The organism is Paenisporosarcina sp. OV554 (assembly GCF_003058165.1).
GTDB lineage: Bacteria > Bacillota > Bacilli > Bacillales_A > Planococcaceae > Paenisporosarcina.
The window spans coordinates 173,014-288,356 of record NZ_QBUC01000002.1 but is presented as its reverse complement, the minus strand read 5'-3'; the positions used below and the strand labels follow the sequence as shown (position 1 = coordinate 288,356).

Genomic DNA, 115,343 nt, shown 5'->3' with positions numbered 1-115,343 from the left:
TGCGACAATCGATACTGGCTTGTAGCGCATGGTACGTGGATGCAATAAATCAAATGCATTTTTCAAGACACCTGGAATCGATCCTTGGAAGATCGGAGTTGCTAACACATAACCATCTGCTTCTTCAAACTTATGAACTATTCTCTGCATATCTTCGTTATATTCGCCAAGAGGTCGGCCATCAACAAACTGGTGATTAAAATCAGCAAGTTTCATGATTTCCAAATTCAACTCACTATTTAGTTGTTCAATATATACTTTCACTTGCTCGAGAATGGCCCCTGTTTTTGAACCAATAATTGTCCCATCTATGAGCAAAATTTTCATAATTATCCTCCTTCAAACGCTATCCTTTTATTGTATCAAAAAGAAAAGCAATGGCCTAAGCACCTAGTTCTGAAAGTCTTCAAGTTCATTCTTTCGACTGAGATTGTTTCGAGAGATCTGCTTCGAAGATGAGAACCTCTTAAATCTTATTTTATTTCTTGGATTTCTTCTGATTCATATATAGATACGCTTTTAGATTGCATTGATAATGCTTTTTGCATCATGGCAAATGCCACTTGCTGTGCTTCGATAGCACGATATTTTTTCAGCGGTCCTATGAAGGATGATTTTAATACCTTCATGAATATAGACCCAAAGCGTTCCCCTAATCGAAATTCCTGACGATCCCCCATTAATAAAGATGGTCTAAATATCGAAACTTGAGGAAGTTGCAGTTTAGAAACTTGCTCTTCCATCTTCCCTTTTATGCGATTGTAATAGATTGAGGAGTTTAGATTTGCACCCATGGCTGAAATAACAAGCATATGTTTTGCTCCTTGCGCTTGTGCATGTTTCCCCATTTGAACAGGCGCTAGTAAATCAACTTGTTCAAATGCTTCTTTGGATCCAGCTTTTTTCATGGTTGAACCTAAACAGCAAAAGAAATCATCTACCCCTTTAAAATCATTAGTCTTGACTTGGTCTAGGTTTTTAATTTTTATTGTTAACTTTGGATGGCTATATGATACTGCTTGTCTGACAATGATTGTTACTTTTTCGTAGGCTTCATTATTACAAAGAAACTTGATAAGGTGTGAACCTGTCAGTCCTGTTGCACCTGCTACCAACGCTGTTCTCTTTTCCACGTTCATCACTCCCTTGTCAATTTCATGTTGCTTTAGCTTACCATATGAATAGGCAAAATCTGAACATTTACTCATACAGTGGGCTTGGTTCCCATACGTTAAATAGAAGATGAAAGGTGGGAATGAAATGAGCAACCAAATTCAGCAAAAAACCATTTTATTTACGATTGGACGTGCAGGCTATCCTGTCACGAGATGTATTCAAATTGCTAAATTACTAGCATCTCATCGCATACTATTTGCTGCTTCTGAAAAACAAACATTAGTTCTTCAAAAGCTTGATCAACAGGGGTTTGCCCCTCTTTCATATGTAAGTAAAGCTGATTTGAAGAAATTATTACAAGAACACGAACCCGATGTCGTCATTTCAGATGGTGGTGATACTGACATAGATGAAGGGAAATTATTATCTTCACTTGTCCCGGTCACCTTACATTTTGACGATTTTGGTGAAGGAGGCAAGGCTGCTACAAGAGTGGTTCAATCACTTTACCATGAGGATCGTGAGCAAGTGCCTTCCCATTATGTTATTGGACCATCTGCATTTATTGTGCCTGAAGAATTAGAACCATATGCAAATTCTGGTTTAAAACAGACAACAGCACTTCCACTACCTCATGTCGTGGTGACATTTGCAGATGCAGATGCCGATAATTTATCCTATCGCACACTACGTCATTTATTACATTTACAAATTCCTCTCGCGATTACTGTAGCTCTTCATTCAAGTTACCCACATAGTCGAGATGACCTGAAACTAATGGCTTTAGGACGCAAACAAACACGAATTGTTGATTGTGATGACCCGATTCAACTTATTAGCGAATCTGACTTAGTCATCTGCGATGCAAGCTATACACCTTACCACGTTGCTGTAATAGGAAAACCCTGTATTGTCATTGCAGAAGATGAAAGAGAAGCACAACATGCCTTTCCTAAAGAAGCGAATGGTTTTATTTACTTGGGACTTGGCCGCAAGTTAAAACAATCACATTTGCAAAATGCGGTAATGGAGACCATTCTTCATCCGAACCGTAGTGTACGGGCAATTAAAAAGCAATTATCGTTAAAATTGGGTATGAATAATTTGAACATGCAACGATTTTTAGAAAAAATCATTCAAGAAGAAGCACGTGAAATCACCAAATAACTCAATTCTGTGATACAATGGGTGTTAAAAGAGGAGTTTCTCTTATATGACTTCACAACAGATTAAAGCACAAATTGCTGAATTAAAGATGGATTATATACGTTTGCAAGGCGATATGGAAAAGTTAGAATCAACTGGTCATCCGGCCATGATTGAACAAGCCGAACAACGTTTAGGAAATATGGAACTACAACTCGCAGAACTAAACAAAAAGCTCGCGGCGCTGTAACAGGCCTGCGAGCTTTCTTTATGGAGGAATGGAATCATGGCATTATTGACAGTTGATAATTTAGGTCACACATTTGGTGACCGTACACTATTTAAAGACGTATCATTTCGCCTAATAGAAGGTGAACACGTTGGATTAGTTGGGGCCAACGGCGTTGGTAAATCTACCTTAATGAGTATTATTACAGGTGAAATCATTCATGATTCAGGCAAAGTAGAATGGCTTCCTGGTACTCATTACGGATATTTGGATCAACACACTCGTTTGGAACAAGGTCGTTCGATGCGTGATACATTGCGCGATGCGTTCTTGCCGCTATATAAAAAAGAAGCGGAAATGAATGAAATCACCAGCAAAATGGGTGAAGCAACACCTGAAGAATTGGAAGAATTACTTGAGCAAATGGCGGATATCCAAGATGCACTCGATGCGGGTGACTTCTATACGCTTGATATGAAAATAGAAGAAATCGCTCGTGGGCTGGGTCTGGATGCGATTGGATTGGACCGTCCTGTCTCCGCTCTTTCAGGGGGCCAAAGAACGAAAGTATTGCTAGCAAAACTGCTTCTTGAAAAACCAAAAGTATTGCTGCTGGATGAGCCTACCAACTATCTGGATGAAGAACATATTGGCTGGTTAACGAATTACTTAAAAAATTACCCTCATTGCTTCCTGCTTATTTCGCATGATACGGAATTTATGAACGGGATCGTTGATGTCATTTTCCAACTGGAATTCTCTAAACTGTCCCGCTTCACAGCATCATATGAGAAGTTCCTTGAGCTTGCTGAAATCAACAAACGTCAGCATATCGATGCGTATGAAAAACAACAGGACTTTATTAAGAAACAAGAAGACTTCATTGCCAAAAATAAAGCACGCTATTCCACAACTGGCCGTGCCAAGTCTCGCCAGAAGCAACTGGACCGCATTGAGCGAATCGATCGTCCGGAGACTGCAGCGAAACCTCAATTTGGTTTCAAAGAGTCCCGCAGCCCAAGTCGCTACGTAGTAGAGGCGGAAAACTTACTAATCGGTTATGACAAGCCACTATTGCCGCCGTTATCGTTCTCTATTGAACGCGGTGAAAAAATTGCCCTTGTCGGAATGAACGGTGTTGGTAAATCTACATTGCTTAAAACGATGCTTGGCAAAGTGAATCCACTTGGCGGAAGTGTTAGACGTGGCGATTTCCTATCCATTTCATACTTCGAACAAGAAGTAAGAGCGGACAATGTAACGCCGATTGAAGAGATTTGGAAAACCTATCCGAGTATGGAACAAAGCCAAGTGCGCGCCGCTCTAGCCCGTACCGGTTTGAAAAACGAACATATCTCACGCCCGATGAACAGCTTGAGCGGTGGCGAACAAGCGAAAGTTCGTCTTTGTAAGTTAATGATGGAAGAAAGCAACTGGTTGCTTTTCGATGAGCCGACAAACCATTTGGACATCCACGCGAAAGAAGAACTGAAGCGCGCGATGAGCGAATATAAAGGCACGATCGTATTAGTAAGTCATGAACCTGAATTCTATGAAGGTTTAGTTACGAAAATTTGGAACGTAGAAGACTGGTTCCAAACTGGTGTGCATGTTGACGATTCAAAAAAATAAGTAAAAGAAAAGGTCGCTGAACTTCAGCGGCCTTTATTGTGGATTCTATTAATTTCAAACCCCTTCGTACCAAATGCACAGGGGTTTTAGTAAATTAATAAGTCGTTACTTTAATGGCTTGTTGGAATGTGTAAATCCATCGTTGCCACCATGTGAATTTATCTTGGAATTCTTCGAGGTCAACTGTGTACATAGCATCTTCATTATTCCAAAGACGCTCGAAGTAATCTTCCATTTCTCCGACAAGTTCGCTGTCATTCGGAGCGATGACACGTAAGTTATTTTCTAAGTTATAATCATCAAGCGTGCGTTCCGTATAGTTACCTGATCCACTTGAAATGATAGTATGACCTTCAGATTGAATCCAAATAGCTTTCGTATGATACTGTCCAATTACCGTATTGTACCAACGAACATTTATTTTACCCTTGGAATCTTCCACCATTTCTTGAACAACTGGACGGTTCGGCAAGCCGGATTTTTCTTGACCAAATGAATTTTCGTTTGAATCGAGTATCATATTAATTTCTACTCCACGATTTGCCGCATCGATCAGCGCATTCACGATGTCGCGCTTTGCAATGAAGAACATACCTAACCAAATCTTGTCCCCCTCTTTAGTTTCAGCCAAATCAGCAAGTAAAGCATCCAAAATCTTTTTCTCCGTCACATATTGAACCTCATATTCTCCATCAATCTCTTTCACTTCCACTCGCGGAAGTTTTGGACCACCGGAGTACAGAGAAACAGCCTCTTCAGCCTTTAAAACATCATTTATTACGGGTCCTGTTACTTTTAAAGCAATATTCCCATGGAACCCACTGGCATCGTGAGGATTTGAAGATGTTACCAAAGCTTCTTTTTCCGTCACAACTGCTTTCCGATGATTTGCCTTAATATTTAGCAATGTCATATAAGAAGCAATCGTCATTTTTGGTGCTTCGCTTGCCGTCGCATTTGCTATCCAACCTTCTCCACCGATATCAAACCATTGGAAAAACGTTCGGTAAATACCTGAATAAATGGGTGTAGAATCTCTTAATGAATCTAAATCGGTATAGACAATTTCGACTCCTGCATTACGCAATTTTTTAAACCATTCATTTTCATATGAACCGTACCCACGATTAAGAGGATCGGTAATAAAAACTATTGGCATATCAGGATTTTCTTTCTTTTTATTTGCTAGTGTTGTTGATAAAGTGTCTGCAATTTTAGGGAAATCTTCTTTTTCATCGTAATAACCGTCAAATAAGAAAAAGTCCACAACAACAAAGTCCTCTGCCTCTTCAATCATTGTGTATACGGCTTCAAAAATATTGTTCTCATGAACCATTCCCTTGCCTTTTTTATCTTGTGCAAACGTTAAGTCCGTTATCATTTCAACAGTATCTGTTTTATGTAAATCGCCTTCATATGAAATACCTTTTGGTAGTGGTTTAAATGTGTGCCATACGATCACGGCGATATAAATTAGCGCAAAGATTCCTAAAGAAGCTATGATAATAAGCTTTCTCTTACTCCAATGATTGCGCGGCTTGTTGGCCATACGCTTTTCCCCCTTGAGAATATTCGTGTTTTTAATCTCGGTATTCCCTTGATTCTAAATTGCTAAACCATTATGTATGGGTGATTTTCCTGGAATCGATGGATTAGGAAGAATCTTATTCCCAAGAATTTCAGACTTGAATCGATATTTTTCAGACGTCGATGCCTTTTTTTCAGACGTCAGTCCCATGTTTTCAGACGTCATAGCCAGAAAATACGACTGAGCCTCCGCTCATCTTTAAATACAAAAAAATCACAGCCTCTAGGACTGTGATTTCATTAAGCAGGAAGATATTCGACAGCATTTGTATCTGCGATCATCATTTCCTTTAAACGTTGTTTCGCACGGAAAAGACGTGATTTAACCGTACCTATAGACACTTTCATTAATGCTGCAATTTCAACAAGAGAATATTGGTGCACATAAAAATACAACACAGTTGTTTTGTAGATGCCATCCAGCTCGGAAATTTTTAGTTGAACCATTTTAGATAAATCGTCTTTTTCCAAAACGTCATCCGCAGTTAGTGAATCACATGGAATTAAATCAAGCACCGGAACATCTAATTGATCTGGTTGATTTAAGATATGTTTACTGCGACGCACCGTTTTGCGGTAGCGGTCACGAAATGTATTCATACAAATCGTTGTTAACCAAGCTTTTAGGTGATCGACATTCTGCATGTATGCCTCATACCGAACTACTTTCACCCAAACTTCTTGCATCAAATCTTCTGCCTCTGTTTGGTTGCGTGTCAATTTTAAACATAAGTGATATATATAACGATGGTATTCCTCGTACACTTGCTCTATTTGTCCGTTCATTTAAAAATATCCTCCGTCCGTTTCTTGCTGATGTCTCTATTTTGCCAAAAACGAACCTTACGCTCTATCGTATTCACTTTCAAATTTCTTACAAACGTGTAAGACAGAAAAGTGAAAAGCGCTACTCTAGCTTAACTCCAGTGCTGGAAGACGCGAATCGGAAACTTATTTCCGAATTCGGAAGGAAGGCTAAGTTCGCGACATCGTGTCGCAACACCTTCATGACCTACATCCTGTAGGCCCAAGCTTAGGTACGAGCTGGCGCTTGTAGCTAGACAATGAAAAGCGTAGCAGGGCGAGCAAGAACTCCTCTGCGACGAGTAACCGCAGGAGCATGATCTCCTCTGCGACGAGTAACCGCAGGAGCATGATCTCCTCTGCGACGAGTAACCGCAGGAGCATGATCGACACCGACGCCGGAAAGACCGAATCGGAAGGAAGGCTAAGTTCGCGACATCGTGTCGCAACGCCTTCATGACCTACATCCTGTAGGCCCAAGCTAAGGTGCGGCCTGCACTGCGAAACTAGACAGACAGAAAAACGGTGAAGCTTAGACAGCTTATTTTACGATCAAACTAAGGTATTTCTTTGGACAGAAGCGCAGCGAAAACCAAGCATATTACCTCCTTAAACTTTGTTTAAGGGTAGTTTTGCGGGAAAAATTGGGCGAATGACAATAAACATAGGGTGAACGGGATTAAACCTTTATCGAACGGGATTAAATCTAAATGAATGGGATTATTCTCTCCCCCACCCTCGAACAATCGATTATTTTCTCACAGCATCTCATTTTGAGAGCTCTTAAGACAGAAAAAAGTGCTGATGACTATTCGTCATTCAGCACTTCTTCTTTTCCTTTTATAGTAATGGTTAACTGCAAGATACGATTGCGGTCCATTTCATTTACTTCAAAATAAAGATTTTCATAATTGAATTGCTCACCGTTATCTGGCATGTGTCCCAGTTGTTGGAGAACAAATCCACCAATCGTATCGTGATCATTTGGAATATCAACTTTAAACATTTCGTTTACGTCTTCTATTTCCAATCGACCATGACATATGAGATGATTTTCAGTCATTTCATAAACTAAAATATCTTCATCTTCATCCGATTCATCTTCAATTTCCTGTCCAATCATTTCTTCAATAATATCTTCGTGGGTTACAATTCCAAGAGTTCCACCATATTCATCGAGAACAATAGCCATATGTTTTTTCTTCGTAAGCATTTGTTTAAATACTTTCTCAACACTAACAGATTGAACTACGAATAATGGATCATTGTCAATTAACTCGGACATTTCCATCGAAGGATCCATTGACCATTCAATCAAAGCTTTCGAATAAAACATACCGATAATGTGGTCCATACTCTCTTCATAAACAGGGTAGCGCGTATAATAATGTTCTAAAATAATATCGCGTACTTCTTCATAAGTAGCTTTATTGGGAATACCGATTATTTCTGTACGGTGTGTTTCCAATACATCTTCTACGTCTTTATGTGGAAAATCTAAAACACCTTTTAATCGTTCAGACTCATCTTCTTTGAAGGTCCCTTCTGTTGATGCGAGATCTACCATAGAACGTAGTTCTTCCTTAGTAAGAGTTGCTTCTTTTACGGCACCTTTTGAAATTATGCGAATGAAAATGTTTGTGAATTTCGCAACAAAATAAGTTATAGGTCTCATAATTTGAACAAGGACTGAAATAATAGGTGCTACGGTATATGCTATTTTATCTGCAAACGTTACAGCAATTGTTTTTGGCAAAACTTCACCAAAAATGATGATTATAATTGTCAAAATTGCCGTTGCTAATGCAATATCCCAGCTGTATCTAAATGCAATTATTGTCAATAAAGTAGGCATGATAATATTAACAATATTATTTCCGATTAAAATCGTCGTAATCATGCGGTCCGGTTTCGAGATTAACATGAGGAGCTTTTGTGACATTCTCTCTCCTTGTTCTGCACGAAGCTGGACCTTCATCCTATTTACTGCTGTTAGTGCCGTTTCACTGCCTGAAAAGAAAAACGACAACATTAAACTAATGGCCAAAACTATAAATTCCATTAACCGTGTTTCCTCCTATATGAGTCAAAAAATTCCGCTCAACTTCTAGTATTCACATCATACCATATTCCGAATTTACGTGTCCCATTTGCCACTCTCTAAATCTATTAATAGATTTGTGCTATACTATTTCTATTCACGAAATTTTGCGAAAAGAGGGTCTTTGATGAGTCATTTAAAAGCACTAGACAATTACTTTGAATTGAACCGATCAGAACATCTTAATGAGTTAAAAGAATTTTTGCGTATACCAAGTGTGAGTGCATTATCTGATCATAAATCAGACATGCAAACTGCGGCAGAGTGGTTAGCTGACTCCTTAAAAAAAGTTGGTTTAGAAAATGTATCAATTGATGAAACGAAAGGTCACCCCGTAGTTTATGCAGATTGGTTGCACGCTGAAGGTAAGCCAACCATTTTAGTTTATGGACATTACGACGTTCAGCCTGTTGATCCCTTAAATTTATGGGAATCAGAGCCGTTTGACCCTCAAGTCCGAGATAACAAATTATTTGCACGTGGTGCAAGTGATGATAAAGGACAAGTTTACATGCACGTTAAAGCAATCGAGGCTTTATTTAAAACTGAAGGAACATTACCCGTTAACGTGAAATTCTGTATTGAAGGTGAAGAAGAAATCGGAAGTCCTAATTTACCTGAGTATGTATTGGCTAATACTGAAAAACTTTCAGCTGATATTATTGTCATTTCAGACACGGGTATGCAAGGGCCAGGAAAACCTGCTGTATGTTATGGATTACGGGGTTTAGCTGGTGTACAGATTGAAGTTAAAGGTGCGAAAAGCGATCTTCACTCAGGTCTTTACGGTGGCGGTGTCCAGAATGCGATTCATGCATTAGTAGAAGTCCTTGATTCATTCCGTGATGCAGAAGGCACAATTCAAGTTGACGGTTTTTATGACAATGTTCTTCCTGTTACAGAAGAAGAACGTGCTGCATATGACGCGCTTGAATTTGATGAAGAAGCATTAAAAAAAGAGCTAGGCGTAGAAGAACTATTCGGTGAAAAAGGTTATACACACTTAGAGCGTACATGGGTTCGTCCAACTTTAGAAATCAACGGAGTATTTGGTGGATTCTCAGGTGAAGGGATAAAAACTGTATTGCCTGCTGATGCTGGAGCAAAAATCACGTGTCGCTTAGTACCAAATCAGGATCCTGATGAGATTGTAGCGAAATTAAAAGCTCATATCGAAAAGCATAAACCAATCGGCGTGTCAGTAGAAGTTACAGAGTTTGATAAAGGAAAACCATTTATCACACCTTTCGATCATCCAGCTATTCAAGCAGCAGGTCGTTCATATGAAAAAGTTTATAATGTACCAACTTCTTATGTTCGTGGTGGCGGTTCCATTCCAATCGTTGCAGCATTTGATGAAATTTTAGGATTGCCAGTTGTACTAATGGGCTTTGGACTAGCTTCGGAAAATTTCCATGCACCCAATGAACATTTCCATTTAGAAAACTTTGACCAAGGTTTGCGTGTGATTGGTGATTACTATTATGAAATCGCTCAATTCGCTCCACAAGATTTAAAAAAATAAGGAATACGTCTTTCTATTTTAAGACAAAAAAATCCCGGTTTTCGCTTTATTGCGATGAACCGGGATTTTTTTGTTTTAATTAGAACCGAAGAAAGTCACAAAATCTTCGACTGGTTTACGTGGTCTAGCTTTTGGCATTTCATCGAAATATCCGAATTGTAGCATACTGATAATCCGTTCACCTTGTTTTACGCCAAGCGCTTCACGGAATTTTGGAGCATCTAAAAATGGAGGCGTTTTCCAACAAGCTCCGATACCTAGATCCCAAGCTAATAATTGTGCATTTTGAATGTAGCTACTAGTCGCAGCGTAATCTTCTAATCGTTCTTTTTGTCGAGCATCTTCAGAAACGATAACAAATAAATATGCTCCTGGAGCAAGGAATTTTTTCATTTGTTTTGCTAAGTCTTCTTCAGAAAGTTCCTTCCACTTCGCAACACCAAATTCGCGTAATACCTCATGTAATTCTTTCAACTCTTCACCACAACCTACAACCAGTCTCCATGGTTCACGGTTTCCGTGGTTTGGTGCCCATTTTGCATCGTCTAACACTGTCATTAATGTATCGCGTTCTACTGGTTGTCCATTAAAATTTTTAATTGAGCGGCGTTGTAGTATTGCGTTGCGTATAGATAAAGATTGTTCATTCATGTGTGTAAGTTCTCCTTTTCGCTAACAAGTTAAAACCAAATGTGTGCGACTGCACCTAAAATTATTATGTGAAAAATTTGATCGGCCATTATACACAGCCATTTTGACTCAGACCCTTTTGCCTTCATGATATGTTTTACCCACCAGGAAACAAATGTCCGACGATCTAACAACATATGGCTTACTATCGACAATAGACCATAGTCTAAGAAAACTACGGTAGTTACGGAAATGGTATAAACAACGCAATGCACGACTAAAGATATCCATTTGGTTGCCTTGAACATCGCCATCCAACTCGTTTGAAACAAAATTCAAAGCTCCTCCAAGTCGATGAAAAACCTGTCTTATCGTCGCTTATCTAAACTATTAGATTCGTTTTACCTATGGTAATATTATCATACCAACAATTCCCTACACGCGCCACTGGATATCGGATTTATTAAAAAATTCCGAATCAGAAAAATTACTTGAACAGTATTCAACTGATTACTTTGAAGCTTCGCTTCAAGGCATTGACGGCGTGTTTCGTTTAGTACGATTAAAACATAACTAATTGGAAGCCTACGATGAAAATCGTAGGCTTTTTGAATGGCCATTGTCGCAACTTTATTGGTTATTGTCGCAACTTCTCATGTTATTGTCTCAACTTTATTAGTTATTGTCGCATCTTTAACCGTTTTTGTCGCAACTATCCAATTTCCTCCTAATTGAATATTTTTTTGTTATTCCCCAAATCCATAATTTCCTTCATAATAGAAAGAAAGTATGAACTGGGGGTTTCGCATGATTGTCTATTTCATCGGGTCCTTGTTAATCGGCAATATCCTGACAGCCTGGTGGGTTGGGAAGTTTTATAAAATTGATTTACGCAATCATCGTAGTGGGAATTTAGGAGCACGCAATGCAGGGGCAGTAATCGGTAAAGGCGCATTCCTATTTACATTTTTGGGTGATGCTTCAAAGGGCGTAATAGTTATTCTGGCGGGACGTTATCTCGGTTATCCCGAATGGGCAGTTGCACTAGGAGGATTGCTTGTAATTTGCGGTCACATTTTTCCCATCTGGTTAAAAGGAAAAGGCGGAAAAGGTATCGCAACTTTTGTTGGGATTGGACTAACATTTAATCTACTATTTGCGATTGCTTTTATTGTCGCCTTTTCTCTTGTTTTCCCATTCATTCGAAGTGCTACTCTCAGTATGATTTTCGGTTATTTAGCGTATATTGGATCAGTTTTCTACTTTAATGAAGTCGTAAGTGCATGGCCAATCATTGTAGCAATTGTATTGATTTTGTATCGCCACCGCTTTGATTTCCAACAATCCTTTGATGAACAAAAATGGAAACGCTCATAACATTATCAAATGAATAGCTTTATTTCATTAAAACCTTAAGACCATCGTGAGATAATACTTACTTTTGATGATATAATATTAAATAATTAAATTCTCAAATAAAGATAGGATGTTTAGTTGATGACAAAAAAACCAATTGCTTGGGTAGTTGATAGTACCGCTTATGTTAGCGATATTCTTGCTGCGCATCCTGATGTACACGTTGTGCCATTAACGATTCATTTTGGACAAGAACAATACGCGGATGGACTCGAATTAACATCGGATCAACTTTACGACCGCATTCGCAATGCCGATGAATTCCCAAAAACTTCACAACCAGCTGCTGGTGAATTTGCCAAGCTGTATGAAAAAATCAGCGAAAATTACGAAGCAATTTTAGCCATTCATGTTTCGTCAAAATTGAGCGGAACTCTTTCTTCCTCTAAATCAGGTGCAGAGATTGCCGAAGTTAAAATGGAATGTGTCGACTCCTTAGCTTTATCTTCCGGGATTACAAAACTTGTAGAACGAGGGCTTGTTTTACAAGAACGTGGCCTAAATTTGCATGAAATTACAGATAAGCTGCAAAGCGAAGTAACCAACTTGAGAAATTACATTTTAATCGGTAACTTAAACCAACTTTATAAAGGTGGACGCATGAGTGGCGTTCAATTTTTCTTAGGAAACTTATTGCAAGTGAAGCCAATCATTCATATAAACGAATTAGGGGAATTAAAAGCACTCGATAAAGTGCGTTCTCAAAAGAAAGCACTTAACTATTTAGTAGAAAAAGTAGTTGATGCTTACGAGAAAGATGGCGTTCGCTCGATTGATCTTATGCAGGGAAATGTGTTGTCTCAAGCGGAAGAATTGAAAAACTTAATTCAAGCAAAAGCACCGAATTTAGAAGTGCGCATCGGAGAGATCAGCTCCGTACTTGCTGTCCATGCTGGTGAAGGCACTATCGCTGCACTATGGCATGTACCTGCAGTAGACTAAAACGTGTTTTCTACATGAAAAAACCCTTGGGAGCCCGAGGCCACTGAAAAACCTACGGTTTCTGATTACTTTATAAAAAAAGACGACTCTAAATTCGATTTTTAAATTTAGAGTCGTCTTTTTGATTAGATAGTGGGTGTCATTGGACTGTATTTTATTCTATTATCTTTAGTATACGTTTTAAATTGACGGCAAATATCGCCATCGCACCTTGCATTTGCATACCTAAAAGACCCGAGGAAGAAGCAACATCATACCCGTGTCTATGTTTTAATTCACTATTCTTGGCTTCAATTTTATAGCGCTCTTTCGATTTATCTTTGAAATAATCACTATTTTGAAATTGAGCCTGTTCTTTGTGTTCATTTGATTTAATACTGACGGAGTAGGTTTTACTTTTAGCGCCATCTTTATAACATCCATCTTTAAATGGACAGTGCTTACATTTTTCAATATCAAAGTAATAGGTAGTTACTTGATTATTAGCTACTCCTTTTTTACCTTGGCGAGATTTTCTAATCGCCATGTGCCCTGCCTGACAAACATACATGCCTGCATCTTTATTAAACTCAAATTCATCCTCTTTTTTTCGACACCCTTGTGTAACAGAAGGATTTAATTTTGCGACTAATTTCATGTCCTTATCGTTCGTGTATATAATATTTCCTTTTTCAGAATAAGCTGCATCTCCAATAATTGTTTCAACTTCTATTCCAGCGACTATGCTCTTCTCAACGAGTGTTTCGAGTTGTTTTCCATCGTTTTTTTCACCGGTGGTGATGACCGCAGCTGTTATGATTCTTTCTTCGCTCATCGCAAGATGTGTTTTATAACCAAAGAATGAAGAGTCCGCTGTTTTATGTCCAACTCGTGCATCTGGATCATTAGAAAGTTGAAGTTGTTCATGATGATCTTCGAGTATTTCTTTTAATACGTTTAACTTTTCTTTTACTTTAGGATACTCACGAATAACCTCTTCTTTTTCGACAACAGCAATTAACTTCTGACAATAGTCCAATTCTTCTTCCAAACCATCGGTTTGAGTTTTAGCTGGAAATTTAGACTTCATACTTGCATCCACCTGATAAATCGATTTTCGAAGTAGTTTTGATTTTTCCATGAATAGTTCTTTTGGTGACTTTTGATTAAAGCGAGCTTTCGTGTGAGTTGCATCGACAATGATGGAGTTACTTTTGATGATCTCTTTTTCAATCGCAATTTCTACTGTCTTATTAATAAGTAAATCTAACAAGTCAACATCCTTTAATCGAAGTCTACGGAACTTCGTTAAAGAACTTGGATCCATGACAGCGTCTTCGGGCGCCATATCTAGAAAATATTTAAAAGACATATCATACTTTGAGCGCTCCACAATATCGACATCTGATAGGTCGAAAATAGATTTTAATAATAGATATTTGAACATGCGAATTGGATGGATCGCATTGCGTCCATTGTCATGGCAATATTTGTTCTTCAATTCATCATATACAAAAGAAAAATCGATCAAGTCGTTAATTTTTCGTAGCATATTATCTTTTGGCACGACTAAATCGTAAATTGCCATAAAAGGACTTAGATTCAAAGATGGTTGATTTGGAATCATCATAAACACCCGCTTAAAATTGATATCCATATTATACGATGAAAAAAGACCTCTTTTCCTCAAATAAATTGAGGAAAAGAGGTCTTTTTGATTTATATGGACTTTTTCAGTGGCCTCGGGAGCCCAAGGGTTTTTTTCATGTGAATGAATCTTTTATATGGAAAAATATATAGCTCGTTTCATCTAAATAAGCTGGAGAAGAAGTGTATCGCCAATCTCTTTGCCGACTACTTGCTGTATGGGCATTTACCAATGGCTCCCTCCCATTAAAACCCGTCACTATGGTCGTATGGTCGAAACGACCATCACCTTGAAAATCATAGCTAATGACATCTCCTAATTGTAAATCACTGGCATTCGCTACTTTTGTAGCTTGCAAACCAACAGTCGACGTATCTAAGTACCAACGAAGTCCGTGCGATGTGCTCCAACTAAAGCTCCATGTGCCCCCACCTATCCACCAGCCTTTATCGCGCCTTGGATAGCCGCGCATGGGTGCCCCTCCTGCCCTTAAACATTGCGAGATATAATTCGTGCAATCAACGTCAAAGACAGGATAAGCAGGATTATTTGAATTCCACCATGTATTTGCATATTGAACAGCCGCCTGGCGATTGTACATGTAAATTCCCCCTCATGAGAGATTATGTAACAATCGAATAAAATAGAAGAATGAATCGTGGTACTGGTGTTCCAATTTGACGAAGAACTGAGCTCCTTTTCAAAAAGAGCTTTTAATTTGATATAAAACGACGAATATAATAACCATTTTCAGGTATTTCAAAATCGATTTATGCAACCGTTATTCCTTGACAATGACAAAACCACTCATGAAATTCATGAGTGGTTCATAAGTAAATTATGGCAAGAATAACTCATAAAATGAATAGAACGAATTTATTACGATACCTATACTATTGCTGATAAACGGAATAATAGTGAGGTCACCAATGGGTGTTAACATTACCACTAAAAATACAATGGATCCGTAGGTTTCTAAAGGTCTAAGTTTCATCTGCATTTTCGTTGGAAATAAGCTTGAGATAATTCGATAGCCGTCTAATGGAGGTAACGGCAATAAATTAAAGACACCTAATACCACATTTAGTGAAACAAAAATGTTAAGAAATGATTCGAACGAATGGTTTACTGGTAGAAAATAAATTATACTGAACCCAATAAATGCTAAAACAAAATTACTAAGAGGTCCAACTAAACTTACGATAATGGATTGGATACGTCTTGTTGCAAAGTAAGAACTATTGACTGGTACTGGTTTTGCCCAACCAATTCCTGCGATAAAAATTAACAATGTTCCAAATACATCCAAGTGTTTGAGTGGATTTAGTGTAACTCGTCCAGCATTTTTTGCCGTGTCATCACCGAAAAACGATGCCATCCACGCATGCATGAATTCATGGAGTGTAAATGCAATAACCAATGTGATTAACACATTTGGAATTTCTGCTAAAGAAAATGCTAAAAATTCTATTCCGTCCGCCTGCCTTCAATCTATTTAATTTGCTACCTCGCAATTTCTGCAAAGCTATTCGTGAATCTAATGTACCATTTTACAAGATGAGTTTCACTAAAATTTTACTATTATTTAACTTCATGCTAAACCATACAAATCGCCATTTCAGATTCATTATTGAGTAGCGATTTTTATTACAAAATCACACTTCTTCATTTCGACGAAACATGCTTAATGTATATTGATTATATTTTTAATTATCTAAAAAATTTTTTATTGGAAGGAAAAGAAGAATAAATTGTCGAATAAGAGAAGGAACTACTAACTATCATTCTAAGACTCAAACAATGGAACGAAGAAGGTTTACTTAAACCAGCCTTTTTTAATGTTATTCAGAATGGAATCGAATCGATGCGGGCGGGCGGAACACTGAAAATAGGCATTAAATTGGACGACAGTATGATTGAAATGAATGTAATCGATTATGGTGTGGGAATTCCGGAAGAGCGTTATCAGAAGTTGGGCGAGCCATTTTACTCAAACAAAGAAAAAGGATTTGGTCTGAGCTTAATGCTTACCTATAAAATAATTGAATAACACCACGGGAAAGTATCCATCCAAAGCAAATTAGGACTCCGCACACAAGTCACCATTTCGTTTCTTGTTTCCAACATATAGTTTAGAATCAAGAAAAAAGGCATTCACAATCGTGAGTGCCTTTTTTAATCATAATATTTTTCAATATACTCTAATTCTTCTTCATAGCTGAGAATGCCTGTTGCTCGACCAATAGTACCGCCTTGTAGCGACCAAATTTCATTATGATCTCGATCAATTTCTGAGAAATCATTTTCCGACCAACGTGTAAGAATTCTCAAGTACAAGCCTGAATTTGAATATTCATTCTTGTTGGTTTCAATTACGTCAATTAATCGAGTTACTCGCTCAGTAGTTAAAGGTAAAAACCCCCACTTTTCGTCTGCTTCAATTTTTTGATGAGACATTGCATGAATTTTGTCAGCTATTTGAGAATCTAACATCGTCATAGGAAATTCTTCTTCTATTGGTTCCTTAATTCCTTCATCTACTTCAATGATTTTCCCACCATCTTTAGTTGCTTTTTCAGTGATGGTTCCTTCTTTTTTTATGATAGGAAGATTTTCACCATAAACACTATAAACACTAAATCCTATTAAGCCTAACAGAGCGATACTTAAAACAATTTTTTGAAGTTTAGTGAATTTGGATTTTGTGTTTGATTCCTTCATATTTCACTCCCATTAGAAATTTAATCCATGCAGTAGTTGAATGATTGTTATGAGTAAAACCAAGATATAATCTTTATATTAGTGTAAATAACTTACATTGAAAAGTAATTATTTTGAATTCATCATATATTGACAATATGTCCGCTTTATCGACTCATAAATTAAAAACCACCTCCTTAATCCAAGAGATTAAGGAGGTGGTTTAGTATCGGAATTGAACTGACTTTGCCAACATGCCTTTTACTGAAAATCACACCTTAAGCAATGTGATTTTATTAAATTATTCGCTTGGCTTTGCAGATATATATTGTTTAACTACTTCATACACATATTCCTGACATGCAGTTGCCGTATCTGGGTTGTATTGACCACCATTCACTTTGTTATTAGATAACACTCTAATCCCCAAAAATGGTACATCATAAGCTTTAGCAATTTGTGCTGCCGCTGCACCCTCCATTTCTTCTACAGATGTTCCAAACTTAGTATGGAACCATTTAATTCTATCAACTTCATTATTCCAAACGTCTGCAGAACCTATAGTACCCTCGACAATTTTCCCCTTAGAGTATTTGTCTTTAACTGCATTAGCAGCTGTGAGTAACTCCTTATCACCCTCGTAGAAACGAGCTTTTTCAGCATCAGGATCTTCTCCTGCACTTCCTTCAGAAGCCATCAAATCCATAGGTTTCCATGTAGTTGGATCAATTCCTTCGTTTTCTCCCTTATCACCTGTTTTTAAAGCACCCAGGTTTGTCGTTCTTTTTCCTAAAACAATATCAAATACGTTTAAATTCGGATCATGTCCACCTGATGTTCCTTGATTGATTATTGCTACAGGGTTATATTTTTCAATCGCCACTGCTGTAGCTGCTGCTGTATTTTCCATTCCTTTACCTGTTTTTGCAACGATTACGGGGTAATCATCTAAAGTTCCTATGTAAAATACAAAATCCCCTGATTTTTCTTCTTTAACATTTTCTAGCTTTTGTGCAAATTTTTCCGCCTCTATTGGCATTGGACCTTGAATCATAATTGGTCTTTGATCATTTTCTTTAACAGTTTCATTTTTCGAAGTTGAATTACAACCTGCTAATACCGATACTAACAGTAAAGCAATAATTCCTAATAAAGCGTATTTTTTTAACATATTGTTTTTCATTAAAAATCTCTCCTTAGTCCTAATATTCTCTCCGGCCGAACCATTCTTTATCTTTAAAACAATGTGATGATGATAGTTTCAAACTATTATTAAAACTGGTGAAATATATTTGAGAAAGACTATGGTCACTTTCCTTTCCGTTTTCCTCCTTGGTGTTTGAAGATTTTTTCCATAGAAAAAAGTCTAGAAAATAGAATGATTTCTACCTTCTAGACCTACGAAAGTTAAAGTAAAAATAATGAAGCAAAAATAAGCTAATGCTAAATCATAAAATGGTAGTGGCAAAAAAGCCAAACGACCGAATACTTTAACTCGTAGTCCAGTTCTTTCATTGGGAACTAGGTAGAAACGCTCAGACCATATTACCGAGCATATACGAGAATAATATTAAAATTATTATGTTGATAATATAACAAACTTATAAAAGACATTCAACAAAAAGGTGAATATTAAGTTCTAAATAACTAGTTAATGTTCGTCTTTTAGGATTAAATGGTAGGCAAATCCGAGATTTAATGAATAAAAATTCATTTTTCAATTAAAAAGCTTCGTTTTTTGAAAAGTAACCTTGATATTAAACAAGGTCAAACGTATGTGATATACGAATTCAATAAAAAAATAGCACTTCCCTATTCTGTAATCCAGAAATAGTGAAAATGCTAGTTATGCTTCACTCAAATTCGATTTTTATATAACATAAAATTTGATTGATTCAAGGTATGGAGCCGAGCAGAATCGAACTGCCGCCTACACAATGCCATTGTGTCATTCTCCCGTTAAACTACGGCCCCGTATTATTTGATGGAGTATATCTGGTTACACAGAAAACCTTCACACTGTATGCTTGATTCTTTTCCAGCTGAGCTAATACCCCTTCATGAATATCTTTGGTACAATAAGTATTATATAGCAATATTAAGTGATGATTCAATAGGCGAGAGGGTGGCGAGATGCAAAAAGTACAACAACACGCAGAACGTGAGATCCTAGCACCAATATCTTTATGTGATTCAAAAGGAAATTTAAATCCTGCTGCCATCGGTTTTTCACGAAAACCGTTAATTGATAGTAATTTATCTGGTCATTTCATGCGTAAGAAAAAATGGAATTATTGGTGTGTTTACGGTGAAGACATTTTGTTCTCAGCCACCATACGCCATATAGATTATGCGACCATTTGCTGTGTCTATTTCTTAGATTATGAAACTCAGCGCTTTTTTGAGAAGACAGTCACTATTCCACTTGGACAACGAGTGCATATGCCCAATCAAGTTTTAGAAACCGTGAAGTTTTCAAATAATGAGATGAGTGTTCAACTTTTACATATGCAAAATGAAACTCATATGGCCGTAACGATTTCAAATTTTGATGGCGATTTGCTTCATGCTGATTTGCACATAGAACATCCTGAAGGCGACGATTCGCTGAATGTGGTGATTCCTTGGAATCGTCAATTATTTCAACATACAGCAAAACATCACACACTGCCGACACGAGGATTTGTAAAAATTGGAGACAAACGCTATTTATTTAATCCAGAAGAAAGCTACGCGATACTTGATTACGGTCGTGGTGTTTGGCCAAGAACCGCTTCTTGGCACTGGGCGATGGCTTCCCAACGTGTAGGACATAAGCGTATAGCTCTTAACTTCGGCGGGAAATGGACAGATGGTACAGGAATGACCGAAAATGCTGTTTTTGTTAATGGGAAAATGTCGAAAATCTCAGAAGATGTTATTTTCACCCATGATGAAACAGACTTCATGAAACCGTGGCATATTAAATCAAAGTTTTCTCAAGATGTGAATCTAACATTTACTCCGTTTTTCAAACGCGAATCAAAACTAAACGCTCGCCTCGTTAAGTCTAATGTTTATCAAATGGTTGGTTATTATAACGGTGTGGTTTATTTGCAAGATGGCTCACGTCTTGCTATAACTCAATTACTAGGGAGTATAGAAGATCATAACGCAAAATGGTAACCAAGCAGTGACACCCTACTTCTTATCGCTTTAAAATAAAAATCCTTATTTCCCTACTCGAAGGGAAATAAGGATTTTTCCAGTTAGTGATCAATGATAACTCAATCACGTTGAAAACATGGCTTACGTATGGACTAATTCTATCAATAGAACAAGTTTAGTTTCATTAATTTTTCATTAATAAATACATAATCAAGCGTAACTTATAATAAAATATACACTTGTAAATATTTCCTAGCTGTTCCATTTACGTGCCGTTAAACTATGATATATTTACTAGTAATAGAACGTTATAGGAGGATTAAGTACTATGAAAAAAATCGGATTTTTATTAATGACTTTACTTTGTTTTTTGCTGCCCGCTTCGCTTTCTGAAGCAGAAGAAATAAAGGTAACACCTGAGATTTCAAAATTTAACACGGACTCACGTTTTGATGAATCTAAGGACTTTGAAGTTAGACAATTGATTGTCAAATTCAAAGTTTCAGTTACAGAGAATCAAAAAACGGAAATTTTAGATTCTAAAGATTTAACAAAAATTTCAACTCAAGACACTGGGAACTTTACTCTTGTATCTATTCCAAAAAATTCTGATCTGTCTAAAGTGGCAGAAGACTTATTAAAACATAATCAGATAGAATATGTAGAGCCAAACTACCAAGTGACAAATAGTTTTACACCGAAGGATCCCATGTATTCGAAGCAATGGCATTTAAAGAAAATCCAAGCTTCAAAGGCCTGGGATCAAACGAAAGGTGCCTCTTCTGTAATCGTTGCAGTTATCGATGGCGGTGTGCAAACAAACCATCCTGATTTAAAAGGTAAAATAGTTTCCCCATACAATGCTGTTACAGGAGGGAAAACCTTTTCTTCTGATGACCACGCGACCCATGTAGCAGGTATTATAGCTGCTACTTTAAATAAATCCGGAGGAGCCGGAGTTGCACCGAATGTGAAAATTATGCCTATTAATGTTTTTAGGGGTGCAGGGGCGAATATGTATGATGTAGCCAATGCTATTAGATATGCTGCTGACCACGATGCAGACATCATAAATATGAGTCTAGGCGGACCCAACTACAGCAATATTCTCGACTCTGCTGTTGAGTATGCAAAATCAAAAGGTGTCCTGCTTGTAGCTGCAGCAGGGAATGAAAACACATCTGCCTATTCTTATCCAGCTTCACTAAATGGAGTAATTAGTGTCAGTGCAACTGACAGTGGAGATGAAATTACCGACTTTTCTAATTATGGATATAGTATTGATTTTGCAGCACCTGGTGAAGGTATCTATTCTACTGTTTCTGGAGGAAAGTATCGTGCAGAAAATGGAACGTCTATGGCATCCCCTGTTGTTGCCGGAGTTGCCGCTCTAATTCTTTCTAAGAATCCTCTTATGACAGCTGAGCAGGCGGAAACCGTTCTACAAAAATCTTCTGTCGATTTATGGAGAACAGGTTGGGATTACTTATATGGATATGGACGTGTAGATGCATACAAAGCACTTCAAAAAACCTCTTCCCCTATTTCCAATATCACTTTGTCATCTGGACCTTTTACTATGACCGGCTCAAATAAAAAAACGATTGCATTCAGCGCTTTCAAAGGTTCAAAAGTATCTCTATACATCCAAAACTCGAAAGGCACGACTGTTAAAAAGCTAATTACAAACAAAGCTTGGTCAGGCGGGAAAGTTTCTTCATCATGGAACGGCACTCTTGATAATGGAAATTATGCTGCTGGAGGTACTTATAAGATTGTCGCTAAGGTTAATGGTAATGGTAATAATGTATACAAAAGTGCCGCTTTAAAAGTTGTAGATAAGGTCGTTCCTTCCATTAAGATTACTGGATCAGCTATCTATTCACCTCCCGTTAAAGGGAAATTAACAATCCCTTATGAACTAAATAAAAACGCCAAGATTACTGCTCAAATTAAAGATAAAAATAATAAAGTAATCAAAACCATTCTTAACAATACTTCTGTTTCAGCGGGTAAGAAATCGATTGTATGGGATGGTAAAAACAGTAAAGGCAAAAAAGTCAGTGATGGCTCTTACAGCCTTGCAATGTCTGTTATTGATGCTAATAAACTCAAAGGCACTTCTCGTAAATTTGCGATAACAGTTGACTCAATCAGTCCAAAAGGTAAAACATCTTTGACACCAGCTATTTTCAAAATGGACGGAGCAGTAAAAAACATCGGCAAAATCGATGTCAATGAAACTGTCTATTTGACCGCCTATGTAACAACGGACAAAGGAGTCAAAATTAAAAAGATCATCAACAACAAAAACATAAAAAAAGGTGCCTTGGCATTAACTTGGGATGGAAAGAATGATAAAAAGCAGTTTGTTGCTGAAGGAAAATATTACTATTTGATTGAACTTCGTGATGTTGCAGGAAATAAAGCAACTGTGAAATCAGCTCTTTTCACTTTGCAAGACTGGTTTAAGCCCGTAATTCAGGGTTCGGCTGATTTCTATTTCAATGCTGAAGGAAATGCGTCGTTCCCTTATACTTTAAGCAAACCTGGTAAGGTTACTATTCAAATATTAAATAATGGAACCGAAGTTCGAGCTGTTGAACTCAATGTCCCCAAAGCAAAAGGAAAGCAACAATTCGTCTGGGATGGTAAAGATCAATCAGGAAGCCTACTTGAAGAAGGCAAATATTCTTACAAAATTGCTATTGTAGATGCTTATAAGTTGACTCATACCTACGCAGGGAATATGCATGTTGCCTTAACCCCTATTGAAATTGAATATCCAACTACCGTGCAATGGACTTATTACGGCGATGATGAAAAAACTGCAGAGGTATATTATCAATTATCTGAGCCAGCAAAGGTGACCGTTGAAATTTATGACGGGAGCACTAAGGTAAGAACTATAATGACAGGAACAACAGTCACTAAAGAAATTAATTACTTTGAGTGGGATGGGTATAATGACGAAGATTATCCTGTCTATGGTGATGAGTACACTTATAACATAAAGGCCATTAATAACGCAGGGAAAACAAAGACGATTACAGGGAAAATTACAGATGATGAGTATCCAGAATGGCTAGTGTTGCAAGAATACTTTTTCACTCCATCCGATGAATATTCTTATAAATACTCGCACCTTAATTTAGAACTGACCGTTACTAAACCTATGAAAGCTTCACTTTATGTATTTAATTATTATAGTGAAGAAAGAACGGACTTGATAGAATACGACTTAGTAAAAGGAATAAACGAGTTGGTTTATGAGAAGGAAGATATTTGGGATAATAATATTTACTTTATTGGATACACGGATGATTTAGGCAATGAATATTATTACGGATTTGACGAAAACTCTTACGATGAAAATTCAATCGAAACACAACAGTTTGAGTCTGATGTGAATCGAGAATTAGTGGAACAACTGAATTAATTAAAAAAGGGAATCTCCAAGTGTTTGGAGATTCCCTTTTGTTTTAAATTTTTCATTTAAAGGACATTTTTTGAGGTTCGTCCCCCTCAAACTTCCCCTTTTTCTAACACCGACTTCATTCTTTCAGGAAAATCAGTAAATATCGCATGTACCCCTCGTTTTTCCAAAGCATGTGCATTGACCTCATCATTTACGGTAAACACGCGAATTATCGCACCTTTGAGTAAAGCTTCTTTGGTCGTCTTGCGATGCGCAGATGGCAAATAGATATGCAGAGCATCTGCTGGAACAATACGGGCGTAATCATATGCATCCACAAGCACGTCCATAGTCAATATAGCCACTTTTATGTGGGGAGCTAATTTTTTGAAATTCCGAACGGCTTCATGATCAAATGACGAAATTAACACTCGATCAGACATCCCCATTTTTTCTACCAAATATAGAACTTTCTCTCCCATTCCTTCATAAGGGAAAATGTCTGATTTCAATTCAATATTCACATGATGTGCTGTTTGTTGAAATATCTTTAATACCTCTTCTAAAGTTGGAATTGATTCCCTTGCAAATTCTTCATTAAACCAATTTCCGAAATCATAAGCACGTAATTCAGCAAGTGTTAGGTCTTTGACATATCCGACTCCGTTTGACGTGCGATCGATTGTTTCATCGTGAATGACAACTAACTCTCCGTCTTTTGATAAATGAACATCCAGCTCGACACCATGAATTCCAAGACGAGCAGCTTCTTCGAATGCAGCGAGTGTATTTTCAGGATGCGTGCCAGATGCACCGCGGTGGGCATATATTTTCATACCTAAAACCTCCTTAAATTTCGGTGCGCAATGTCCAAAGTTCTGGGAAGAAATATTGGTCTAAAACTTTTTTCAAGTAATTGACCCCTGATGATCCCCCTGTCCCCTGCTTAAATCCGATAATTCTTTCCACAGTTTTCATATGACGGAAACGCCATTGTTGAAGCCAGTCTTCAATATCTACGAGTTTCTCTCCTAATTGATACAACTCCCAGTAAGTATCGACATCTCGATATACGGTCGTCCATGCTGCTAAAACACTAGCATTTGGTTCATACGGAGTGGATACATCACGCGTAAGAATGGCTTCATCTATTGGTAGGCCTGCACGTGCTAGCTTGCGAATCGCCGCATCGTATAGTCCAGGTTGATGGAAAGCATCCGTTAGGGTGTTCAGTAAATCTTCGTCTTTTTCGTAAATTTTCAATACATGCTTTGTTTTATAGCCAAGCGCAAACTCGATCATGCGGTATTGATATGATTGAAAACCACTAGCATTTCCAAGTGACGAGCGGAACTCCATATATTCGGCAGGAGTTAATGTGGATAAAACATCCCATCCTTGAATTATTTGAGTTTGAATCTTCGATACTCGTGCAAGCTGTTTAAATGCTGGCTGTAAATCATCTTTTTCAATATTCGTAATCGCTGCGCGAAGTTCGTGCAAGATGAGTTTCATCCACAACTCAGAAACTTGATGGATAATGATGAATAAAGCTTCGTCGTGGTGATCACTTAACCCATCTTGTGCTGTTAACAGTTTATCTAAATGAAGGTAATCCCCGTATGTCATTTCTTCTTTGAAATTTGTATGTAATCCCGATTCCCCTTGTGCCGCACGGTTTTGTCCGTTGTCTAATGATTTTTTGTCCATCATAAAATCCCCTTTATTCTCTGCTTTCACTCAACTAGGCTATCTGTATTATGACATGAGCAAGTAAACTTTAATATACTACTTGAATTTTTCGAAAATTCTTATTGCAATGAGTTATTAAACTATGTTACGATTCTATTCTGTTTTCAAACCCCAACATCTTCATTTCATCACTTTGCAGGACGCAAAATTCTTCATATCGGAGGACTGTATGACACAGAAACATCCTGATTTTGAGCAAGAGCAAGAGCGCCTGACCTACACCAAAAAATACATGCAACAGTTACTCGACGAATCTAAACGAGATGTGAAATCTGCTCAAGAAAATATTCGTCATTCGATGGCTGATCTCGACTACTTAGATTCAAGTTTAAGTTATATGAACATTTTAACAAACGCTCGGTTTTTCGAAATGGCTCGTTCTCAAAAAGAGGGATTAGAAGCCATTCAGCAAAAACCTTATTTTGCGCGCATACATTTCCAAAAAGACGGAGAAGACAGTGAAATGTTGTACATCGGTAAAACGTCTTTATTCCACCGTGAAACGCAAGAGCCAATTATTGTGGATTGGCGCTCACCCGTCGCGAATGTGTATTACGATGGACGCCTCGGTGATATTGAATATGATGTTCGAGAAGACACTTTTTCAGGACATCTATTTTCAAAGCGTCAATATACGATTGAACAAGGCGAGTTACAATCCGTTCGTGACATTGATTTAACGACCAATGATGAGCTTCTGCAAGAAGCCCTATCTGGAAAAGCAGATGTCCGCTTAACTGAAATTGTATCGACCATTCAAGCAGAGCAAAATGAAATCATTCGTGCCCATTTAAAACAACCTATTCTTGTACAAGGTGCAGCTGGTAGTGGAAAAACGACGATTGCTCTCCATCGTATTTCGTATTTCCTCTATACGATGGGCGAACATTTTCCTGCTGAGAAATTAATGATTTTAGCTCCATCCAAATTGTTTATGGACTATATAGCGGATGTTTTACCAGAACTCGGGGTAAGCAAAATTTGCCAAACCACCTACGAAGAATATGTCTTACAAGCAACTAGTATTAAATTGAAACTAAAAGATTCTAATTTGAAGTTAGCCTCTTTGACTGAACAAGATCAGCCAGACGAAATGATGCTGTGGCAATCCCAAATGAAAGGTTCACTTTTTTACAAAGAATTAATAGATGCCTTCCTCAAACAATACGAGAAATCGGTTGCCGATCAATTTGAAGATATTTTCATTGAAAGGTATAGAATTATGCACGGTTCAAGATTAAAAAAACTATTTCTTCATGACTTTGCATATATGCCGATAGAAAAACGATTAGAACGCATCAAAGTGATTTTACAATCTCACGTCCGTCAAAAGAAAAAAGAGATTCTCTTAATGTTAAATAAAAAATACGATGATGCACTAGATCGAGCATTAAATGGGATTCGTGATGCAGCAAAACGCAAATCGGAAGTAACGAAGTTTATTGATGAACGTGATCGGCGGATTCCCTTGATTGAAAGAGAATCAAAAACGACTGCTTCTTCTTATCTAAGACGATTTAAGAAAGCGAACATTAAAAAGATGTATCGTTCATTTGTAACGAATGAAAATTTAATTAACAATCATACACAGCACTGGTCTGCCGAACAAAGACTCGCTTTCCTTCAATCGAATTCAGTTGAATCGTGGGAAGTTGAAGATTTAGCACCTCTTTATTACATGCATGCTCGACTAAAAGGTATACCTGATGAATGGAAAATGCGTGTAGTTTTTATAGACGAAGTGCAAGATTACAGTATTTTTCAACTCGTCGCTTTGAAAGAAGGCTTAGAAACGGACATGTTCACGATGGTAGGCGACTTAGCGCAAGGTATACACAGTTACCGAGCACTTACTTCCTGGGATCCAGTCGTTGAATTATTCCCAAGAGCTACATATAAAACGCTTCAAAAAAGTTATCGGACGACCATTGAAATTATGGATATGGCCAACGGTATCTTGCAGCAAATGGATGAGGATTTACCTTTAGTTGAACCTGTTGTTCGTCATGGCAAAGAGCCACAATTTTATGAAATGACGACACTGGATGGTCAACGAATCGTTACACTACTACAGGAAATACGTAGTCGTGGCCACCATTCTATTGCACTTATTTGCAAGACGACCACTGAAGCAAAGTCAATCGCCAGACAACTCGAAGATTTCCTTTCTATTCAATTGCTTAGTGATCATTCAGATATTGACCAGAAAAAGTTACTCATAGTTCCTAGTCATTTAGCAAAAGGCTTAGAGTTTGATGCGGTATTAATCGTAGCGATTGAAACACCTTTCCGAAAACATTCAATCGACCGTAAGTTGCTGTACGTCGCCATGACAAGACCGATGCATGAACTGCACTTAATTGCACCGACACGCGATTACTTTTTATTGAGCTAATATTGTTTCATTTAACGTTTCTTCCATTGTGAAGAAACGTTTTTTGTTTTCGACCATTCAGAATGAGTTTCCACTCACTCAGTTTGTGTTTTCGACCACTCACTGGAGGTTTCCGCCCACTCAACATGTATTTCCAACCACTCACTGGAGGTTTCCATCCATTCGCCTGGAGATGAACACCAATCCTCTCGAGGAAGACAGACTAACTTCTATCTAACTTTCCTTAATCATGTTTCACCTACTCAATTTCAGTATTTCATCCTTCACTTTAATTTCCACCCACTCACTGGAGGTTTCCATCCATTCGCCTGGAGATGAACACCAATCCTCACGAGGAAGACAGACTATTTTCACATACAACTTACCTTAATGATGTTTCACCTACTCAATTTCAGTATTTCATCCTTCACTTGGGTTTCCACCCACTCAGTTTGTGTTTCCAACCACTCACTGGAGGTTTCCGCCCACTCAACATGTATTTCCAACCACTCACTGGAGGTTTCCATCCATTCGCCTGGAGATGAACACCAATCCTCTCGGAAAAGACACACATCGATTTACATGCTCACTACAGGAAAAACTCCCGCAACCTATCAAATAGTTGTGGGAGTTTTTACGTAATAATCAACTTGTAAAACTGGTTTAAATCCAGCTTTTTCATATACAGATAATGCTTTATCATTGTCTATTTCGACATCTAGCATCACTTCTTCACTGCCTTTTCGGAATCCTTCTTCTTGGACAAAAGCTAGTAGCGCGGAACCTATACCTTGTCCTTGATGTGATGGATTCGTAGCTAATGCTGTTATCCATAGTGTGTCTCGTTCTTCAACAGCGGTAACTGTACCAACGACTTCCCCTTGCTTTTTGGCAACAAAGACATGTCTAGATGGATTTGACACATTAAACTCTATCATTGTGTGGACCTCATCTTCGGTGTCACCAAAAGCACTCATTAGGATTCGTGTTAGGTCTTGTCTTTCCGATGTGAATGGGACAATATCCACTTCTGAATTTAATGCGACTGTTCTATTTTCCGATTTTAATGTAGCTTCAGAAAAGTTCCATTCGTAGCCTTCTTTCAGTAAAAAAGCAGCGCCTGTATGTGATTCTTTAATAGTAAGAGCAAGTTCACTTTCACATCCGCGAACTTCAAAGTTTCGTTGTAATTCTAGTATTAACGCATGTCCGAGTCCTTGTCTTCGGAAATCATGATGTACTAGAGCACTCCATTCATACGAATGAATACCGATCATATCTACTGCTGTAATGACCCCTATTACCTCGTCACCCGCGTACGCAAGAACCGCGAAGCCCTTTGACAGTGGGTCTGTAATGACGGGAAGATTTAATACTTGATCATAATTAATGCTTTCTAGTGCTTCACTTTTTCTAACTAATGCCTGAATTTCACTTGATGTTTCAACGTCCAAAGGGAACGAAACTGTCAATATGGTAATGTCCACAAGTATTTCCACCTTTCTTTCATTGCTGTGTCTATTGTATTTCATTTCAGTAACAAGTGTTTATTTCCACTATTAAACGGATATATACTTACATCAGTTTGAATAATTGGAGGAGCTAGTCATGGAGAAAAAACGTTTATCTTGGGTGGATGTTACTAAAGGATTTCTTATGATTCTTGTCGTTATCGGTCACTACCCTGGGCAACTTGATTTCCCTCTTGCGAAATATATTTATTGGTTCCACATGCCTGCTTTCTTCATTTTGAGTGGGATGTTTTTTAAACCTATTTTAGAAAAAGGGCTTACAAGACAAGCCATTCACAAACGCTTTATGCAGTTAATCGTACCATATTTATTTTTTCTTGTAACAATTACAGTGATTCGTTTCGGTATGGAAATTGGATCAGGAAATTTGGATGTTTCTTGGTATTTAAATGATTTATGGACACTAGTAATCGGAGGTCGCTTTGCACGAGGTGCTTATGGTGTATTCTGGTTCGTAACTACTTTGTTCTTTACTTACTTATTCTTTATTTGGATGACAAAATACTTTAATCGTGCAAAACAAATTGCGATATTGGTTGTCTTTTATCTGATTGCTCATTTAGAGAGTTTGTTTGTGATGCGAGTTGTCGGAGGTGCGCCTGATGAAGCTTCTCAAACAATCCCGATGATTTGGAATATAGACGTGGCACTTATGGCAGTTGTTTACTTCTCACTCGGATATTATATGAAAAACATTTGGCAGAATGTCACAAAACCTTGGTTAATTACTGGCTTGATTGTCAGTGGTACAGCTATTTCACTTGATTGGTTTAAAGTGATTGATTATCACTTAAGTATGAAATTCTTACGCTATGATCACCTCATATTAGATTTAGTTATTCCGCTGTCCATGACTCTAGTTTTTGTCGGGGTATTTCAGTTCATTGCATCACGTATGTCGTTAAAATGGTTACAGAAAATCGAAAAGCATTCCATTTCTATCATGTATCTACACATCTTTACTGATATTGTGTTAAACGATTACTTCAATTATGGCATCATTGGATTTACTGCCTTTGGATTAGTTGTTCCAATCGGTGCTTCAATCATCATCCAAAAGCTGGTTCCGCACGGCAAATTATTTCTTGGAGGATTTTCACCGAAAAAACGCAAAGCTCCTAAACCTACTACAACTAAACCTCTCATTAACTAAAAGAAGCTGAACCTCGTTTTTGAGGCTCAGCTTCTTTTTATACTTTTGCTTCGTTCAACATCTGGTAATACAAACCTTTTTGGGTAATGAGTTCTTGTTGACTGCCTGATTCCATTAGTTGCCCTTGGTCCATAACATAGACGACGTCTGCTTGTCTGACCGTATTTAAACGATGGGCGATAACAAAACTTGTACGTCCTTCCATTAATCGTTCCAATGCTTCTTGTATCTTCATTTCTGTTACCGTATCGATGCTACTCGTTGCCTCATCTAATAATAAAATAACCGGGTCTGCAACGAGAGCTCGTGCGATTGATAGCAACTGTTTTTGTCCTTGACTGATTTCTCCACCGTCTGCGGTTAAAACGGTGTCATACCCTTCAGGCAATTTTTCAATAAAGTCATGGGCATTCGCTTGTTTTGCGGCGTCCATTATTTCTTCATCTGTTGCATTTAATCTACCGTAGCGAATGTTATCTTTTACAGTAGCTTCAAATAAAAATGGATCTTGTAGAACAAAAGCAATTTGACTACGTAAGGTTTGTCGAGGCAATTCATGTATAGGGATATCATCAATCCGAATTTGACCTTCATTGGTTTCGTAAAAACGAGCGAGCAATTGCATAATGGTTGTTTTTCCTGCACCTGTTGCGCCAACAAGTGCTGCAGTTTCGCCAGGTTTCAAGGTGAAGCTGACATTGCGAATGGTATGGTCATCATCTGATTGTTCGTATTTAAAGGACACCTTATCAAATTCAACTTTGCCTTTTAATACAGTGTTCTGTTCCGAAGTAGCTTCATCTTTTTCAATCTCTTCATCCATAATAGAGAATACTCGCTCCGCTCCAGCAATTGCTGATAACACCGTGTTAAATTGGTTGGCTAAATCGTTCAAAGGGCGTGTAAATTGACGCGCATACTCAGAGAATATGACAATGGTTCCGATTGTCACATGACCATATAACGCAAGCAAGCCCCCGACTCCTGCCACAATCGCAAAACTAGCGTTATTTAACATGTTCATAACTTTCGGGATGAAACCTGAATAAGTTAACGCCCAAAATCCTGTTCTTCGTAGACGTTCACTTTTCACAATAAATTCATCCGTTACCCTATCTTCTTGTGAAAAGGCTTTGACAATTCGTTGTCCTGAAATGGTTTCTTCAATCATTCCGTTTAAGTCACCAACTGCTTGTTGTTGTTCTTTAAAAAGTTTCCCCGTTCTTCTCGTAATCCAACGCATGGAGTAAAACATGATAGGAATGATGGTCATCGTCAAAAGCGTTAGCAGCGGGCTAAGCATAAGCATGACAATCACGGTTCCGGTTAACGTTAATATACTTGAGAACACTTGGATAAATGAACTATTTAACGTGGCACTGACATTTTCAATATCGTTTGTTACTCGGCTCATCAGTTCTCCATGTTGTCGTTTATCAAAAAATGACACGGATAATTTTTGGAAATGAGAGAATAAATTAGTTCTCATTCTGTAAATGGTTTGTTGGGCGATACCAATCATCCAATAGTTTTGTAAAAACATCGTCAGGGATAGGAAGAAATAGATCCCGATTAGCCAATAAATCATCGTTTGTAAGCCGACAAATTTACCTGGCACAATGTATTCGTCAATAATTTTACCGAGTAAGAATGGTCCAATCAGTGCTAGTGCTGAACTGACAAATACAAGTAAAAGGACGGTGACTAATAGAGCACGTTGCTCATCCACAAGGTGCCAAATGCGTTTTAACACCCCCTGCCAATCCCCAGCGCGTTCCCCTTTTTTCTTTTTCACAGGAATAATATCTTCTTTTGTCAAAACAGGCTCGTAGCCGAATGGTTTAAATGGAATCTGTCTCATGCGCAGACACCTCCTGTTCTTGTTGAGACTCTGCAATTTGACGATATAAATCGGAAGTTTGGAGTAATTCTTCATGCGAGCCATAAGCAGCGATTTCACCATTGTCTAGTAACAACACTCGGTCGGCACCTTTTGCTGTCCGAATCTTTTGAGTCACAACAAGCATTGTAGCTTCTTCTTTATCCAATGCTTCCCATAGTGCCGCTTCGGTCTTCACATCTAAAGCACTTGTACTGTCATCGAGCAATAAGATTTCCGGTTTTCGCACCAATGCCCGAGCGATTGATAGTCGTTGTTTTTGCCCACCAGATAAATTCACACCTTTTTGTCCTACTCGTGTGTCATATCCTTTTGCGAACTGTTCGATTGATGTATGGATTTGAGCTTGTTTAGCAGCATGTTGCAATTCCTCAGTTGATGCCTCGATTTTACCCCATGCTAAGTTTTGATAAATGCTCCCTGTAAATAACAGTGACTGTTGAGGCACAAGTCCAATGGCTTGCCTTAATTGATCCAACGACCACTTTCTTACGTCTTTCCCATCTACTTTTACTGAACCAGCAGAAGCTTCAAAGAACCGAGGTATGAGTTGCAACAAAGTGGATTTCCCGGTTCCAGTAGCGCCCATGATAGCTAGTTTTTCGCCCGATTTAACGTCAAATGAGATATTTTTCAACACTGGTTCTGGCGAATTAGGGTAGGAGAACGTAACATTATGAAAGCTGATTTCACCTTCAGCAGCACCGAGCATTTTCCCTGTCTCTTCATCCCGTTCAAGTCCTTTATTGACCAGTAATACTTCTTCCATACGTTCAGCAGAAGCTTTTGCACGTGCAATGGCCATAATGATAAAGGAAAACATAGAGAAAGCGCCTGTCATACGCAGAGCATAGTTGACGATTGCTACTAACTCACCAATTTGAGCATTGTTTGTTTTGATTTCAGATGCACCAAACCATAATACGGCAAGTAAACTGATGTTCATGACTAACAATAATAATGGCAAAATGATTTCCATGACTCGTAGGGCTTTCACTGTATCCATTTTCAACAAGTTGGATACTTTTTCGAAACGCGACGACTCAAACTGACCGCGTAGATAAGCTTTGACTAACCGGACCGCTTGTAAATTTTCTTGAAGCACTCGGTTCACACGATCAAGTCGAACTTGAACTAACGCAAAGTAGCTAACACCTTTCTTAACCATGAAATATAAGAAAAAGATGAGGAACGGAGCTCCAATAACCAAGAAAATAGCGAGGTACGCATTGACGATAAACGCCATAATCACACTTCCAATAACGAGTAATGGGGCGCGTAACATGATGCGTAAACTCATAAAGAGCACGTTTTGAACCATTGTTACATCGCTCGTTAATCTAGTGATCAAACCAGCTGTTGGAAATTTCGTGAACGTAGCTACAGTAAACTGTTGCACTTGTTTAAACAAAGCAGTTCTTACATCAAATCCAAAACTTTGTGACGCATGTGAAGCAAAGAAAGAGTTCGTAGCTCCGGATAAGAAGGCTATAATGGCCATAAGCATCATGACCCCTCCCCACGTCCAAATAACAGACACATCTCCTTTCATGATGCCATCATCAATAATTTTTGCGATGATGAGTGGTTGAATAAGCTCGACGGAAAGCTCAATTAGCATTAGGAAAAGAGCGATAGCAATTGGCCATTTATATGGTTTAACATAGGAAAATACGGTTTTCACGTGATGCCCTCCTGAAACTTCTTCGTTAAACGAATTAATAATCTGATTGTTCACTATTATGCCACAACGAGAGCGTTAAAGGTATCATTCGTTTTGCTGAAATGTTCTTGATAAGGAAAATTCTTGGGGTCGTGAAATTAGTTGTAATTAAAATAGCACTTTATCTGATATGGGAAATAACCATCACAAAAAAAACACCTATTCCTGAAAGAATAGGCGTCACATGTTTAACTGACCTTTTGTTTCTTCTCTCCAGCAATGGATAACCAAGTAACGCACACTAACATTACGAGAGCGCCAACTAGTTGCCATTTACCTAGCTCTTGTTGCAGCCAAATTACTGAAATCACCATCGCGGTTAGTGGCTCCATGCTCGATAAAATGCTTGTTTCAATCGCACTTATGTATGTCATACTGCTCAAGAATAAGACGAATGCCACTGTCCCAATAACGATGACTGTTAATAATAGGATCGATAATTTCCAGTCTAATAAAAGCGACCATTCGTCTGATCGCCACACTCGAGTTATAATCCCTAATACCGCTCCACCTATAAGCATGGACCAGCCGACTACTAACAATACTCCCCACTCTTTCATAAGAGACCCTGGGTACAATGTGTAAAATGCGAAACTTAAACCGACAGCAATTCCCCACACAAGCGCTACTGGACTCAACAATAGATTAGTGAAAGATCCGTTTGTTAATAACAAAAACAGGCCGAACAATGTGCCAATAATTCCAAACAACTGATACATAGGTGGCCATTTCTTTAAGCCCCATGACACGAAAATCACAACGAAAATAGGTGCTAGAAACTGAAGCAATGTGGCTACTACTGCATCGCTTGCTTCAATTGCAGCTACGAATGCAAATTGAACTCCGAGCATACCAAATAATGCGAAGATGATTAGTTTTCTGAACCAATACGAATGATGCCATATAGGCTTTAAAGGTGTACCTTTTATTTTCAAAAATGCAAGTAAACCAAATCCTGCAACAAGGAGTCTAATCGTTAACATAAATGGAACAGATAACTCGGAGTTCGATAATATCCATTCTATTAATGGACCCGTGGCCCCCCACAACATTGCCCCTGAAATGATTAACACAATTCCTTTTGCTCGAATCATTTACGCACCCACTTTTCTACTAAACTCATTTCATCTTACTATTCTTCTGAATGAATTCAATGTACAATTTACGAACATTTCATTACCAGTAAAATCAAAAGTTGGTAATTTCCTTTATTTTTCAGAATAAACATTTTTTATTTTGGTGACTTGATGTTAAGATTTCTCTATAATGGAAGATAGATTAAATACAAGGAGTCCTGTGAAATGAAAGGTATGCAACAACTATTGGAGAGCGGCAGCAGTGTATTAGATCACGTTTCTCTTCCAATGATGCTGACTGCTAAGGACGCAACGGTACTTTGGTGGAATGAAGTGGCTGAGAGAACATTTGGCTATTCTGCTGATGAAATCATTGGTAAATTTTATCCTTTCAAAGACGAAGAACGTTCAGCTATCGATCCATCAACTTGGAATCAAGTACTTAATAGTAATGAATCTATTCGATTTGCAAATTTCATTCTTCCATCCAAACAGGGAGAATCTTTCCACACATCGGCTGTTTTAAATTCGATGGCTATCGGCAAGGAACAGTATGTAATGTTTGCGTTTGAAGTTGACAACATACAAAGGAAAGATCAAACAAAAATAGAGCAAGAGTTAGCGAGTTTTAAGGTGGGACTAGAAGAAACATTTATGGTCACCTATTTAGATAAGGATGGCTTAATTACATATGCAAATCCGTTATTTTTAAAATCAAGTAAATGGACGCCTAAACGTGTAATTGGCAAGACATTTTGGCAGCTTTTCCCTGAAGAGTCTGCTGAAACATTGGTTAACCAAATTTGGTATGAGTTACAAAGTAATCGCGTATGGCAAGGATCTGTTGAAAAACTGACCAAAGATGGTGAAACTTATTGGGTTGATATGACGGCCATTCCAGTGCTAACAACAAGTGATGACCCTATATACTTCACCATTTTAGAAAAAGACATTACTGAAAAGAAACGTCTGCAAATGCATCTGGAGCAGATTGCCTATGTAGATCCTGAAACAGGGTTAATGAATCGGCATCGTCTAGAAAATATCGTCTCAAGTTTAATTGCTGAACAACGACATTTTTCTTTTATCTTTTTAGATATTGATAAGTTTTACACTTTAAAAGACATGCATGATGAAGAGTCAGAAACGACGTTATTACTTGAATTTGCAAAGCGTCTTAAAATGTATTTTCAGGATAGTGACATTGCGCGAGTTGGTGAAGATGAATTTGTAGTATTGACTCCACTTAGCGATTGGTTTATCCAAGGATTTCTAAGCTATTTGAAACAACATCCGATATACATTCGCAATAAAGCCATTCCAATTTCGATTAGTGGTGGTATTACACGATTTCCTGAGGATCAATCGACTTTTTCACATTTGATGAAAGCTTCGAAGGCAACTATTTATAAAGTAAAACAAGAAGGCGGCGGGAATATTGTCAGCCTGTCAAAAGCAAATCATGTCGCTTTAAGTAAAAAAGCCATGATTGAAAAACGACTAATTGAAGCATTACATCAAAAGGATTTATCAGTTATGTATCAACCTCAAGTTGATTTATCTACTGGTAAAATAGATGCTGTAGAAGCTTTAGTCCGCTGGGAAGACGCTGTACTTGGTACTGTTTCACCAAATGAACTCATTCCTATTGCAGAAGAAACAGGAATGATTCATGATATCGGAAGCTTTATGTTAGAAAAAGCCTGTGAACAAGCTGCTAAATGGGCGAAAAGCGGAAATCCTATGAAAGTCAGTGTGAACTCCTCTATTCGCGAGTTTCGTGATAAGAATATGGTGAAAAAAATTCGTCAAACATTAGAGAAATTCGACTGCCCTGCTCACCTTCTGCAAATTGAAATTACAGAAAAATTCGCACTAGAAGCAGAGTCTGAACAATCGATTATTCGGCAGATGTTACAACTCCAAGCAGATGGAATTGTATTTGTTCTCGATGATTTCGGGACAGGATATGCTTCGTTCCGTTACATGCAATTGTTGCCGATTACTGAACTTAAAATTGATCAATCATTTATCTCCGGTATTTTGAAACAAGAAAAACTGCAAAAACTTGTTTATGGAATGATTCAATTTGGTAAATCGATGAAAATACGCGTCTTAGCTGAAGGCGTTGAAACTAAAGAACAATATGATTTGTTAAATAAGCTTGGTTGCGACGCAATTCAAGGATTCTTTGTTAGCCATCCTGTAGCTGCTAGTGAAATTGAAAAACTATAAGAGACGCTTATACGCTATGAAGCTTCCATGATAATAAACACTAAAAAAGGCGACTTCTCACGTGATGTGAGAAGCCGTCTTTCTTTTACGTAAATATCTGAATATCAATTGCATCAACACTTCAGCAAAAACCAATCCCATAGCAATGGCACCCGACGTCATGAATGCTTTGGACGCAAATCCAATGGCTGTTAAATAGTCATTTTCAACAATGTTGCGCATCGCATTATAAGCGAGACCACCCGGTACTAACAAAATGATTCCTGGTACACTGAAAATAATCATCGGCATTCTAAACCGCTTAGATAAAATATGTGCAGCTAGTGCCACCATGAATGCACCTGCGAATGATGCTTGAACGGAATCGCCTGACACTAATGTAAAGCCACTAAAAATGAGCCATCCACTCATCCCAACCACTCCACATGCCACGAGTTTCTTCCTTGGAGCATTAAAAATAATGGCAAATGAGATGGCGATGATAAAACTTAAAATCCCTTGAACAATCCAAGTCATGTTGTCACTCCTTCTAAAATGATAGTACGAGTGCAACACCTGCACCAATTGCAAAAGCCGTTAATAACGCTTCTGCACCTTTCGATACGCCTGATACAAAGTGACCGGCCATAAGATCCCGAACTGCATTGGTAATCAGTAACCCTGGTACCAAGGGCATAACACCACTTATAATAATGGTGTTTAAATCTGTTCCCAAATTCCCTAAAATAGCAAGAAAAGCAATACTTCCAACTACCGAGGCTGCAATAAACTCCGCAAAAAATTTAACGCGTGTTAATTCGTGAATTAATGTAACCACAACAAATCCCGTACCGCCAGCAATTGTTGCCGCAGGTACATCCCACCACGTACCTTTGAATAATATGAGGAAGGAACCACTTGCGACAGCAGCAGCAATTAACTGCCAGATAAAAGGAAACATCAAGTTAGCACTAGCAACTCTCTGCAATTCTTCATACGCTTCTTCTATAGTAAGTTCGTTTGTCGTTAGTTTTCTTGATACTTGATTAACTAATGCGATTTTCTCTAAATCTGTCCAACGTTCTTTTATAGACATCAACCTTGTCGATCCATCTTTTCCAAGTGAAAACATGATGCCTGTGGGCGTTACAAAGCTTTGTGTACCTATTAGGCCTTGAGAGATTGCCATACGTGTCATCGTATCCTCAACACGATAGGTCTCAGCACCACTTTCAATCATCAGTCGACCTGCAAGCAGACAACAATCAATTGCCAAATCATTCTTCTCATTTAGCATATATTTGCCCACCCCTTTCACTTTTCACCTTTGCACAATCTTAACGAAATTCAGCACAAATAACAAATATTGTTTAAAATAATTATTCTTATCAAAACCTATGGTATGTATGGTATTCATTGATTACCACTTAGAGAAATAAGACTGAACATACGTACATTTACTACTATTCAACCTTGCAGTTGAAATGTACAATTAACCTAGTCAAATTCACATGTGATTAATTTCTCGCGCTTCATCTCAGATCCAGCAAGTTTAATAAAAGGAGTAGAAAACATGCAAAGTGCAATATCAAAACTACAGAAACGCATTGCTGTATCTCAACAACAACAACCGGCTGATTTTATTTTACGAAACGCACGTGTGGCTGATGTTTTTTCGTTAACATGGACGATTGCTGATTTAGTTGTGGCAGACGGTATGATTGTTGCGATTGATACCACAGGCTCATTTGAAAGTATTGAGGAACAAGACGCCATGGAACGCTGCGTCGTACCAGGTTTAATTGATGGTCACATTCATATTGAATCATCAATGTTGACTCCCTCAGCTTTTGGCGATGTTTTACTGCCTCACGGGGTAACGACAGTTGTGACAGATCCGCATGAAATCGCAAATGTAGCAGGTGTTGAGGGTATTAGGTTCATGTTAAAAGATGCAGAAAAAAGCCCTATGGATATTTATGTCATGCTTCCTTCCAGTGTGCCTTCGACTTCATTTGAACATGCAGGAGCAAAACTTGAAGCAATGGATTTGAAACCACTTTTATCACACCCAAGTGTCCTCGGACTTGCTGAAGTAATGGATTATCCCTCCGTCCTAAGCGGAGATGAAAAGATGCTTACAAAAATTGCAATGACTCAAGAATCTGCCTTGCGAATTGATGGTCATGGTGCAGGTTTACAAAAGGAACAGATTCGTGGATATCGTGCAGCAGGAATACAAACCGACCATGAGTGTGTAACGGCTAATGAAGCTAGAGACCGTATCTCTCAAGGCATGTATGTACTCATACGAGAAGGCTCCGCAGCAAAAAATTTAATCGACTTACTTCCTGCAGTTACTTCACACAATGCGCGAAGATTCTTATTTTGTACAGATGATAAACATTTAGATGAATTAGTAGATGAAGGTAGCATTGACCACGCAATTCGCCTTGCTATCGCTGCAGGAATGGAACCACTTCAAGCGATTCAATTAGCTACATTAAATGCGGCTGAATGTTACGGACTATCAGGAAAAGGTGCATTGGCAGCTGGTTTTCAAGCAGACTTTGTTGTTCTGGATGACCTTGAAACTTTTAATGTAGCGACTGTATGGAAAAAAGGTGTCAAAGTGGCTGAACAAGGTGTTATGTTGAACGCTACACCTACTCAAGAAAAATGTTCAATTCGCATAAGCCAGTCCGTTCATTTGCCCACGATAACTAAAAATGACTTAGCTATACCATTTTCTAAAGGTTCGAAAGCAACAATTATTGAAATCATTCCAAATCAACTAGTTACAAATAAATTGATAGAAGACGTTGATGTAGTGGATGGTGTATTCATTCCCAATTTAGAATTGGATCAACTAAAGGTGGCTGTCATTGAAAGACATCATCATAAACACTCGATTGGCCTTGGCATTGTGAAAGGTTTTGGACTAAAACAAGGTGCAGTTGCCACCACTATTGCGCATGATTCACATAACGCAATTGTTCTAGGTACAAACGATTTGGATATGATGTTAGCTATACAAGCATTGCAAGATATCCAAGGCGGATTAGTCGTTGTAAACGAAGGCCGTTTACTGGCGTCACTGCCTCTACCCGTTGCTGGTTTGATGACGCAAGTACCCTTAGATGAAGCTGTTCAGTCCCTTTTCGAGTTGCATGAAGCGTTGCATAGTATTCACCCAACTCTCGATTTTCATTTATTTTTAACCTTATCTTTTCTCAGTTTACCTGTCATTCCTTCACTTAAATTAACCGATACTGGGTTGTTTGACGTTACAACCTTCCAACACATTTCAATTGAAGCACACGAAAAAGCAGACCACTAAGCGATTCGCTACAGTGCTCTGCCTTCTTTTTAATATGCCACAACACCAATCTCTTTAAACGTAGTTAAATCATAACTCTTCATTTCTTTCATTGAAATGGTATAAAGGGTATCGTCTGCATATACCATCCGCTGAACTAATTGTTCCCAATTCTCATAGAGTTGGCCCGAGCTTGGTTGCTTAATTAAGTTTGCAACTTGTCGAATTCCTTTTCCAGCTGTTATTTCATACATCATGGCACCTTCGCCAGCATAATTCACATAGCCCTCTTTATTAGTCCCTTCGTACATCGTAACCGGAAAACCAAATAATCCTTTTTCACGATGTTGGAATAATGCTTTGTGGTCATGTTGCAGTGAACTATAAGTGCCTTGACCTCCAATAATCTCCACATCTTTTTCAATAGGATTAGCAAAGTCAGTGACATCAAATAAGGAAATTTTCATACCACCAGTCATAATTGTTGGTTCGCCTCCATTTTCATTTGGAACTGATTTGGTATCATATCCAAATCCAATTAAATGATTTTCATCAAGAGGATGTAAGTAATTACTGAATCCTGGAATTTTCAATTCACCTAACACTTTTGGCTTTGTAGGATTTGATACATCCATGACGAACAGCGGGTCAGTCTCTCTGAACGTGACCATATAAGCTTTGTCACCCATAAAACGGGCGGAGTAAATTCGCTCACCTTTCGCTAGTCCTTCAATTGAGCCGACTTGTTTCATTCCTTCATCCATAATATATAAATTATTTTCAGAAGGCGTTTCATTATCCCATGCAATTCCCTTGGTGGTCACGACTCTGAAGTAACCATTGTGTTCATCCATCGAGAACTGATTAAGTAGCATGCCTGTCACTTCGCCAGATGAAATAAAGTTAACCGCAGTACCATCCAAACCGAATTTAAAGATTTCTGTGTTCGTTTCTTGTGGACTCCACATTCTGTCGATGGAGGTTTGTTTGTCTTTTTTACTTGAAGGCATATAAATCGGTGCTGTTAAATACAACGCTTCTTTTGACATGTACATGGCATTACTTCCTCCAAGGAATCCTTTCGTTACAACTTGTGACTCCTTTGGATTGTTAAGATTCATGGCAGTGATTACACTATATGTTCCTTCTAATGTGCCTGGAAGAATAGCTAAATCGGAGTAAGACATCGGTGAAGCTTTATCATCTTTTTGACTATCAAATGTGTACGGTCGAAGCTCTACATCTCCATCCTCTTGCATCGCCCAATAGTTTGGCATTACATTAGTTACGAAATACAATATGTCGTCCGTTTTACGAGCACCATTTAAGTATCCTTCTGCACCAATTTCTCGCACTAGTTTAGGATTCTTTTTATCTTTCACATCGTAAAATCGCACATTTGTCGAGCTGTTATAAGGCATCATCATTTCACTTGAAACTTCTTCAGCTGTTTCAGAATAGTCATTTGGGATTTGTTTATCACCCAAAACTATTAATGTGTCTTCAGTTAAAAACAACTGTAACGGATAAAATGTTGCTTCAAAAGGAAGCTCTGCCATTTTTGTCATTGCAGAGGGTTTTCGAATATCTGTTATGATGACTCGACCATTCACTATTGCATAAATGAATTCGCCATCCATTTTCACAATATCTGATTCGTCTACTCCTTCTACTTGATTGTTTGTCTCCGAATAAGCTACCTCTCCTTCACTACCAGATCCTGAAGATTTGCTACTTGAATCCATAGACGATACACTTTCTTCTGTCGCAATGTCTCCCCTACCTAAAGAATTAGTAGCTGTTAGCTGCTGTAACTTTTTGAAGTAATGTGTTAGTTCTTTTTTTGATTTTACAGTTTGCAAATCTTTGTGAACTGTAAAAGATAACTTACTTGTCGACATCGATTTGAAAAATCCACCTTGAATTGCATCCCGGTCGATATGCAAAGTATATGAACCAGGTTTAAGGTCAGATACTTCGACAGAGCGTCCGTTTTTCGTAAGTTCTAAACGAGCATTCATTTTGTTTCCTTGCTGATCAACCAAATAAATCGTTCCGTCTACTATGGCAGATTCTTTTACCGGAACGGAGAAATTTGCCTTCCATCCCTGATCTGACAGTGCAATCGATGAGGCGCTTACCGTTACTTTATCAATTAAAAATGCAAAAGATAAAACAATCACAGCCACCACCGCTGCTATAATTAGCCACACACTTCTCTTTCTCATCTTTCCCTCTCCCCTTCATCTCTGCTTCGTTACTTCATTAGACCGACTACAAACATTTTTGTTTCATCAATTCACTAATTATTTATTCATTTTGAATATTTTTATAAAATGCATAGCTTTTCCTTTTAAAAAAGGGTTACTTCTTGGTGAGCGGTTGCTCAGTTGGAATACTTGACGCCCAAGTTGGAAAAAATCAGAGCCAAGTTGGAATATTTTAAGCCCAAGTTGGAATCGCTAACAATCATCCTAATGTAGATAAATTCCGTGTGAACTTTACTTTGCCATAAAAAAAGTACGCAAGAGTTTTCTCTTGCGTACCATTACCAATATTATGAACTCTCCAGCCATCGTTCGAGCAATCCTTCAAGTCTTTCGTCTAGCTCCCCTTTTTCACAAACTAACTGTTCGTAGACTTCCCAATCCTCTTCTTTTTCTATGCGGTTCGTTATTTCTAAAATTGCAGTTTCTAAATCTGCCATTTCTACTTCGATTGGTCGAGATAATATCTCCTTCACACGTAGGGGTTTAACTTTTTCTACAAGCTTAACGCTCTTCACTTCTTCCACTTGATGTCGAGCTTGTAGTTCATCCCACTTGCCTCGAGCCCATTCGTAAGGACCTTCGAATGTGGTCAATTCTCCTCGATCAAGCCAAGCGGTTCGCGGGAATAATTTATTTAAAAAATAGCGATCATGAGATACAGCTAAAATCGTACCTTGGAAGTCTTCCAACGCCTCTTCCAATACTTCTCGTGAATCAATGTCTAAATGGTTCGTCGGTTCATCAAGCATTAACAAATTGACGTCTTGATACATGAGTTGAGCTAACCTTAAACGCATGCGCTCGCCACCACTTAAGTCGCTCACTCGTTTAAATACATCGGGTCCATAAAACATAAAACGTGCCAATACATGTCGTGCTTCCCCTTCAAACATGGATACTTCTTCACGAAAAGCGTCGATTAATCGTGCTTTCGGATTCGATATTTCAAAATGCTGTGATAAAAATCCTACCCGAACATTGCTGCCTAATCTTGCTATACCTTCGTCTACTGCCACTTCGCCTCGCAACAGTTTCAAAATCGTCGATTTCCCTGTCCCATTACGACCGACTACTGCCACTCGATCTTTCCAGTACACATTAAAGTTTGCATTACGAAGTAACAAATTGTCACCGAAGGATTTTGAGACATTTTCCATAACGACGACTTCTTTCCCGCTCCTTGGTGCAGCATCAAATGCTAACGTCATTTTTTTCGGGTCTACTAGAGGTTTTCGCACTTTTTCCATGCGTTCTAATGCCCGTTCCATATTACGTGCACGTCTATGCAAGCCTGGATTTGGTGGAACCGCTTCATTTGCCCAAAGTCGCAATCGTTTAATTGCTTCTTTCATTTTCTTTATTTTTTTCTGTTGTTCTCCGAATTCTTGGAATTCACGCATAAGGCGCTCTTCTTTTTGTATGGCAAAAGAAGAATAATTGCCATGATAAAGCGTCAATTCGCCTTCTTCAAGATCCGCTACTTTCGTAACGACTTGATCCAAAAAATAACGGTCATGCGAAATAATGACAACCGTTCCTTCATAATCAACCAAGTATTGCTCAAGCCATTCAACTGCAAATAAATCCAAATGATTTGTTGGTTCATCGAGTAACAACAAATCTGGTTTTGTTAACAATAATTTACCGAGCATGATTTTCGTTTGTTCGCCTCCACTTAAACTGGTAAATGATCGGCCAATAAACGATGTTAACTGCAACCCTTGCACTACCTTATCAAGTTCCGAGTCCATCGAGTAACCATCCCGAAGCGTGAACTCTTCTTGAATATCCCCATATTGTTTCAAAAGTCTTTCCAACTCACCCGGGTTTGCTAGTGCCATTTTCTCTTCTAACAGAGTCATTTTTTGCTGAAGATTGACTAACTCTTCAAATGCCATCAACAACACATCATGCCCTGTTACTGCTTCTGAATAAGAAGGAATTTGAGCTAGGTAGCCGATTTTTGTGCCTTTTTTAAAATGAATACTGCCTAAATCAGGTGTTTCAATTCCTGAAAGCAATGTAAACAAAGTGGTTTTTCCCGAGCCATTTCGTCCAACAACACCTAATTTGTCACCCGTTTTTATGGCTAACGACAGTTCTTCAAATATGATATTACCACCGAGCATTTTGCTAATTTCTTGTATTGTACATATCATGATTTTTCGCTTCCTTTCTAATTGAACACAGCTGGAAGCACAAAAAAAGACTACTCGAAGAGAGCAGTCTTTTCCCGTTAATAACGGTTTGGAAAGAATGTCTAATCAGCTGTGATGTTCATGTAATTGTCTAAAAATGGACAGACCCGTCCCGTTATCAGCAATTTCATGAGTAATCGCACATGAAACGGATAAAAATTCCAATATAAATCCATGTGCAGTCACAACGTTTTTCATTCTTTCCTCACCTCCGTTCATCGATTTTAGAATATTCTATCACATTTCTCGATCAATTTCAAATGGCCATTTCGGCAACATTTTCGATAATTTTTTATCTTCGCGGTAGCCAAGTACATACTCGGCTTGCATAATCGTATGAATTTCTCTTGTTCCTTCGTAAATAACTGGTGCTTTTGAGTTACGTAAGTATCTTGCCACTGGATAATCATCTGAATATCCATAGGCACCGTGGATCTGTACAGCGTCATCTGCACTTTGATTGGCAAAATCACATGACTGCCACTTGGCTAAAGACGTTTCGCGTGTATTGCGTACGCCTTTGTTTTTCAGCTCACCAACACGGTAGACCAAAAGACGACTCATTTGAAGACCCGCTTCCATTTTTGCTACCATTTGTTGAACTAATTGATGCTTGCCGATTGGTTTTCCAAACGTTTCGCGTTCATTACAATATTTTACACTGGATTCAATACAAGCCATAATTAATCCTGCCGCACCTGCAGCTACTGTAAATCGACCGTTATCTAATGCAGCCATTGCGATTTTAAAGCCTTCGCCTTCTTCTCCTATACGGTTTGCAACAGGAACGCGGACATCATCGAAGAAAATTTCTCCCGTATTTCCTGCACGAATACCGTATTTGCCTTTAATTGCTTTAGAACTAAAGCCCTCCATCGTCCGCTCAACGATAAACGCACTAATGCCATGATGTTTCTTTGATTTATCAGTATATGCAAAGACCACAAAATTATCTGCTTTATCGCATAGAGAAATCCATGTTTTTTGGCCTTTTAAAATGTAATCGTCACCGTCACGAGTTGCCGTTGTAGACATTGCCGCAACGTCTGAACCTGCGCCTGGTTCTGTTAATCCAAAAGCACCGATTTTTTCACCTTTCGCTTGAGGGACCAAGTATTTTTGCTTTTGTTCTTCGGTACCCCATTGCATTAACGTCATGGAGTTTAAGCCGATATGAACAGATACCGCTGTTCGAAACGCCGTATCACCGCGTTCCAACTCTTCGCAAACAATAGCTAGGGAATTATAATCCATTCCGCTACCGCCATATGCTTCAGGCACGCAGACTCCCATAAATCCCAACTCTGCTAATCGTTTCCACACTTTGGGATCAAATCCACCAGTGGAGTCCCATTCTGCTATATGGGGCAATATTTCGTCATCCACATATTGTCGAACTGTCTTACGAAGTAGTTGATGTTCATCTGAAAATTCGAAGTTCATGATGAGTGCCCCCTGTTATCCGTTTCCAACCGAAGTTGATTGTTTAATAGTTTCTTGAATTTCGACGCCTCGTTTTTTCATTTCTGCAATATATGCATCACCAGGTACAATTTGTTCAGGTGGGTAAACGCCGCGTTTTGTGATTTCTCCATTACCAATCATTTGCGCAACGACTGAAATCGTATTTGCTGTTGCACGAGCCATTGCCGTTACTTGATCAGTCATATCTTTCTTGGTGACTAGTTCGTATTCATATGTAACCGTTTCTCCATTTTTATCACCAGAAACAATGACACGTAACAACACGGCATCTTGTTTGTCACCCAACAATAAACCAGGCGTTAAAGCTGCTTTTAACACTTCACGCGTACTAATCGATTTTCCATCAACTACTACTTTTGTTTCTTTATTTGTTAGACCAAGATCTACTAATACTTTAAATTTCTCTGCATGTCCTGGATAACGGATTGTTTTGTATTCGAGTGTTTCGACGTTTGGAAATGTTTTCGTTAAAGTCGATGTTCCACCTGAAGTATGGAACGCTTCAAGCTCTCCAAACTCATCAAAATGAATCGCTTCAATTTCTGATAATGAAGGAACTTCATGTAATTCACCATTTCGCACTACATGTGAAGTGTCTGTATAATGATCAAATACACCATCTAAAGAAAAGACAATATTGTATTTCAATGGACCTTCTGGCACTACTGGAATTCCACCGACATAGAGTTTTATCGATTTTACTTCGTCTAATTTACTTGCACCGTACCCTGTCAATATATTAATCATTCCTGGAGCTACCCCTAGGTCTGGGATGAGTGTAATTCCTTTCGCTTTTGCTTCATCAGCTAAACCGAGAACAGCCTCCGTTGCTCCACCAATGTGACCGCCTAAATCAATTGAATGAACACCTACTTCAACAGCAGCACGTGCAACTTTTTCATTAAACGAATAAAATAAGGCATTAATTACGACGTCACCTTTGCTCATTACTGCTTTTAATTCCACATCATTATTGGCATCTAAACGGATTGCTTCAATTTTCTCGGATTGGATTTTATCTTTAAAAGCTAGTACTTGTTCTACTTGAACGTCAGCTAAAAATACCTTTTCAACGTATTCGCTTTTAACTAAATCTCGTGCTGCTTCCTTGCCCATTAATCCCGCACCTAATACGACAACCTTCATATTTACATCCCCTTTGTAAAACTTTGTCTATCTGCTATTAGTTATCAATTTGAGCTCGTTGCAACTTGCCACTAAAATCAATATAAATACTCTTCCACTCTGTATACACGTCTAAAGCTGCAACACCTGAATCACGGTGGCCATTCCCAGTCCCTTTTGTTCCACCAAACGGTAAATGAATTTCAGCTCCTGTTGTACCTGCATTTACATACACAATCCCTGTATCTAAATCACGTTGCGCTTTAAACACGGTGTTGACATCACGAGAGAAAATACTGCTTGATAATCCAAAAGTTACGCTGTTATTCACTTCAATCGCTTCGTCTAAACTCGAAACTTCGATAAGTGATACAACTGGACCAAAAATTTCTTCCTGTGCAATTCGGCTATCGCGTTCTACATTCGTGAACAAAGTAGGAGCGTAATAGTTTCCGTTAGCTAAATTTCCTTCAGCAAGAATTTCACCACCAACAAGTAATGTAGCGCCTTCTTCTTTTCCGATTTGTACATAGTTATGGATTTTTTCTAAGGCCTTTTTGTTAATTACTGGTCCAATTTTCACGGTTTCATCCATACCATCACCGATAGTTAATTGTTCCATCGCAGTTAGAAGAAGTGATTCAAGTTCTTCTTTAACATCTTTATGCACGATGACACGACTACATGCCGTACAGCGTTGACCTGCAGTTCCAAAGGCACTCCAAAGAATCCCTTCTACTGCTAATCCAAGATCTGCATCATCCATAACAATTACTGCATTTTTTCCGCCCATTTCAAGCGACACTTTTTTCAAATGACGACCGCCACGTTCCGCAACTGAACGACCTGTTTCTGTTGACCCTGTAAATGAAATAACTTTCACATCTGGATGTTCGATCATGGCTGTACCGACTTCTGATCCTGATCCAAATACTATATTTGCCACTCCTGCTGGAATTCCCGCTTCTTCAAAAACTTTTGCCATTTCATACGCCATCATCGGTGTTTCTGTTGCTGGTTTCCATAAGAATGTATTACCTGCTACGATTGCCGGGAACGATTTCCATGTTGCAATCGCTACAGGGAAGTTCCATGGTGTAATAAGTCCGACAACGCCAATTGGTGCACGAACACTCATCGCAAACTTATCCGCAAGTTCCGAAGGCGTTGTTTCACCAAATAAACGGCGACCTTCTCCAGCCATATAGAATGCCATATCTATTCCTTCTTGCACTTCTCCGCGTCCTTCTTCAATGACTTTGCCCATTTCTTTCGTCAGTACTTGCGCTAAATGCTCTTTCTTTTCTTTCATAATACGGCCTATTTCATATAAATAATCTGCTCGCTTCGGTGCAGGAACAAGCGCCCATTTCTTCTGCGCTTTCTTTGCAGCCGCTACCGCTAGATTTACGTCTTCTTTTGTTGATAATCGGACTTGAGCTAACTCTTCGCCATTTGCCGGGTTCGTCACAGGAACGTACTTAGCATCTCCCGCATCCTGCCACTTTCCACCGATGTAATTGTTCAATTGCATGTACCTTACCCCTTTCGTTTTGAAAACGTTTTCACTATAACTAATTCGACATGAAACCTTTTAAACCTTTTAAAATTCGGAAAAAACGGAATATTCTTTATTAGATTTTCGGATGAAACTTTTTGCTGTGGAAAGCGTATGAATGAGTAGAATTTAATTTTTGGAGGAATGAGACATATGAATAACCACGAAATTGATTACAAATTATACGGAGACGACATGCAGTTTGTAGAAGTGGAACTTGATCCAAAAGAAACAGTTGTTGCAGAAGCTGGTAGTTTAATGATGATGGAAGACGGAATCGCGATGGAAACCATATTCGGAGACGGCTCTAATGGTTCTGCTAGTAGTGGTTTAATGGGGAAATTAATGGGCGCAGGTAAACGTATGCTTACTGGTGAAAGTTTATTTATGACCACTTTCACTAATACCGGTTCAGGAAAAAAACATGTCTACTTCGCTTCACCGTATCCAGGCAAAATCATCCCGATGGATTTAAGCGAAATGGGTGGTAAAATCATCTGTCAAAAAGATGCGTTTCTTGCTGCCGCTAAAGGTGTTTCGGTCGGTATTGAATTCCAACGTAAACTCGGAACGGGATTCTTTGGTGGCGAAGGATTTATCATGCAAAAACTTGAAGGTGATGGACTTGCGTTTCTTCATGCTGGAGGTACCATTCATAAAAAACATTTACAACCAGGTGAAGTATTGCGCGTAGACACAGGTTGTTTAGTAGCGATGACTCAAGAAGTCGATTACAGCATTGAAATGGTTAAAGGTGTAAAAACAGCATTATTCGGAGGAGAAGGATTGTTCTTCGCTACACTAAGAGGACCCGGAACAGTATGGATCCAATCGCTGCCGTTTAGCCGCCTTGCTAGCCGCGTCTTCGCAGCAGCTCCGCAAATTCCAGGTGGAGGCTCCAAAGGTGAAGGTAGTTTAGCTGGTGGATTATTTGATATATTAGGCGGAAAATAAAATTGAAAGACAGTGTGCCATGTATGGTGCACTGTTTTTTTGCTTATTCCCGTTCATTTTGTGTTTATTCCTTTTCATGGACCCTTTATTCCCGTTCAAACGCGGTTCATTCCCTTTCACCCATATTCTTCCACATAAACCACTCTTCTCTACCTCTGTAACTACAAAAAAAGTGCCCGATGCTCATTCGCACCAGGCACTTAATCAAATTATGAGTCGATCATTTTCCCTTTCATTCGCCACAAGAAATACAGGACAGGCAAGATGAGTAACGCAGAAGTTGTGATGCCTCCTGCAACAGATGTGTACAAAGCAAGCAAACCGACTAATGGCCCCCCTGCTATTTGTCCAAAAGCATCAAGTTGACCGAACATGGAAAGAGTTGTGGCTCGACCTTTTGATTGCAGACGTTCGTTTGTAATAATATTCATTAATGGATAGTTTACATTTCTGAGTGCACTTGTCACCCAGTACATTGCAATGGCTATGAAGAAATGTCCAGTCCATGCGAAGACAATCATGGTCCCTATTAAAACGGCATTTGTTAATAACAGCACATCCGCGTAGCGACCTTCCACATATTTTTCCACAAATCTTAGTACGACAATATTAAGCAAAAAAGCTATAGCGTAAAATGTGCCGAACCAATAAATGGATTCACTTTCTGACAAGTCATAGTCGGCAATGAAATGAGCACCGTATAAACGGTCAAACCCCTCACTCGCGAGTCCCCATAATAATGTCACCACCGCAATACTGACGAGTATCGTGTTACCACGAATTTGCGTCATGCCTACTTTAATGATTTCCATCATATGTGTAACACCTGATACCCCTTTTGCACGTGTTACTTTGACAAACTTCGTTTCCGGCAGATTAATAAATGCCCATAATGAAAGGATAATGAGCATGATACCTGCTACTAAAATGGCAAACTGTACCGACCAAATGGCTGCAATTGACACACTCGCTAAAATTGCGACAAATCGTGCGAATGACGAAAATTGAGAACCACGTAAAAAGGTTTCCTCTAAGTTTTCACCATTTAATTCATCTGCAATCCATGCTTGCTCTGCCCCACTAATAAAGGTCCAGCCGACTCCCCATAACGCAGAAGCCAATGCAATCGCCCAAAAATCCGGCATACTTCCTTCCAATATGTGAGCCAACCCAATCACTAATGTCCCTATAGCAAGTGATTTCTTACGACCGTAATGATCGGCAAACAGACCCGTTGGCATTTCAAATAAGAGAACCGAAACTTCCATAATTGTTCCGATTAGTACTAGTTGTAATGCATTTAAATCTGCTTGTGTAACATAATAAATGGCGTTCAAAGTAAACACCATTTGAATGAAAAACGCACGTGAACTTGTCACGGTATAATAAAACTTTTGTATTGCCACTTTTATTTTCCTCCGTTAATTGATTTTAGATGAAATCAAATCGGAGTTCACATTTTATGCCAACATGTCCCCCAATTTTATTGATGACGTCAGTGTTATTCTTTTCATATTAATCTCTCCTTTTCTAAAACTTAACTTAGTATAAATAGTATTCTGACTATTGTCACTAACTCACAAATAATTTTTTTCAGCTATATATGGTATACCTTACCTACCCTAATCCCTCTATCCCTCGCTTCTTCTCAAAACCTTATGTTGCCAATTCACCTACGACTCGTCATAATAGCACTAATTATGCGAAAAGAGTGATAGCTTGAAGAATCGATCTTTACAATTCAAAATTTTTGTCTATGGCGCCTTATTTGTCACCGCTATTTCTCTTCTCATAGGGGCTTCATTCTATTACACGATGTCTCAGAGTATCGAACAGCAGATTGGCAATCGAGCTTTAAATATTGCAATGACTACGGCAAATCGACCAGATGTGGTTGCGGGATTTGAAAATGAAAACCCAGCCGCTGTTTTGCAACCCATTGCTAAAACGATCCGTAAACTAACTGGAGCTCAATATGTGGTCATTGGCAACGTCGAAGGAATTCGCTATGCACATCCAGTTGCTGAACGTATTGGTCAAAAAATGGTTGGTGATGACAATGAACGCGCGTTAATGTATGGAGAATCTTATATTTCTGAAGCAACCGGGACACTTGGACCTGCCTTACGAGGAAAAACTCCTGTTAAAAATGAACAAGGTGAAATTGTGGGCATCATATCAGTTGGGTTTTTAAAAGCCGACATCTCCCATACCTTTTTTGAATATGTGGATTCAATTATTACAATCGTACTCTTGGCTATCATCTTAGGCGTTATCGGTTCAACCATTTTGGCGAGAAGTATAAAAAAAGTATTATTTAATTTAGAGCCTGTTGAAATTGCGCATCTATTCACTGAACGAAATACACTGATTGAATCTGTTCGTGAAGGAATTATTATGGTCGATCAAGATGCACATATTTCGATGATGAATAAAGCAGCATATGAAACTCTTTCTCTACCAGAGGATGTCACACTCATCGGGCGTCATATTGAAGAGGTGTTACCTAATACATTGCTCCCTCAAGTTCTTTTAAATGGAGAAAAACAACTTGACCGACAAATGGAAATACGAGGAAAAAAAGCAGTTGTCAATCGAATCCCGATTTTAATAGGGACAGAAATCGTTGGAGCTGTATCTAGTTTTCGTTTGCAATCGGATTTTGATCAGTTAACAACAGAACTTTCTCAAGTGAAACAATATACGGAAGCGCTCCGAGCACAAACACATGAATATCAAAACTTTCTATATACAATTAGTGGGCTCATCCAACTTAACTCGCTAGATGAAGCGCTTCATCTCATTCATGACGAAAAGCAAGAGCATCAATCACTTATCCAGTTTGTTACGAAAAGGTTGCAAGACCCCTACCTAGGTGGTCTCGTCATTGGTTTATTTAATCGTGCCCGTGAACTAAAAGTTCGATTTATTTTAGATGAAGATAGTTATTTAACTAGCCTGCCTAAACATCTAGAAAAAAGCTTGTTTGTATCCATTATAGGAAATCTAGTAACCAATGCATTTGAAGCAGTTGAACACTTAGCAGAATCAAATCGAGTTGTACGGTTATTTATCCTTGATAATGGACAAGAAATCTTGATTGAAGTTGAAGATTCAGGAGACGGGCTTAGTGCTGATTTACAAGAACACATATTCAAGTCGCGCATTTCCACGAAAGAAGGACAAGATCGTGGCTACGGTTTAGTGAAAGTTTCAGAGAATATTAGAGACTTAAATGGAGTCGTATCGATCGAAAATGGGGATTTAGAAGGCGCACTTTTCGTCATCTCCATTCCAAAAGGAGGGTTTTCTGTATGAGTAAATTAATTGAAGTCTTAATCATTGAAGATGATCCAAGAATTGCTGATATTCACCGTCGTTTTATTGACAAAATAGATGGATTTATAGTCGTTGGATCTGCACATACGGGAGCTGAGGCAAAGGACTGGGTTGCAGCAATGAAACCCGACCTTATCTTACTTGATGTTTATTTACCAGATATGATGGGCACTGAGTTGATGACTTTTATTCAGGCCGAAAGTACAGATACAGACATCATCTTTATCACAGCAGCAGCGGAAGTGAGTGTCGTGAAACAAGCATTCCGAGGTGGCGTCATCGACTATATATTAAAACCGTTAACGTTTGATCGTTTTCAAGACAGTTTGCACGAATACCAAGAAAAAAGAAAAACACTTGCAAGCACTGGAAAATTACAAGAAGAGTCCATCCAATTGTTGTGGCACTCATTTAAGTCGCCCAATTTAACTGACATTCCTCTGACACCAAAAGGAATTGATCCTATTACAATAGATAAAGTAGTTGTTCAACTAAAGCGACAAACACAAGGAATAACAGCCGAAAAACTCGGAATTGCTAGTGGACTTAGTAGATCTACCGCAAGAAGATATCTGGAATTTCTTGTTTCAGAGAGTAAAGCGAGAGCTGAACTTATATATGGAACAATCGGTCGTCCAGAACGCAGGTACTTTCCAAAAAACCTGTGAACTTTATGAACAAAATGACAACAATGACCTTTATCTCCCTTATGACCCAAAACATTGAATTGAATAAAAGTTCTGATAAATTAAAGACAGCGTATTGAAAGCGCTGTCTTTTTCTAATTCAATCAAAGGGGATATCGTTTATGTGGAAAAAATTATCAACGGTAATTTTAGCAGGTTCATTGGCTTTAAGTTTAGCAGCGTGCTCAAGCGAAGGAGATGCAAGCGTTTCATCAAAGTATCCTGAAAAACCGATTACAATTGTGGCACCTTCTGGGGCTGGTGGCGGATGGGATTTAACAGCTCGTTCTATTGCCAAAACTATGAATGCTACAAAGTTAGTGGAAGAACCGATTACTGTTGAAAATAAACCTGGTGGCGGAGGAGTCGTTTACATGGCTGAATTCGCTACTAAAGAAGTGAAAAATGATTATGTATTAATGGTCAAATCACCTCCTATTTTAATTAATAACAACAAAGCTGAAGGTAACAGTGCATATGGATATAAAGATACAAAACCACTAGCACAATTAACTCGTGATTATGGCGCAATTGTTGTACCAGCAGATTCAGAATTCAAAACGTTAACAGATGTTTTAGATGCAATAAAAGCAGATCCAAGTAAAATCACTTTAGCTGGCGGATCGGCTCCAGGTTCAATGGATCATTTAGTAGGAATTCTTCCAGCTTATAAATATGGAATTGATCCTAAATCAGTAAAATACGTTTCTTATGATGGTGGCGGTGAAGCAGTTGCTGCACTTCTCGGGAAAAATGCTGATGTTATTGCAACAGATGCCTCTACAATTACCGAGTACGTAAAATCAGGTGATGTAAGAGTACTGGCAGTTAGTTCTGCAGAACGCTTAGAAGGTGAACTAAGTGATGTGCCTACTTTCAAAGAGGAAGGCATAGATACAGAATTCACAATTTGGCGCGGTTTGTTCGGACCAAAAGACATGTCTGATGATGCTTATGATTACTGGACTTCGAAGTTAGACGAGTTAGTTAAAACAGATGAATGGAAATCAGAACTTGATAGAAATGGTTGGCAAAGTGAATATCGTAATGCCGCAGACTTTACTACTTATTTAGAAGATCAAGACAAAGTAATTGTTGAATTATTAACTGCATTAGAAATGCAAAAATAAAGAATAAAGGCGACGGCAGTAGCGGTCGCCTTTTTCTAAAGGAGGTGTGAAAGATAATGAGTAAAACGTTCGATCGTTTCACAGGTATCGCCTTTTTACTGATTGGTCTTTTATTTGTCATTGAAAGTCGTTCGATATCAAAAAGTGCGTACGGTTCTTCAGTAGGACCGGATATCTTCCCAACAGTACTAGGAATCATCCTTATTTTATTAAGCCTACGTTTACTTTTTGAAACAATGAAATATGAACGTGCTGAAGGAAAAAAAGAGTCCGTTCAATATGTTAAATTCTTAATCATTTTCATAAGTGCCGCTGTATATGCAACTGTTTTAGAACCACTTGGATATGTCATTTCGACCTTTATATTTTTACTTATTGCATTTCAAACGATGGAGCGTGGGAAATGGATTAGTTCACTTCTCATCGCTGGTGCTTTTTCATTCGGTGTATATTACTTTTTTGCAGAGTTTCTTGGCGGATCATTGCCAGGATTCCCAGAGTTTTAAAGTGGAAGGAGTTTTGGTATGAGTACTTTAGATTTTCTATTTAATGGTTTTGCTGTAGCATTTCAGTGGCAAAATATCATGTTTGCATTTGTTGGTGTTTTGATCGGAACAGCCGTGGGAGTTTTACCAGGTATAGGACCAATGAGTGGGGTTGCCCTTCTCATTCCTGTTACCGCTACTTTAACTTCTGGAATGCCAACTGAAGCCGCAGCCGCTAGTTCTATTATTTTGCTGGCAGGAGTTTATTACGGAGCCATGTATGGAGGTTCAACAACATCTATTCTGTTAAATACTCCTGGAGAATCTTCTTCCGTTGTTACTACTTTAGATGGGTATCAAATGGCCAAACAAGGCCGTGCCGGTGCTGCACTTTCCATTGCTGCTATCGGTTCATTTGCAGCAGGTATCATTTCCTTAATTGGATTGGTATTGTTAGCAGAACCCTTATCAAAAATTGCCCTTAAGTTTGGTCCAGCAGAGTACTTTTCATTGATGCTTCTCGGTCTGTGTGCGGTCAGTGGATTAGCTGGAAAATCGATGACTAAAGCATTAATCATGACGATATTTGGTTTACTTTTAGCAACCATCGGAATTGATGCAGTTTCAGGAATTGCTCGTTTTACATACGACTTACCTATTCTTTATTCAGGTCTCGAATTTTTAACAATTGCCGTTGGGTTATTCGCTCTAGGTGAAGTCTTTAAAACGATTCTTGAACGAGATAAAGAAGATGGTGCCATTGCAAAAATCAATCGCATTTTACCAACTAAAAAAGATTTAAAAGATAGTGCGGTACCAATCGTTCGCGGTTCATTGTTAGGGTTCTTTATTGGAGTTCTACCGGGTGCGGGTGCAACACTAGCATCATTCTTCTCTTACATGACAGAGAAAAAGTTTAGCAAACATCCAGAGAAATTCGGTACTGGTGTAATTGCAGGAGTAGCAGGACCTGAATCAGCAAATAACGCTGCATCTGGTGGTGCTATGATTCCATTGTTGACCCTCGGTATTCCCGGCTCAGGAACAACTGCCATCTTGATGGGCGCCCTTATCATGTACAACATCCAGCCAGGTCCTTTGTTATTTGAGGATCATCCAGAGGTTGCTTGGGGACTTATTGCAAGTATGTTTATCGGAAACTTGATGTTGCTTGTTTTGAACATGCCACTCGTCAAAGTGTTTGCGAAAATTATTCAAACGCCGAAAAAATATCTTTTGCCGATTATTGTTGCGATTTCCTTTTTCGGCGTATATGCCGTCCAATATACAACTTTCGATTTATACTTGTTACTTGCATGTGGTGTTCTTGGTTATTTGTTAGCGAAAAACGACTACCCTCTTGCACCTCTTGTATTGGCACTTGTATTAGGGCCAATGATTGAAAATAATATGCGTCGTGCATTGACGATTTCAAATGGAGATTTCTCAATTTTCATAAGCAAACCCTTGTCTCTAGCATTTATCATAGCAGCGGTTGCTTGGCTAGTAGTTCCACTACTTATGAAACTTAAAGGACGTAATGTTATTGTAAATGATGAAGAATAAGTGAATGATTGACAAAAGCAGAGTGTATTTATACGCTCAGCTTTTTTATTCCTGTTGGATGGTGGTTTATTCCCGTTCGATAGAGATTTATTCCCGTTCGCGGATGGGTTATTCCCATTCACCCAATTTCACCCAACAAAAAAGGCTGCCAGTTCCATCGGCAGCCCCACTAATCTTATTCACACAAATTTATTCAAATTTACCTTTTTCAAAATTCAAATCCCATGTATAGCCAAACTTATCGCAAACTTTTGCGTATTTTGCTCCCCAGAACGTGTCTTGAAGCTCCATAACAGCCTTACCGCCTTCTAACAAAGCATTGTATAGGCGATTCACTTCTTCTTCGCTTTCACATTCAATCATCAATGCGACATTTGTTGCACCAGATTCGCCTGGAGTAGGTGAATCTGCAAGCATGATATTGAAGTTTTCATCAGATAAGCAACAATGCATAATGTAGTCTGCAGCTTCTGGTGGATAAGGAAAACCTCCATCGCTATCACTATACTTCATTATTCCATTGTTTTTTAACCCGAAAGTTGTTTCATAAAATGCCGCAGCTTCTTTGCCATTCCCGTAAAACGATAAATATGGAGTAACTGGTTTCATTTGCTTACATCCCCTTAATAAAAAATAGATATCGTTTATTAGGTTCGCCATTAATCTATTAAAACCTTTTATTTATTCCTACTTTTATATAGAATGAAATTTATCGCTCAAACTCATTTAACACTCTCATTATCTCGCTTTAGAAGATACTCCTATCGATCATCATAAGTCATCAAACCCGTTATCTTGGACATTTACTTTGACGTACTGCCGCGACTTTTGTTCGAAGAAATCGGTTTTACCTAAGTCTACTTCTTCATAGGCTTTGATCCATTTTAATGGATTCTTACGATATTCAGGAAATGGACGTTCATAGCCGAGTTGGGCACAGCGAACATTTGCGTAAAAGTAAATATATTCTTCCACATCTTCAACATCCAGACCGTCTATTCGATCTCCAATGACTTCACGTGCCCATTCAGTCTCGAGCAGCGCTGCTTCTTTGAAAATCGCTTCCACATCACGTGCTCTTTCTGGCGTATCGTACTCAGGATATTCCCGTAACAATTCTTGATAAATTTTCACGAATAAATCCACATGAATTTGTTCATCTCGGTTGATGTAGTTAATCATCGTGCTTGTGCCGACCATCTTTTGATGACGGGCCAGATGATAAAAGAATGCAAAACCTGAATAGAAAAATAACCCTTCCAAAATGACATCATAGACAATCGCTTTTAATAACGAATCCACATTCGGATTATCGGAAAATTCTTCATACCCTTTCATGATAAATTCATTGCGCTTTTCAAGAACGGTTTCCGTACGCCAATAATCAAACACACGGTCTTGTTCATCCTTTGACACTAAGCTCGATAGTACATATGAGTACGAATGATTATGAATAACTTCTTGTTGTGCCAAAATAATCATCAGTGCATTCAAACTAGAATCAGTGAGATAATCTGCCACTTTTCCAGCAAAGTCAGTTTGAATACTGTCGAGCAATGCCAATAAGCCGATAATTTTTAAGAATGCTTGTCGTTCCGGTTCATTTAAGGAACTGAATTGTTTTACGTCTGAACCCATATTGATTTCAAATGGTGTCCAAAAGTTGCCGAGCATTCTTTTGTATTTTGGATATGCCCAACTAAATCGGACATCATCCCAGTTTAAAATATTTGAAGAAGTACCATTGACGATACCTGTTGATCGATTCGGTGCATCTTTATCCATAAGTTTTCGTTTTTCGATTGTCGTCATACATGGTTCCCCCTTAGCTTGAGCAAGATTCACATTCCATTAATTCAATCGATGTTGAACGTACGTAGTATGTTGTCTTCAATCCCCTTGCCCACGCATCTAAATGTAAATCAAGCAATTCTTTCGCTTTGATTGTATTTTGGACATATAAATTCAACGATACCCCTTGGTCAATATGACGTTGACGAGCAGCGTTCTGTTTTAACGTCCAGTGTTGATCGATGAAATACGCTGATTTGTAGAACCAAGTAGTATCTTGATTTAAATCCGGCACGGTTACTGGAATTTTATAGTCTTTCTTTTCTTCTGAATAACTCTTTTGGAAAATAGGGTCAATACTAGCGGTGCTTCCTGCTAAAATCGAAGTAGATGAATTCGGTGCAACGGCCATTAAGTAGCCATTTCGCATCCCATTCATCGCTACTTCAAAGCGAAGTTCACGCCATTTTTTTGATATATAAGCCCGAGATTCGAAGTACTCACCATTTTGGAAACCTGAACCCTTAAATAATGGATACGGTCCTTTTTCCCTTGATAAATTCATCGATGCTTCGATGGTTAAATACGCTATTTCTTCGTATAATTCATCCGCAAACTCTACGGCTTCATCTGATTCCCAGCGGATAGATTTTAATGCTAATAAGTGATGCCAACCAAATGTGCCAAGACCGATTCCCCGGTATCTCGCGTTTGTCCGTTCAGCTTGCGGGACAGGAATCATATTCAAATCAATGACATTGTCGAGCATGCGAACTTGCACGGCGATCAGACGCTTTAAGACGCCAGCTGGCACTGCTTTCCCTAAGTTGATTGAAGACAAATTACAGACGACAAAATCACCAGGTTTACGGCGTGTCACAATGACATCATCTTCAATCGTAATCGACTCAAATTCCGTAGCACTCATGTTTTGAAAAATTTCTGTACATAAGTTACTGCTATAAATCATGCCTTCATGTTTATTTGTATTCATTCGATTCACTTCGTCACGGTAAAACATAAACGGGACACCCGTTTCAAGTTGACTGCGCATGATTCGTTTCATGATATCGATTGCCGGGACAACTTCTCTAGATAAACGATTGTCATCAACACAAGCTTGATATTTATCACGGAACGATCCCTTCCCCCGCTTTTCATCGTAGGAATCTTCTAGAGAATAACCCATCACGGTGCGGACTTCATGTGGATCAAATAGGGTCCATTCCTCCCGAGCTTGTACTTTCTCCATAAAAATATCTGGCAAGCTTACACCTGTAAAAATATCATGAGCACGCATTCTCTCATCCCCGTTATTTAATTTCAAATCCAAGAACGGTAAAATATCCTTGTGCCAAACATCTAAATAAACGGCAATCGCTCCTTGTCGCTGACCGAGTTGATCCACGCTAACAGCTGTATTGTTCAATTGTTTAATCCAAGGCATGACACCACTTGAAGCACCTTTAAATCCACGAATTGAGGAACCACGGCTACGCACTTTCCCCATGTAAATACCAATACCACCGCCATATTTTGATAATGTCGCAACATCCGTGTTGGAGTCATAAATTCCTTGCAAACTATCATCTACCGTATCAATAAAACAGCTTGATAACTGACCATGCGGCTTGCCTGCATTAGAAAGTGTTGGTGTTGCCACCGTCATATATAAATGACTCATCGCCCAATATGCTTCTTTCACTTTTTCTAAGCGATTCATTGATTCATTTTGCATTAATGTCATGGCGATGATGAGCCAGCGTTCTTGAGGAAGCTCAGCTGACGTTTTATCAAAATCTCTTGCCACGTAGCGGTCCATTAACGTTTTTAAGCCGATATATGTAAAAAGCGAGTCACGCTCTGGTTCAAGTATTTCACCTAGTGTTGTGATTTCTTCTTTTGTATAAGCTTGAAGAAGTCGAGCATCATATAGCCCTTTGTCAGCTAAACGAGTAAGAAGTTTATAAAAATCTGCGTAAACTTCATCAACTGAACAGCTTCGTAAAATGGCCATTTCGCTGTAAACTTGTACTAAATAAATACGTGCTGCTACGAATGTCCAAAATGGCTCCTCCTCGTCCAAATGGCTGAGAGATTCTAACACCATTGCTTGTGACCACTGTGCATCCGTGGCATTAGGATTTTTCTTCATCCACTTCTCATGTGCACGCAATAATGGTACTAACTGCTCTCTTGTAAACAATGTATATAACTGATCAATGTTATTTTCTTTTTTTGATAATACCTTTTGCATATGGTATTTTCCCCTTCCTAAAGCCCAATTTTATAAACACAAAAAAAACGATGAATCAGCCTTTTCGGCTGAGCCATCGCTCATGATATTAGAATGGAAAGGAGTTAAAGTGGTTAGCGAGAAAAATGAAATACCGCTCGCTACTGATAGCTCGCTTCCACTCCTCAACCCCCGAAGAAAGTGATGCTTAAGAAAAAATGGCAGGTCTCCTGGCTCGTGCATCAGCCTTCCATACGCCTTCCCGTGTCGTTACACAGTGGACTTTGTACAGTCGTTCGCACTTACAGTTGCGGGGACAGCTTCGGTATTTCACCGAATTCCCTATTAAACCATTACTGGTACCATTTTCTCGTTTACATACTATATATTGTGTTTTATTCAAATATAAATCTAACATATTGTGTTTTATTCAAATATAAATCTAACATATTGTGTTTTCTCATTCAATAGACGAATAGCCTTTGAATTCACTTAACCCTTATCAACACTCACTAATTCACTTAAAAAATATTTTTTATCTTGTTCTTTTGAGATCTTTTCCGCTGCTGTTTGTCCTCTTTCGATCCAAGTGTCCATAGACTCCGTGTTTCCTCGGCATTTTTCTGCACGAGCCACTGATTCATAAGCGAAAGCTAAATCAAAATCTCCAAATCCTTCAACTTCACATAGTTCAACGCCTGTAATGCCGTAAAAGAAAGCTACATCCCCTTGACCGAGAATGGCATGCACACGAGAGACTTGCCAATATCCTCTAGCTAAATTGAGTCTTGTGCCAACTTGGCGCCAATGATAAAGTGACGCGTATGCCTTCTCAAGCATTTGTGAATCCTCATCTCCGGTACGATCTTTTTTCTCGATTAAATCCCATGTTTCATTAAACAACTGCATGGCTATAGACCGGTGATTAATACTAATTGTCTCTTTCATTTTTTCCTTCCTCTTTTCTCAATTGTTTGCATTCGCTCAACATCCACGTGGCAAAGTGGACGATTTCATTACTACCTATGTAAATATCTTTCGCTGAACCGTTATATACAGCCAAACACTGTTCCACAATTGTTTTAAAATCTTCAGGTAGATTTCTTATTCCCCATTCTCCACCTTCTCTTTTCGATGCAACCTTTCCTTCTTTAAGGAAATACAAAACTCTACAGAGGTTAAGCGTAAAATAGACAGGGTTTTTAATTATGAGTTTTTGGGCGTCCTCAATATCATTAAAAATCGATTCAATATAATACCGCCGAGCTATCGGGGTAAAAACATTTTTTATCTCTCCACCACTTAAAGTCACACCTCGATGATACGTTACAACCATATGTCCAGCTAAATCCGGGTCATAAAATCCTTCACCACCGCAAACATAATTTTCATCTATTAAATAGTTAGGATGAAAATAATGCAGCTCAAAGGGTGTAGGATAAACAAAATCTTTTACATTCCTCTCTAACACGATACTCATTTCCAATTGATTCCGATTTCCTTGTGTTAAACTCAACAACCTTTTAATGATGATTTTTTTCGTATCGTTAGTCATTTCTGTTGAACAAATAACCAACATATCAACATCGCTTGTCACTGGATTAAAACACCCCATTGCTAAGGAACCATGTAAATAAACACCAACCAAATCATCATGTAATTCATCCACAAAGACCGTCGTAATATCATTCACATATGATTGTATATCCACTTACTCACCTTCTTTATCATCCTATTCGACAGTGAAAAGCTACCTTCCTGCAACCTCATTTACTTCTATGAGCGGTTTTGTGTCGACTACACGCGGATTTTTGTCGTCTATGATCGCTTTCGTGTCGACTATGAGCGGTTCTTTGATTTGCCATTTCTATGAGCGTTTATGTGTCGACTACGCGCGGATTTTTGTCGTCTATGATTGCTTTCGTGTCGACTATGAGCGGTTCTTTGTCGACTATACGTGATTTACCCGATTCTATTCACGAAACATAGAAAACTACATTTTTCCCACACAAAAAGCGGCCTCAATTTGAGACCGCCTTCGAATCACTTAGAAATAAATTATAACCGCTAGCACAGCAGCTAATACCAAACGATAAATCGCAAATGGCGTTAACTTCAAATATTCAACTAACTTCAAGAAGAACTTAATAGAAATGAGTGCGAAAACAAAAGCACTTATGAAACCAACAACATAAAACGATAGATCATCAGGCCTAATGTCTCCCCAGTTCTTTAATAATGACAAGAAACTAGCTCCGAACATAATTGGCACGGCCATAATAAACGTAAAATCTGCAGCCGTACGATGACTCATACCGAACAATACACCACCCGAAATGGTCGCCCCTGAACGAGAAAAACCTGGCCATAACGAGAAACATTGTACAAGCCCTACAGTGAAAGCTTGCTTATATGTAATTTGATCCAACGTTTGCGTTTTCGGTACTTTCGGTCCAAATTTATCGGCTGCAAGCATTAAGAAGGCTCCGATAACTAAGCCAATTAATACCGTTTTAACAGAGAATAAATTCTCATCGATAAAATCTTCAAACAATAAACCTAGCACACCCGCTGGAATTAAACCCACGATAACATGTGATAGTTTCAACTGGGATCCTGGCGTTACGTCTTTAATTTTGTAAAGTCCAACAAGACTAAATAATCGCTTCCAAAAAACCACGATAACTGCAAGAATCGATCCAAGCTGAATAAAAATTTTAAACGAGTTGGCTGAAGATTTCCCAAGAAACTCAGAAGTTTTTAACCACATATCATCAACAATAATTAAATGCCCAGTAGAAGAAACAGGAGCGAACTCCGTCATCCCTTCCACAAACCCTAGTAGTAACGCTTTCAGTAAATCAAATAGTTCCATAATATCTCCTTATGCTCTTTTTTTTCGGAATTGTAAATACCACCAAATCACGGCAAGTCCAGCAATGACAATCAATAAGTACACAATATTAGAATACACGTCCATAACGCCTACGATTGATTCCCAGTTATCGCCTACAGCCGCTCCAACTGTTACTAAAATCGTATTCCAAATAAGTGTTCCTAATGTTGTAAATAACAAAAATAATCCAAACTTCATATTCGCCATCCCGGCAGGAATCGAAATTAAGCTACGAATCAATGGAATCAAGCGGCAAAATAATACCGTCCAAATGCCATATTTATCAAACCAGCTATCTGCTTTGTAAATGTCTTTTCTCGTTAAACGTAAAACACGTCCATAACGATCCACGATTTTCTCCAAGCGTTTTACATCCACCATTCGACCGATTCCATAAAGAATCACAGCCCCTGCGACAGAACCTGCAGTCGAAATCAAAATAACACCCATTACGGTCATATCTGTTTTTGCCGTCATAGCTCCACCAAACGTCAAAATCACTTCTGACGGAATAGGTGGGAAAATATTTTCAAGCATAATAAGCAAGAATATACCTAAGTATCCGTACTGGCTCATTATATCGGTAATCCAGGTTTCCATGTCCAGCCTCCAACCAAAAAATTTTCTCTATGTTCTATCGTAACAATCTTACGCAACTTTTCCCAGTTTATTTCGTCGAAAACGTGACAGTAATCGACCAAAGCTCTGAACGAGAGCCTAATCGAAGCGGTGGCCCCCAAAATCCAAAACCCGATGACACAAAAGCGTGCATCAAACTCTTAAGTTTATACCCGTAATCAAGCTCGAATAAACGACGTGTAAACAAGTGATTTGGCCACATTTGTCCGCGGTGCGTATGCCCTGAAACATGCACATCTACACCTAGCTCGCTTGGTGTCTTTAAATCAAAAGGTGTATGATCCATTACGAACCAAGGTAGTTCACTCTTCTCTGGCTTCAAATTCGCCAAAGACTTTCGCTTGCCATTCGTGGCATCTTCCCTACCCGTTACATAGAACGCATTTTCAATGCAAATGGTTTCATCTAACAACATCTGGACGCCCGCTTCTCTCATTTCATCTACCAATAGCGGGATTTTCCGTCCATAATACTCATGATTGCCAACAACCCCATAAACGCCGTGAGTCGTTTTCAATTGCCTCATGACTGGAGACATCCCATCACTCACAAACCAAATCGGATCATCATCCACCAAATCCCCTGCAAGCAACACCACATCAGGCTTCTCTTTATTGGCCAAATTCACAAACCGTTGCAAATGCTTTTTGTTTGAAAGAAGGCCTAAGTGGAAATCAGAAGCTAGTACCAACTTTAAGTCGCGATGGGAACCAGAATCCTTGTTGATACGAATCGTTTTATGGCGAACAACTGGAGAAAACGCCATGTATGTTCCTGCTATAAAAATAAGTAAGAAGACAAAGGCCACCACATTTCCTACAATAAATATGGTTTGCTGAGATGGCCAAAGCAAATAAATAATTGAAGTTATTGGGAACAAAATCACACCGTACTGCATCACGATAAACCAATAAGATCCAATCATACTGAAATATTTCAATCCATGACTGAACTTTCCGATGATGTAACCAAATGCCAGTAGGAACCACAAAAAGCCAAACAATACTGGGTGAATAGGTAAGTTCCATGTTTGAAGCCACTGGTACGTGTTAAAGCCAAAATAATAAACAAGTAGTGTATAAATTGTAAGGATTAAAGTGCCTATGCTGATTCTTTTCATGTTTTTAATTCACCTTTACATCATGCTTTCGGTCATACCGAATGGTAAATGCCACTTTCACTTCAGATTTTGCTGGTACAGGGACAAAGATTTGTATATCGTCATCTTTCCGTTTCCAAGGGTGGGTTGATTCGACCACATCAAATATACCGTTACTTGTGCCGTGGTTGATGATCAGTTCAATCGGCTGATCTTTTTGATTGCGGATCAAGTATTCGACTTCCTCAAATTCATAGCCGTCTTTCTTGTATTCCGCAACGACTTCACTTTCCACCGTGATATCAAACGCTTCACCTGATTTAATGCGGACCAATTCACCCACTGCTGTATGTGGAATGAAATCTTCCCCGATAAATTCAGAAGACCCATCTTTCGGATTTTCTTTGTACAATTTGAATCTTCCTTTAGGAAGTGGGAAACCCAACCCGTTTGCCGCATCGTTTCGGAAAGTAAAGTACACCGTTGGATGGTCGCTATAGGCATCCACTTCATAGACCGTATGGAATTTGATTTGATAGGCAGAAAAGAGTTGAACTTGTTTTTGCTGACGATTCTTCAGTGTCAGTTTTTCAGGCAGGGTATATAAATAATAATCGGCAAAAGCTTGTCGTTCGGGTTCCATTGAATTTTGCTCGTATAGCGTCGTTTTTTGCATGCGACTTGATGCACGATTTACTTTACCCGCCATTAATTTCACTTTCGCTTCTTGATACGGTATGCCTGAGTTGTTGGTTAACGTGACCCACCCAGTCAAATCGAAATCATTTTCTCTGACTTGTGCCACATAATCTGCATCCCAACTAAGTCCACGCGTTAAATACGTTACACGCGTGTCTTCAGCAGTCTGCTCCTTGACGCGCCACACTAGTGTGGGTTTAAACGTTACTTCTTCCGAGCCATCTGGCAATCGAATCTCACCTTCTGCGTCGAGAACGATTTCCTGTGTCTGCATGTCTGCGAGAACCAGCCCATTTTGCGCACTTAACAAAAGATAGGCTTTTCCTTCGCCCGTTTTCTTATTGACGAGCCTGATTTCATGTCCAACATACTTTTCTAGTAACTTTAATCGATCCGCCAGGTCGTATTCATAGGTAAGCTCCGTGACTTTTAAACCTTTCACCTGCACTGAATTCGTTTCAATCAGTTGTGGAACGTCTAAATAATAAACGACGTGATCGTCTGAAAGTGGAGGAATTGAGCGGATTTCTTGAACTAGAGCAAACCCATCATTGTATACTGTCAGCGCTAAGTCTTTCGTCAAGCTGGCAGGCATATTGATCGGCATAAAAGGCCCCTCCTCGTTGTTTTTGGAAAGTATATCATGATATGCTGTAAATCTCCTTGCAATACGTTGTCTTAAAGTGTCAGCAATTTATGACTCTTTGAAACTTTCTTTTGTTGTAACAGAAAAAATCAAAAGCGACAGAAAAACCTCTGTCGCTTACCCAACTGTTACTTTTGCCCATGTCGTTGACCACTTTTTTTGTTTGATCCTGTCATGGTAAATTTGTGATTCTTCAAAAAAAGGAGTTGGACGAATTTTCATCGCGATTAAATCTTCAACTCCATAAGGGGCACATAACCGAAGTTTCCCTTTTTCATCCAAAGTGATTCCAATTGCAGTGGCGGTCTCTGGAAATTTTGAAATTCCATCTATAGATGACGTATAGGGTGCTACCTGATTCAAAGTATGCATCCTTGCTTGATTTTTAACGGACCAAGGGATTGTAGCGTCTACCTGATTTAATTTAATTTCGAATAATTTTTCATTTTGTTCGTCTAGATGATTCGAGTCAAAATAAATAACATCCACATCTGGTAGTATGGTTTTTCTGGAAAATCCATGCAACTCATCCCATACTTTTGCTCTGATAAAACCCGTACAAATCCACCAATCTGGTAAATCAAGTGTCGCCGTTTGTCGAATTACATCCATCATCCACTTATCTTTTGAAATAACTTCCACAATGTCTTGTTCAGTCAATAAGTTCATCATGTTCCTCGCTTCTTCCTAAACCCTGGTATAAGTAATTCGCACTTATAACCCCATTTTCTTCGCGACGATCACCTTCATGATTTCATTGCTTCCTGCGTAGATTGACGCGACTGGAATATCGCGGTAACGTCGGGCAATTTTATATTCTTCCATATAACCGTAGCCTCCGTGTAACTGCAGGCATTCTCCGGAAATTTTCTTCGCTGTCTCGGTTAACCAATATTTAGCCATTGATACTTTAGAGACAATTTCTTTTCCTGCTAAATGATCTTCAATTAACGATTCCAAGAACGAATGGCCAAGCTCGACTTCGGTGGTCATTTCCACTAGTTTGAATTGAGTGTTTTGAAACGATGCGATAGGTTTGCCAAATGCTTTGCGGGATTTCACATAATCCAGTGTCATTTCGACCATATCTTCAGAAGCTGTTTGAGCGGAAATTGCCACCATTAATCGCTCTTGCTGAAGTTTTTCCATCAAATACGTAAAACCCTTTCCTTCTTCACCAAGAAGATTTTTCACTGGCACTCTGCAATCTTCAAAGTACAATTCTGCCGTATCTTGAGCGTGCATCCCCAGTTTGTTCAGTTTGCGGCCACGTGTAAATCCTGGCATGCCTTCTTCAACGACCAATAGGCTAATGCCGCGATGCTTTGGTTCGATTTTTGTATCAGTTTTCACCACAACTAATATTAAATCTGCATTTATGCCATTAGTAATAAACGTTTTTGAACCATTAACAACATAATGATCTCCATCTTTTACAGCAGTAGTTTGAATCGCCGCTAAATCAGATCCAGCTCCTGGCTCTGTCATGGCAATGGCTGTAATATGGTCGCCAGTTACACACCCAGGTAACCAGCGTGATTTTTGTTCGTCCGTGCCATACGCTTCGAAGTAAGGAACTACTATATCATTGTGCAAGCCAACCCCAGTTAAGCTCGCTCCTACGCGTTCCAGTTCTTCGCCAATAATTACTGCGTAGCGGAAGTCAGTTTCTAGACCCCCGTAGGCTTCTTCAACTTGAGGACATAAATACCCCATTTCTCCAAGCTTTCTCCAAAAAGTTTTAGGAATCATGCGGTCTTCTTCCCACTGTTCATATTGTGGAACCGCTTCTTTTTCTAAGTACTTTCGAAGGGACTTGCGGAACATCACATGCTCATCTGTCTCAAATCGATACTTCCCCATCAAAATTCCTCCTTATTTTGGTTGCATTCTTATAGCGCCGTCTAACCGAATCACTTCGCCATTTAGCATGGGATTGATGACAATGCTCTCTACTAATTGCGCATATTCACTTGGTTTGCCTAAGCGATTGGGGAAAGGTACAGATTTTGCAAGTGCCGTGCGTGCTGGTTCTGGCAGTCCTTCAAACAGCGGTGTTTCAATAAGTCCAGGGGCAATCGCCATTACACGAATGCCGTCTCTCGCAAATTCACGGGCAATTGGTAAAGTCATTCCGACGACGCCACCTTTTGAAGCGCTGTATGCGACTTGACCAATTTGCCCTTCAAATGCTGCCACTGAAGCGGTATTAATAATGACCCCCCGCTCGCCCTCATCATTTGGTTCATTTTGTTGCATAGCTTGTGCGGCAATTCGTAGCACATTAAATGTGCCGATTAAGTTCACTTGAATGACTTGTTCAAATTGTTCGAGTGCTAGTGGTCCTTTTTGGGACACTACTTTTCCTGGTGTAGCAATCCCTGCGCAACTCACTAACATGTTTATTTTGCCAAAATGCTCAACTACCTGAGCTACGTTTTGTTCAACTTGTTGTGCATTCGTAACATTTGTTTGGAAGTAAATAACTTGCTCGTGACCTAGTTCTTCAACCAATGCTTCCCCACGCTGATCATTCAAATCAAAAATAGCGACTTTTCCACCTTTTTCTACAAGGTGACGAGTTGTAGCTTCTCCGAGTCCTGATGCGCCACCCGTTACTATAGCGATTACTTCAGATGTTTTCATGCTTAATCCTCCGATTCTTCTAATCTCTCAATAATCGTCGCGTTTGCCATACCCATGCCTTCACAAATCGCAAGGAGTCCATAGCGGCCTTTTGTTCGTTCTAGTTCATGTAACAATGTGACAAGCAGTTTCGTGCCTGAAGCGCCTAGTGGATGCCCAAGAGCAATAGCTCCACCATTGCGATTTAATTTTGCTGGATCAGCGCCTATGTCCTTTAACCAGGCAAGTGGCACCGGAGCGAATGCTTCATTAACTTCATAAACGTCCATATCTTCTATTGTTAATTGCGCTTTCTCCAACACTTTTTGAGTCGCTGCAATTGGACCAGTCAGCATTAATGTTGGATCTGACCCAACAACGACACGTGTATGAATGCGAGCACGTGGTGTTAATCCTAATTGTTGTGCTTTTTCATGTGACATTAATAGAACGGCTGAGGCTCCGTCACTCATTTGACTAGCATTGCCGGCCGTAATTCTTCCATTAGCATCAAATACGGTCTTTAATCCATTAAGTGTTTCTAACGTCGTTCCTGCTCGTGGACCTTCATCAATTGAAAACAGCTCAGTCGTTCCATCCTCTTTTGTCACTTCAATTGGCACGATTTCTTTTTCAAAGCGTCCTTCCGCGATTGCTTGGAAGGCACGTTCATGACTTTGAACAGAGAATGCATCCAATTCTTCACGAGATAAATCCCACTTTTCTGCAATTCGTTCAGCTGATAATCCTTGATTGATGATTTCATATTTTTCTAGTAATTTCTTGCTAGGTTTAGCATCGCCCATATTTGACATCATCGGCACACGTGTCATACTTTCAACGCCACCTGCAATCACGATATCCATATCTCCACAAGCAATTGCTTGTGCGGCAAAATGAACCGCTTGCTGACTAGACCCACATTGACGATCAATTGTGGTGCCTGGCACTTTTGTTGGAAACCCAGCAATGAGTGCGGCTGTTCTTGCAATATTTCCACCTTGTTCACCGACTTGTGAGACACATCCTAAAATAATATCTTCTACATCGCCTTTTTTAATGCCTACACGATCAATTAATTTTTCTAATACGGTTGCCGCCAATTCATCTGGGCGCGTATATGTTAACTTTCCTTTTCTTCTTCCTACTGCCGAACGTATTCCTTCTATAATCACGACTTCATTCATCGTTACACCTCATTTATCTAAATTGAATGAATATTCACTCACTCCTATTTTACAGAAGATTTCTTTAATTTTCTACCTTCATCTTAGAATTTTCTACGTCTTAGGTCTTAGTCAAAAATGCATTTCAAGACCGTTTGGCAATCTCAATCAAATTGGTACGATAAATGTACAAACTGAAAGGAGAAACAAACACATGAAAAAATTCGGATTAGTCTTCATTGGTGTCGTCGCAGGAATTGTAGCACTTGTAAATCTTGGCCCGTTACTTGGACTCGCTCTATCTGCATTACTTGTATTCGCAGGCATGCATTACTATTTAAAAGGAGGTTCCACTCTATCAAAAGTATTTTGGGTAGCAGTCGGAATTACCGGATTACTAACTGCAGTTGCAAATGTACCGGGTTTCTTCGGAATTATTGCAATCGCCGGTTTATGGTATGTCGTTCGAAAGTGGAAACAACAATCATTTGTACCATCTAATCAAGCAACAGCTTTTTCTTCAGACCCTTTCACAAACTTTGAAAAACAATGGCAAGAGCTAAACAAATAAGGAGGAAACATACATGACAACATTATGGAAACGATTTAAGTATGCATTCGAAGCAGATTTACACAACGTATTTGATAAAAAGGAACAAAAAAATCCCATTGCCATGTTAAACCAATATATTCGAGAAGCTGAAAAGCAAACAGAAAAAACAGGTACATGGATCGAAAGACAATCTCAACTAAAGATGCAGCTAGAAAAAGAACTTCAAGAAGCGCAAGAAATGCTAGTTAAACGAACTTCCCAATTGGAACTTGCACGCCAAACGGATGAAAGTGAATTAATTGAGTTTGCACAAGCAGAGGTTTCAGCCTATACCAATCGGACGGATGTACTCCAAGCTAGTATCTCTCGTACAACTGATGAGTTATTTGGGCTTGAACAGAAATATGAAGAGATGAAACATAAAGTAAAAGATATGAAAGTACGTCAACTTCAATTAATGGGCAAAGAGAATGTTACTCGAGCTCATCACCAAATGGACCGTATGCTACAACCTGAATCATCGAATAATGCTGAAAAACGTTTAGTGGCTTTTGAAGAAATGGAACAATATATTGATCGTCTTGGTCAACGTATCGAAAAAGAGCATGATGTGTCTTCGATGGAACGTCGTTTAGAGCAATTAGAAAAAAAAGAACAATCAATTCCTGAAATTGTGTAAAATATAAGGAAAAGCTTTAAGCAATAGAGAAATACGGAGGAGGCACTTGTCTTCTCCATTTTCTCACTTGAAACCTGTTTCGAAAAAGGAGGAATAGCTATGCAACGAATACCAACGGATCGCATTACATTTTGGCTATTATCTGCCTTGCTACTCGTTTTTGTAGAGGTAATGTTTTTTCATAATGGAAATGTGTTATTCGTTCTTTTTGGTGTCGGGTTAATTTATTTCAGTTTGCGAAGAAAAAACCGTTTATTCTTCTGGATCGGTGTAGGATTTTTAGGAGTTGCCTTGATTTCTATGTGGAGTCTTCGTTTATTTATTGTTGCAACCATGGTCTATATCTTAGTGCGTCTTTGGAAAGGCGACGAAACACAACAGATCATTGAACCATTTCTTGGGGACGAAACCGAAACGCCTAACGCACTCATTCAAAATAAACTTTTTTCCGTCCAAAGCACTCCTCTCCAAGCATATGAATGGCAGGATATCCACGTACAGGGTTTCTATGGAAACATTACTATTGATGCCACTCAAACGGTTTTACCAAAAGGGACTTCTCTTATATCCGTTAGACAAGGTATTGGGAAAATCCAAATTCACGTTCCGTATGAAATTCCAGTTCGCATTCATTACACAACACTCCTCGGTGATGCTCGACTCTTTGGTGCGAGTAAAAAACGTTTATGGAACCAATCGATTGTGCTAAAAGATGGCTATATCGAAGCACAAGGTAGCGCATCTTCCCAACTTATCATCGCAGTGTCTACCTGGCTTGGAGATGTTGAGGTGATTCGTAAATGAGCGGATTTATCGGGCGAAGTTTTATGTTATTTTCATTACTTGCCACTTTGATATTTTCATTATTGACCTTCCTCTTAGGATGGCCATCTTATGAGACATGGCTACCTTTATGGACATTTGAAGAAGCGAATTTGCCCATTGCCATTTGGTTAGCCATATCACTACTTGGAATTAGTATGGGCGTTGCCATATCATCCACACAACTGGCTAAGAAAAAAGAACGTGCAATTGATGCCTATTTACAATCTGTTTTGACTGCCGATAAACAAAGTAACGATATAAGCGTTCCTGCGGTTTCCACTAAGTTAAAGAAATTACTTAGCGAAGTAACCATGTTAATTGCGACTCAAAAGAAGAGTTTGCTAAAAATGTCAGACGAACGAGCTGAAGGCGAAGATAAACGAATTCAAGAACGCATCATACAAGAGCGTCAACGATTGGCACGCGAACTTCATGACTCAGTATCTCAACAATTATTTGCCGCTTCCATGTTGTTATCAGCTATTACTGAACAACAAGAAAGTGATAATCAAGAAATACCAAAACCATTGGCACAAGCAGAAAAAATCGTTCAACAAGCACAACTTGAAATGCGTGCACTGTTGCTTCATCTACGTCCGGCTGCACTTCACAATAAGTCATTAACACAAGGTCTCGAAGAATTACTATTCGAGTTGCAACAAAAAGTTCATTTCACTATTCGCTTTCGTTTAGAAGATGTTTCCCTTTCAAAAGGGGTTGAAGATCACTTATTCCGTATCGCACAAGAAACGTTATCTAATACGTTACGCCATGCCAATGCTAGTGAAGTTGATATTCTCTTTGTAGAACGTGACGGTCTTGCCATTTTCCGTGTTCAAGATAACGGGATTGGTTTTATGAAAGATGAAGGAAATGCTGGTTCTTACGGCTTACACCACATACAAGAACGAGCGATTGAAATGGGTGGAACAAGTAAAATTGTTTCAGTTCCATCACAAGGTACCATTGTAGAAGTTAAAGTTCCGGTTGAGAAAGGGGTCGAAGTAGATGATACGAATCGTTCTAGTGGATGATCATGAAATGGTCAGAATTGGTGTCTCTGCTTATTTGCAATCACAAGCTGATATGGAAGTTATCGGCGAAGCAGTAAATGGCAAAGAAGCAGTTGATTTAGTACTATCACTTCGCCCTGATATTGTGTTGATGGATATGGTCATGCCCATTATGAATGGTGCTGAAGCCACAAAAGAGATTATTTCACAGTGGCCAGAAGCAAAAATCATGATTGTTACAAGCTTTTTAGATGATGACAAAGTGTACCCTGCATTAGAAGCAGGTGCTGTCAGTTACGTTTTAAAAACATCTAATGCAAAACAACTTGCAAAGGCCATTCGCGAAACATTAGATGGTCAGACCGTACTGGAACCAGAAGTAACAAATAAAATGATGAAACGTATGCGCCAAGGAATAGATCGTCCTCTTCACGATGAGTTAACCGATCGCGAACAAGAAATATTACTGTTAATGGCTAAAGGGTATAGTAATCAAAACATTGCCGATGAATTATTTATCGCTTTGAAGACCGTGAAAACTCATGTAAGTAATGTATTATCTAAACTTGACGTGCAGGATCGCACACAAGCAGTGGTCTACGCCTTTCAACAAGGGTTAGTGCCAAAAAGTTAAGACCCTTACTCTACTCGCAAATAGCATTTAAAAGAGGAGTGAAGTAGACATTAGTATATGTCTACTTCACTCCTCTTTTTTATTATTCTCCTGCCGTTGCTTTATTCAATGAATAAATAATTCCAGCATGTATTCCTTCGTGCCAATTCAAAAATTGAATTACCGCATCAATTGTTGCCATTTGATGAACCGGACCAAGCGACATAACTTCTTCGAGCGGTTGGTCAAGTTTTCCTGATAAAATCTCTTCCACTCGTTTTGGTTGTTCTGCCAATGCTGCCAAAAGTTCTTCATTTGTTGGTGGTTCAACATTCCAATCTTCTGGCTTAGTACCGCCTTTAAACAGAGGAATCCATTCGGGATGGACTGGCTCATAGGTAGGAATACTTTTTTTAACAAACGATTCTAATGATACAAATATATGACCAACATTCCAGCGAATTGTGTTATTGAACCCTTCAGGTTGAATATCCCATTGAGCATCTTTCACTGATTGTAAACGACCTTGTGTATAAACTCGTGCAAATTTCATTTGACCTAATGTTGCCATATTCATCCACCTTTTCATTTCAGAATAAAATAAGCTTAGCTGAATCCTTTCGAAAAAGAAACAGATAAATAAAAAAGTTCAGGGACTTTCCCCCTGAACTCTAAATGACCTCCTTACTCAAATGCCACATTATGTTGTGCAGAATCTTGATCTGTCCACGTGATTACCGTTCCAGGAGCAACTGTTATGCTCTCTTCACTAAACGCATAGTCCGCTAAATCAAGTGCTACATCTCCAGAAGTAGTAGCGCCTTCTTCCACTATAACTTTCATTTTCATCACTGGATGTGGTTCACAATACACATTAAATTCTCCAGCCTCATTAAAAACAAAGCTAGTCATATCAGCTTTCGATAATAGCGGAGAAGCTTCTCCCTTTGCAGCTTCAGCTGCATCAGTCATAGGTTCTTCTTCTGTTGCTTCTTCCTCTACTACCTCTTCTTCCACAACTTCTTCTGATGTCTCCATCTCTTCTTCAACCGGCTCATTACCAGCAGGTTGTGCGTCTTCTTCTCCACAGGCAGCTAAAACTAGCATACCTCCAATAAGTAAAATACCTAATTTCTTGTTCATATAAATCCCTTCCTCTCGTCTATCGTTTCTAAGTAAACGAAAGAACTAATGGTGCTGCCGGTGGGACTGGCAGCCTTTTTTGTTGGATGGCTTTCTGGATAAAATCAGACGTAAAGCGTATTTTTTTACACGTGAAGCCCTTTTTTTCAGACGTCAACTCTCTTTTTTCAGACGTGGACCCCTAAAAGTCAGACTGAGCATCCGCTCACCCTTTAAAACAGATACTCGCCCACAGAAAAACCCGATTAGCGCTAGCGATCGGGGGCGTTCCGTTCTTGGAAGTTCTTGAATGGGCTGCCGGTTGGACTGGCAGCCTTTTTGTTAGATGGCTTTCTGGATAAAATCAGACGTAAAGCGTGTTTTTTTACATGTGAAGCCCTTTTTTTCAGACGTCAACTCTCTTTTTTCAGACGTGAACCCTAAAAGTCAGACTGAGAATCCGCTCACCCTTTAAAACAGATACTCGCCCACAGAAAAACCCGATTAGCGCTAGCGATCGGGTCTCATCAATTCTTGGGAAATCTTGAATGGTGCTGCCGGTGGGACTGGCAGCCTTTTTTGTTGGATGGCTTTCTGGATAAAATCAGACGTAAAGCGTATTTTTTTACACGTGAAGCCCTTTTTTTCAGACGTCAACTCTCTTTTTTCAGACGTGAACCCCTAAAAGTCAGACTGAGCGACGGCTCACCAACTTACGTCAAAAAAAGCAGCAACTCCGTTTTATTGGAGTTACTGCTTTTTTACTACTTATGGTCGAAATGGATCATCATTTGGTTTAGTGCTATTCCAATTGTCATGCGCATCTTTGTTGAATGAAGACCCTTCATTTGGAGGAGTCACATCATATGGATGTACTTCATCGGCAGCAGGTGTGTTGTAGCCTTCGTCTGCTGCTGCGACTTCATTTGCTTCATCCACATGAGCAGAAATGCCACGTAAACTTTGATCAGTTTCTTTATCAGTTTTAAATGATTCTTTTAGTGAATCTTTAATTGTTTCTTTTTCAGCTTTATAGTTTTCTTTAGAAACTTCAGCATTTTGTAAACTCTTTTCCATTTTGCTTAAGTAACGAGATGCATGTTCGCGTCCACCAAGTCCAAATGCTAGACCGAATGCTAATGCAACGCCACCTAAGATTAGGATAAAAGCAGAGTTAATGATTGAAGCTGCAATTCCTAATTGATCTAAAGCCATAAAGAATGCGAATGCAAGAATCGCATATTTTGCTACATAACGTAGTACATGAGGAGTGCCTGAAGAATGACTCATCACTCTACCTACTAATTGCTCAGCCATATTCGCTAACCAGAAACCAACTGCTAAAATAATAATGGCAGCGAGAACTGATGGCAAGTATGCAAATATTGCTGTTGCTAATGTCACCATAAATTCAAGTTCAAGTAGTTGCAAAGCTTCTACTACAAACAATAAGATTATGACAACTTGTACAACTGTTCCTAATAATGTTGCAAACGTTGGTGCTGAACCAGTTCCAGATTTGAAGCCCATTTTACCGAAAATAGAGTTGACACCCAGTTTTTCAAGTAAAGAAACAACTAAATCTTTCACCCATTTTGCTACTACGATACCAACTAAAACTAGAACAATAGCAATTGCGATTTTTGGTAACATCGCTAATATATCATTTAACATCCCTACTGCAGGATCTGAAATGCCATCTAAATCTAAGATTTCAAGTGCCGTAATTGATACTGGAATCATAATTAAGATAAAAGCGATGATTCCTACTACTTTCGAAAGGCTTGTCCCTTCAAAAAATGAAGAAATATTCAAACGATCTGCTAATCGATCTGCGCCTGCTGATTGTAAAAACTTTTCTAGTAAGTTACGAACTAGTTTCGCAACAAACCATCCAATAACAAATACAATCGCTGCAGATACTAACTTCGGTATAAAGTTAAAGAAGCTTGCTAACATTCCTTCAAACGGTCCACTTAATCCGTCAATTCCTAGCGCATTTAAAATTGCTGGGATAAATAACAAGAAAATAAGGTAATATGCAACGTTTGCTGCAGTATCCGTCCATTTTGCTTGGTCTGCAGGATTTGCATCCATTCCAGTCTTCTCAACATATTTGTTTAAGTTAAGTTTGTTGCCAGCCATCTGAATAACTTTTTTCACAACAGTTGCTAAAATCCATGCAAATAATAGAATTAATCCTGCTTTTAAAATGTTTAATACTGCACCTGTTAAACCCGAATACATAGATACAAAAGGTGTTGCCATTGTATTCAAGTTCAAAATATTAAAGAATAGAACAAAAGCTAGAATTAAGACAACAAAGAATAAGACTTTACTTATTATCTTTTCTACTGTCCATTTTTCATTTTTATTACCTAATCGCTCATTTACACGTGCTTTACGCAACAATTTGTACGTAAGGTTTTCTAAGAACTTTGCTACAAAAAATCCAATTAATAATACCAACAATGCTAGCAAAAGTTCTGGTAAAAATGAGAGAGTATCTCTCCAATAAAACTGATCCATCATAACGTAGCCTCCTTTGAAAATTCGTAATTATTTGTAATTACTCTACAATCTTCATTTACCCTTGGCATTTCTTTTTAAACGTTTCACTTACCTCTTTCTCTCCATAAATAATAAGGATATCCTGTTTTTGTAATTTTTCATCCGCAGAAGGATTGCTAATTAATTTTTCTCCACGGCGAATAGCTAGTACTGTAATTCCCATCTCAGAGCGAATGGCTGCTTCTTTTAATGTTTTCCCAACGAATGTACACGCATCTTGAAGTGTTACTTCCTCTAAAGATTGTTCTTTTTCTTTTGTATGAATAAGCAAATTAACTAAATCAGTACCTTCTGGTCGCAATACGGAACTCACTAATTCACGTCCTCCAATAGTAGAAGGGTTTACAACCCGACTAGCGCCTGCACGAAGTAATACTTCCTCTGAACCATCATTTTCTACTCGAGCTACCACTTCAATCTTTTCATTTAAAGCTTTTGCTTTAATTGTAATAAACACATTATCTGAGTCACTTGGCAATGTCGCAATTATACCTCTAGCCTTTTTGACATTCGCTTCTTTTAATACCCCGTCATTTAACGGGCTTCCAACAATACGCAGTGTGCCTTCTGGCAAAGATTCGACCATTTCTTCCTCAGAATCATGGATATAAACAACTTGAACATTCTCTTCTTTTAATTGTTCAAAAACTTGTCTACCAACTCTCCCCAAACCACAAACCACTATATGACCTTCCAAATGTTTAATAGTATGTTCCATTCGTTTATTCCACACCTTTACTGAAAGTTGATGTTCAATGAAATAAGAAGCAACTGCCCCCATGGCATATGTAACAACAGCCACACCAAGCGGGATAAGTATTAATGCAAAACTTCTTCCTGCGTCCGTTTCCGGCACTATATCACCATAACCTACTGTCATTAAGGAAATAATCGTTAAATAAAAAGCATCAAATAAACCTATATTTTCTAGTACCATAAAACCACTTGTAGCAATAATCACTAATATAATTAAACCAACGATAGCAAATAATATATGACGGAAACGCGTGCGTAAATCCATCCATTTAGATGTCTTCATTTAATCACCTACTCATTTTTATTCATCCTTCTTTTACTTACCCTTTTGGCATCCTTTTAACACGATTATCGTCCATTTAAATTGGAGGAAAAATCATGAAAAATTGGACAATACTATTTCCACTCGTATCCATCGCTCTCTTGCTTTGGATTGAACAAGTTCTAGAAGTACCATATTTATGGAAAACAGCAGCAAAAGCTCTCTTTTTTCTAGCTATCCCTTTGTTGTTTTTGAAGGTGAAAAAATTGGATTTTTTACATATGAGAAAAACACAAAAAATCAGCATCTTTATAGCAATAGTAATAGGTTTCGCAGTAATGATGACGATTCTAGGTGCTTTTATTTTTCTCAGAAGTTCCATCGATTTAAATTCTTTACAGGTGGATTTAGAAACGAGAGTTGGCGTCACCGCATTAGTATTCCCTATTGTCGCACTTTACATATTGATCGGTAATTCTTTTTTAGAGGAATTTTACTTTCGAGGATTGCTTATAGATTTTTTAAAAGAATCCAAGTTGAAATGGATTCTACCAAGTTTCTTTTTCGCGATTTATCACGTTGCGATTTTCCTCCCGTGGTTTGAGTGGCCCATATTAATCGTGGCTGTTGTAGGCCTCTTTATTGGTGGGTTGTTATTTCAATGGATAAATGAAGCAAGTGGAACCATCTATCCTTCATGGATCATACATATGTTTGCAGATATAGGGGTTCTTCTTATAGGGGTTTACATGTTTTATTTTTAAAGAACCACAGCTTGCGCGTACAATGGCGCAAGCTGATGTCTTTTCTTCTACTGATATCCATAAATTTATACTTTCTTATTGATTCAACTAAAAAACGTGAGGGAATCATTCCCCCACGTTCTTTTTAAATTGTTTGAATCGACACGGTTACTTTGAATAGATCCCCATCTACATCAATGCGCATGGAACCTCCATGTAAATCAACAATAGATTGGGAAATAGCTAGGCCCAAACCTGATCCTTCTGTATGACGCGAAGTATCCGCCCGTTTGAAACGTTCAAATAATTCATCCACATTTTCGCCGAGTTCATATCTCGTAACATTTTTGATAATAAAAAGAGCACAATCATCTTGTTCTTTTAGCGTTATATAGACGCGAGTTCCAGGTAACGTATATTTAATTGAATTTCCGATTAAATTATCTAGGACTCTCCACCACTTTTGACCATCTACATAAGCATATAAAGATTTAGTAGGAGGAGTAACGCGGAAATCTAATTTTGCACTTTGAATTTCTTCCTCATGCTCAGCCAAAGCTTGTTGCATCAATTGTGTTAAATCAACCTTTTGTTTATGGAGCTCCATATTGCCACTAGCCATTTTCGACACTTCGAATAAATCCTCGATTAATGTTTTAAGTCGTTGTGATTTCCGATCCAAAATCGACACATAAGATAGACGTTCTTCATCTGATAACTCCGGTTTTTTCAATAAATCCGTATAAGTGATGATGGATGTTAACGGTGTTCGTAAGTCATGACTAACATTCGTAATTAACTCGGTTTTTAAACGTTCACTTTTAGCTTGTTCAGACTGGGACATGCGCACTCCTTCTCGAAGTTTATTCAAATGTTTTGCATGATCTGCAAATACAGATTTCCCTCGAATCTCTACATCTCCAATTAATTGTCCTTGTGCCATTTGTTCAGTCGCGATGGCTAGCTTGTTGTAATTTGCCACGCGTTTTAACAAATTATAAATAACCGGTAGCACAACAATCACAAAAAGTGGTGCGTATACAAAGATAAGTGCTGGTGATACGATTACGCCTCCAATACCTAATCCTGCAAAAAAAACGACAAACAAAAGCATCACTAATTGGGTTCCTAGAGATCGGTTTAAAAAGACTTCCTGCATCATACCCATTAATTTTTGGGACATGCTATTTTCCCATAGTTTGTTGATTTCATTATTCCGGTAGTCTTTTAACAACCATATTAATTGAACGATTGTTAATGTTAAAAACACAATCATAAAGATAAATAATAGTCCTGTATTTACGATGTATTCACCAAGCAGATGATTGTAGTAGATGCCTTCAATGCTTCTGATTAGTGGATAATACGTATTGAGCAAGCCAAAAACAGTAACTAAAATGCCTACTACTCGCCATTCAAGTTTTAACTGTTTTATCCAGTTGGGAATAGGAATAGTAAGTACTTCTTTTTTTTTCGTTCTGTAAAGCCAAAAAGCTCCCGCTGCTGAAAATAATCCTAATATGCAAGTTGCAATAAAAAACCAATTGCTTTGTTCATAGGCACGCATTTCTACAAGTTGATCATTTGAAATCATGCTTTTTGGCAGGATAAATGTGCCGGTAAATTGAGATGACTCATCTCCCACCAATTCGTATACATTATGAATTGACAAAGCTTGTAATTCATCATTTTGCAATTCACTTAAATGTTGGTCTAATGAAGAGACGGTCAAATATCCTTCTTTCTGGTTAAAAATTTTCGTGTATGCTGCTTCTTCCTTAATATCTCCAAATACAAAACTTTCACCTGTCTCGACATTGGTCAAATTATAAGCCATTGATTTTTGAGTTATTTTTGCTTGTGAAACAGCATTTGAAATTTGTGCATCATATTTTCGCAACGCTTCTTTTTTTGCGGATAATATTTTCTCGCTTACACTATCATCATCCTCAAAGTTTTTCCGTATATCAGCGATTTTAGTGTCGCGGTCTTTTTCAAGTTCGGTCTTTAGAACGTCATCGCCATTACTGTCAGCATTATTAATCAATTCCTGGTATTGATCTTGAACAGATATGATTTGGTCTATTTGGGAACCATAATATTCACGGTATTGTTCTACTTCGTAAGGCTCGACTTGTAGATTTTTAATTTCTTCATCAACATCCAATCTACTTAATAAAACTGGTCCTATTTCTTGAATTTTATAATCAAAAGACTCCTGGAAGCTTCCAGATTCATAATAAGAGCCTCCAATGTAAGTTGGTCCAACTGAAACGAATGTGGTAACCGCAAATAAGATGATACTAATTAAAACAAAAAACACCCAAGCCATTTTCTTCATCGATTACGCACCTCCTTTTAATATTCGCGTCAATTGCACGATCGTTCGATTAGAATGAAATAAACCTTGTTCGAGAAGTTGTTGAATAAAAGAATAACAATACATGAGACTGAGCATCCCAATAGCGAGTGCGACAATGGATAACCAATGTGAAGCCTTACTTTTCGATTTTGTAGCCAATGCCCCAAACCACCTTTACATATCTCGGATTTTTAGGATCGGTTTCGATTTTTTCTCGAATTTTACGAATATGAACAGCAACGATATTTTCCGCGTTATATGCAGGTTCATTCCATACACGTTGATAAATGTCGCCAATTGAAAATACTCTGCCCGCATTTGTCATTAACAGTTCGGTAATTTTGTATTCAATCGGCGTTAATCTGACGGATTCCCCATCGAGTGTTACGTCTTTTGCTTCTATGTCTAGTGCAAGTCCATCTATTTGAATAATTGATTTCTGTTCTTTAATTGTTCCGAGGTGCACATAGCGACGCAATTGTGACTTCACTCTTGCCATTAGTTCCATAGGATGAAAGGGCTTCGTGACATAATCATCAGCCCCTACAGATAGACCATGTATTTTATCGGTGTCTTCGGCCTTAGCACTTAACATAATGATGGGAATGTTACGCTCTGAGCGAATCTTAAACGTCGCTTGAATTCCATCCATATTCGGCATCATAATATCGAGTAAGATCAAATGAACATCATTTGTCCCTAAAATAGTCAAAGCTTCTAAGCCATCAGAAGCTTTTAAAACACGATAACCTTCATTTTTCAAATAAATTTCTATGCCATCTCGAATGTCCTGATCGTCATCCGTAACGAGTACTGTAAATTGTGTCATCCGTTGCACCTCATCTCTACTTCTTATAATACAATTGTAACCACTAATTCTTAACAATCTGTTAGCATAAAAATGAAGATTTTCTTAAGAAATGTAGGCACTTCTTTTTTATTGTCAATCCACATTTATTACGCATCAATTACACATCTACGTTTAGTTAAACGTTAAAAAGGTGTCCCTAATTACAGAGACACCTTGCATTTATTCGATTTTCTTTGCTCTTTTTCTCCCACTAAAGGTTAGAACAACAATCCCTCCGAGCAGAAGAAGCACTCCGACCCAAGAAACTGCACTTAACACTTCCCCCACTACAAATACACTTAATACAGCTGCAGTTAAGGGCTCTCCAAGAGATAACGTTACAGCAGATGAAGAAGGTACTTTTTGGAGTCCTGTTAAATAGAGAATATATGCTACACTCGTTGTCATAAAACCTAAATATAAAATGGTTGCTATATTTGAAGGTTCAGTAACCCATGAGCTATCAAAAATAAATAAAAAGGGCATTAATATAGTTGCGCTGATGGAGAATGTCATAGCAACTGCAGGAATCGCTTCTACTTTTGCTAATAATGCTTTACTAACAATTGTATAAATCGCAAATACAAATCCAGCGATTAATGATAAAGTTACTCCAAGTGGATTTACCGTTAATGCATCTTTGTTTAAAAACAACAGGCTACATCCGATAACTGAAAGTGCCGTAGCAATTATCCATGCACGCGAAGGTCGTAATTTCAAAATGAACCACTCGATCAAACCAGAAAAAATCGGTGCACTGCCGATAGCAACAACAGTACCAATAGCAATTCCAGTAACACGAACTGACGTAAAAAACAAAGGTTGGAATAACGCCATACATAGAGCTGCAACAACCGTTTCTTTCCACGGCCATGTTCTGAAGTTGATTTTTTTCTTGAGCATCATAATAATTAATAATGAAAATCCGCCAATAGCTAATCGAGATGCGCCAATGGTTAAGGGCTGAGCATTTTGAGGTAAATAAGTTTGAGCTGTTCCAGTTGTGCCCCATAACACAGCTGCTAGTAATACAAGGAAGTAAGGGATCACTGTTTTCATAAAGTCACCTCAAATAGTTGATGTCTGTACTTTACCATATTTTATGTATATTGAGATACGCAAACTCGTAAACTATACTTAAGAAAAGGAGTGTGTCGCCTGTGTATTTATCAATAGAAGAAACTGCTGATTTTTTAAGTATGCCTGAACAACAAGTACGCCGATATGTATTAGATGGACGCATAAAATCAGTTCATGATGGGGAACAATATTTAATTAATCAAGCCCAATTCGAACGCCATCTAGAACAAGTTGAATACGTCAAACGCCAAATCGATGAATGGCGCAACACCCCGATTCCAGATGACATCGATGTAAAAGACGAAGACTAATCGGAAAAAGGAAAACGCAAGCCTCTATTATCTCTTTGCTTGCCATGATGGTTAACTCCTTGAATCAAATACTTGCCCTTTGATTCAAGGCGTTAAATGTGAAATTCCACAATGTATAAAAACTCAAATACATGATTTAACTCTCATTGAAAACAGGCATTAATAGACAGTTTGAATGCATTGCAAAATTTGCTTATTGTGGCAGCCTTCCCTTTTTAATTCACTCACAGATGAAGTGAAAAGAAGGAAAATTTCTAAATCATAAACTAAAGCCAATCACTCTGCACACTTGAGTGATTGGCTTTTTTTAATTCCGAAGAAATCGTTATATGATTTTGAATCTACTTTTTTTAAAGGGATTATTCCAGGACTGATTCATTAGAAAGGTACACTTTCCAGATATTCAAGTGATGGGCCCACCCCTTTTTGTTTAATATCGGAAGTGAATGACTTGAGGTAGGTTCCATCCGTAATCGTCTTATATGTAGCATCCGCTGTCACTTCCACACGCCATTTCGAATCGGATAGCAGCACTTCAACGTCATCGGCATTCGCTTCGTTTGCTGTGATGGTTGATTGGACTGCACTAAGTAACTTCCCGCTAAGCCCGGAATCCCTTAAAGTATCTTCCATTTCTTTTTTGAATTGAGGATGTTTTTTTATTTTTTCTGGAAGTACCTCGTTGTATGCTTTAATGTATGCTAGCTGTAAATCTTCATCTTGTGCGACAAATTCATCTACTTTTTCATCAATTTGATCTTGAATGGATTTCCCTTTGTCTATTTCTTTTTGGGAAGCGGACTTTGTCAGATCACTATCAAAACTTTCGATTCCTTCTTGTGTCGCTTCTAATAAAACGACCGTTCCAGCAAAAGCTGCTTGTTGAGTAGCAGTTGCTGCATGTTGTTTGACCACATACACTTTGGCAATATTCACGACAATAACAAAAATGACTGCAGATATCCCCAAAAGCCAGATGATGTAAAATGCGGAGTTACCCCGTTCATTGTTTAAATACTTCATGGGACAAACACCTTACCCGCTGCTTTCGAGTTCAATGAAATGGCGGTCTCTTTCTTCCATTCAGCCGGAATAAAGACGAGGGGATGCTGGGCGCTCACTGTCAAAGTGAATGCACCGTTTCCTTGTGCATTAATCGACACATTTGCATTGGCTAACAGCTCACTGCCGCCAATGGATTGCATGACTGTTGTTTGAGCTTCTCCCGCATCTTCCGTCATGGCATACACTGAAGCGCCATCATTTGCAGCCGATTTTAAACTCATGACCGCATAACCGGAAGCGACGACTTGCCAAAGCAACAGGAAAAACAGGAAGTAAAAAGGAAGAATTCCTAGAAATTCAATACTTAATGCACCTTTTTCATTCCTTAAAGTTTGTAAGCCCTTCATGGGATCACCTCTATCTTCAAATATTGCAGAATGGAATTCTATTTAATAATGTTGAGGTTCTTTCAATCTCACATCTATCTCCTCTGAAACAAGCAACTACCATATAAAAATTTGGGCTTAATATGACTTCATCTAATCTATTATTATTTATTACGTACTAACTTTCCCTTTTGTACTATTCTTTCAATTCGACCTTTCGGCAACTTCCCTTGCATTCCAATGCTCATAACGGCTGCAAGTGTACCTAGCCAACAACCGATGATATATAGGACATATGAGAAATAATTCATGATTGGTTCCTGTCCATAACTTTCCGTCATAATTCGCGTTACCATGAAGTTTCCTCCACCTGAAATTAAAGCAAGTACAAGGAAACCTAGATAGTAGACAATCGTCCATTTTGATTTTTGTTCACCAGCCGTCGGTATGACAATCTTGTAGAACGTCTCGACTTTGACAAAAAAGATTATATGGAGCACAAGCCAAATCACGATCAAGAGCAATTGAATGCCAATTTCGCCATCAAATATTTTAATCAAAGGCATAATAAAGAAAAATGCGAAAGCAGTAAACATTGCATATCCTGCAAATTTAGGAAAATCCATTTTCCCCTTAGATGAGGACATTGCTTTAACGATGAAGAGTAACAATGCATACCCCAAGTAAATGATGGCTGTTAATATCATATACTCGGACTTATAAATGGGAATCCCCAGTGAGATCAGTGCAGATATCAATGGAAGCAGTAAAAAAACAAAAATGGATGGCTTTGGCATATTACTCATTCCTCTCGTCTAACTAATTGCGTTTTGTTAAGCACAAATTGGATATACCAGATATGTAAGAGTAGGACAAAAAATCGATTGAAAACCCGTTCACCCATATTTTCTTCAACAGCCTCAACGATTCTAAAAGTTGAATAATAGAGAATACCAAACCCCCAAAAGGTAACAATCCAACTGATACTGTCCATTAAATTTTGACCCAATTCATTTAGAAAGACGCCACCAATCACATAGTACGCCAAAAAAAAGATATAAAGCCCCAGCATTATGTATAGAGTTGAAAAATTTAGTTTGCTAGTCAAATATTGTAAAGGATTCTTTCTGGAAATGAACCAGTATGGCACATAAGCACCCAACGTAAGATTGGATAGCAGGAACAGTATTCCTGGATTAGACTGCTTGAATTTGTATTCGCTCATGCTCTATATCCCTCCACTTCTATAGACACAGGATATTTACCAGCTAAATAAAAGATAATATAAGGAAATAGGAATAGATACATAACCATTCTCAACAAACCGAAAACCAAAGGTGTCATATCAATCCATACGGTTAACTGCAATAAAGCCCACCATAAGATATAAATGACACAAACCCACAATAAAATATCGAATAACATTTCTACAAACCTATTTTTATAAAGCTCGATGGATTTTTTTATCCATTCACTTAAATTAAAATGAGAACGGTATTGAAGAGGCAGGAAAAATATAAGAGGTAACATGATGATTCCGGGAACTACATACAGAGCAAGTCCCAAATAAATTAAGCCAAAAGAGACAAGAGAAACAATAAATACAGGACCAACAGTAACTAAGAATTCCTTTATGACTTCCTTTATTACCAAAGGTTCGCCTTCTTCTGAGCGTTCATAAATTAAAATGAAAGGTTTCACTATTACTGCAAACATCAATATATTTGTAAAAATAATCAATAGGTTTTCAATACCACCCAAATCCAATTGCATTAGATAAAAAGTATATCCAAACAATATAATGAAGACAGGCAATCCAATGAGAATATTGAACAATAATATAATCAGTAGTTGCTGATTATAATGATACGCCGCCTCTTTCATAACCCACTACCTCCTTTTTGGATAGTAATCGATCCCCAATAAAAACAGTAATCAGAACAATTAATAATGCTGGTAAATAGCTACTGAAAATCGTGACAGGATCAAAAAGTACGGGTACATTCAGAATGAAATGATAAAACAGCTGATTAAGTGTAACTAAACAAAAACTAGCCATATAACCCATATAATAAGGAAAATCACTCTTAAGACTTAAGATTCCTACTAGGGAATAGACGATGATACTTAAGACGATAGAGTGAATAATAAAATTAGGAATGACTGGCACAAGTAAAAATCCAAGTCCCACCATCACAATAAGGGCAATCCCTATAATCCGCAATATATTCATGTCTCTCTCCTATCTATGAATAGTAAAGGCTGGGCACTAGGTGCCCCAGCCAAACTTCGCGAAAACTTTTTTCCCGAAATTCCCAGCTGCTTCCATCGAATTTTTAATTCCTTTTTCAATACCTTTGGAAATACTCTTCCCGGCTGGTGTTGACATGAATATAGCTGCTCCAATTCCTACAGCAGCCCCGACCAACGTACCAACACCAGGGACTACACTTCCAACAGCTGCAGCAGTACCTGCCGCTGCCAACCATCCAGCGCCTGCGCTAAGTGCAGTAGTTCCTGCACCAATGACAACATCTGTACTAATACCTGCTGCAAGATCCAATCCGGTTCTGGATGGGTCAGCTGCATTCTCAGCAAGGCGGTACCCTACACTCAACACGACATTGGCAATCCCATTTGCCTTGGCTAAATTGGGACCTTTGGGACTAAGGTTGAAAAATGAAGGATTAAACTTCCCTTTATCAATCGGAATCCAATTTTTCTTAAAATATGAACCCGTTTTTTTAGCTATTGTCTTTGCTGAAATATTTTCATCAATAAATCCTTGTAACCTAGTTTGTTTAAAGTCTGAATTCGTTCGAGGGGAATAAGTTGGATCATACGTTACTTTTTTGGTCCCGTCTGGATTCAAGGTAACTACTTTACTGGATTTACTCTTTACAACAGCCTTCGAGTTTTCGAAGGAATTCAAATAATTCGAGTAGCGTTTATTGAGCCAATTTGACATTTTACCATTGCCATCCACAGCTCGGCTATTTCCTTCGATTAACCAACGGTTGGATTTGGCATGGCCATTCTTCAAATCCGTAATTTTAAAACCTGCATAAATGGACAGTGATCCATCAAGAACTTTACCTAAATCACCAGGTACAGTAATAAGAGCTTTTTTTGCATTTTTAGCAAATTCAAAACCACTTTTTACGTTGTCGCCAATTCCAGACTCACTTCCCGAAGTTCCACCTGATTCACCTTGACCACCGCTAGGCGATGTTCCGCCCGGTCCGATTCCACCAGTGCTACCCTGGCCCCCGCCTGGCGATGTTTCGCCCGGTCCGGTTCCACCAGTGCCACCCTGGCCTCCGCCAGTCGATGTTCCGCCCGGCCCGGTTCCACCAGTGCCAGCTTGGCCTCCGCCTGGCAATGTTCCGCCCGGTCCGGTCCCACCAGTGTCACCTTGGCCTCCGCCTGGCAATGTTCCACCCGGTCCGGTTCCACCAGTGCCACCTTGGCCTCCGCCTGTAGATGAACCATCTGAGCCAGTCCCTCCACCGTTCGCATCGCCACTTGAAGGACCTTGTCCTCCATTAGGTCCTTGTCCCCCAGTAATCGGAGTTCCCGTTTGCAGCCAGCCATTATATGAAATCGGTATGAAATTTGGCGTAATGAAGAAACCATTCGAACTTGGTTGACCCGAGATAATTGGTTGTCCAGATACGGTTGAATTACCACCTTGAACCGCTTGTCCAGGCGCAATTGCCTCGCCGGGTCCAATAACTTCACCAGGCGCAATGAACTGTCCACCTGTAATTGGGCTTCCGCCTGTTATAGGAGAACCTGGAGTTATTGGTGTTCCTGGCGATATGAACGAGGCTAATATAATCGAAGGTCCAGCTGACCAAAACAAAATAAATGAAATCATGCTTATGGCAAAAAACCTTCTTAATCCACTTATCTCCACTCGTGCACCTCCTTGTTATGGAGTACTGTTTTGTTTATACGTATCTTCTAATAGCTTCATGGCTTCTTTGTAATTCATTTCATTCAATACTTTCAATTCATCACGTAGTTTGTCATATTCCTGTTCTACCCAAGTGTGATAGTCTTTATTTTTCTGTTGTAAATAATCGTGGCTTTCCTGCGACATCATTTCATGTTCTTGAAGCAAGTAAGTTAAGGTAAATCCAACTTGCTGTCTTTCGTCCACCCATTTTTTAAATTCTTTCGAATGATAGCCAAAAATGTCTAAATCATTATTAGTACGCTCATATCCTACATTGCCTTCTGTTGAGGTTTTCCAGAATCCCCACTTTTCCGCTACCTTTTTTGCTTGATCCAATTCATTTTGCAATCCTTGCGCATCCTGAACGTCTTGATAACTACCTTTTGTAGCCTCTGCTACCGCACGTAATTGCTTTTGGCCCTCACTATCAACATTAAAGCCAATGACATTCATAATCGGTGTAATATCAGATTCATACAATGTTTTTGCCGCAGTGACAGGGTTGTCGTCACAAGTAGAAATGCCATCGCTGACAAGATAGACGATATTTGTATTCTTATCGCCTTTGAAAGACGTCAAATCTTTTTGGGCTTCGTTCAGAGCTAATTGAATTGGCGTCCATCCTGCAGGTATTGCTTTCGCTAAAGCTTGTTCAAACCCATTCGCTTCATAGTTGCCGATTGGGTAAATAAGCTCGCTACTTTTGCAGGAAAGTTCTTTATCAGCTTTGCTGCCGCTACCTTCTTGGCCATAGATGCGTAGACCTACGTTTGTATTTTCCGGAAGTCCTTTTACAAAATTCGTAATGGCTGATTTTGCCGCTTCCATCTGGGTTTGACCATTCATGTCTTTGCCCATGCTTCCTGAAGCATCCAAAATGACCATTACGTTCAAGTTTTCTTTAAACTGCATACGTGGATCATCGATATCGGGACTCCCAATTGATTGGAATTTAAGTTCCTGCATCAAATCTTCAGGACCTTCATAATCCTGTTGAAACACGCTGAGAATTGCATTGTAGTAATGGTCCAGTTCTTCGTTTGACGGTTTGCTCGAAATGTCAGGCAAGTCTTTCGTCAATTCATCAATTTTCTTTTGATTATTTACCTCAATGACAGCCAAGTAGCCGGTATATCCTGGTGTTAATGCCGCCAATTCATTCAAATTTTCAGGTAAAGGTTCAACGATCATTTTATTGTTAGTTTCTGAATCCTTTTCGGGCTCAGAATCATTTGAAGGCTCAGATTTACCAGAAGTTTCGTTTTTATTCGATATTTCTTCTCCTGGAACAATCCCTGTCTTCTTTGTTTCCTCATTACAGCCAGTCAAAGCCATTATGAGTAAACCAGTCAAGATGAGTTGTTTCTTACTCATTCTGATACCGCCTCTCTAAGGTGTTTTTCCATGTATAAGGGATTAGCCGACCATACCGCTGATCTTGGATACGATTTTACCGATCAAATCTCCGATTGCCCCAGATTGTCCATTTACTGCTGTCGAGATAATCCCTAATACTAAAATCAATAATGCTGCCAGCCCCAACCATTCAAGCGATTGTGCACCTTTTTCGTTTTTCACCGGTACTACGATATTCATCCATGCGTTCATTAATAAGTTTTTCATTTTGTTTTCTCTCCTTTGAGCTTTTTTATTGGAATAAATCAAAAATGCCTTTGTTTTGGTTGAACATATTTATCATCATCAAGCCGCCGATTAATACGAGCGAAGATGGCAGAACCAAGAATGTCGTAACGAGTGTTACTTTTGGTGAAGCCTTCGCCGCCTTCTCTTTAATCATCTCTTTCTTCAACTTTCGCATTTCTTCGGCTTGTTGTTTGAAAGTATCTGCAATTGGTACACCCAATCTCTCTCCTTGAATCAAGGACTTTATCAATATTTGAAACTCTTTTGAATCATTACGGACAAGTAACGTCCGATAGGCTTCCGCTCGTGGCACACCAACGCTTATTTCCTGAATGAATCGTCCGAATTCCTCTTTCACCGGTCCTTCAAAATATGGAACAATGTCACGAATTGCTTGATCCATTGCAACCCCAGCCTGCAAAGTAACGCTCATAGTATCAAGAAAATCAGGCAACTGATAGGAAATTTCTTCCTGCCGTTTTTTTGCTTTGGAGCGAATCCATAAAATAGCACTCATATAGCCAAAAATCGGCAGCAGGATAATCATGAATTGTGAAAATGGCAAAAGTAATATTAGAGAAATCCCACCTGTAAAGAAGCCAATAATCATTAAGAAAATTTTCAATCCTTGGAAGCGTTCTACCGTCAATTCATACGGATATCCAGCCTGAATCAGCCACTTTTTAACTTCTTGATTTTCACTAAAGAAATTGATACGTTGCCCCAAATCCTCGAAATCATCTGCAAATTTGAACATCTTTGCAACCAACTTCTCTTTACGGGTGACTTTCCGATGGAAGGCATCATAAATAAATAGTGATTCTTCCACTTCTTCTTTCAATGCTTTTCGTTCACGCCAGTACACATATAATGAACGAAGTGCAACTCCAACAAATATTACAGACAGCAAGACAGATAAAGCGATAATTCCATCCATTTCATCACACCCTTATATTGGTGATTTTACGAACAATCACGAATGTTAGAATTGTTCCGGTCAAAAAGAAAGCGAATAGAATTAGTCCAAGTCCGGTAAATAGAGGATCTAAAAATCCTTCCACAATATTGTTCATCATAAGTACAAGAAAGATTGGAATGACGGGAACAATATACGAAATATAGCGTTGTTCAGCAGTCATCGTTTTGATTTCTTGTTTCAATAACTTGCGTTCATCCAGCGTCTGGCTCATTTCGTCCAGCACTGCGTACAAATTACCTCCTGCTTTCTTCTGGATGAGCATGGTTGCCGTGAACAGTTGAAATTCTTTGTCATCCACGCGTTTCTCCATGCTACGGATGGCAGCACTGAAGTCAATTCCTAGCGATAACTCATGTGCCAATCTCTTGAACTCAGATTTAGCCGGTTCACCAATTTCCTGAGCAACAAGTTGAATTCCTTGATTGAGCGTCATGCCAGAACGTGTGGCATTGGCAAGGATGCGACAAATTTCAGGAAGGTGTTCGACCAGCATTTGTTTCTTTTTATTTTTCCGAACCAGGAAAAGCATTCGACGCCCACCTTCGACAAGCAATAGAGCTATGACTAAACTTGCAAACATGTTCAAATTAAAGAAGTTTTGAAGACCAATAACCAATGCCATATAAGAAACTATGAGAGCACCGATAAACTCTGATGGTGTGAAGCCAATATTTGCATCTATCAACCTCTGTTCCAGTGCTTTTGCAGAATCGGTCTGATCGTACTTGGTTCCAATGACCACCAACACACTTTTACGACGTTCTCCGTCCCGATAAAACTGTTGGACTTGTTTACGCCACTCCCTTTTTTCTTTCCGATAGCCGAGGTAAAAGTAAAAACCGATGACGAGTACAAGAATGGTCAGCATCGCGAGTAATGCTTCCGTCATACGACCACACCCCGTTTCACTGGCTCGAACAAAGATTCATCCATGTCAATTCCAAAGACACGTATACGAGTTAAACACTGCGGAATTTCACCAGTTGGAGTAAAATGTCCTTCTACCTCTCCATCTTTGGTTAAACCGGTCCTATGAAACTTGAAGATTTCAACAATCCGATGTTTGCCGTCATTTTTCTGGACCTCCGAAATGGATACGATTTTCCGTGTTCCATCTGTCAGTCGTGTTGCTTGGACAATGATGTCTAAAGCACCGACAATGTACTCCCGAATAATGGTTGAAGGTAAATCCATTCCTGCCATAATGACCATCGCTTCAACTCGTCGCAATGCATCGTCGGCATTATTCGCATGGACAGTTGTGATTGACCCTTCATGCCCCGTATTCATAGCCTGGAGCATATCAAATGCTTCTCCACTCCGAACTTCCCCGACAATGATGCGGTCCGGCCGCATACGTAAAGCATTTCGCACCAAGTTCCGAATGCTGACTTCCCCTTTTCCTTCAACATTCGCCGGTCTGGCTTCCATTCCAACGACGTTTGGACGGTCTAGACGAAGCTCTGCGGAATCTTCTATCGTAATGACACGTTCACCATGAGGAATGGATGTAGCGATTACATTCAACAAAGTTGTTTTACCAGAGCCTGTTCCTCCACTGATGAGCGTGTTCATTTTGGCTCTTACAATCCCATCCAGGAATGTCGCCATATCTTTGCTCATAGAATCAAATTGCAGTAAATCCTCCACTTTAAAAGGTTCTGCTCGGAATTTTCGGATGGAAACAAGTGTGCCCGATAAACTGATCGGTGAAATAACTGCATTTACCCGGCTGCCGTCTGGCAATCTGGCATCTACCATTGGTGAGCTTTCATCGATTCGTCTGCCGAGTGGTGCGACGATACGATCCACAATATGCCGTACATGTTCATCGTTCCGGAATGCAATTTGTACTTCTTGAAGTTTTCCTTTTCTTTCAACATAAACTTCCTTGTACCCATTAATCAGAATTTCCGTGATATCCGGATCATTTATGAGCGGTTCGAGCGGACCGAAACCGACTGACTCATCTAATATTCTCGTAATTAAAAGTTCTTTATCATGCCTTGAAATAATGACTTTTTCTTCGGACATAAAAGTTGAAACATATTGCTCAATTCGCAACCGCATTTCACCTGAAGACAGCTGCGTTAAAGCTTCCAAGTTTGTGTCTCGCAATAAACGGGCCTTATAATGTTCGACTAATTCATCGACGAGGTGGTTTTCATATTCGTAAGAGGTTGGCTTTTTCTGCACAAGCTTCCCTTTTCTCTTTTCAAACAGTGAGCTCATCCCTCTTCACCTCCTATTGCTTTAATACATCTCGTGCAAACTTACGAATATCTTTGGCAAATGGGATTAATTTACGTTCTTTCTGGACTTTCCGGACAGGCATCCCTTTATTGATATATGGTTGCAATCCTTTAATGTCCCTGCGAATGGAAGCGGCCACTGGAAAACGTAGCACGTTTTTCAAATCGCTTTGCTGGACTTCGTTTTCTTTGGACAGTTCATTCAGTACAATTTCCATACGATTTGCCAATGGAATGCCAAGTCTTGTGCTTAATGTTTCGAACTGCTTTAACGTTTTGAGGGCTGATGTTTCGGGCGCTAATATGTAAAAAACTTTGTCAGACTCTTCTAAAGCTGTAACGACTTGTCCATTCATATGACTTGGCAGATCAATTAAAACGTAGTCAAATGAACGTCTGCATGTACGAATCAATTTGGCAATAAACTCTTCATCAATCGATTCTGCAATCTCCGCATCACAAGGACTGATGAGAATTTCCAATTTGGAATCCACCTGTGTTTCAGATACATTCCGAATGTGGCTTTCATTTAATTCCTCAACAACAGGCATTAAATCAGCTAGCGATCGGTTGGATTCAATGGAAAAGACGTTTTCAATCCCACCGTATTGGGTGTTCAAGTCAATCAAAATCACTTCAGCCGTTGACTCGAGCTTTAAAGTTTGAGCAACTGAGGAAGCAATCAATGTACGTCCACTTCCACCTTTTCCGCTGTAGAATGACAGAATTTGTCCTCGATTGCGTCCATAAGTTACAGCGGCTTCTTCCATTGAATTTTTTTTGATCTCATAATTTTGGACGATTGTTGGAAATCTACTTGTGAATAAACTAGTTTCATCTGGAAAGACGAAAAATTCATCCGCACCTGAACGTATAATATTTCGGAGCAATGTAAAGTCAGAAGCAACTGCAACAAACAATAGGAGACAAGCCGGATTGACCATTCGTATTGATTGGACTAACTCTACAGACGCTTCCGTTTCCGATTGAGAAACGATGACAATGTCACGAGTTTCTCGGTTCATTTCTCTTATAGCATCTGAATATTTCACACTAGTTACTTGTTTTGAGAAGCTTTCAGAAATCGTTTTTAATAGCACTGTATTCTGTTCCCATTCACTAACAATTAAGATATTTGCCGATAGTTCCATCACGTCAGCCTCTTTTCCATCTTACTGTCCACTCCCGGAAGTAGGTCCTTCTTTCGGTGTTTCTTTTTTAGTAGCATTCTCTTTAGGAGGTGTTGTCGCTGGTTTTTCTTCAACTTTCTTCTTTGCAGGCTCTTCCTGTCGTGCCTCTTTTTCTTCTGTTTCTTCGGAAGGTACACTGTTTTGGCCAACGTTAGCTTTTAATATACGAATGTGATCAGCATAGTTTTGCATATGTATAAGTTTCGGTGCTTGTTCAGCCGTCACTTCGACTGCAACACCCGCAAATTTTTCACCAGAACCTTGAGAAAATCGGACAACAACGTCTTTCATGAAAACAGATGTCTTACGCTCGCCTTTATTTTCAGTAGATACAATAATATCTACTCGGTCTAGTGCTTCGATTACTTGATCGAATTGAACTTTATCCGTTCGATGCAAAGTGACTAATCTATTGTTCTCATTTTGTAGATTGGAAGCTGGTTTAATCATATTTCGTGTAATCATGTCACCTTTAGAAAGAGGGACGACTGATACTTGAGATTCCAGATCACCAAAAGAGGTGATATGCGACTCAGTAACAAACTTATTAGGTAACTCCATTACGGTGATTTGATTCTTTTGAATAACTGTCCTTGATGGAATATCCGCTTTTGCTACATAAATCTTTGTCATTGCACCTAAATCAGAATTTAAATCCTTTACTTTTTGCAGTACCATGTATCCAGTTGCAGCTGCTAAGATAAATGCCAAAATAAAAAATATAGCCGCTCTCCTTTTTGCCTCTAACATTTAACAATTCCTCATTTCAAAATGGTGATTTATACCGAAATAGGTATAATGCTGTATTAATTATGTATAAGGTCACTTACTATTTACCATTTACCTTTCTAAAATGTCAAAGTTAGCTAACTATACCAACTTGATATGCTAGTTCTCTTGTACCATGTAAATAAACCTACTTTATGTCATTAATTTTCACCCACTTCAATCAACGTTGATATATAGCCATTCCAAAAAGTGAATTTATTTCCAGGTTAAATCAAATTATCCGTTTTTCACCCTTTATTTGGTATTAAATAGGACTATCGATTCTTTATTTTTTCCATCTATTACCACATATCCTGATATCAAGATAATAAATTTTTTATATTATGAACGTATTTCTTCTATATAATGATTAACGATATTTTTTTGTTTTTTTCATACATAAAAACCGTTGCATCCCTCCACATGGAGACAAATGCAACGGTTCTATTTTCTTATAAGGTAACTAAAAATTGAGCGTGTTTTCCTATGATTTCTGCATAATCTTCCACCATGACACTTGCTGTGGGAAATTTACCAGCTCCTGGTCCAATTAAAGTTAAAGTCCCAATGTAATTTGTATCAAGCGCAATTGCGTTGTTTACACCCTCAACTGCATACAACGGATGCTCGGGATCTACTAATCTTAGACCAACGCTTGCATGTAAAGACCCGTCTTGCTCTTCAATAATCTCTGCCACATGCCTGAAACGCAAACCTTCTCTTGTTGCACTTTGTACTTGTTCAAGTGTAATATCAGCAATTCCATCAATCGTTACATCATCCCAATTCGGTTGTTTACCAAATGCCAAAGTACTTAATATCATAAGCTTTCGAAATGCGTCTTGACCAGAAATGTCATTAAAAGGATCTGACTCTGCATAGCCAAGTACCTTTGCTTCTTCTAAGGCATCATGAAACAAGCTTTCATGTATTCGCATTTGAGTTAAAATGTAATTTGATGTTCCATTTAATATCCCTTGAATTCTATGCACCTGATTCACTAGCAGAAGGTTTTTCAAGGTTTTTATTATTGGTACGCCCCCTGCTGTAGTTGCTTCATATCCGACATGGACACCTTGTCTTTTTGCTCGTTCTTGTAATTCTAAACCATACTTTGAGAACATTACTTTATTAGCTGTAATCACATGACAGCCTTTTTGAATAGACCTACATAGATATTGAAATGCCGGTTCTTCACCTACAATTGCCTCAAATACAACTTGAATATCGGGAATGTCTTCAATGTCTTGAAAGTTGTCAGTTACCATAACGCCTGGCGTTGCCATACGACTTTTTGTTGGTTCTCGTATTAGAATGGCTTTTACTTCTATATCCAATCCTAATGATTGTTTTAATTGATGTTTTCTTTCATTAAGTATTTGGAATATGCCTTGACCAACTGTTCCAAAACCTAAGATTGCTGCTTGAATCGTTGCCATAACTTTACCCCCAAGTGAACAGTTATTATATTTCCCCATGTCTCAAATTCAGTCAGAAAGCCATCATGACCAAATCGTGTGTTGACCATGCAGAAATGATGATCAGGAACCAGATGCGCAAAAGAGCAAATGTCCTCAGGTGGATATAGTAAATCATGTGTGAATGCTATGGTGATTACTTTTGCTTCAAATTGTTTCGCCGCTATTTCTATACCGCCTCTATCCCTCCCGATATCATGAGTGTTCATTGCCCGTAACAAGGTAAGATAGCTGTTCGCATCAAAACGTTCCGTCAGTTTTGTCCCTTGGTATTTCATATAGGATTCGATTTCGAACAAACCATCACTTCTGGTCTTTCTTGCAAAACGGTCCTTATGTAATTGTTCACTACGATAAGTGACTAACCCCGCCATGCGTGCTGTTTCAAACCCTTTTATATCTGATGAACTCTTATAGTTTCCATTGCAATAGTTTGCATCTGTTTCAATTGCATGAATGCCAATATAATTAAAGGCAATACCTGTATCACTTAAATAAGGGGTAACTGCTAATGGAATCAGTAAATCCATATCTTTTGGGTAGAGTAGTCCCCACTCCAGCACACGCATCCCACCAAGCGACCCTCCAACTACTGCATGAAGTCTATCAATTCCCAAAGCTAGTAATCCTTGTTTTTCAGCATGGACCATATCTCGAATTGTAATGGTTGGAAAGGATGAGCGATATGGTTCACCCGTTGTAGGATTAATTGTAGCTGGACCAGTTGAACCGGAACACCCCCCTAAAACATTCCATGTAATTACTTGAAATACATTCGTATCAATAACTTTTCCAGGCCCAATCATTCCACTCCACCAACCTGGTTTTTCCTGAGTTCCAGTAGCATATTGATTTCCAGTCAAAGCATGACAAACTAAAATAACAGGTGCATCTAATGGACCGCAAGATTCATATGAAAGTTCAACTTGTTCCAGTAGATTCCCAGACTCTGTTTGGAAGTTTCCGATTTCTACACTTCCTGTTGCCACTAATTCCACCTCCAAGTTAAATCGGTACGACGATTGCTTGATCTATTGCTTGCCTTAAATCAGCTAATAAGTCTTCTACCGACTCTAATCCCACTGAAAGTCGAATCAATTCTTCTGTGACACCTGACTTTCTTAATTCTTCTCCACTTAACTGTTGATGTGTCGTAGAAGCCGGATGAATGATAAGCGATTTGGCATCTCCTACATTGGCAACATGAGACCAGATTTGGACGTTATCGATGATTTTACGCCCTGCATCTCGTCCTCCTTTAATTCCAAAATTCACAATTGAACCGTATCCATTCTTCAAGTATTTATTAGCTAATTGATGAGATGGATGAGATTCAAATCCATTGAAACTTACCCACTCCACCGCTGGATGATTCTCTAGAAAATTAGCTACCGCCAATGCATTTTCATTGTGCCTCGGCACACGTAAATGTAACGTTTCGAGACCTTGCAAGAAAGCAAAGGCATTATCTGGGCTTAGACATGGACCAAAGTCACGAAGTAGTTGAACTCGAAGTTTAATAGCGAATGCAACTTGAGGCACGTCAATCCCATAACGCAATCCATGGTAACTAGTATCTGGTTCCGTAAACTCAGGAAACTTCTCGCTATTCCAATCGAATTTTCCTGCATCAACTACCACACCTCCAATTGAAGTACCATGTCCACCAATCCATTTTGTTGCTGAATGTACTACTACATCAGCACCATATTCAATAGGATTACTTCCATATGGAGTAGCAAATGTATTATCAACAATTAACGGAATTCCGTGCGCGTGGGCTATAGTAGACACAGCTTCTATATCTAGAACATGGAGACTTGGATTGCCGATAATTTCCCCAAAAATGGCTTTCGTTTTTTCAGAAATGGCTCCTCGGAAATTCTCCGGATTAGTTGAATCGACAAACTTTACAGTGATTCCATACTTTGGAAGTGTTTTAGCAAACAAATTATAAGTACCACCATATAAATTACTAGCAGCAATGATTTCATCTCCTGCTCCTGCTATATTTAAAATAGAAAAAGCGATCGCTGCCATTCCACTTGATAAAGCTACTGCAGCTGTACCCCCTTCTAACAAAGCAACACGCTGTTCAAATACATCGACTGTTGGATTGCCTATACGCGTATAGATATTTCCAGCTTCTTGCAGCGCAAAAAGTTTTTGAGCATGTTCTGTATCTTTGAAAACAAAAGAAGTAGTTTTATGAATTGGTACCGCACGTGAGCCAGTAATCGGATCCGGCTCTTGCCCTCCGTGTAAAAGTAGCGTTTCTGGTTGAAGATTAGTCATTGTTTTTCCCTCCTGATTTGTGGTTTAGATGGAAGTGTGGAGGCGAAAGAGGAGTTTTGGAATACAAAAAGCCCCTTCTTCGCTTAAGAAGAGGGGGCTCGCAATTGCGTATACCTCCTCTTATCTTTCAGATCCACATGAAGAAATCTGTAGGAATTAGCACCTTTGCAAGTTCATCACTTGCCGGTTGCTGGGCATCGTAGGGCCTAGTCCCTCTGCCGCTCTTGATAAGAGTATTTGATTCAATTTTCCATCTTGAGAAACAGTATATGTTTTCCAGGAAGAAAAAGTCAAGAAATAATTATTTTTTTTGAAACTTCATCCAATAGTCAAACGTTTAAAGAGTGAGAAGAAAAAAGGAGTTGAGATTTTGAATCTTGCTTTATTGTCACTCATGATTATCCTATCAGGCTATTTAATTGGGGGGTTACATGGGTCATACATCGCACAATGGATTTCAGGGGTTAATGTAAAAGATCAAGGTGTAAAGAATTCTGGGGCGTCTAATGCAACCATCGTGTTAGGATGGAAATTCGGGGCTTTAGTTGCGTTATTTGACATTGGTAAAGGATTTATCGCCGTTCTATTATTGGCCAATATTTTAGATACACAAAGTCTCTTTAATGGCTACACACCTACTCTACTTTTATTAATAGGAGCAGCTGTCGTTATCGGACATAATTATCCTTTGTGGATGAATTTTGATGGTGGCAAAGGAACTGCATCAATCATTGGGATTATGTTTGCTGTCGATTGGAGAATGGGCTGTATTGGATTGACCTTGCTCATATTAATAACTCTCATAACAGACTATTTACCAATTGGCGTTCTTTTTTTATACCTTACATTATTGGTTTATGTATTTTGGTTTATGGGAGGATTTTGGCCGAACTTCATCTCATTAGCTCTTTTCACTTTAGCTATTTGGAAACATAGAGAAAACATTCTACGTATAAAGCAAGGAACTGAACCTAAAGTGTCTACTGTTATGAAAAAGAAAAAAACGACATCTCCACAGGAATTCTAAGAGGATTTACTATATTTCTTACATTTACCTGTTTGGCAGCAGCCTCTTATTAGGTTAAAAAATATCCTATCTGATTTTTAATAGCATTCAATATTCCTAGATGATTCTGAAAATGATAAACTAATAATAGATTTATGAAATTAAGGAGTGGAATGTCATGCAAGAAATATTAATCGAACGCCTCGTGCGTTATGCAAAAATTGATACACAATCTGACGCAAACAGTTCAACTTGCCCTTCAACACCAGGTCAGTGGGACTTACTCCATGAACTTGAAAAAGAGTTGGCTGCGATCGGAATGGAAGACATTTCACTTGATGATAATGGCTATTTATTTGCTACATTACCTTCAAATATAGACCATGAATTGCCTACAATTGGATTCTTAGCTCATGTTGATACAGCAACGGATTACACTGGGAAAAATGTGAATCCTCAGCGCATCGATTGCTACGAAGGCGGCGACATTTCATTAAACGAAACAACAGTAATGTCTCCTACCGATTTTCCTGAGCTTAACAATTATATCGGTCACACTTTAATAACAACAGATGGCACGACATTACTTGGTGCCGACAATAAAGCGGGTATTGCTGAAATAATGACAGCTATGGAGTATCTGATAAATAATCCAGACATCAAACATGGCAAACTCAGAATTGCCTTCACTCCTGATGAAGAGATTGGTCGCGGACCTCATAAATTCGATGTTGAAAAATTCGATGCAAAATATGCTTACACGATGGATGGAGGTCCTCTTGGGGAACTACAATTTGAAAGTTTTAACGCTGCTGGGGCAAAAGTCATCACACGCGGAACTAGCGTTCACCCTGGATCTGCAAAAAACAAAATGGTCAACGCCTTAACTATTGCGATGAAGTTCCAATCTTATATGCCGGCAACTGAAGTGCCTGAAAAGACTGAAGGCTATGAAGGATTTATACACTTAATGAATTTCAGCGGTCATGTAGAAGAAGCACAGTTGTCATATATAATTCGTGACTTTGATCGGGAAAAATTCGACGCAAAAAAAGCATTGTTTGAAAAAGCAGTGGCTGAAATTAAAGCAGAGTATGGTTCACAAGCTATTACAGTTGAACTAAATGACCAATATTACAATATGGGTGAAAAAATTGAGCCCGTCAAAGAAATTGTAGATATCGCACATCAAGCAATGACAAATCTATCTATTAATCCTTTAGTCCTGCCGATTCGTGGCGGAACTGATGGATCTCAATTGTCTTATATGGGCTTACCTACTCCAAACATTTTCACAGGTGGTGAAAACTATCACGGAAAATATGAATATATTTCGGTTGATAACATGGAAAAGGCTACACAAGTAATGATTGAAATGATTCAACTGTTTGAAAACCAAGTAACAGGGTTGAATTCTTGAAAGAAATAGGGCTTGGAATCTTGGCATCTTTATTTTTTGCGGTAACTTTTATTTTAAACCGATCAATGGAACTTTCCGGAGGAAGTTGGATGTGGAGTGCTTCATTACGGTATTTCTTCATGGTACCTTTTTTAATGTTAATCGTTGTACTTCGAGGAGGAATGGCAACACTCCTAGCTGAAATGAAGAGTCGACCTCTTCCCTGGTTTGGTTGGAGCTTTGTTGCATTTGTTTTGTTCTATGCACCTATTACATATGCAGCTGCTTACGGTCCTGGTTGGCTAATTTCGGGAACCTGGCAAGTGACAATTATAGCTGGTGTTTTATTAGCCCCTCTGTTTTTTATAACGATTCATACTTCTAATGGGATTCGTAAGTTTAGACAACAAATCCCTTTAGTGTCACTTGTCATTTCCATGGTCATCTTGATTGGAATTGTACTAATTCAAATTCCACATGCAAACAACGTGTCCACAGGTACACTTGTGCTCGGAACATTTCCAGTGTTGGTTGCAGCATTTGCCTATCCACTTGGTAATCGTAAAATGATGGAACTAACTGGGGGCCGTCTCGATTCGATTAGTCGCGTCCTTGGGATGACAATCGCATCACTTCCGGTCTGGATTTTACTAGCAGTTTATGCTGCCTTTTCTGTCGGCCTTCCTTCTAGTAGCCAAGTTTTCCAAAGTTTGATAGTTGGCATTAGTTCAGGAGTAATTGCAACTACCTTGTTTTTCATGGCTACAGATCGTGTTCGAGAGAATCAAGGGAAACTTGCTGCAGTTGAAGCAACCCAAGCTACACAAATTTTATTTGTAATAGCTGGCGAAATGATGTTACTAGGTGTTCCTTTACCTGAACCCGTAGCGTTTATCGGGCTAGTTATCATTATTATTGGACTCTTTTTACACAGTTTTTACACAAAACTCTTGAAACAAAAACAAGCAAGATCCGTCTCTTAGACAGATCTTGCTTGTTTTTTTGTTTTATCATTATAACTATTGCCCCAGTCTCCAGTAACAGATTAAAAATTGCTTTTCCAAGAACTCAATAAGATGTTTTCTTTGGCCAATTTTACGCCTATTATGGCACCAAGTGGCATATAATTCTACTGGTATCGTCGGGAATCTAACTAGCCATATCTATAACTATCTTCTTAGCTGTTTTGTCCGATACCTCGCCTTTCGTTCTTATGAACGTAACTACTTATTCTTTCGTTCCTTTGTCTTGTTCACAAGTTTGAAACGACTTTTCAACAAACAATGAAAATCATTCTCACTTGATGACAATTATGTGATATGATAACCACAGTGAGAATACCTATCAGTTCGATGGAGGCTATACAATCATGGGTACTGCTGTTAAAACTGAATCCCTATCAATTGGATATACAGATCGATTATTATTTGAGAATTTGGATTTACATATACCCCGTGGAGAAATTTCTGTTTTTGTAGGTAGCAATGGTTGTGGGAAGTCTACACTTCTTCGTTCGATTGCACGCCTATTAAAACCAACAAATGGCTCTGTTTTATTAGAAGGAAAAGATGTACACAGTATGTCTTCAAAAGAAGTTGCGAAAAAAATGGGTATTTTACCACAATCCCCTGTATCACCCGAAGGTTTAACGGTTCATGATTTGGTGAAACAAGGTCGTTATCCACACCAATCATGGTTAAAGCGCTGGACAGAAGAAGATACAGAAAAAGTTGAAGCAGCTATGGCAGCAACTTGCATTAGCGATTTACGTGACCGTGCAGTTGATACATTATCTGGTGGTCAACGTCAACGCGCTTGGATTGCCATGACACTTGCACAAGATACCGAGATCATATTACTCGATGAACCAACAACTTACTTAGACATGACACACCAAATAGAAATATTAGATTTGTTATTTGAATTAAATGAGAAAAAAAATCGTACCATTGTGATGGTGTTACATGATTTAAATTTAGCTTCACGTTATGCACACAATATCATCGCTATTAAAGATGGAAAAGTTCATGAACAAGGAAAACCTGAGGATATTGTTACTTGTGATTTAGTACGTTCTGTTTTTGGAATGGAGTGTCAGGTTTCCAAAGATCCAATGTTCGGTACACCTCATTGTATTCCTTTTGGACGCGGACGCTGTGTAGTACCTGAATTACACGCAGCTACAGGAGCATAATAAAAATAAGCAAACTGAGAACCTTTTAGCGACAAAAATACGCAGGTTTCCGGTGAGCTTTTGAAAGCACCATGCTGCACCTTTATTTAATAAATATGTAAAAGGGGGATGTGACTTTGTCACGTCCCCCTTTTACTAGTACAGTTAATCTTGCAGCTTGGATGCTTTCGTTGCTCCCCTCTTTATTCTCTAGATTATAGTGCAACAAAAGATGCGTCAGAAGAGCACTGAAAACCCTCTTACATCAAAGAAATCAATCATCCTTTATATAAATTGTCACAACAAACTATAAAAAAATAGTCACTGAAACAAAAAAAATCCATGCATTGAGCACGGATCCGATAATCTAGACTTCCACAACTTAACGATGAGGGGGGTTAAGTTTGAAGTTAATCAGCGTCGATTTGGAGAAAAGTCGCTGACATGGTTTCTTCCCTAATTTTCAGAAAGAAATTCTCTTATACGATAATGATAATCATTATCACTTAACAAGTCAATACTTTATTCGGTAAAATTTTGTATACTTAATTTATGACTACTTTAACGAACGATCAAATCCGACAATTAAATATGTACAGCACCTATGTAACTCCACCAGCTCATCCATTATTTACACTGAAACAATTACAAGACATTGATTTTTTGTCTGTTGTACAAGCAGTTACAGGGATAGACAACAGAACCGTTGCCGCCTCTTATCTCATGCGTCGCTATGGCATGTTTGCATCAACACAATTTGTCATGTTAGCCACTTACGATGAAGTATGGTTAGGTGAACTTGATGACTTACAGTTTGCTGCAAATGTGGAATACGGAAATAAAGGCATCAGCATGTATATCAATAAAAATCACTATGTCGATATTGAAAACGAGCCTCGTCAAGTAATAATCCGAAAAATATTAAAGGATCAAATACATAGCTTGCTTATAAAAATCCGTGAGCATTCATCTGTTTCTCCTTTAACATTATGGGAAAATGTATTTGGATTTCTGTTGTGGCATTATGCAGTTATGCTCTCCCCCCCCTCTACTTCAAAGCAAGCCAAAATAGATTTGGAAATATTAAAATCAGATGAAGTTTGGGATGGAATAGCTCCAAAATCTCTCTTCAACACGTATTTAAAAGGTTTAGAACCTGCTCAATTATTGAATACCACAGTTCGTACGACATGTTGTTTTTCAAAAGATGTCCCTGGTTTGCTAAAATGTGGTTTTTGCCCTCACGAATAGGATGAAATACCCATTTTACACATTGAGATGTTTTACTTGAGTGGAATTAGGATAAACCTAACCTAAGAAGATGAAAAGGAGCGTGTCTACGACATGGAAAACATTCAAGGTAAAGTTCAAGAAGAATTAAACAACGTTAGTCCTGAAAAGAAAGATGAAATTTTAGCGAATTTTTCAACCTTTAAATCTTATCTTGGCGACAAAGTTGCAATGGGTGAAAAACTAGGTCTGGGTGAAGAACAACTAGCGAAAACAGCTGAGAAAGTAGCTGGATATTTAGCAAATAATGAAGAGCCAAAAAACAGTGAAGAAAACTTGTTACAAGAATTATGGAAGTCAGGCGACAAAGATCAACAACATGCTTTAGCTCACATGTTAGTTAATATGGTGAGAAAATAAGTATGTGAAAGGACGGATTGATATGACGAACAAACCTTTTGATGATAAAGAACACAAAAATCAAAAAGGCCGTGAATTAGACAATCCCGATTTAGTTGAAACAGAAAAAGAAAGTCTTTTCGATATGCATGAAGATATGCAAACAGTTGATGCCGTCCCCGTTGAGGAATTAAATCAAAAAGTTAAAGACGAAGAATATAAAAGTCATTCTAAAGACACTTCAGTAAGTGAAGAAAGATATCCAAAATAAACAAAGCCCGGTCGCTCCAGTGACCGGGTTTTTTTGTTTTGCTATTCTTCTTCTACCGTTGATGTTGCTGCTTCTTTAATTTCTGATCGTCTAGCATAAGCATTTTTCAAAATTGTTTTAATAACTGCATACGTAGGAATAGCTAAAATGACCCCCCATAAACCGGCTATATTTCCTGCAGCTAAAATAATGGTTATGACGGTTAGAGGATGAATATCCAGTGCTCTTCCCATTACGTTTGGCGAAATTAAATTACTTTCAATTTGTTGTGCGATAAGCATGATTATTGCTACATAAATGGCCATCTGTGGTTCTTGAATGAAACCAATAATCAATGCGGGAATGACGGCAATAAAAGGACCTAAAAACGGAATAACATTTGTTAACAATCCGAAAAACGCTAAAAGGAGTGCGTATTTTAGACCAATTATAAAGTAGCCTATCAGCAACAAAATCCCAACTGCAACACTAACCACAAGCTGACCTTGAATGTATGCCTTTAAAGTCCCATCGATGTCCACCAGAGTTTTGCGAATCCATGTTTTACGTTCGCCACTAAAGAAGTTAGCAATAAAAGGGGCGAACTTTTCATGATCCTTCAAAATATAAAAAAGAAAGAACGGAACTAATACTAATGCAAATAACCCTTGAGCAATACTTTGAACGAATACAACTACCCAATTACTGAATCCTTTAGCAATATCTGTTGCTTTACTAGATTGATCGTTTATTGATTGCTCTATAGAATCTGGAAGCCGGTCCTTTTGATTTATAACAAAATTAATCATGTCTTCTACGCCTTGTGTAATTGCAGGTGCCTCTTCAACTAATTGGTTAACTTGTTTTGTTATTGCAGGACCAATGATGGATGAGAATATCCAGAAAATGAGACCCAATGCTACAAAGATGGCTAATAAACTTGTCCATCTCTTCCATCCTCTTGAATCTAAAAAATTCAGAATCGGTCTTGTTAAATAAAATAATACTCCCCCAAGTAAAAGTGGTAGGAAGATTGTCTGACCGATAATAAACAGCGGTGAGAAAATTCCTTTTACTTCTATAAACATTCTAATAATAACTAACCCGAGTAGTATTCCTACTCCTACTTGAAACCAAAGCTTTTTCGTCAAAAATTTCACGTCCTTGAATATGATTGTGACTCTTATTATAAGTTATTTTTGGCAATAAAGGGTATACATAGTATAAATGTTTTAGGGAGGATAAAATCATAGAATATTATCAAGAAATACGTCAATATGCGGGAAACCTTTCCCTTATCTTACCGGGAGCGTTGGTCATCATTCAAAATGAATTTAATGAAATACTGTTGCAAGAACGTAAACCAGGATTATTCGGTTTACCAGGTGGGTCAGGAAGTTTTAGAAGAGACTGGATTATTCGTTTCAAATTTAGAACTACTTCACGTTTTTTCTGGTCCAGACTATTATTTTAAAATTGATAATGGTAATGAATTTTATTCAGTAACAGTGGTTTATCGAACAAACACCTTTAAAGGAACACTTCAAGCAAACAAAGAAGAAACTTTTAGGTCGGGTTTCTTTCCAATTGACAACTTTCCCGATCAACTATTAGCTTCAAATAAAAACTTTTCAGAAAAATGTTTAGACATCTAGAAAAGTGGGTAAATATAATACCGAGGATTTTTTATCGCCTACTTTTTTCCTCTTAAGATACTTCACAAACAAAAACTCCGCGTAAATACACTTTTAAGGAGACTGTTTAAATGAATTGGTACGAAAAACTCAATCAATACTTCCCAGTTGAAGAAATGAAATCAAAAGAGCACATGGAAACATTACTAGCTGAAAAAGGTAATGTTTATATAAAAGATGAAGGTCCAAAACACGTACTTATGTACGTTGAGTTTGAAAATTTTGTATTTGTTGATTACTTATTTGTATCTAAAGATGCTCGAGGTGAAGGATTAGGTCGTAAGCTATTAAATCAATTAAAAGAAAAAAACAAACCTATATTACTCGAAGTGGAACCAGTAAATTATGAAGATACCGACACTGAAAAACGTCTTAAATTCTATGCTCGTGAAGACTTCAAACATGCATCACGCATAGGTTACATTCGACGATCACTCGCGACAGGCGAAAATACAGTGTTAGAAATTTTATATTGGTCTCCAGTTAATGAAGATGAATTAGATATTTATAAAGCCATGAAATGGACATATGAAAACATTCATACTTTTAAAGATCAACATTTCTATGGTGAATCTTATGACCCTTCACATGAAGTTCTTGAGTTTAACGATGAAAAGAAAAGCAATATGTTAAAAGAATATTAATCAAATCCAAATGATGCTTTCGCTTTTTTATGAAAAATTAGATACACTTTAATCGGACCGACTCACTTTGAGTCGGTTTTTATTTTGTACTCATAGTAATCTTGTGCATGTACTGCCTTAAATCCTACCGATTCATATAGCTTTAATGCGTGTGCATTTTTTGTTTCGACTTCCAAATGAACGGAATGTCCTAATTCATTTTGTTCATTTACAACTTTACGAAGTACATTTCGTCCTATTCCTTTTCCTTGGTACTCGGGTAGAATGGAGAAACCATAAATCCAAGCTTCTCCTTCTTCACGTTTCACTCTGACTTTTCCAATCGTATTGTCATCCACAATAATCATGAGCATATCGGTGTCTTCATCGCTGTCAATCCGACTTTCCATCGCTCTAGCGTCTTCTTCTGGCACTCCGAACGCTTCAATATCCAATCGAACTCTCATGTCTATATCTTCTATCGTTGCGTGTCTCAAAATGAAATCGTCTGATGCTTCAAGTATTTGTGGTTGCCAATGCATTTGATGTTCAGTGAATTTGTAACTAGCTCCATGTTTGCCTAGAAATGTTTTTGCTGCATCAGAGCTTGCTGGGGCATTAAGTAGTACTTTCTTAAAACCTTGATCTTTGATCGTTTCTTTTGCTTTATTAAACATCTCATTAAAATAACCTTTACGGCGTTCGTTAGGTTTCACCATTCCGCATACTTCTGCAGTTGAACCAAATGAATATACACCCAAAAATGCGATCAATTCTTCATTTTCATACTTTAGAAAATCAAATTGATCCGTCTCACGGCTACGTAGCATTTCCCAGTTAAGTTTTAGTTGTAAGCTGTCATATCTTTCGCATTCTTTTTGAAGTATTTCAATATCCTTTAATTGCTTAATCGTTAACATTTGTGTCTCCTTAAATTCGTATTTGTACTACCTAAAAATAGCTTCCCACATTTTCATTTGGGAAGCTAGTCGTTATTTTTATTTTGTATAGTTGGCTATAGCAGTGGCAATTTGATCTTCAATTGGAGTTACAGCAGCTAAGTCATTGTTAATGAGCACCGAGAAAACAAGCAACTCTCCATCTTTCGTAGTGGCATATCCTGATAAAGCAGAAACGGCCGTTAATGTTCCCGTTTTGGCTTTGACATTGCCAACTGTTGGCTCTGTTTTCATACGATTACGCAAAGTCCCTCCAACAAACCGTTCAGCTACACCTGCTACTGGAAGAGAATTTAAAAATGTAGGATACCAAGGTTCTTTTTGAACAGAAACGAGAAGATTTGTTACTTCATTTGATGGAATCAAATTGATATGTGACATCCCTGAGGCATCTCGAATCATAATTCTCTCCATATCCAAACCTAGTTTAGAAGAATTTTCCCCAATCACTTGAAGTCCCTTATCCCAGCTTCCCTCACCATATACTACCTTGCCCATCTCTTTAGCCAATACCTCTGCATGTGCATTATTACTCAATTTCATAAATGGAATCGATAATTCTTTAAGCGTCATCGAATCTTTTGATGTTAGCAATTGAGCTTGTTTTGGCGCTTTCCCCAAAGTCACCTTAGGTTTACTGCCAACAAACTTTATGCCTTGTTCCGTTAATGATTTCTTGAAAAGATCAAGCGCGTAATATGAAGGCTCCCAGACTGCAATCCATTCACGTGTAACGGTTCCCCCAACTGGAACTGTGCCTTCAATAACGACATTATTAGTTCCATGTTCCCGCTCAATCGTAATATTTTTCGTTCCTGAAGCAACCGTCGTGGAGCGATTGATAATTTTCACTACATCAGTCTCCGGTGAGACCTTAATTGTAGCTTGCTCTCCAATAGTTGAGTTTGCATGTGCTTCCACAATGACTGAACCCGCATCAAAATCTGCATTTGGGGATGCAGTAAGCGCAGATACTTGGGCAGCATAATAATAAGATTCGTCCGACCAGTTTATATCTGATGATAAACGGATTTTATCGTACCAAGTATCGTCTCCAATCAAATCTCCGTTAATTTTCTTTATCCCCTTAGAAACAAGATTTTGGGCAAAAGCATCGAAATCTTGTTTCAGTAATGTTGGGTCTCCCTTCCCTTTCAAGTACAGGTTACCTTGCAACACACCACCCTTAAGTTGGGCGTCAGTTAACACTTCCGTAGTGAAACGGTAATCTTCACCTAGAGTTTCTAGAGCAGCTGCTGCTGTCAGTAGTTTCATGTTGGATGCCGGATGTAATCTAGTTTCACCAAAATGATCATACACAATTTCACCAGTAGTAGCTTTTCGAATACTGACTCCGGTTGTAGCACCATCGAGCCGTTGGTCTTGAAGGATTTTATTGATGCTATTTCCTAACTGGGCATATTCATCCGTAGCAATTACTTTTGGTTGACTATCCTCAATTAGAAATGGTAAAAATGCAAGCACTGCAATTACCATAAAGATTATATATTTTTTAAATTTCAATACGTTTTCCCTCCTAAAAGCTAGTATGGAAATGAGCATATCATAATATAGTTTGAATATTATGTATTTTGTGGAAACTTTTTAAAAAACATTCTTTTCTCATAGAGACTATTTAGAATGTCTATTTCTTTATATGTGCTTGTTAAGCAAAACATGCAGCAAATAAAAGTTTCCCACTCCTTTTTTACTATTCCTGTAAAGTCTTCGATTTAATCCAGATTATATAGTGGAAAGGTTCCTTATCGAAAATGTTCCTGCTGACATAGAAAAAACCACAACAGCATAGTTGTGGTTTTGAAGATTTTATAAGTTATTTCTTTTCGAGAAAAAATTGGATGTTAGTTCGGGCGAGTTGTTAAATATACACCACATAAAATGACCAATAATCCAATAATCATATGAATGGAAATAGGCTCTTTTAATAAAAAATATCCCCAGAAAATAGCGGAAATTGGGATTAAATAAGTTACAGAAGTCGCAAATTCTGGACTTCGCTCTCTCATTAAATAGAAAAATAATAAATGGGCGATTCCTGAACCAAAGAAACCAAGCCCAATAATGGCAAATAGGATTTCACCATTCAAATTTTGTGAGAGCGTAGGTAATTGATTAGGTTCTGTAAAAATCATCATTAATCCACCTACAAATGCTCCAACTATTAACGTACAAGTTGTAACAAAAATAATTCCTGCATCTTTTAAATGTTTGCGTACGTAATGTGAAGAAAAACCATAACACATGGTGGCTATGATCATCGTACCAATTCCTACAAAACTTTCTCCAAATAATAACGAAATATCAAAGTCCATTATAATCAAAATGCCGACGAAGCCAGTCGCTATTCCTATCCATTGCTGTTTTAGTAATATGGAACCAAAAAACAGTAACCCCATTAATCCTGTGAATATGGGCGTAAAGGCATTTAGGACGGCAGCTAGGCTACTGTCTATTTGAGTTTGACTAAGAGCAATCAATCCCCATGGCAAACCAGCAATCATCACACCAACTATTAATAATGGTTTCCATGGAATAGGTTTTATGATGTCTTTTTTTCTATACCATAATAATGGTAATAATAATAATGCCCCAGCTAAACAGCGAATAAAAACGGTCCCCCATACACCTGCGGGTTCGCTAAGAATTGAAATAAATACAAAAGAAAGTCCCCAAATGAGACTAAGAGTAACGAGTGCTACATACACACGCATAATGAATTCTTCCTTTACTGAACCTTCGTTCGTTAATTAGGTATCTAATCTTTCTATTTTCTAATACTATCACATTCTATTTCTTCTGAATTATTAAGTGTGTAAACATAAAAGAACCATTCACATGTATGAATGGTTCTCTTTTTTATTTTCCTTTGTTGCCAAAATTCATATGATGATAACGACCTCGAATAATTTGATAAATACCGTATAGGATTAGACCAACCGCTACCATTGCGAGCAAGAATTGACCAAATGGTTGACTTGCCATCTCGTCTAAAGCTCCTCCAAGACCTTTCGATTGGTTCGGGTCATGGGTATAGGCAGTTTCGATAAAAAAGAATCCAACCATACTTAGTACTACTCCACGTGCAATTAATCCAATCTTCCCAGAAATACGTGATACTTTAAGTTCTTTATCGTTCATTTCATATGTTTTGAATTTCTCCATAAACTTCTCTTTAATCCCACTTAACAGTTCATACAGACCATACCCAATTATTATGGCGCCTACTATACCAACTAACCACACACCAAATGGTTGTTCCATTAACTTAGCAGATATCGTTTTTTCGGAGTCACCACCACTTGCGTTTCCAGTGTGACTTGCCAATTTAATGGCACCAAAAGCCAAATTCGCATAGATGATTCCGCTAATAAAATAACCAGTCCGTTTAATGAGACCTTTTGCATCCGTACCTTCGTTTTCAGGATCTTTAATGGCTTTGATGAAATCCCATACAATATATCCGATTAAACCAATTCCAATTATCCATAGTACCACTTCTCCAAAAGGCATTTCCGAAATGGATTGTAACGCACCTGAAGCACCTGTGGTATCCCCTCTAGGTCCGAAAGCCGCAAGTGCTGCTAGAACTCCAATCATTCCGTAAACAACGCCTTTTGTCATATCGCCGAATCGCCCAAATCGACGTACCCATGGTTTTGCTTCCTTCATTTTATTCTTAGCTTCGGTTTTTGATATTGTATCCATTTAAGGCACTTCCTCTACTAGTAATCTTATATGTAAAGTTCCCGTTATAGTAAAAGTAGAAACCTTTTTACAACATAGTTGATTAAAATAGAGAATTTCTTTGGGAATTGAGGTAATCAACAACTTGTAATGAAATATATACCAATTACTTCCTTATTAGATTATAATTCTATCGAATCCAATTGAAGGAGAATGAGTTCGATTGAAAAAAATAGTTATGATATTCCTTTTAACTTTAATTGCTGGCTGTTCTGGACAATCCAATTCGGAAGAAAAAAGGACAACAATCAGCAAATCGGATCAAATAATTAGCTACTCCATCATGGAAAACTTCGGATATCGCCATGAAATTGAGGAAGATGCACTAAAGCTTATTGAATTTAATGAGGAAACTGGCAAAATGAAAATCATCGTATTTACCTATATTTTTGAAGATGAATCTTATGAAGAGTTTAAAGCAGATACCCTCGCTAGTTGTGTAAATGTTCTGCAAGATATTAAGAAACAACGGAAGGTACAAGAAGTGGATT

General features: G+C 38.5%; 108 protein-coding genes, 1 tRNA gene and 3 riboswitches (2 of these 112 only partly in view). Of the genes, 37 read left to right on the top strand and 72 right to left on the bottom strand.

What is annotated here, in order from left to right:
• Together C8K15_RS03570 and C8K15_RS03565 are read right to left on the bottom strand one after the other, a co-directional pair.
• Nucleotides 1-327 carry the 5' portion of an NADPH-dependent FMN reductase gene (locus C8K15_RS03570; RefSeq protein ID WP_108585050.1) on the bottom strand. The gene continues 237 nt to the left of window position 1, outside the view, so only the first 327 of its 564 coding nucleotides appear in the window; its start codon is at nt 325-327; its stop codon lies off the left edge, out of view.
• Nucleotides 328-473: 146 nt separating this feature from the next.
• Nucleotides 474-1,139 carry an NAD(P)H-binding protein gene (locus tag C8K15_RS03565; protein WP_233260370.1) on the bottom strand — a complete coding sequence of 222 codons (666 nt, stop codon included), beginning with the start codon at nt 1,137-1,139 and terminating at the stop codon, nt 474-476.
• Between the two features lie 121 nt (nt 1,140-1,260).
• Between C8K15_RS03565 and C8K15_RS03560 the strand changes: the two genes are divergently transcribed.
• Genes C8K15_RS03560 through C8K15_RS03550 form a run of 3 tightly spaced genes read left to right on the top strand, consistent with a single transcriptional unit; the run spans nt 1,261 to nt 4,123 of the window.
• Nucleotides 1,261-2,283: a hypothetical protein gene (locus C8K15_RS03560; RefSeq protein ID WP_108585048.1), complete on the top strand. Its 1,023-nt coding sequence runs from the start codon at nt 1,261-1,263 to the stop codon at nt 2,281-2,283.
• A 46-nt stretch (nt 2,284-2,329) separates the two neighbouring features.
• On the top strand, nt 2,330-2,512 hold the full coding sequence (locus C8K15_RS03555; RefSeq protein WP_024535650.1) for an SE1832 family protein: 183 nt from the start codon (nt 2,330-2,332) through the stop codon (nt 2,510-2,512).
• A 36-nt stretch (nt 2,513-2,548) separates the two neighbouring features.
• Nucleotides 2,549-4,123: an ABC-F family ATP-binding cassette domain-containing protein gene (locus C8K15_RS03550; RefSeq protein WP_108585047.1), complete on the top strand. Its 1,575-nt coding sequence runs from the start codon at nt 2,549-2,551 to the stop codon at nt 4,121-4,123.
• 94 nt (nt 4,124-4,217) lie between these two features.
• On the opposite strand, the gene C8K15_RS03545 is transcribed toward C8K15_RS03550, so the two are convergent.
• The 4 genes from C8K15_RS03545 to C8K15_RS03535 all read right to left on the bottom strand — a co-directional run bounded on the left by C8K15_RS03545 (nt 4,218) and on the right by C8K15_RS03535 (nt 8,576).
• Nucleotides 4,218-5,672: a phospholipase D family protein gene (locus C8K15_RS03545; RefSeq protein WP_108585046.1), complete on the bottom strand. Its 1,455-nt coding sequence runs from the start codon at nt 5,670-5,672 to the stop codon at nt 4,218-4,220.
• A 54-nt stretch (nt 5,673-5,726) separates the two neighbouring features.
• On the bottom strand, nt 5,727-5,876 hold the full coding sequence (locus C8K15_RS20180; protein WP_158268251.1) for a hypothetical protein: 150 nt from the start codon (nt 5,874-5,876) through the stop codon (nt 5,727-5,729).
• Between the two features lie 74 nt (nt 5,877-5,950).
• The gene (locus tag C8K15_RS03540; protein ID WP_108585045.1) at nt 5,951-6,496 is read right to left on the bottom strand and encodes an RNA polymerase sigma factor; all 546 of its coding nucleotides are present in this window, start codon (nt 6,494-6,496) and stop codon (nt 5,951-5,953) included.
• Between the two features lie 826 nt (nt 6,497-7,322).
• On the bottom strand, nt 7,323-8,576 hold the full coding sequence (locus tag C8K15_RS03535; protein WP_108585044.1) for a hemolysin family protein: 1,254 nt from the start codon (nt 8,574-8,576) through the stop codon (nt 7,323-7,325).
• 166 nt (nt 8,577-8,742) lie between these two features.
• On the opposite strand from C8K15_RS03535, the gene C8K15_RS03530 reads away from it, so the two are divergent.
• Nucleotides 8,743-10,140, top strand: a complete 1,398-nt coding sequence (locus C8K15_RS03530; protein ID WP_108585043.1) for a dipeptidase — start codon at nt 8,743-8,745, stop codon at nt 10,138-10,140.
• Between the two features lie 75 nt (nt 10,141-10,215).
• Here the strand turns inward: C8K15_RS03530 and C8K15_RS03525 are convergent, their stop codons facing one another.
• Complete coding sequence (locus C8K15_RS03525; RefSeq protein WP_108585042.1) at nt 10,216-10,791, bottom strand: nitroreductase family protein; 576 nt, start codon at nt 10,789-10,791, stop codon at nt 10,216-10,218.
• A gap of 29 nt (nt 10,792-10,820) precedes the next feature.
• Complete coding sequence (locus C8K15_RS03520; protein ID WP_233260369.1) at nt 10,821-11,102, bottom strand: DUF3307 domain-containing protein; 282 nt, start codon at nt 11,100-11,102, stop codon at nt 10,821-10,823.
• Between the two features lie 280 nt (nt 11,103-11,382).
• Here C8K15_RS03520 and C8K15_RS21125 point away from each other — a divergent pair, with 280 nt between their 5' ends.
• From C8K15_RS21125 to C8K15_RS03510, 3 genes are all read left to right on the top strand, one after another.
• Entirely contained in the window at nt 11,383-11,505 is a 123-nt protein-coding gene (locus C8K15_RS21125) for a hypothetical protein (protein WP_255421022.1), read from the top strand.
• A gap of 72 nt (nt 11,506-11,577) precedes the next feature.
• Nucleotides 11,578-12,147, top strand: coding sequence for a glycerol-3-phosphate acyltransferase (locus tag C8K15_RS03515; protein WP_108585040.1), 570 nt, complete (start codon nt 11,578-11,580; stop codon nt 12,145-12,147).
• 120 nt (nt 12,148-12,267) lie between these two features.
• The gene (locus C8K15_RS03510) at nt 12,268-13,128 is read left to right on the top strand and encodes a DegV family protein (protein ID WP_108585039.1); all 861 of its coding nucleotides are present in this window, start codon (nt 12,268-12,270) and stop codon (nt 13,126-13,128) included.
• A gap of 154 nt (nt 13,129-13,282) precedes the next feature.
• Here the strand turns inward: C8K15_RS03510 and C8K15_RS03505 are convergent, their stop codons facing one another.
• The 3 genes from C8K15_RS03505 to C8K15_RS03495 form a co-directional block, all read right to left on the bottom strand.
• Nucleotides 13,283-14,734 carry an IS1182 family transposase gene (locus tag C8K15_RS03505; protein ID WP_108585038.1) on the bottom strand — a complete coding sequence of 484 codons (1,452 nt, stop codon included), beginning with the start codon at nt 14,732-14,734 and terminating at the stop codon, nt 13,283-13,285.
• 136 nt (nt 14,735-14,870) lie between these two features.
• Nucleotides 14,871-15,356, bottom strand: coding sequence for an amidase domain-containing protein (locus C8K15_RS03500; RefSeq protein WP_108585037.1), 486 nt, complete (start codon nt 15,354-15,356; stop codon nt 14,871-14,873).
• Between the two features lie 237 nt (nt 15,357-15,593).
• Nucleotides 15,594-16,187 carry a site-2 protease family protein gene (locus C8K15_RS03495; protein WP_233260368.1) on the bottom strand — a complete coding sequence of 198 codons (594 nt, stop codon included), beginning with the start codon at nt 16,185-16,187 and terminating at the stop codon, nt 15,594-15,596.
• A gap of 348 nt (nt 16,188-16,535) precedes the next feature.
• On the opposite strand from C8K15_RS03495, the gene C8K15_RS03490 reads away from it, so the two are divergent.
• Entirely contained in the window at nt 16,536-16,805 is a 270-nt protein-coding gene (locus tag C8K15_RS03490) for an ATP-binding protein (RefSeq protein WP_108585036.1), read from the top strand.
• Between the two features lie 125 nt (nt 16,806-16,930).
• On the opposite strand, the gene C8K15_RS03485 is transcribed toward C8K15_RS03490, so the two are convergent.
• The 3 genes from C8K15_RS03485 to C8K15_RS03475 form a co-directional block, all read right to left on the bottom strand.
• Entirely contained in the window at nt 16,931-17,476 is a 546-nt protein-coding gene (locus tag C8K15_RS03485; protein WP_108585035.1) for a DUF6241 domain-containing protein, read from the bottom strand.
• A gap of 280 nt (nt 17,477-17,756) precedes the next feature.
• On the bottom strand, nt 17,757-18,638 hold the full coding sequence (locus C8K15_RS03480; RefSeq protein WP_108585034.1) for a 5'-methylthioadenosine/S-adenosylhomocysteine nucleosidase: 882 nt from the start codon (nt 18,636-18,638) through the stop codon (nt 17,757-17,759).
• A gap of 295 nt (nt 18,639-18,933) precedes the next feature.
• Nucleotides 18,934-19,037: riboswitch (purine riboswitch) on the bottom strand.
• A 321-nt stretch (nt 19,038-19,358) separates the two neighbouring features.
• Nucleotides 19,359-19,429: transfer RNA gene (locus tag C8K15_RS03475), tRNA-Ala, on the bottom strand.
• 159 nt (nt 19,430-19,588) lie between these two features.
• On the opposite strand from C8K15_RS03475, the gene C8K15_RS03470 reads away from it, so the two are divergent.
• Both C8K15_RS03470 and C8K15_RS03465 read left to right on the top strand, forming a co-directional pair.
• Nucleotides 19,589-20,620: a DUF2804 domain-containing protein gene (locus C8K15_RS03470; RefSeq protein WP_108585033.1), complete on the top strand. Its 1,032-nt coding sequence runs from the start codon at nt 19,589-19,591 to the stop codon at nt 20,618-20,620.
• 310 nt (nt 20,621-20,930) lie between these two features.
• Nucleotides 20,931-24,041, top strand: a complete 3,111-nt coding sequence (locus C8K15_RS03465) for a S8 family serine peptidase (protein ID WP_108585032.1) — start codon at nt 20,931-20,933, stop codon at nt 24,039-24,041.
• A gap of 86 nt (nt 24,042-24,127) precedes the next feature.
• Here C8K15_RS03465 and C8K15_RS03460 read toward each other — a convergent pair whose 3' ends face one another.
• Nucleotides 24,128-24,856 carry a glycerophosphodiester phosphodiesterase gene (locus tag C8K15_RS03460; protein WP_108585031.1) on the bottom strand — a complete coding sequence of 243 codons (729 nt, stop codon included), beginning with the start codon at nt 24,854-24,856 and terminating at the stop codon, nt 24,128-24,130.
• A gap of 13 nt (nt 24,857-24,869) precedes the next feature.
• Nucleotides 24,870-25,730, bottom strand: a complete 861-nt coding sequence (gene kynA / locus C8K15_RS03455) for a tryptophan 2,3-dioxygenase (protein ID WP_108585030.1) — start codon at nt 25,728-25,730, stop codon at nt 24,870-24,872.
• Nucleotides 25,731-25,941: 211 nt separating this feature from the next.
• Between kynA and helD the strand changes: the two genes are divergently transcribed.
• Entirely contained in the window at nt 25,942-28,167 is a 2,226-nt protein-coding gene (gene helD / locus C8K15_RS03450; RefSeq protein WP_108585029.1) for an RNA polymerase recycling motor HelD, read from the top strand.
• Nucleotides 28,168-28,760: 593 nt separating this feature from the next.
• Here helD and C8K15_RS03445 read toward each other — a convergent pair.
• Nucleotides 28,761-29,633 carry a GNAT family N-acetyltransferase gene (locus C8K15_RS03445; protein WP_108585028.1) on the bottom strand — a complete coding sequence of 291 codons (873 nt, stop codon included), beginning with the start codon at nt 29,631-29,633 and terminating at the stop codon, nt 28,761-28,763.
• A 121-nt stretch (nt 29,634-29,754) separates the two neighbouring features.
• Between C8K15_RS03445 and C8K15_RS03440 the strand changes: the two genes are divergently transcribed.
• Entirely contained in the window at nt 29,755-30,831 is a 1,077-nt protein-coding gene (locus tag C8K15_RS03440) for an acyltransferase family protein (RefSeq protein WP_108585027.1), read from the top strand.
• Between the two features lie 37 nt (nt 30,832-30,868).
• Here the strand turns inward: C8K15_RS03440 and C8K15_RS03435 are convergent, their stop codons facing one another.
• The 3 genes from C8K15_RS03435 to C8K15_RS03425 form a co-directional block, all read right to left on the bottom strand.
• Nucleotides 30,869-32,692, bottom strand: a complete 1,824-nt coding sequence (locus tag C8K15_RS03435) for an ABC transporter ATP-binding protein (protein ID WP_108585026.1) — start codon at nt 32,690-32,692, stop codon at nt 30,869-30,871.
• The gene (locus C8K15_RS03430; protein ID WP_108585025.1) at nt 32,673-34,415 is read right to left on the bottom strand and encodes an ABC transporter ATP-binding protein; all 1,743 of its coding nucleotides are present in this window, start codon (nt 34,413-34,415) and stop codon (nt 32,673-32,675) included. The genes C8K15_RS03435 and C8K15_RS03430 overlap by 20 nt, the downstream gene beginning before the upstream one ends.
• Before the next feature lie 227 nt (nt 34,416-34,642).
• The gene (locus C8K15_RS03425; RefSeq protein ID WP_108585024.1) at nt 34,643-35,548 is read right to left on the bottom strand and encodes a DMT family transporter; all 906 of its coding nucleotides are present in this window, start codon (nt 35,546-35,548) and stop codon (nt 34,643-34,645) included.
• A 207-nt stretch (nt 35,549-35,755) separates the two neighbouring features.
• Here C8K15_RS03425 and C8K15_RS03420 point away from each other — a divergent pair, with 207 nt between their 5' ends.
• On the top strand, nt 35,756-37,765 hold the full coding sequence (locus C8K15_RS03420; RefSeq protein ID WP_108585023.1) for a sensor domain-containing protein: 2,010 nt from the start codon (nt 35,756-35,758) through the stop codon (nt 37,763-37,765).
• A 57-nt stretch (nt 37,766-37,822) separates the two neighbouring features.
• On the opposite strand, the gene C8K15_RS03415 is transcribed toward C8K15_RS03420, so the two are convergent.
• Both C8K15_RS03415 and C8K15_RS03410 read right to left on the bottom strand, forming a co-directional pair.
• Nucleotides 37,823-38,281, bottom strand: a complete 459-nt coding sequence (locus C8K15_RS03415; protein WP_108585022.1) for a threonine/serine exporter family protein — start codon at nt 38,279-38,281, stop codon at nt 37,823-37,825.
• Between the two features lie 13 nt (nt 38,282-38,294).
• Nucleotides 38,295-39,041: a threonine/serine exporter family protein gene (locus tag C8K15_RS03410; protein WP_108585021.1), complete on the bottom strand. Its 747-nt coding sequence runs from the start codon at nt 39,039-39,041 to the stop codon at nt 38,295-38,297.
• A 276-nt stretch (nt 39,042-39,317) separates the two neighbouring features.
• On the opposite strand from C8K15_RS03410, the gene ade reads away from it, so the two are divergent.
• Nucleotides 39,318-41,084 carry an adenine deaminase gene (ade, locus tag C8K15_RS03405; protein WP_108585020.1) on the top strand — a complete coding sequence of 589 codons (1,767 nt, stop codon included), beginning with the start codon at nt 39,318-39,320 and terminating at the stop codon, nt 41,082-41,084.
• A 29-nt stretch (nt 41,085-41,113) separates the two neighbouring features.
• On the opposite strand, the gene C8K15_RS03400 is transcribed toward ade, so the two are convergent.
• The 6 genes from C8K15_RS03400 to C8K15_RS03380 all read right to left on the bottom strand — a co-directional run bounded on the left by C8K15_RS03400 (nt 41,114) and on the right by C8K15_RS03380 (nt 49,675).
• Nucleotides 41,114-43,291 (bottom strand): beta-propeller domain-containing protein, encoded by a 2,178-nt coding sequence (locus tag C8K15_RS03400; RefSeq protein WP_108585019.1) that lies wholly within the window; start codon nt 43,289-43,291, stop codon nt 41,114-41,116.
• A gap of 329 nt (nt 43,292-43,620) precedes the next feature.
• Complete coding sequence (gene abc-f, locus C8K15_RS03395; RefSeq protein WP_108585018.1) at nt 43,621-45,492, bottom strand: ribosomal protection-like ABC-F family protein; 1,872 nt, start codon at nt 45,490-45,492, stop codon at nt 43,621-43,623.
• Nucleotides 45,493-45,597: 105 nt separating this feature from the next.
• Nucleotides 45,598-45,729 (bottom strand): RAxF-45 family protein, encoded by a 132-nt coding sequence (locus tag C8K15_RS21120; RefSeq protein ID WP_255421021.1) that lies wholly within the window; start codon nt 45,727-45,729, stop codon nt 45,598-45,600.
• 39 nt (nt 45,730-45,768) lie between these two features.
• Complete coding sequence (locus tag C8K15_RS03390) at nt 45,769-46,974, bottom strand: acyl-CoA dehydrogenase family protein (RefSeq protein WP_108585017.1); 1,206 nt, start codon at nt 46,972-46,974, stop codon at nt 45,769-45,771.
• Nucleotides 46,975-46,989: 15 nt separating this feature from the next.
• A complete protein-coding gene (locus tag C8K15_RS03385) occupies nt 46,990-48,162 on the bottom strand; it encodes a saccharopine dehydrogenase family protein (RefSeq protein WP_108585016.1) in 1,173 nt (390 codons plus the stop codon).
• Between the two features lie 37 nt (nt 48,163-48,199).
• Complete coding sequence (locus C8K15_RS03380; RefSeq protein ID WP_108585015.1) at nt 48,200-49,675, bottom strand: aldehyde dehydrogenase family protein; 1,476 nt, start codon at nt 49,673-49,675, stop codon at nt 48,200-48,202.
• 177 nt (nt 49,676-49,852) lie between these two features.
• Here C8K15_RS03380 and C8K15_RS03375 point away from each other — a divergent pair, with 177 nt between their 5' ends.
• Nucleotides 49,853-50,653, top strand: a complete 801-nt coding sequence (locus tag C8K15_RS03375) for a TIGR00266 family protein (RefSeq protein ID WP_108585014.1) — start codon at nt 49,853-49,855, stop codon at nt 50,651-50,653.
• A gap of 209 nt (nt 50,654-50,862) precedes the next feature.
• On the opposite strand, the gene C8K15_RS03370 is transcribed toward C8K15_RS03375, so the two are convergent.
• Nucleotides 50,863-52,059 (bottom strand): MFS transporter, encoded by a 1,197-nt coding sequence (locus C8K15_RS03370; RefSeq protein ID WP_108585013.1) that lies wholly within the window; start codon nt 52,057-52,059, stop codon nt 50,863-50,865.
• Between the two features lie 313 nt (nt 52,060-52,372).
• On the opposite strand from C8K15_RS03370, the gene C8K15_RS03365 reads away from it, so the two are divergent.
• From C8K15_RS03365 to C8K15_RS03345, 5 genes are all read left to right on the top strand, one after another.
• Complete coding sequence (locus C8K15_RS03365) at nt 52,373-53,971, top strand: ATP-binding protein (RefSeq protein WP_108585012.1); 1,599 nt, start codon at nt 52,373-52,375, stop codon at nt 53,969-53,971.
• Nucleotides 53,968-54,660 (top strand): response regulator, encoded by a 693-nt coding sequence (locus C8K15_RS03360; RefSeq protein WP_108585011.1) that lies wholly within the window; start codon nt 53,968-53,970, stop codon nt 54,658-54,660. Before C8K15_RS03365 ends, C8K15_RS03360 begins: the two co-directional genes overlap by 4 nt.
• Nucleotides 54,661-54,800: 140 nt before the next feature.
• Nucleotides 54,801-55,808, top strand: a complete 1,008-nt coding sequence (locus tag C8K15_RS03355) for a Bug family tripartite tricarboxylate transporter substrate binding protein (protein ID WP_108585010.1) — start codon at nt 54,801-54,803, stop codon at nt 55,806-55,808.
• 56 nt (nt 55,809-55,864) lie between these two features.
• Nucleotides 55,865-56,314: a tripartite tricarboxylate transporter TctB family protein gene (locus C8K15_RS03350; protein WP_108585009.1), complete on the top strand. Its 450-nt coding sequence runs from the start codon at nt 55,865-55,867 to the stop codon at nt 56,312-56,314.
• 18 nt (nt 56,315-56,332) lie between these two features.
• A complete protein-coding gene (locus C8K15_RS03345; protein ID WP_108585008.1) occupies nt 56,333-57,859 on the top strand; it encodes a tripartite tricarboxylate transporter permease in 1,527 nt (508 codons plus the stop codon).
• Nucleotides 57,860-58,048: 189 nt separating this feature from the next.
• Here the strand turns inward: C8K15_RS03345 and C8K15_RS03340 are convergent, their stop codons facing one another.
• From C8K15_RS03340 to C8K15_RS03280, 13 genes are all read right to left on the bottom strand, one after another.
• Nucleotides 58,049-58,468 (bottom strand): VOC family protein, encoded by a 420-nt coding sequence (locus C8K15_RS03340; protein WP_108585007.1) that lies wholly within the window; start codon nt 58,466-58,468, stop codon nt 58,049-58,051.
• 162 nt (nt 58,469-58,630) lie between these two features.
• Nucleotides 58,631-59,671 (bottom strand): ribonucleotide-diphosphate reductase subunit beta, encoded by a 1,041-nt coding sequence (locus C8K15_RS03335; RefSeq protein WP_108585006.1) that lies wholly within the window; start codon nt 59,669-59,671, stop codon nt 58,631-58,633.
• A gap of 13 nt (nt 59,672-59,684) precedes the next feature.
• Entirely contained in the window at nt 59,685-61,907 is a 2,223-nt protein-coding gene (locus C8K15_RS03330; RefSeq protein WP_108585005.1) for a ribonucleoside-diphosphate reductase subunit alpha, read from the bottom strand.
• Nucleotides 61,908-62,089: 182 nt separating this feature from the next.
• A riboswitch (cobalamin riboswitch) is annotated at nt 62,090-62,268 on the bottom strand.
• A 110-nt stretch (nt 62,269-62,378) separates the two neighbouring features.
• Nucleotides 62,379-62,834 (bottom strand): hypothetical protein, encoded by a 456-nt coding sequence (locus C8K15_RS03325; RefSeq protein ID WP_108585004.1) that lies wholly within the window; start codon nt 62,832-62,834, stop codon nt 62,379-62,381.
• Nucleotides 62,818-63,555 (bottom strand): aminoglycoside adenylyltransferase domain-containing protein, encoded by a 738-nt coding sequence (locus tag C8K15_RS03320; RefSeq protein ID WP_146173633.1) that lies wholly within the window; start codon nt 63,553-63,555, stop codon nt 62,818-62,820. The genes C8K15_RS03325 and C8K15_RS03320 overlap by 17 nt, the downstream gene beginning before the upstream one ends.
• A gap of 378 nt (nt 63,556-63,933) precedes the next feature.
• Nucleotides 63,934-64,761 carry an undecaprenyl-diphosphate phosphatase gene (locus tag C8K15_RS03315; RefSeq protein WP_108585002.1) on the bottom strand — a complete coding sequence of 276 codons (828 nt, stop codon included), beginning with the start codon at nt 64,759-64,761 and terminating at the stop codon, nt 63,934-63,936.
• A 9-nt stretch (nt 64,762-64,770) separates the two neighbouring features.
• Nucleotides 64,771-65,382, bottom strand: a complete 612-nt coding sequence (locus C8K15_RS03310; RefSeq protein WP_108585001.1) for a DedA family protein — start codon at nt 65,380-65,382, stop codon at nt 64,771-64,773.
• Between the two features lie 67 nt (nt 65,383-65,449).
• Nucleotides 65,450-66,541 carry a metallophosphoesterase gene (locus C8K15_RS03305; protein ID WP_108585000.1) on the bottom strand — a complete coding sequence of 364 codons (1,092 nt, stop codon included), beginning with the start codon at nt 66,539-66,541 and terminating at the stop codon, nt 65,450-65,452.
• Between the two features lie 4 nt (nt 66,542-66,545).
• Nucleotides 66,546-67,826, bottom strand: coding sequence for a DUF4139 domain-containing protein (locus C8K15_RS03300; protein ID WP_108584999.1), 1,281 nt, complete (start codon nt 67,824-67,826; stop codon nt 66,546-66,548).
• Nucleotides 67,827-67,982: 156 nt separating this feature from the next.
• On the bottom strand, nt 67,983-68,534 hold the full coding sequence (locus C8K15_RS03295; RefSeq protein ID WP_108585067.1) for a nucleotidyltransferase family protein: 552 nt from the start codon (nt 68,532-68,534) through the stop codon (nt 67,983-67,985).
• A 45-nt stretch (nt 68,535-68,579) separates the two neighbouring features.
• A complete protein-coding gene (locus tag C8K15_RS03290) occupies nt 68,580-69,728 on the bottom strand; it encodes an acyl-CoA dehydrogenase family protein (RefSeq protein WP_108584998.1) in 1,149 nt (382 codons plus the stop codon).
• A 12-nt stretch (nt 69,729-69,740) separates the two neighbouring features.
• Entirely contained in the window at nt 69,741-70,511 is a 771-nt protein-coding gene (locus C8K15_RS03285; RefSeq protein WP_108584997.1) for a 3-hydroxyacyl-CoA dehydrogenase, read from the bottom strand.
• Nucleotides 70,512-70,513: 2 nt separating this feature from the next.
• A complete protein-coding gene (locus C8K15_RS03280) occupies nt 70,514-71,677 on the bottom strand; it encodes a thiolase family protein (RefSeq protein ID WP_108584996.1) in 1,164 nt (387 codons plus the stop codon).
• 193 nt (nt 71,678-71,870) lie between these two features.
• Between C8K15_RS03280 and C8K15_RS03275 the strand changes: the two genes are divergently transcribed.
• The 5 genes from C8K15_RS03275 to C8K15_RS03255 all read left to right on the top strand — a co-directional run bounded on the left by C8K15_RS03275 (nt 71,871) and on the right by C8K15_RS03255 (nt 75,360).
• Nucleotides 71,871-72,227: a lmo0954 family membrane protein gene (locus tag C8K15_RS03275; RefSeq protein WP_108584995.1), complete on the top strand. Its 357-nt coding sequence runs from the start codon at nt 71,871-71,873 to the stop codon at nt 72,225-72,227.
• A 13-nt stretch (nt 72,228-72,240) separates the two neighbouring features.
• Nucleotides 72,241-72,888 carry a PspA/IM30 family protein gene (locus C8K15_RS03270; RefSeq protein WP_108584994.1) on the top strand — a complete coding sequence of 216 codons (648 nt, stop codon included), beginning with the start codon at nt 72,241-72,243 and terminating at the stop codon, nt 72,886-72,888.
• A 99-nt stretch (nt 72,889-72,987) separates the two neighbouring features.
• Nucleotides 72,988-73,692 carry a cell wall-active antibiotics response protein LiaF gene (gene liaF, locus C8K15_RS03265; RefSeq protein ID WP_108584993.1) on the top strand — a complete coding sequence of 235 codons (705 nt, stop codon included), beginning with the start codon at nt 72,988-72,990 and terminating at the stop codon, nt 73,690-73,692.
• A complete protein-coding gene (locus tag C8K15_RS03260; RefSeq protein WP_108584992.1) occupies nt 73,689-74,747 on the top strand; it encodes a sensor histidine kinase in 1,059 nt (352 codons plus the stop codon). Before liaF ends, C8K15_RS03260 begins: the two co-directional genes overlap by 4 nt.
• Nucleotides 74,722-75,360, top strand: a complete 639-nt coding sequence (locus C8K15_RS03255; protein WP_108584991.1) for a response regulator transcription factor — start codon at nt 74,722-74,724, stop codon at nt 75,358-75,360. Before C8K15_RS03260 ends, C8K15_RS03255 begins: the two co-directional genes overlap by 26 nt.
• An 82-nt stretch (nt 75,361-75,442) precedes the next feature.
• Here C8K15_RS03255 and C8K15_RS03250 read toward each other — a convergent pair whose 3' ends face one another.
• From C8K15_RS03250 to C8K15_RS03235, 4 genes are all read right to left on the bottom strand, one after another.
• On the bottom strand, nt 75,443-75,910 hold the full coding sequence (locus tag C8K15_RS03250; protein ID WP_108584990.1) for a DinB family protein: 468 nt from the start codon (nt 75,908-75,910) through the stop codon (nt 75,443-75,445).
• A 113-nt stretch (nt 75,911-76,023) separates the two neighbouring features.
• Entirely contained in the window at nt 76,024-76,482 is a 459-nt protein-coding gene (locus C8K15_RS03245; protein ID WP_108584989.1) for a plastocyanin/azurin family copper-binding protein, read from the bottom strand.
• 747 nt (nt 76,483-77,229) lie between these two features.
• Complete coding sequence (locus tag C8K15_RS03240; RefSeq protein WP_199224053.1) at nt 77,230-78,993, bottom strand: mechanosensitive ion channel; 1,764 nt, start codon at nt 78,991-78,993, stop codon at nt 77,230-77,232.
• Between the two features lie 55 nt (nt 78,994-79,048).
• Nucleotides 79,049-80,071, bottom strand: a complete 1,023-nt coding sequence (locus C8K15_RS03235) for a potassium channel family protein (protein ID WP_108584988.1) — start codon at nt 80,069-80,071, stop codon at nt 79,049-79,051.
• A 95-nt stretch (nt 80,072-80,166) separates the two neighbouring features.
• Here C8K15_RS03235 and C8K15_RS03230 point away from each other — a divergent pair, with 95 nt between their 5' ends.
• Entirely contained in the window at nt 80,167-80,814 is a 648-nt protein-coding gene (locus C8K15_RS03230) for a CPBP family intramembrane glutamic endopeptidase (protein ID WP_108584987.1), read from the top strand.
• 124 nt (nt 80,815-80,938) lie between these two features.
• Here the strand turns inward: C8K15_RS03230 and C8K15_RS03225 are convergent, their stop codons facing one another.
• From C8K15_RS03225 to C8K15_RS03215, 4 genes are all read right to left on the bottom strand, one after another.
• Nucleotides 80,939-83,134, bottom strand: coding sequence for a sensor histidine kinase (locus tag C8K15_RS03225; protein WP_108584986.1), 2,196 nt, complete (start codon nt 83,132-83,134; stop codon nt 80,939-80,941).
• A 3-nt stretch (nt 83,135-83,137) separates the two neighbouring features.
• The gene (locus tag C8K15_RS20175) at nt 83,138-83,314 is read right to left on the bottom strand and encodes a hypothetical protein (protein WP_158268250.1); all 177 of its coding nucleotides are present in this window, start codon (nt 83,312-83,314) and stop codon (nt 83,138-83,140) included.
• On the bottom strand, nt 83,292-83,984 hold the full coding sequence (locus tag C8K15_RS03220; protein ID WP_108584985.1) for a response regulator transcription factor: 693 nt from the start codon (nt 83,982-83,984) through the stop codon (nt 83,292-83,294). Before C8K15_RS03220 ends, C8K15_RS20175 begins: the two co-directional genes overlap by 23 nt.
• A gap of 201 nt (nt 83,985-84,185) precedes the next feature.
• On the bottom strand, nt 84,186-85,064 hold the full coding sequence (locus C8K15_RS03215) for an EamA family transporter (protein ID WP_108584984.1): 879 nt from the start codon (nt 85,062-85,064) through the stop codon (nt 84,186-84,188).
• Between the two features lie 101 nt (nt 85,065-85,165).
• On the opposite strand from C8K15_RS03215, the gene C8K15_RS03210 reads away from it, so the two are divergent.
• Entirely contained in the window at nt 85,166-85,396 is a 231-nt protein-coding gene (locus C8K15_RS03210) for a helix-turn-helix domain-containing protein (RefSeq protein WP_108584983.1), read from the top strand.
• Nucleotides 85,397-85,774: 378 nt separating this feature from the next.
• Here C8K15_RS03210 and C8K15_RS03205 read toward each other — a convergent pair whose 3' ends face one another.
• The 17 genes from C8K15_RS03205 to C8K15_RS03125 form a co-directional block, all read right to left on the bottom strand.
• Nucleotides 85,775-86,419 carry a hypothetical protein gene (locus C8K15_RS03205; RefSeq protein ID WP_108584982.1) on the bottom strand — a complete coding sequence of 215 codons (645 nt, stop codon included), beginning with the start codon at nt 86,417-86,419 and terminating at the stop codon, nt 85,775-85,777.
• Nucleotides 86,416-86,808, bottom strand: coding sequence for a hypothetical protein (locus tag C8K15_RS03200; protein WP_108584981.1), 393 nt, complete (start codon nt 86,806-86,808; stop codon nt 86,416-86,418). The genes C8K15_RS03205 and C8K15_RS03200 overlap by 4 nt, the downstream gene beginning before the upstream one ends.
• A gap of 143 nt (nt 86,809-86,951) precedes the next feature.
• A complete protein-coding gene (locus C8K15_RS03195) occupies nt 86,952-87,494 on the bottom strand; it encodes a hypothetical protein (RefSeq protein ID WP_158268249.1) in 543 nt (180 codons plus the stop codon).
• Between the two features lie 95 nt (nt 87,495-87,589).
• On the bottom strand, nt 87,590-88,012 hold the full coding sequence (locus C8K15_RS03190; protein WP_108584979.1) for a hypothetical protein: 423 nt from the start codon (nt 88,010-88,012) through the stop codon (nt 87,590-87,592).
• A complete protein-coding gene (locus C8K15_RS03185; RefSeq protein ID WP_108584978.1) occupies nt 88,009-88,671 on the bottom strand; it encodes a hypothetical protein in 663 nt (220 codons plus the stop codon). Before C8K15_RS03185 ends, C8K15_RS03190 begins: the two co-directional genes overlap by 4 nt.
• Nucleotides 88,646-89,020 carry a hypothetical protein gene (locus C8K15_RS03180; RefSeq protein ID WP_108584977.1) on the bottom strand — a complete coding sequence of 125 codons (375 nt, stop codon included), beginning with the start codon at nt 89,018-89,020 and terminating at the stop codon, nt 88,646-88,648. Before C8K15_RS03180 ends, C8K15_RS03185 begins: the two co-directional genes overlap by 26 nt.
• Before the next feature lie 36 nt (nt 89,021-89,056).
• On the bottom strand, nt 89,057-90,706 hold the full coding sequence (locus C8K15_RS03175; RefSeq protein ID WP_108584976.1) for a hypothetical protein: 1,650 nt from the start codon (nt 90,704-90,706) through the stop codon (nt 89,057-89,059).
• Between the two features lie 15 nt (nt 90,707-90,721).
• The gene (locus tag C8K15_RS03170) at nt 90,722-92,122 is read right to left on the bottom strand and encodes a vWA domain-containing protein (protein WP_108584975.1); all 1,401 of its coding nucleotides are present in this window, start codon (nt 92,120-92,122) and stop codon (nt 90,722-90,724) included.
• 42 nt (nt 92,123-92,164) lie between these two features.
• Nucleotides 92,165-92,356: a hypothetical protein gene (locus tag C8K15_RS03165; protein WP_233260366.1), complete on the bottom strand. Its 192-nt coding sequence runs from the start codon at nt 92,354-92,356 to the stop codon at nt 92,165-92,167.
• Nucleotides 92,357-92,396: 40 nt separating this feature from the next.
• Nucleotides 92,397-93,329, bottom strand: coding sequence for a type II secretion system F family protein (locus C8K15_RS03160; protein WP_108584973.1), 933 nt, complete (start codon nt 93,327-93,329; stop codon nt 92,397-92,399).
• Nucleotides 93,330-93,333: 4 nt separating this feature from the next.
• Nucleotides 93,334-94,260 (bottom strand): type II secretion system F family protein, encoded by a 927-nt coding sequence (locus tag C8K15_RS03155; protein WP_108584972.1) that lies wholly within the window; start codon nt 94,258-94,260, stop codon nt 93,334-93,336.
• Nucleotides 94,257-95,603 (bottom strand): TadA family conjugal transfer-associated ATPase, encoded by a 1,347-nt coding sequence (locus tag C8K15_RS03150; RefSeq protein ID WP_108584971.1) that lies wholly within the window; start codon nt 95,601-95,603, stop codon nt 94,257-94,259. The genes C8K15_RS03155 and C8K15_RS03150 overlap by 4 nt, the downstream gene beginning before the upstream one ends.
• A gap of 13 nt (nt 95,604-95,616) precedes the next feature.
• Nucleotides 95,617-96,774: a CpaE/TadZ family protein gene (locus tag C8K15_RS03145; protein WP_108584970.1), complete on the bottom strand. Its 1,158-nt coding sequence runs from the start codon at nt 96,772-96,774 to the stop codon at nt 95,617-95,619.
• Between the two features lie 21 nt (nt 96,775-96,795).
• On the bottom strand, nt 96,796-97,563 hold the full coding sequence (gene cpaB / locus C8K15_RS03140) for a Flp pilus assembly protein CpaB (RefSeq protein WP_108584969.1): 768 nt from the start codon (nt 97,561-97,563) through the stop codon (nt 96,796-96,798).
• A gap of 470 nt (nt 97,564-98,033) precedes the next feature.
• On the bottom strand, nt 98,034-99,020 hold the full coding sequence (locus C8K15_RS03135) for a homoserine dehydrogenase (RefSeq protein WP_108584968.1): 987 nt from the start codon (nt 99,018-99,020) through the stop codon (nt 98,034-98,036).
• Complete coding sequence (gene metX, locus C8K15_RS03130; protein WP_108584967.1) at nt 98,993-100,048, bottom strand: homoserine O-acetyltransferase MetX; 1,056 nt, start codon at nt 100,046-100,048, stop codon at nt 98,993-98,995. Before metX ends, C8K15_RS03135 begins: the two co-directional genes overlap by 28 nt.
• A 16-nt stretch (nt 100,049-100,064) precedes the next feature.
• Complete coding sequence (locus tag C8K15_RS03125; protein ID WP_108584966.1) at nt 100,065-101,354, bottom strand: O-acetylhomoserine aminocarboxypropyltransferase/cysteine synthase family protein; 1,290 nt, start codon at nt 101,352-101,354, stop codon at nt 100,065-100,067.
• 117 nt (nt 101,355-101,471) lie between these two features.
• A riboswitch (SAM riboswitch) is annotated at nt 101,472-101,588 on the bottom strand.
• A 136-nt stretch (nt 101,589-101,724) separates the two neighbouring features.
• Here C8K15_RS03125 and C8K15_RS03120 point away from each other — a divergent pair.
• From C8K15_RS03120 to C8K15_RS03090, 7 genes are all read left to right on the top strand, one after another.
• Nucleotides 101,725-102,381, top strand: coding sequence for a glycerol-3-phosphate acyltransferase (locus C8K15_RS03120; RefSeq protein ID WP_108584965.1), 657 nt, complete (start codon nt 101,725-101,727; stop codon nt 102,379-102,381).
• Nucleotides 102,382-102,538: 157 nt separating this feature from the next.
• The gene (gene pepT / locus C8K15_RS03115; RefSeq protein WP_108584964.1) at nt 102,539-103,780 is read left to right on the top strand and encodes a peptidase T; all 1,242 of its coding nucleotides are present in this window, start codon (nt 102,539-102,541) and stop codon (nt 103,778-103,780) included.
• Nucleotides 103,777-104,742, top strand: a complete 966-nt coding sequence (locus tag C8K15_RS03110; RefSeq protein WP_108584963.1) for a DMT family transporter — start codon at nt 103,777-103,779, stop codon at nt 104,740-104,742. The genes pepT and C8K15_RS03110 overlap by 4 nt, the downstream gene beginning before the upstream one ends.
• A gap of 386 nt (nt 104,743-105,128) precedes the next feature.
• Nucleotides 105,129-105,953 (top strand): ABC transporter ATP-binding protein, encoded by an 825-nt coding sequence (locus C8K15_RS03105; RefSeq protein WP_108584962.1) that lies wholly within the window; start codon nt 105,129-105,131, stop codon nt 105,951-105,953.
• A 531-nt stretch (nt 105,954-106,484) separates the two neighbouring features.
• Nucleotides 106,485-107,183 (top strand): hypothetical protein, encoded by a 699-nt coding sequence (locus C8K15_RS03100; protein WP_108584961.1) that lies wholly within the window; start codon nt 106,485-106,487, stop codon nt 107,181-107,183.
• A 93-nt stretch (nt 107,184-107,276) separates the two neighbouring features.
• Entirely contained in the window at nt 107,277-107,582 is a 306-nt protein-coding gene (locus tag C8K15_RS03095; RefSeq protein WP_108584960.1) for a DUF3243 domain-containing protein, read from the top strand.
• A gap of 22 nt (nt 107,583-107,604) precedes the next feature.
• The gene (locus C8K15_RS03090) at nt 107,605-107,832 is read left to right on the top strand and encodes a hypothetical protein (RefSeq protein ID WP_108584959.1); all 228 of its coding nucleotides are present in this window, start codon (nt 107,605-107,607) and stop codon (nt 107,830-107,832) included.
• A 41-nt stretch (nt 107,833-107,873) separates the two neighbouring features.
• Here C8K15_RS03090 and C8K15_RS03085 read toward each other — a convergent pair whose 3' ends face one another.
• The gene (locus tag C8K15_RS03085) at nt 107,874-108,962 is read right to left on the bottom strand and encodes an AI-2E family transporter (RefSeq protein WP_108584958.1); all 1,089 of its coding nucleotides are present in this window, start codon (nt 108,960-108,962) and stop codon (nt 107,874-107,876) included.
• Nucleotides 108,963-109,196: 234 nt separating this feature from the next.
• Here C8K15_RS03085 and C8K15_RS03080 point away from each other — a divergent pair, with 234 nt between their 5' ends.
• Together C8K15_RS03080 and C8K15_RS03075 are read left to right on the top strand one after the other, a co-directional pair.
• Nucleotides 109,197-109,466, top strand: a complete 270-nt coding sequence (locus C8K15_RS03080; protein WP_233260365.1) for an NUDIX hydrolase — start codon at nt 109,197-109,199, stop codon at nt 109,464-109,466.
• A 110-nt stretch (nt 109,467-109,576) separates the two neighbouring features.
• Nucleotides 109,577-110,149 (top strand): GNAT family N-acetyltransferase, encoded by a 573-nt coding sequence (locus C8K15_RS03075; protein ID WP_108584957.1) that lies wholly within the window; start codon nt 109,577-109,579, stop codon nt 110,147-110,149.
• 62 nt (nt 110,150-110,211) lie between these two features.
• Here the strand turns inward: C8K15_RS03075 and C8K15_RS03070 are convergent, their stop codons facing one another.
• The 4 genes from C8K15_RS03070 to C8K15_RS03055 all read right to left on the bottom strand — a co-directional run bounded on the left by C8K15_RS03070 (nt 110,212) and on the right by C8K15_RS03055 (nt 114,813).
• Complete coding sequence (locus C8K15_RS03070) at nt 110,212-111,048, bottom strand: GNAT family N-acetyltransferase (protein WP_108584956.1); 837 nt, start codon at nt 111,046-111,048, stop codon at nt 110,212-110,214.
• 78 nt (nt 111,049-111,126) lie between these two features.
• Entirely contained in the window at nt 111,127-112,584 is a 1,458-nt protein-coding gene (gene dacB, locus C8K15_RS03065) for a D-alanyl-D-alanine carboxypeptidase/D-alanyl-D-alanine endopeptidase (RefSeq protein ID WP_108585065.1), read from the bottom strand.
• A gap of 365 nt (nt 112,585-112,949) precedes the next feature.
• A complete protein-coding gene (locus tag C8K15_RS03060; RefSeq protein ID WP_108584955.1) occupies nt 112,950-113,819 on the bottom strand; it encodes a DMT family transporter in 870 nt (289 codons plus the stop codon).
• 145 nt (nt 113,820-113,964) lie between these two features.
• Nucleotides 113,965-114,813 (bottom strand): DUF1206 domain-containing protein, encoded by an 849-nt coding sequence (locus tag C8K15_RS03055; RefSeq protein ID WP_108584954.1) that lies wholly within the window; start codon nt 114,811-114,813, stop codon nt 113,965-113,967.
• A 202-nt stretch (nt 114,814-115,015) separates the two neighbouring features.
• On the opposite strand from C8K15_RS03055, the gene C8K15_RS03050 reads away from it, so the two are divergent.
• Nucleotides 115,016-115,343 carry the 5' portion of a hypothetical protein gene (locus C8K15_RS03050; protein ID WP_199224051.1) on the top strand. It continues 182 nt past the right edge of the window, so the window shows 328 of its 510 coding nt (coding positions 1-328); the start codon lies at nt 115,016-115,018; its stop codon lies beyond the right edge, outside the window.

Bases quoted from the DNA above. Each gene is read 5' to 3' on its own strand.
- C8K15_RS03500 (WP_108585037.1), bottom strand. From the start codon at position 15,356: ATGTACAATCGCCAGGCGGCTGTTCAATATGCAAATACATGGTGGAAT.
- C8K15_RS03375 (WP_108585014.1), top strand. From the start codon at position 49,853: ATGAATAACCACGAAATTGATTACAAATTATACGGAGACGACATGCAG.
- C8K15_RS03095 (WP_108584960.1), top strand. From the start codon at position 107,277: ATGGAAAACATTCAAGGTAAAGTTCAAGAAGAATTAAACAACGTTAGT.
- C8K15_RS03545 (WP_108585046.1), bottom strand. From the start codon at position 5,672: ATGGCCAACAAGCCGCGCAATCATTGGAGTAAGAGAAAGCTTATTATC.
- abc-f (WP_108585018.1), bottom strand. From the start codon at position 45,492: ATGATATGTACAATACAAGAAATTAGCAAAATGCTCGGTGGTAATATC.
- C8K15_RS03055 (WP_108584954.1), bottom strand. From the start codon at position 114,813: ATGGATACAATATCAAAAACCGAAGCTAAGAATAAAATGAAGGAAGCA.
- C8K15_RS03350 (WP_108585009.1), top strand. From the start codon at position 55,865: ATGAGTAAAACGTTCGATCGTTTCACAGGTATCGCCTTTTTACTGATT.
- C8K15_RS03565 (WP_233260370.1), bottom strand. From the start codon at position 1,139: ATGAACGTGGAAAAGAGAACAGCGTTGGTAGCAGGTGCAACAGGACTG.
- C8K15_RS03280 (WP_108584996.1), bottom strand. From the start codon at position 71,677: ATGAATGAAGTCGTGATTATAGAAGGAATACGTTCGGCAGTAGGAAGA.
- C8K15_RS03505 (WP_108585038.1), bottom strand. From the start codon at position 14,734: ATGATTCCAAATCAACCATCTTTGAATCTAAGTCCTTTTATGGCAATT.
- C8K15_RS03560 (WP_108585048.1), top strand. From the start codon at position 1,261: ATGAGCAACCAAATTCAGCAAAAAACCATTTTATTTACGATTGGACGT.
- C8K15_RS03485 (WP_108585035.1), bottom strand. From the start codon at position 17,476: ATGAAGGAATCAAACACAAAATCCAAATTCACTAAACTTCAAAAAATT.
- C8K15_RS03340 (WP_108585007.1), bottom strand. From the start codon at position 58,468: ATGAAACCAGTTACTCCATATTTATCGTTTTACGGGAATGGCAAAGAA.
- helD (WP_108585029.1), top strand. From the start codon at position 25,942: ATGACACAGAAACATCCTGATTTTGAGCAAGAGCAAGAGCGCCTGACC.
- C8K15_RS03325 (WP_108585004.1), bottom strand. From the start codon at position 62,834: ATGAAAGAGACAATTAGTATTAATCACCGGTCTATAGCCATGCAGTTG.
- C8K15_RS03335 (WP_108585006.1), bottom strand. From the start codon at position 59,671: ATGACGACAATCGAAAAACGAAAACTTATGGATAAAGATGCACCGAAT.
- C8K15_RS03205 (WP_108584982.1), bottom strand. From the start codon at position 86,419: ATGAAGTATTTAAACAATGAACGGGGTAACTCCGCATTTTACATCATC.
- C8K15_RS03260 (WP_108584992.1), top strand. From the start codon at position 73,689: ATGAGCGGATTTATCGGGCGAAGTTTTATGTTATTTTCATTACTTGCC.
- C8K15_RS03380 (WP_108585015.1), bottom strand. From the start codon at position 49,675: ATGCAATTGAACAATTACATCGGTGGAAAGTGGCAGGATGCGGGAGAT.
- C8K15_RS03300 (WP_108584999.1), bottom strand. From the start codon at position 67,826: ATGCCGATCAATATGCCTGCCAGCTTGACGAAAGACTTAGCGCTGACA.
- C8K15_RS03400 (WP_108585019.1), bottom strand. From the start codon at position 43,291: ATGAGAAAGAGAAGTGTGTGGCTAATTATAGCAGCGGTGGTGGCTGTG.
- C8K15_RS03550 (WP_108585047.1), top strand. From the start codon at position 2,549: ATGGCATTATTGACAGTTGATAATTTAGGTCACACATTTGGTGACCGT.
- C8K15_RS03390 (WP_108585017.1), bottom strand. From the start codon at position 46,974: ATGAACTTCGAATTTTCAGATGAACATCAACTACTTCGTAAGACAGTT.
- C8K15_RS20180 (WP_158268251.1), bottom strand. From the start codon at position 5,876: ATGACGTCTGAAAACATGGGACTGACGTCTGAAAAAAAGGCATCGACG.
- C8K15_RS03075 (WP_108584957.1), top strand. From the start codon at position 109,577: ATGAATTGGTACGAAAAACTCAATCAATACTTCCCAGTTGAAGAAATG.
- C8K15_RS03530 (WP_108585043.1), top strand. From the start codon at position 8,743: ATGAGTCATTTAAAAGCACTAGACAATTACTTTGAATTGAACCGATCA.
- C8K15_RS21120 (WP_255421021.1), bottom strand. From the start codon at position 45,729: ATGAAAAACGTTGTGACTGCACATGGATTTATATTGGAATTTTTATCC.
- C8K15_RS03345 (WP_108585008.1), top strand. From the start codon at position 56,333: ATGAGTACTTTAGATTTTCTATTTAATGGTTTTGCTGTAGCATTTCAG.
- C8K15_RS03410 (WP_108585021.1), bottom strand. From the start codon at position 39,041: ATGCTAAATGAGAAGAATGATTTGGCAATTGATTGTTGTCTGCTTGCA.
- C8K15_RS03220 (WP_108584985.1), bottom strand. From the start codon at position 83,984: ATGACACAATTTACAGTACTCGTTACGGATGACGATCAGGACATTCGA.
- C8K15_RS03185 (WP_108584978.1), bottom strand. From the start codon at position 88,671: ATGAAAGAGGCGGCGTATCATTATAATCAGCAACTACTGATTATATTA.
- liaF (WP_108584993.1), top strand. From the start codon at position 72,988: ATGCAACGAATACCAACGGATCGCATTACATTTTGGCTATTATCTGCC.
- kynA (WP_108585030.1), bottom strand. From the start codon at position 25,730: ATGGACAAAAAATCATTAGACAACGGACAAAACCGTGCGGCACAAGGG.
- C8K15_RS03245 (WP_108584989.1), bottom strand. From the start codon at position 76,482: ATGAACAAGAAATTAGGTATTTTACTTATTGGAGGTATGCTAGTTTTA.
- C8K15_RS03285 (WP_108584997.1), bottom strand. From the start codon at position 70,511: ATGAAAACATCTGAAGTAATCGCTATAGTAACGGGTGGCGCATCAGGA.
- C8K15_RS03540 (WP_108585045.1), bottom strand. From the start codon at position 6,496: ATGAACGGACAAATAGAGCAAGTGTACGAGGAATACCATCGTTATATA.
- C8K15_RS03315 (WP_108585002.1), bottom strand. From the start codon at position 64,761: ATGGAACTATTTGATTTACTGAAAGCGTTACTACTAGGGTTTGTGGAA.
- C8K15_RS03470 (WP_108585033.1), top strand. From the start codon at position 19,589: ATGCAAAAAGTACAACAACACGCAGAACGTGAGATCCTAGCACCAATA.
- C8K15_RS03510 (WP_108585039.1), top strand. From the start codon at position 12,268: ATGACAAAAAAACCAATTGCTTGGGTAGTTGATAGTACCGCTTATGTT.
- C8K15_RS03360 (WP_108585011.1), top strand. From the start codon at position 53,968: ATGAGTAAATTAATTGAAGTCTTAATCATTGAAGATGATCCAAGAATT.
- C8K15_RS03270 (WP_108584994.1), top strand. From the start codon at position 72,241: ATGACAACATTATGGAAACGATTTAAGTATGCATTCGAAGCAGATTTA.
- C8K15_RS03165 (WP_233260366.1), bottom strand. From the start codon at position 92,356: ATGAACGCATGGATGAATATCGTAGTACCGGTGAAAAACGAAAAAGGT.
- C8K15_RS03070 (WP_108584956.1), bottom strand. From the start codon at position 111,048: ATGTTAACGATTAAGCAATTAAAGGATATTGAAATACTTCAAAAAGAA.
- C8K15_RS03290 (WP_108584998.1), bottom strand. From the start codon at position 69,728: ATGGGGAAGTATCGATTTGAGACAGATGAGCATGTGATGTTCCGCAAG.
- C8K15_RS03180 (WP_108584977.1), bottom strand. From the start codon at position 89,020: ATGAATATATTGCGGATTATAGGGATTGCCCTTATTGTGATGGTGGGA.
- C8K15_RS03355 (WP_108585010.1), top strand. From the start codon at position 54,801: ATGTGGAAAAAATTATCAACGGTAATTTTAGCAGGTTCATTGGCTTTA.
- C8K15_RS03275 (WP_108584995.1), top strand. From the start codon at position 71,871: ATGAAAAAATTCGGATTAGTCTTCATTGGTGTCGTCGCAGGAATTGTA.
- C8K15_RS03125 (WP_108584966.1), bottom strand. From the start codon at position 101,354: ATGACTAATCTTCAACCAGAAACGCTACTTTTACACGGAGGGCAAGAG.
- C8K15_RS03090 (WP_108584959.1), top strand. From the start codon at position 107,605: ATGACGAACAAACCTTTTGATGATAAAGAACACAAAAATCAAAAAGGC.
- C8K15_RS03060 (WP_108584955.1), bottom strand. From the start codon at position 113,819: ATGCGTGTGTATGTAGCACTCGTTACTCTTAGTCTCATTTGGGGACTT.
- C8K15_RS03535 (WP_108585044.1), bottom strand. From the start codon at position 8,576: ATGGAATTTATAGTTTTGGCCATTAGTTTAATGTTGTCGTTTTTCTTT.
- C8K15_RS03215 (WP_108584984.1), bottom strand. From the start codon at position 85,064: ATGAAAACAGTGATCCCTTACTTCCTTGTATTACTAGCAGCTGTGTTA.
- ade (WP_108585020.1), top strand. From the start codon at position 39,318: ATGCAAAGTGCAATATCAAAACTACAGAAACGCATTGCTGTATCTCAA.
- C8K15_RS03105 (WP_108584962.1), top strand. From the start codon at position 105,129: ATGGGTACTGCTGTTAAAACTGAATCCCTATCAATTGGATATACAGAT.
- C8K15_RS03190 (WP_108584979.1), bottom strand. From the start codon at position 88,012: ATGAGCGAATACAAATTCAAGCAGTCTAATCCAGGAATACTGTTCCTG.
- C8K15_RS03420 (WP_108585023.1), top strand. From the start codon at position 35,756: ATGAAAGGTATGCAACAACTATTGGAGAGCGGCAGCAGTGTATTAGAT.
- C8K15_RS03235 (WP_108584988.1), bottom strand. From the start codon at position 80,071: ATGAAGACATCTAAATGGATGGATTTACGCACGCGTTTCCGTCATATA.
- C8K15_RS03240 (WP_199224053.1), bottom strand. From the start codon at position 78,993: ATGATGGATCAGTTTTATTGGAGAGATACTCTCTCATTTTTACCAGAA.
- C8K15_RS03230 (WP_108584987.1), top strand. From the start codon at position 80,167: ATGAAAAATTGGACAATACTATTTCCACTCGTATCCATCGCTCTCTTG.
- C8K15_RS03465 (WP_108585032.1), top strand. From the start codon at position 20,931: ATGAAAAAAATCGGATTTTTATTAATGACTTTACTTTGTTTTTTGCTG.
- C8K15_RS03100 (WP_108584961.1), top strand. From the start codon at position 106,485: ATGACTACTTTAACGAACGATCAAATCCGACAATTAAATATGTACAGC.
- C8K15_RS03515 (WP_108585040.1), top strand. From the start codon at position 11,578: ATGATTGTCTATTTCATCGGGTCCTTGTTAATCGGCAATATCCTGACA.
- C8K15_RS03225 (WP_108584986.1), bottom strand. From the start codon at position 83,134: ATGAAGAAAATGGCTTGGGTGTTTTTTGTTTTAATTAGTATCATCTTA.
- cpaB (WP_108584969.1), bottom strand. From the start codon at position 97,563: ATGTTAGAGGCAAAAAGGAGAGCGGCTATATTTTTTATTTTGGCATTT.
- C8K15_RS03310 (WP_108585001.1), bottom strand. From the start codon at position 65,382: ATGGAAACCTGGATTACCGATATAATGAGCCAGTACGGATACTTAGGT.
- C8K15_RS03440 (WP_108585027.1), top strand. From the start codon at position 29,755: ATGGAGAAAAAACGTTTATCTTGGGTGGATGTTACTAAAGGATTTCTT.
- pepT (WP_108584964.1), top strand. From the start codon at position 102,539: ATGCAAGAAATATTAATCGAACGCCTCGTGCGTTATGCAAAAATTGAT.
- C8K15_RS21125 (WP_255421022.1), top strand. From the start codon at position 11,383: ATGGCCATTGTCGCAACTTTATTGGTTATTGTCGCAACTTCTCATGTT.
- C8K15_RS03160 (WP_108584973.1), bottom strand. From the start codon at position 93,329: ATGGATGGAATTATCGCTTTATCTGTCTTGCTGTCTGTAATATTTGTT.
- C8K15_RS03305 (WP_108585000.1), bottom strand. From the start codon at position 66,541: ATGAAAAGAATCAGCATAGGCACTTTAATCCTTACAATTTATACACTA.
- C8K15_RS03555 (WP_024535650.1), top strand. From the start codon at position 2,330: ATGACTTCACAACAGATTAAAGCACAAATTGCTGAATTAAAGATGGAT.
- C8K15_RS03385 (WP_108585016.1), bottom strand. From the start codon at position 48,162: ATGAAGGTTGTCGTATTAGGTGCGGGATTAATGGGCAAGGAAGCAGCA.
- C8K15_RS03250 (WP_108584990.1), bottom strand. From the start codon at position 75,910: ATGGCAACATTAGGTCAAATGAAATTTGCACGAGTTTATACACAAGGT.
- C8K15_RS03425 (WP_108585024.1), bottom strand. From the start codon at position 35,548: ATGATTCGAGCAAAAGGAATTGTGTTAATCATTTCAGGGGCAATGTTG.
- C8K15_RS03170 (WP_108584975.1), bottom strand. From the start codon at position 92,122: ATGAGTAAGAAACAACTCATCTTGACTGGTTTACTCATAATGGCTTTG.
- C8K15_RS03460 (WP_108585031.1), bottom strand. From the start codon at position 24,856: ATGAAAATATATGCCCACCGCGGTGCATCTGGCACGCATCCTGAAAAT.
- C8K15_RS03435 (WP_108585026.1), bottom strand. From the start codon at position 32,692: ATGAGACAGATTCCATTTAAACCATTCGGCTACGAGCCTGTTTTGACA.
- C8K15_RS03135 (WP_108584968.1), bottom strand. From the start codon at position 99,020: ATGGCAACGATTCAAGCAGCAATCTTAGGTTTTGGAACAGTTGGTCAA.
- C8K15_RS03150 (WP_108584971.1), bottom strand. From the start codon at position 95,603: ATGAGCTCACTGTTTGAAAAGAGAAAAGGGAAGCTTGTGCAGAAAAAG.
- C8K15_RS03415 (WP_108585022.1), bottom strand. From the start codon at position 38,281: ATGACTTGGATTGTTCAAGGGATTTTAAGTTTTATCATCGCCATCTCA.
- C8K15_RS03480 (WP_108585034.1), bottom strand. From the start codon at position 18,638: ATGAAAAACAATATGTTAAAAAAATACGCTTTATTAGGAATTATTGCT.
- C8K15_RS03295 (WP_108585067.1), bottom strand. From the start codon at position 68,534: ATGAACTTATTGACTGAACAAGACATTGTGGAAGTTATTTCAAAAGAT.
- C8K15_RS03255 (WP_108584991.1), top strand. From the start codon at position 74,722: ATGATACGAATCGTTCTAGTGGATGATCATGAAATGGTCAGAATTGGT.
- C8K15_RS03525 (WP_108585042.1), bottom strand. From the start codon at position 10,791: ATGAATGAACAATCTTTATCTATACGCAACGCAATACTACAACGCCGC.
- C8K15_RS03200 (WP_108584981.1), bottom strand. From the start codon at position 86,808: ATGAAGGGCTTACAAACTTTAAGGAATGAAAAAGGTGCATTAAGTATT.
- C8K15_RS03195 (WP_158268249.1), bottom strand. From the start codon at position 87,494: ATGATATTAACAGCCATCATTTACTTGGGGTATGCATTGTTACTCTTC.
- C8K15_RS03145 (WP_108584970.1), bottom strand. From the start codon at position 96,774: ATGGAACTATCGGCAAATATCTTAATTGTTAGTGAATGGGAACAGAAT.
- C8K15_RS03155 (WP_108584972.1), bottom strand. From the start codon at position 94,260: ATGACGGAAGCATTACTCGCGATGCTGACCATTCTTGTACTCGTCATC.
- C8K15_RS03330 (WP_108585005.1), bottom strand. From the start codon at position 61,907: ATGCAAAAGGTATTATCAAAAAAAGAAAATAACATTGATCAGTTATAT.
- dacB (WP_108585065.1), bottom strand. From the start codon at position 112,584: ATGGTAATTGCAGTGCTTGCATTTTTACCATTTCTAATTGAGGATAGT.